This window comes from Pseudomonas sp. FR229a (assembly GCF_030209115.1).
GTDB lineage: Bacteria > Pseudomonadota > Gammaproteobacteria > Pseudomonadales > Pseudomonadaceae > Aquipseudomonas > Aquipseudomonas moraviensis_A.
On the sequence record NZ_JARVSP010000015.1, the window covers coordinates 1 to 105,521 of the forward strand.

The following is a 105,521-nucleotide window of genomic DNA, read 5'->3' on the forward strand; positions in this document are numbered from 1 at the left end:
CCCGGACAAACAAAAACGCCCCCGGTCTCGCGACCGGGGGCGTTTTCTATTCCAGGGCTGAATTACGCCTTGGCTTTCTTGGCAGCGCGGGTACGCTCGCTTTCGTCGAGGATCTTCTTGCGAAGACGGATCGACTTAGGCGTGACTTCGCACAGCTCGTCTTCCTGGATGTATTCCAGAGCCTGTTCCAGAGTGAAGCGAACAGGTGGGACCAGAGCGATGGTTTCGTCTTTACCCGAAGCACGCATGTTGTCGAGCTTCTTGCCTTTGGTTGGGTTCACACCCAGGTCGTTGTCGCGGCTGTTCTGACCAACGATCTGACCGTTGTAGATCTCCTGGCCGTGTTCTACGAACAGCTTGCCACGAGCCTGCAGGGTTTCCAGCGAGTAGGTCAGAGCCTTGCCGGTTTCAACCGAAACCAGAACGCCGTTCTGACGGCCGGACATGTGGCCCGACTTCACTGGAGCGTAACGGTCGAAGATCGAGGTCAGGATGCCAGCACCGTTGGTCAGGGTCAGGAACTGGTTACGGAAACCGATCAGACCGCGAGCAGGGATGTTGTATTCCAGGCGAACACGGCCCTTGCCATCCGGCACCATGTTGCTCAGGTCGCCCTTACGCAGACCCATCTCTTCCATGACCTTGCCCTGCGATTCCTCAGGGATGTCGATGGTGACGTTTTCGAACGGTTCCTGCTTCACGCCGTCAACTTCACGGATGATCACTTCCGGGCGGCCCAGGGCCAGCTCGAAGCCTTCGCGACGCATGGTTTCGATCAGTACCGAGAGGTGCAGCTCACCACGGCCGGAAACCTTGAACTTGTCAGCCGAGTCGCCTTCTTCAACGCGCAGTGCAACGTTGTACAGCAGCTCTTTGTCCAGACGATCCTTGATGTTACGGGAGGTCACGAACTTGCCTTCTTTACCGCAGAATGGCGAGTCGTTGACCTGGAAGGTCATGGAAACGGTTGGCTCGTCAACGGTCAGCGGCTTCATCGCCTCGACGGTGTTGATATCGCACAGAGTGTCGGAGATGAACAGCTCGTCGAAGCCGCTGATGCAGACGATGTCGCCGGCTGCTGCTTCGTCAACGTCAATGCGGTGCAGACCGTGGTGACCCATCAGCTTCAGGATACGACCGTTGCGGCGCTTGCCGTCTGCGCTGATAGCGACAACCGGAGTGTTCGGCTTGACGCGACCGCGAGCGATACGGCCAACACCGATAACACCCAGGAAGCTGTTGTAGTCCAGCGCGGATATCTGCATCTGGAACGGACCGTCACGGTCAACGGCCGGAGGCGGAACGTGGTCGACTACCGCCTGGTACAGCGGAGTCATGTCTTCCGCCATGGCGGTGTGGTCCAGACCGGCAATGCCGTTCAGGGCCGAAGCGTAAACAACCTGGAAGTCCAGTTGTTCTTCGGTCGCACCGAGGTTGTCGAACAGGTCGAAGATCTGGTCCAGAACCCAGTCCGGACGCGCGCCTGGACGGTCAACCTTGTTGATCACCACGATTGGACGCAGGCCGGCTTCGAAAGCCTTCTTGGTCACGAAACGGGTTTGCGGCATAGGGCCGTCTTGAGCGTCAACCAGCAGCAGAACGGAGTCGACCATCGACATTACGCGTTCAACTTCGCCGCCGAAGTCGGCGTGGCCCGGGGTGTCCACGATGTTGATGTGGTAGCCGTTCCAGTTGATGGCGGTGTTCTTCGCCAGAATGGTAATACCGCGCTCTTTTTCCTGGTCGTTGGAGTCCATCACGCGCTCGTCGTTGAGCTCGTTGCGCTCCAGAGTGCCGGATTGACGCAGGAGTTTGTCTACCAGGGTGGTTTTACCGTGGTCAACGTGGGCAATGATGGCGATGTTGCGTAGATTTTCGATCACTTGTGTATCTCGATCAGAGGATTCGGTTTGCTGACAAGTCATGGCAGCGATTAGCAGTAGTGTCCGGCATGGCCGTTACAGCTTGACGGCGGTGTCGGGGGGCCGGTGACGCAGGCCACAGGCAAACAGCCCCGGGCACTTAGCTCGGTCGATAAACGCGCACATTGGCATGCCCCTCACTGAGCAAATGGTGGGCATGCAGGCGACTCATCACGCCTTTGTCGCAATACAGCAGGTACTGGCGAGTAGGGTCCAGTTCCTTGAAACGTGCGTTCACTGCATAGAACGGCATCGTCTGTACCTCTATGCCGGCGAGTTCCAGCGGGTCATCCTCGGCGGCATCCGGGTGACGGATGTCGATCACGATCTGACCGGCCAGCGCTTCGCTGACTTCTTCAATCTGCAAATCCTGGCCCAATTCGTCGATCACCCGATCGATCGGCACCAGTTTGGCGTTGGCGAGCGCACGCTCGAGCACCGCCATGTCGAATTCTTTCTCTTCGTGCTCAACCCGGCCACGCTTGGCGGCGGTCTTCGGGTTGACCGAAATCACGCCGCAGTATTCCGGCATGTGCCGGGCGAAATCGGCGGTGCCGATCTCGTTGGCGGTATCGATGATGTCCTGCTTGTGCGCGACGATCAGGGGCCGCAGCACCAGCTTGTCAGTCACGCAGTCGATCACCGACAGGTTCGGCAGCGTCTGGCTCGACACCTGGGAGATCGCTTCACCGGTCACCAGCGCATCGATGTGCAGGCGTTCGGCGATCTCGGACGAGGCGCGCAACATCATACGCTTCAAAACCACACCCATATGACTGTTATCGACTTTGCCGAGAATTTCGCCCAGCACTTCCTCGAACGGCACACTGACAAATAGCACGCGTTGCGAGCTGCCGTACTTCTTCCAGATGAAGTGCGCGACTTCCATCACGCCCAATTCGTGGGCACGCCCGCCGAGATTGAAGAAGCAGAAATGCGCCATCAGGCCGCGGCGCATGATCTGGTAAGCCGCCACGGTCGAATCGAAGCCGCCGGACATCAACACCAGCGTCTGCTCCAGCGCACCGAGCGGGTAACCGCCGATGCCGTTGTGCTGGCTGTGAATCACGAACAACCGTTTGTCGCGAACTTCGATACGAACTTCGATTTCTGGCGCTTTCAGGTCGATTCCGGCGGCACCGCACTCACGACGCAGCTTGCTGCCGACGTATTTTTCGACGTCCATCGAGCTGAACGCATGCTTGCCCGCGCGCTTGCAGCGCACCGAGAAAATCTTCCCGGCCAGCGCATCGCCGTAGTGCTGTTTGCACTTTTCGGTGATGTCGTCGAAGTCGCCCAGCGGATACTCGTCGATCTGCAGAAAGTGCGCGATGCCCGGCATGCAGGTCAGGCGTTCGCCCATCTCTTTCAAGGCTTTGGGGTCGGTGACGCGGGTTTCCAGCTCGAGATTGTCCCACACGCCGTTCACCACCACGGCCGGGTCCAGGTCACGGAGCACGGTGCGGATGTTCTTGGCCAACTGGCGGATGAATTTCGTCCGGACGGGTCGGCTTTTGATGGTGATCTCGGGGAAGACTTTTACGATAAGTTTCATGAAAACAGCGCGCGAACGGCCAGCCGAAAAAGGGGGGCGCGGATTATAGCGGAAATTGCTCAAGGTTTAACCAGTTAATGTGCAGAAGGTTTTGCACGCACCAAAACAGGTCATTTCTGAATTCTAACGCAACATTACGGGGCGAGATTTGTCGATTCAGTACCTCGCGCACCTTAATAAGCGTGAATTTGGGGCAAAAAACCCATGCTGGGGCACTGGCATGCAATTTGCTCCCTTGTGAGGCAGGTTGCCTTGGCAGAGTATTCGCGCCGGCATCACCATTATTAAGGGCATCCACTACCCGCCCTAATTCACCCGGAGGACACTATGTCGAAGTCGGTTCAACTCATCAAAGATCATGACGTCAAGTGGATTGATCTGCGCTTCACGGACACCAAAGGCACTCAGCACCACGTGACCATGCCGGCTCGCGATGCGCTGGATGACGACTTCTTCGAAGTCGGCAAGATGTTCGACGGCTCCTCCATCTCCGGCTGGAAAGGCATCGAAGCCTCCGACATGATCCTGATGCCGGTCGACGAAACGGCCGTACTCGATCCGTTCACCGAAGACCCAACCCTGATTCTGGTGTGCGACATCATCGAGCCTTCGAGCATGCAGGGCTACGACCGCGACCCACGTGCGATCGCCAAGCGCGCCGAAGAGCACCTGAAAGCCACCGGTATCGGTGACACCGTATTCGCCGGTCCAGAGCCAGAATTCTTCATCTTCGACTCGGTGAAATTCAAGTCGGACATCTCCGGCTCGATGTTCAAGATCTACTCCGAGCAAGGTTCGTGGATGTCCGACCAGGACATCGAAGGCGGCAACAAGGGTCACCGTCCAGGCGTGAAAGGCGGCTACTTCCCGGTTCCACCGTTCGACCACGACCACGAAATCCGTACCGCCATGTGCAACGCACTGGAAGAAATGGGTCAGTCGGTTGAAGTTCACCACCACGAAGTGGCAACTGCCGGCCAGAACGAAATCGGCGTCAAGTTCAACACCCTGGTGAAGAAAGCCGACGAAGTTCAAACCCTGAAATACGTTGTGCACAACGTGGCCGACGCTTACGGCCGCACCGCGACCTTCATGCCGAAGCCACTGTACGGCGACAACGGTTCAGGCATGCACGTACACATGTCGATCTGGAAAGACGGCAAGAACACCTTCGCAGGCGAAGGCTATGCCGGCCTGTCCGACACCGCTCTGTACTTCATCGGCGGGATCATCAAGCACGGTAAGGCCCTGAACGGCTTCACCAACCCGGCGACCAACTCCTACAAGCGTCTGGTACCAGGCTTCGAAGCGCCGGTAATGCTGGCCTACTCGGCGCGCAACCGTTCCGCTTCGATCCGCATTCCTTACGTGTCGAGCCCGAAAGCCCGCCGTATCGAAGCGCGCTTCCCGGATCCGGCCGCCAACCCGTACCTGGCTTTCGCAGCCCTGCTGATGGCCGGTCTGGACGGTATCCAGAACAAGATCCACCCAGGCGATGCCGCCGACAAGAACCTGTACGACCTGCCGCCTGAAGAGGCGAAAGAGATTCCACAGGTTTGCGGCAGCCTGAAAGAAGCCCTGGAAGAGCTGGACAAGGGCCGCGCGTTCCTGACCAAGGGCGGCGTGTTCTCCGACGACTTCATCGACGCCTACATCGCGCTGAAATCGGAAGAAGAAATCAAGGTTCGCACCTTCGTACACCCACTGGAATATGAGCTGTACTACAGCTGCTGATCCGGTAGCGCTGCGCAAAGCGGCGTGACAAAAGAGGCCTCCTTCGGGAGGCCTTTTTTCATTGCAGATCAAAAGCCCCCTCACCCTAACCCTCTCCCAGAGGGAGAAGGAACTGATCTTCATGCTCTTCAAAACCTGAGTTCACAGGGGAATTTCAGGTCGCTGTAACTCATGCAAACAACAAGGTCGGTTCCCTCTCCCTCTGGGAGAGGGTTAGGGTGAGACCGGGCTGGGCCAACCGCCTCACCTGTCCTATGCTGCTACCCACAGTTTCCAACCCCGGTCGATTTCATGGGTCGCACGTTTCTCTACATTCTGCTGCTGATCGCCCTGCCCGCCGCTGCGCAGATCTACAAGTACACCGACGCCAACGGCAACACCGCATACAGCAACCAGCCGCCGGACGGCGTGCAGGCGCAACCGGTCGACTTGCCGCCCCTCAATCGGGTCGAACCGCAAGCACCGAGCGCTCCGCAAGCACCCAGTCCCGATGAGCGCCAGCCTCCGCGCAACGCTTACGAAATCCTTGAGCTCGCCGGCCTGCCCACTGACGAGGCCCTGCGCGCCAACAATGGCACCTTCACGGTCAACGTATTGATCAAACCGCGCCTGCAACCGCCGCATCAACTGAGACTGGTGCTGGACGATCAACCCTATGGCCAGCCGAGCAACGTGCCGGTTCTGCAACTGGTCAATATCGATCGCGGCGAGCATCGCCTGGCCGTGCAAGTGATCGACGGCCAAAGCGTTGTTCAACAGAGCCCGCCAGCCGTCTTCACCGTGCAACGCGTGCACACGCCATGATCCGCGCAGGACTGATACTCATCCTGGCGCTGATGGCGCTGCCCGCCTCGGCCGAGGTCTTTACCTATGTCGACGCACAGGGCAATCGCGTCTACACCGACCAGCCCCGGGCGAATGCCAAGCGTGTACCCATCGCAACCAGCAATCGCATGGCCGTCCCTGCCAGCATCGCCGCGCCGATCACCACGGCGAAAAAATCCGCCGAACCACCGCCCTTTCATTACGACATGCTGCGCATTCTGATCCCGGAGCCCGACGCTACTCTGCGCAGCAGCGCCGGCGAGCTGATCGTCAGCGTCACCAGCGAGCCCGGCCTGCAAAGCGGCCATCGTTATCGCCTGCTGCTCGATGGCAAGGCCACGGGCGAGCCCGGCGTCAGTCCGGTATTTGCCCTGAGTAATATCGATCGCGGCAGCCACAGCCTTTCAATCGAGATTCTCGACGCCGCCGGGCGTACCGTGGAGCGCACCGCCAATCAGCCGTTTCACATGCTGCGCATTTCCCTGGCGCAGAAACGCCAGATCAAACCCTGCGTCGCCGACGACTACGGCGCCCGCCCGGAATGCCCGCTCAAGGACAAACCTGAAGAACCGAAAAATCCGTTTTTGCGCTTCTTTTAACGCCCATCCGCAATGCGCACTCTATTGGTGCACTAAACTGCATCCCGCCCACCACTCAACCCATTTTGGTTCGAAACTTCCCGTTTGAGCTGGCTTCGTGCCATACAAACGCGCGTCAAACGCCTGTTTCAGGGCTTAAACGCTTCTTTTCGGAGCCTTGGTTTGGTTTTTGCATTTTCCTGTTATCAGCGCTTTGTTCTCGCGCACGCCTTGCTCCAAAAGGGGTCCAGATGACCATAAGCGACGCTATCCACCGTTTGCTGCTCGACAACCTGACCACGGCGACCATCCTGCTCGACGCCGAACTGCGCCTGGAGTACATGAACCCGGCGGCGGAGATGCTGCTGGCCGTCAGCGGTCAACGCAGTCACGGCCAGTTCATCAGCGAGCTGTTCACCGAATCCCCTGAGGCGCTCAACTCCCTGCGCCAAGCGGTTGAGCAGGCGCACCCGTTCACCAAGCGTGAAGCGATGCTCACCGCCCTCACCGGCCAGACCCTGACTGTGGATTACGCGGTCACGCCGATCCTGAGCAACGGTGCGACTCTGCTTTTGCTTGAAGTGCACCCGCGTGATCGCCTGTTGCGCATCACCAAGGAAGAGGCGCAGCTGTCCAAGCAGGAAACCAGCAAGATGCTGGTGCGCGGCCTCGCCCACGAGATCAAGAATCCCCTCGGCGGCATCCGCGGTGCCGCGCAGTTGCTGGCCCGCGAGCTGCCGGAAGACAGCCTGCGCGACTACACCAACGTGATCATTGAAGAGGCCGACCGCCTGCGCAATCTGGTCGACCGCATGCTCGGCTCGAACAAACTGCCCTCGCTGGCGATGTGCAACGTTCATGAAGTCCTCGAACGCGTCTGCCAATTGGTCGAAGCCGAGAGCCAGGGCTGCATCACTCTGGTGCGCGACTACGATCCGAGCATTCCCGACGTGTTGATTGACCGCGAACAAATGATCCAGGCGGTATTGAACATCGTGCGCAACGCGATGCAGGCGATCAGCAGCCAGAATGAACTGCGCCTTGGCCGCATCAGCCTGCGCACCCGCGCCATGCGCCAGTTCACCATCGGCCATATCCGCCATCGTCTGGTGACCAAGATCGAGATCATCGACAACGGTCCGGGCATCCCGGCGGAACTGCAGGAAACCATTTTCTTTCCGATGGTCAGCGGTCGCCCGGACGGTACCGGGCTGGGCCTGGCCATTACCCAGAACATCATCAGTCAGCACCAGGGCCTGATCGAGTGTGAGAGCCATCCAGGCCACACCACGTTCTCGATCTTCCTGCCACTGGAACAAGGAGCCACATCGACATGAGCCGTAGTGAAACCGTGTGGATCGTCGATGACGACCGTTCTATCCGTTGGGTTCTGGAAAAGGCCTTGCAGCAGGAAGGCATGACCACCCAGAGCTTCGACAGCGCCGATGGCGTGATGAGTCGTCTGGCCCGGCAGCAGCCGGACGTGATCATTTCCGATATCCGCATGCCGGGTGCCAGTGGCCTGGATCTGCTGGCGCGGATTCGCGAACAGCACCCACGGCTGCCGGTCATCATCATGACCGCTCATTCCGATCTGGACAGCGCTGTCGCCTCCTATCAGGGCGGCGCTTTCGAGTACTTGCCCAAGCCGTTCGACGTCGATGAAGCGGTGTCGCTGGTCAAGCGTGCCAATCAACATGCGCAGGAGCAGCAAGGCCTGGAAGTTGTGCCGGCGCTGACCCGCACTCCGGAAATCATCGGCGAAGCGCCGGCGATGCAGGAAGTGTTTCGCGCCATCGGTCGCTTGAGCCACTCCAACATCACCGTGCTGATCAACGGCGAATCCGGTACCGGTAAAGAACTGGTTGCCCACGCCCTGCACCGCCACAGCCCGCGCGCGGCTTCTCCGTTCATCGCGTTGAACATGGCGGCGATTCCCAAGGATCTGATGGAATCGGAGCTGTTCGGTCACGAGAAAGGCGCATTCACCGGCGCCGCAAACCTGCGGCGCGGTCGCTTCGAGCAGGCCGACGGCGGCACGCTGTTCCTTGATGAAATCGGCGACATGCCGGCGGATACCCAGACCCGCCTGTTGCGTGTCCTGGCCGATGGCGAGTTCTATCGCGTTGGCGGGCATGTGCCGGTCAAAGTCGATGTACGCATCATCGCCGCCACCCACCAGAATCTGGAAACCCTGGTTCACGCCGGCAAATTCCGTGAGGACTTGTTCCACCGCCTCAACGTGATCCGTATCCACATCCCGCGCCTGTCGGATCGTCGTGAAGACATCCCGACGCTGGCCCGGCACTTCCTCAGCCGTGCCGCGCAGGAATTGGCAGTCGAGCCGAAGCTGCTGAAAAGCGAGACCGAGGAATACCTGAAGAACCTGCCGTGGCCGGGCAACGTGCGTCAACTGGAGAACACCTGCCGCTGGATTACCGTCATGGCCTCCGGCCGTGAAGTGCACATCAGCGACTTGCCGCCAGAACTGCTTAACCTGCCGCAGGACTCGGCGCCCGTGACTAACTGGGAACAGGCCCTGCGCCAGTGGGCCGATCAGGCCTTGGCCCGTGGCCAGTCGAGCCTGCTCGACAGCGCGGTGCCGGCGTTCGAGCGGATCATGATCGAGACGGCGTTGAAGCACACCGCCGGGCGCCGTCGTGATGCGGCGGTTTTGCTGGGCTGGGGGCGTAATACCTTGACGCGCAAGATCAAGGAACTGGGGATGAAGGTTGATGGTGGGGATGATGATGAGGGGGATGAGGGTTAAAACCTTGTTCGCTTGAGGGTAGTTGTGTACCCAGGATCCACCCCCCTCTCCCCCATGGGGGAGGGGGAAAGGGAGCCGATTTGTATGATTTTCAAAACCTGAGTTCGGCGGGGTATTGCAGGTCGGCGTAATTTGACCGGGCAACTTGGTCAGTCCCCTCTCCCACTGGGAGAGGGTTAGGGTGAGGGGCCTCCGTGCACCGCATCAATGCACAATGACCCGTGATCGCGCACAGCCGCATCGCCACACGCCTTCCTTGAAACACCGAAAAGACCACTCTCCAGAACACGAAAGCCCCGAACTCCGAGGCTTTCGTGTTTCTGATCAACTTTTTTGTTTCAGCAAATGAAAACCTGGCACGCCCCCTGCAATACCTCTGACAGGTGATTCGTTTCACCACCCGTTTCGGGGACCTTGGTACAGGCAGGCCGGGGATTCCCCTCTTTACACCGGGCTCACGGCACAAAGCGGCGAGCCCACCCTTTTGGGATCCTTGGTACAGGCAGGCCGGGGGTTCCCTCTTTACACCGGACCGCCGCCAACAGCGAAGTCCATCCTTTTGGGAACCCTGATACAGGCAGGTCAGGGATTCCCGCTTTTACACCGCCAGCCGAGGTGCCCAGCCCGGCGCTAATCAAGCATCGGACGTTTGGGCAAATGGTGCAGGGGCTGGTTCTGCCGCCCCGAGTCATATTCCCGTATTTGTGCTTCGAGCCTGTCCAGCATTTTTCCGGGGCTGGGTTCACTGAGCAGAATGTCCTTCATCCTTGCCTGTTCGCTTGGCTCAGCCTTCGTATAGATATCCAGAAACCACCACACCCGCCGCTGCAAAAGTGGATATTCAACGTGAAACTCAGGTGTACGACTCAGCTTCCGGATCCCATTGAGCACGTCACTTGCTGCTCCGCCGAAACTGTCCCAGAGCTTCAGCTTTTCGGATAACTCCAATGGCGGCACGTTGCGCAGCCACAGATTTGCCGAGCGATCATTACTTTCAACTCCCAGCCAGATATCGGTGCCTGTTTTGATACGTGCATGTATCAGCCGGCGGAGCGAAGCCGGATCCGTTATTGGATTGCCGATGAGATTGAAGCCGGCTCTGAGTTCAACGGATTCGGGAATCGACGTAATGCGGTTGTTCGCCAGGTTCAACACTTTCGCGGGAATCTCGCTGGTGATGCCCTCCGGGAAACTGTCTAACCTTGCATTGGAAAGATCCAGCTCCTGCAGTGCAGTCATTCCTTTGAGTGATGGTGCGACCGAGAGCGCATTGTCACCAAGTCTCAATACTTCCAGTCTTGACCGCGCGTTATCTGCACCAAGCCCGCCAGGGAGACGGTTTATTCCGGTTCCTGTCAGATCCAGCACACGCAATTCGGTCATCCGGGTAATGTCAGGCGCCACCAGCAAAGAATTATTCTTATGCAGGTCAAGCACCTGTAAGCGCGAAGGACTGGGCAACCCGGCCACCACGCCAGCAAGATCTGCCATGCCATATGTGTTCCCAAGCCTCAACACTTGCAATTGGGTCATGCCGCTCACCGAAAACCGTGCGGGAAAGTTGCAATCCTGCAGGCTCAGCACTCGTAAACGGGACAGGCCGTTCAATAGCGTCGCAAAGCGCGAATTTATCTCGAGTCGTGATTGAAGTATCTGAAACTGATAACGCCCAGCAGCGTTGTTCCAGGCATGTAGCCCGGTGGCGAATTGCTCGCTCGTTACCGTCAGGCTTTCAATGTTGGGAAACTGCGCAAAAAACACCTCAGGATTCAGCCGCGCATTTCCTCTTAAAGAAAGCTCGACGACTGCTTTGAATTTCAATGAATGCAGCCTCTCGACTGGCCATAGCATGAGATTCATATCCAGCTTGTACCCCGACAGCTGCCCATCACGATAGACCCGCAGATCAGGCTGACCTTGCCACTTGTACAACTGGCGTAACGTGCTCCACATGTCAATCGCCGCCTGTTTTTCACTACCCCAGGCCTCGCGAGACTGAAAGTGCGGGAACCAGACGTTTTCGCTGCTCAGTTGCGCAAGCCCAAGCTGGATCCGCTTGAGCTCAAGATCCGCTACGTCCTTGTCATCGAACCGGGCGATAAAATCATCCGCGTGTTGATCGCTCATGTCCGGAAGATAACTTCGGACCTGCGCTCGGGTGGCTGGCTCAACGACCGTACGCGGGTACCAAAAACCGCTAGCGGCATCACGTAGCATTACCGGACCTGGAAGCAAATCGCTTGGCCGCCGCGCTCGATGCAGTCCCGTCTCCGGATCCACGGCGACAAGCACAAATTCGCCATCGGCCACTTCAGCGTAGGTGCGCTTCTTGAATACCGTTAAACCTTCACTGTTAACTTCTGGAAGAATTGCCCGGGCATTGATTACGTAATCATCCAGCGCCGGTCCAGGCGCAAGCAAACGCGTTTCAACAGGGGCCGCGTGAATAATGACCGCCGGGGTCGTGCCAGCGGCATCTGCGTCAACAGCGCTGGACGAACCCGGGCGCGGCCGCAGATCATCGAGGGAGAGTCCTGAACCAAAATCTCTACGGCCCGATGGCCCGGGGAGCGGTGTGCCCACCTCGGCCGGTCGGGTCGGGCTGGTCGATGCATCGACTTTCACGGGGGTGCTGCCACCGGTAGGTGGTTTTACTGGCATGTTGTTCATCCTTGAAAAGGTCACCCCTGGCAGTCGAGCAAGGGGCGAAGGCTTTCGGCATCCTGCCGGTTTGAAGAGGATCGCACGATAGCGTGTGCAAGCATTTCAAGGAGAGTGGAAAACCAGACAGGCGCAGTGGGAAACGACGTCAGGAAGCGTAGGGGTCTCGAGGAGAACGGCAGGATTTCAATCAGTTCGTTTGCAAACGAATCTCCAGCCGCCAGCGATCATCGACCTCACTGCCGAGCCAATTGCCCTGCAGCGGCCGCGCTGCCAGTACCGTCAACAATAACCCACCGTCACTTTTACGAACGCGCCAGTTGACGTCCTTGCCATTGAGCTTGAGCTGGCCTTTGTGCGCCGGACCTTCGGCCTGAAACAACAACGCCACCGTGCCATCGATCATCTCACCGTGCAGCTTCGGCTCGTTGTTGAACCAAACCACCAAACCGCTATCGGTCACTTCTACCTGCTGCAACACGCTCGGATCCGGCGTCGTCAGGCGGCCGATCATCAAACCGATCATCAACCCGACAATCGCCAGCGAACCGATGACTCGCGGGAATAGTTTCGAACGGTTGTCCACAGGCGGCGTAGAATGCCGCTCATCTTTACCTTCGGAGCCGTGCATGTTTCACGTCATCCTTTTTCAACCAGAAATTCCGCCGAATACCGGCAACGTTATCAGGCTGTGCGCCAACAGCGGCTGCCACCTGCATTTGATCGAACCGCTGGGCTTCGAGATGGACGACAAGCGCTTGCGCCGCGCCGGTCTCGACTACCACGAATATGCCACGCTGCAACGTCATGCAGACCTGGCCAGTTGCCTGGAAAGCCTGGGCAACCCGCGATTGTTCGCGTTTACCACCAAGGGTTCGCGGCCTTTCCATGATGCCGCATTCGTGCCCGGCGATGCGTTTCTGTTCGGCCCGGAAAGTCGTGGGCTGCCGGCGGATGTGCTCGACGCCCTGCCTGCCGAGCAGCGCCTGCGCCTGCCGATGCGCGAAGGCTGCCGCAGCCTGAATCTGTCCAACACCGTGGCGGTCGCCGTGTACGAAGCGTGGCGCCAGAACGACTTCAAGTAACGCCGCAAAACAAATGTGGGAGCGAGCCTGCTCGCGATTACGGCGTGTCAGGCAACATTGATGTGTCTGACAGACCGCTTTCGCGAGCAGGCTCGCTCCCACATGGAGTGTTGCTGAACCGTCTTACTGAACGGTCGGCGTCTCGCCGCTTTCCTGCATGCGCTGCAGCTCTTGCGCGTACAGAGCATCGAAGTTGACCGGGGCCAGCATCAGCGCCGGGAACGAACCACGGGTAACCAGGCTGTCCAGGGTTTCGCGGGCGTACGGGAACAGGATGTTCGGGCAGAACGCACCGAGGGTGTGGCTCATCGAAGCCGCGTCGAGGTTCTTGATCAGGAAGATACCGGCCTGCTGCACTTCAGCAATGAACGCGACTTCTTCACCGTTCTTCACGGTCACCGACAGGGTCAGCACCACTTCGTAGAAGTCGCCTTCCAGTGCTTTCTGACGCGTGTTCAGGTCCAGACCGACCGCCGGATCCCACTGCTGGCGAAAGATTGCCGGGCTTTTCGGGGCTTCGAAGGACAGGTCGCGTACGTAGATGCGCTGCAAGGAGAATTGCGGTGCGGTTTCTTCTTCGCTGGCTGCAGTGTTCTGTTGGTCAGTCATCTCAGATCCTTATCGATCTTGGGTCTTTTAGGGAGTGCTGTACGTGGGTGCAGCCGTTCAGGCCTTGAGCAGCGCGTCGAGTTTGCCGGCGCGCTCCAAAGCATACAAATCATCACAACCGCCGATGTGCTGGCTGCCGATCCAGATCTGCGGCACGGACGTGCGCCCGGCTTTCTGAGTCATTTCGGCACGCAGCTGCGGCTTGCCATCGACCTTGATCTCTTCGAAGGCCACACCTTTGCTGGCGAGCAGATGCTTGGCGCGCGAGCAGTAAGGGCAGTAGTCGCTGGAGTAGACGATGACTTTGTTCATGTCATTTCACCAGCGGCAGGTTGTCGCCCTTCCAGCTGGAAATCCCGCCGGACAGTTTGGCGGCGGTGAAGCCGGATTTCATCAGCTCGCGGGCGTGGGTGCCGGCGGTCTGACCGAGGGCATCGACCAGAATGATGGTCTTGGCCTTGTGCTTTTCCAGCTCGCCGACGCGGGCCGCCAGTTTGTCCTGAGGGATGTTCACCGCGCCAACGATGTGGCCAGCGGCATAATCCTTGGCCGGACGGATGTCCACCACCACGCCTGCATCTTTATTGACCAGTGCGGTCAGCTCGCCGGTGCTCAGGCTTTTACCGCCGCCCTGCATCGTGTGTGCCAGCAACAGAGCCAGCAGTACGACGAAGATACCGACAAGAATGTAGTGGTTAGTGGCAAATTCAATCAGGTGAGCAACCATCGAAGGAGGTTCCAGGGCGTTAAAATGTCGGCCAGTATACACAGCCACTATGGTCGGCCAAACCCCGTCCGGCGGTGACGCGGTCGGAACTTCGCTTTAAACTCCAACTCCGTTTTCCATCGCCCTCTTCTTTATCAGCCACGAGTGGATTCCATGACGACTACGCCCAAACCTTTGGTCCTGATGATTCTCGACGGCTTCGGTCACAGCGACAGCCCCGAATCCAATGCCGTGTTCGCGGCGAAGAAACCTGTGCTGGATCGTCTTTGGGCTACGGTGCCGAACGGCTTGATCTCGGGCAGCGGCATGGACGTCGGTCTGCCGGACGGGCAGATGGGCAACTCCGAAGTCGGCCATATGAACCTCGGCGCCGGGCGCGTGGTGTATCAGGACTTCACCCGTGTGACCAAAGCGATCCGCGACGGCGAGTTCTTCGAGAACCCGACTATCTGCGCCGCTGTGGATAAAGCCGTGGCCGCCGGTAAAGCCGTGCACTTCATGGGCCTGCTGTCCGATGGCGGCGTGCACAGCCACCAGGACCATCTGATCGCCATGGCCGAACTGGCCTTCAAGCGCGGCGCGGAAAAAATCTACCTGCATGCCTTCCTTGATGGTCGTGACACGCCGCCAAAAAGCGCTGCTTCGTCGATCGAACTGCTCGACGCGACTTTCCAGGCACTCGGCAAGGGCCGTATCGCCAGCATCATCGGCCGCTACTTCGCCATGGACCGTGACAACCGTTGGGATCGCGTCGCTCAGGCCTACAACCTGATCGTCGACGGCAACGGCGAGTTCAACGCCGCCACCGCTCAGGAAGGCCTCGAAGCCGCCTATGCCCGTGGCGAAAGCGACGAATTCGTCAAAGCCACTTCCATCGGCGAGCCGGTGAAGGTCGAAGACGGCGATGCCGTGGTGTTCATGAACTTCCGTGCCGACCGCGCGCGCGAGCTGACCCGGGTGTTCGTCGAAGACGATTTCAAGGAATTCGAGCGCGCCCGTCAGCCGAAGCTGGCCGGTTTCGTCATGCTGACCCAGTACGCTGCCAGCATTCCGGCACCATCGGCCTTCGCCGCCGGCAGCCTGGAAAACGTTCTCGGCGATTACCTGGCGAAAAACGGCAAGACCCAACTGCGCATCGCCGAAACCGAGAAATACGCCCACGTGACCTTCTTCTTCTCCGGCGGTCGCGAAGAACCGTTCCCGGGCGAAGAGCGCATCCTGATCCCGTCGCCGAAAGTCGCTACTTACGATTTGCAGCCGGAAATGAGCGCGCCGGAAGTCACCGACCGCATCGTCGACGCTATCGAAAACCAGCGTTACGACGTGATTATCGTCAACTACGCCAACGGCGACATGGTCGGCCACAGCGGTGTGTTCGACGCCGCGGTGAAAGCGGTCGAGTGCCTGGACACCTGCGTCGGTCGCATCGTTGAAGCGCTGGAAAAAGTCGGCGGCGAAGCCTTGATCACTGCCGACCACGGCAACGTCGAAAAAATGGCCGATGAAGAAACCCACCAAGCGCACACCGCGCATACCACCGAGCCGGTGCCGTTCATTTATGTCGGCAAACGCAACCTGAAGGTGCGCGAAGGCGGCGTGCTGGCGGACGTGGCACCGACCATGCTGATGTTGCTGGGTCTGGAAAAACCGGCGGAGATGACCGGGACTTCGATCCTCGTCTGACCGGAATCCAGAAAACACCGCAAAACCCTGTAGGAGTGAGCCTGCTCGCGATAGCCATCTGACAGTCAATTCCTCTATTGAATGTGAGTACGTCATCGCGAGCAGGCTCACTCCTACACTGGTTTTCGGTGTTTTTCTGTCCAGTTATCACACAGCCCCAATTGGGCGTTTTTTTTGCAGCCTCGGGCGGGCATACTAGGCCGTCCCTTACCCTGGTGCCGCCCGCCCCTATGCTTCGCGTCCTGATCGCCCTTGCTCTGACCTGTCTGCTCCAGCCGGCCTTCGCCGACGAGCGCGCGCAAACCCAACAGCAGTTGGACGCCACGCGTCAGGATATTGCCGAGTTGAAGAAGCTCCTGGGCAAGCTGCAGGAAGAAAAGTCCGGCGTGCAGAAGGAGCTCAAGGGCACTGAGACCGAGATGGGCAAGCTGCAGAAACAGGTCGACGCGCTGCAGAAAGAACTGCAGAAAAGCGAATCCGAGCTGCAGCGGCTCGATGCAGAGAAAAAAAAACTCCAGAGCGCGCGCACTGAACAGCAGCGACTGATCGCCATTCAGGCCCGAGCGGCCTATCAGAACGGTCGCCAGGAATACCTCAAGCTGCTGCTCAACCAGCAGAATCCCGAGAAATTCGCCCGCACCCTCACCTATTACGACTACCTGAGCCAGGCACGCCTGGAGCAGTTGAAGAACTTCAACGAAACCCTGCGCCAACTGGCCAATGTCGAAAAAGACATCGGTCTGCAGCAGGCTCAGTTGCTGGTACAGAAAAGCGACCTCGACACCCAGCGCGAAGCACTCGAGAAAGTCCGCAAGGAGCGTCAGCAGGTTCTCGCCAGACTCAATGACGACGTGAAGGCCCGCGACCAGAAACTGGCCGCCCGCGAGCAGGATCAGGCAGACCTGTCTAAAGTCCTTAAAACCATTGAAGAAACCCTGGCCCGTCAGGCTCGTGAGGCAGAAGAAGCGCGGCAGAAAGCGCTGATCGCCCAGCAGGAAGCGGAAAAAAAGCGTTTGCGTGAGGCGCAGGCTGAAAACAGCGACGCCCCACGAAAACCCGTCAGATCAAGCCCCGGCGCGCTGGTATCGAGCAGCGGCGAAACGTTTGGCGGGCCTTTTGCTGCAACCCGGGGAAAACTTCCGTGGCCGGTTGATGGTCGATTACTCGCACGCTTCGGTGAAAGCCGCGGCGACGATGCCCGCACCAAGTGGGATGGCGTGATGATCAGCGCCTCCGCCGGCAGCCAGGTGCATGCCGTACATGGTGGGCGCGTGGTGTTTGCCGACTGGCTGCGCGGTGCCGGGTTGCTGGTGATCCTCGATCACGGCAACGGTTTTCTGAGTCTTTACGGTCACAACCAGACGCTGCTCAAGTCGGCGGGTGATGTGGTCAAGGCTGGCGAGTCGATTTCCACTGTCGGTAACAGTGGCGGTCAGGACACGCCAGCGCTGTATTTCGCAATTCGTCAGCAGGGTCACCCGAGTGATCCGGCGCAATGGTGTCGTGCGCAAGGATAAGCACGTTACCTAATTCAGGAGTTCGTTCGACATGCTGCATTTGTCCCGCCTTACCTCGCTGGCCCTGACGATCGCCCTGGTGATCGGCGCGCCTCTGGCGTTCGCCGCGCAACCGGCCCCGACCGTCGCTCCGGCAGGCACTGCCGCGACCGCCAAGGCGCCGTTGCCGCTGGAAGAGTTGCGCACCTTCGCCGAGGTCATGGACCGGATCAAAGCCGCGTACGTCGAACCTGTGGACGACAAGACCCTGCTGGAAAACGCGATCAAGGGCATGCTCAGCAACCTCGATCCGCACTCGGCCTACCTTGGCCCGGAAGACTTCACCGAACTGCAGGAAAGCACCAGCGGTGAGTTCGGCGGCCTGGGCATCGAAGTCGGTGCTGAAGACGGCTTCATCAAGGTCGTCTCGCCAATCGATGACACCCCGGCATCCAAGGCCGGCATTCAGGCCGGTGACTTCATCGTCAAGATCAACGGCCAGCCAACCCGCGGCCAGACCATGACCGAAGCCGTCGACAAGATGCGCGGCAAGATCGGCCAGAAGATCACCCTGACTCTGGTTCGCGACGGCGGCACGCCATTCGACGTGACCCTGGCGCGTGCGGTGATTCAGGTGAAGAGCGTCAAGGCGCAGCTGCTGGAATCGGGCTACGGCTACATCCGCATTACCCAGTTCCAGGTCAAGACCGGCGAAGAAGTCTCCAAGGCGCTGGCCAAGCTGCGCAAGGACAACGGCAAGAAGCTCAACGGCATCATTCTCGACCTGCGCAACAACCCGGGCGGCGTGCTGCAATCGGCGGTTGAAGTGGTTGACCATTTCATCACCAAGGGCCTGATCGTCTACACCAAGGGGCGCATCGCCAATTCCGAGCTGCGCTTCTCCGCCACCGGCAAGGATGAAAGCGAAGCGGTACCGATGGTGGTGCTGATCAACGGTGGCAGCGCCTCGGCTTCGGAAATCGTCGCCGGCGCCCTGCAGGACCAGAAACGCGCCGTGGTCATGGGCACCACCAGCTTCGGCAAGGGCTCGGTGCAAACCGTTCTGCCGCTGAACAATGATCGCGCGCTGAAGATCACCACGGCGCTGTACTTCACGCCCAATGGCCGCTCGATTCAGGCCCAGGGCATCGTCCCGGACATTGAAGTGCGCCGCGCGAAGATCACCAACGAAGCCGACAGCGAGTACTTCAAGGAAGCGGACCTGCAAGGTCACCTGGGCAACGGCAACGGCGGCGCCGACAAGCCGAGTGGTTCAGCTGGCAAGGCCAAAGCGATGCCGCAGGATGACGATTACCAGTTGGCCCAGGCCCTGAGCCTGCTCAAAGGCCTGAGCATCACCTCCGGCCGTTGAGGATGTTGCTGCGTTCTCTCTGCATTCTGTTGTGCTGTCTGGCGGTTTTTGCGCAAGCAGAGCCCGCCAGTTCCTCGCCGCACAGAGCCTACCTGACGCTGATCATCGACGACCTGGGGCAGAACCTGCCTCGGGATCGCCGCGTGCTCGCCCTGCCCGGTCCGGTCACAGCGGCGATCATGCCCGATACCCCGCACGCCACCGAGTTTGCGCGCGAAGCCCATCGCGCCGGGAAGATCGTCATTCTGCACATGCCGATGGACCCGGCCACCGGCCCCTACGCCTGGCACCCCGAACTGCCCATCGAAGAACTGCAGAAACGTCTGAATGCCGCGTTCGAAAAAGTCCCGTTCACCGCCGGCATCAATAACCACATGGGCAGCCACATGACCGCGCAACCGGTGGCGATGGCGTGGTTGATGGGTGAGTTGCAGCGTCGTCACAAATTCTTCGTTGACAGCCGCACCAGTGCGCAGACCGTGGCGGCGCAGCAGGCGCAGAAGATCGATCTGGCCAGCGTTTCCCGAGATGTGTTTCTCGATGACGAGCGCACCGAAGCGGCAATTTCCACCCAGCTACAGACCGCGATCGCCTTGGCGCACAAACAGGGTTCGGCGGTGATGATCGGCCATCCGTACCCGCAGACCCTGGCGGTACTGGAGCGCGAGTTGCCCAAGCTCAAAGCGCAGGGCATCAACTGGATCGATATCCGGCAGATGATCAGCGTACGCAGCAACCGCGCCATGGCCGGCCATGGCAAGGACGGCGTCTACCGGTAAAACCCTGTGACGCTGGCACATACATAGTTACCACCCGATAACCGTCCCCGTCTCCGATAGTGCGACCTGCAACAGGTCGCGACGCCCTTGCGTCGCCTTACAACTATCAGGAATTGCAATGCCTACTCATGAGACTGCCGCTTTGCCAACCGCGCAAATGCAACCCATCCGAAACGACAACTTGCTGATCAGCTTCACGACGGAGTTTCTGCGCATCTGGGACACCGTTGGCTCCCGAGTGAAACCGGCGGCCTTCTGGCGGCCCACGCCACCAGCCGATGTGCTGCCGGGTTATTTCCCGTTGGGCGACGTGGCGATTGATGACCATGACAACATTAATGACAGGCATGCGGTGGCCGTGGTTTGCGAAGCGGCGACACCCAGTGCAGACCCCGCAAAAGGCAGCGCGTTGCGCCGGCCTGACGACTACGAACTGATCTGGCAAGACACAGGTTCAGGTTCGAAAAAGGACGGGGCGATCTGGCGACCCATTCCTCCGCAAGGGTACGTAGCGCTCGGTTCGGTTTGCTCCGACGGTCACGGAAAGCCTTCCTTGAATGCTGTCCGTTGCGTCCGTGCCGACCTCTTGATTGCTTCTGGCCTCAACGTACCGGTGTGGACAGACAAGGGCAGTGGGGCCCGACAAAGCATCAGCACGTGGAGTGCCATTCCACCTTCGGCGCCTGCGGATGAAATCCATCTGGCGCCAGGCACCTTCGTCGGCGTCAACGGTTATTCCAAACCCGCCAGTTTCAACCTTTATTCCCTGCGTATCCCGATTGTGATTGACGTCAATGCGCGCCCCGCCGCGCCAGTCCTTGTCGATGTAACACCAGCCACCCTGCAGGCGCCCGAGCAACCTGCTTACAGCGCTAGACTGCCATGGTTCATCGTAAAAGACCCACAGCTCACCCGACGCCAACAGTTCAATCAGTCACCTGAGTATCTGCTTCAGCGCACGGATCACTATCAGCTCGTTGGCCATTGCCACAACACGGAAAACAACAACAAGACTGTGCGCTGGGTCGCACCCCGCCTGCAGCAAAACAACCGACTGCGCCTGTTCAACAATGCCACTTTGATCGAGTTCGGCGCACAGTGGCAAAGCAACCTGTCGCAACCCTTTCTGTTTTCGGCGCGGTTGAACAATGACTTTACCCACTGTGAAACACACGCGAACGAATGGCTCAACCCGGCACCCATCGATGTCGCGGCTATCGTCGCCGGCAACAGCTCGATGGCGGTGTATCTGACTCAAAGTGACTATAAGCTGCTTCGCGCGGACGGCACACAGATAGGCAGCGTCGTCAGCTACACCGATGGCAGGAACCTGCACTTCAGCGTGTACACACCACCGCAACCGAACGCGACAGACCTGCCTGCCGAGGCCACGCACATGCAAAGCGCGACAGTCGATCACGAAGCGGATAACGAAGTCGCAGCGTTGCCGGCAAGCACAGAGTTGCCAGTGGTTACAGATAGCGTCCCATGATCTCGTCGACAACCCCGTCCTTGCGCATCTGATCAAGCGCAGCCTGCAACCTGGCAACGACTGTATCCGGCACATCCTTGTTCAGCGCCAGATACAACTCAGCGCTGTTGAAGCGCAGCACAGTCTTCAGGCCAGTCACGCCATCCTGCCGGGCCAGATAACGGCCGGCAGGATCACCCGTGGCCCACAGATCGATCTGGCCGTTGAGCAGTTTCTTCGCATTGTCCTGATCGCGCAGCACCACCACCGGCTTGAGGCCTTGCTTGGTCAGCGTCTCGGCAATCGCGTCGCCCTTATAGGCGCCGATCTTGTATTTGCGTGCATCGTTGAGGGTTTCAAGGGTGATCTTGCTGTCAGCCTTGGCCAGCAGGATCCAGTCATCGGGACCGATCGGTCCGACCCATTTGAACAGTCTTTCGCGATCGGGCAGGCGCGCCATGACGAAGGCCCCATAACCGGGATTTTCCAGCGCGAGTTTGTAGACACGCTCCCAAGGGAAACGCAGGGTCAGACTGTACGTGAGGCCGGCGCGCTGGAACATCTCGCGAACGATGTCGGTGGCAATGCCGTTGATGTTTTCGCCCTGAGCGAAATTCTTGCCGTTCTTCGCCATGTTGTACGGCGGGAAGTTTTCGGTGAGCAGCACCAGATCGGTGTCGGGACTGTTTTGCGCCCGGGCATTGCTGATGAACAACAATGAGGCGCTGGCGAGAACAACAAGCAGGCGTTTGATCATGTCGGGCTACCGGAATCCATGGCGTGCCCAAGAGTGCCTTGGGCGCGCCATGCTGTCCACTGGCCTGTACGCTTTAGCGCATGACGATGCCGCGATGCGCCATGTAGGCCTTGGCTTCCTGCACGGTGTATTCGCCGAAGTGGAAAATACTCGCTGCCAGCACCGCGCTGGCGTGCCCTTCGAGGATGCCATCGGCCAGATGCTGCAAGTTGCCGACACCGCCGGAAGCGATCACCGGAATGCCCAGCGCATCGCTGATGGCGCGGGTGACGCCGAGATCGAAGCCGTTTTTCATGCCGTCCTGATCCATGCTGGTCAGGAGGATTTCGCCGGCACCGAGGCCTTCCATTTTCTTCGCCCACTCGACTGCATCGAGGCCGGTCGGCTTGCGCCCGCCGTGGGTGAAGATCTCCCAGCGCGGGGTTTCGCCCGGGCCGGAAACCTTCTTGGCGTCGATCGCGACAACGATGCACTGCGAGCCGAAATGCTGCGCGGCTTCACCGACGAACTCCGGGTTGAACACGGCAGCGGTGTTGATCGACACCTTGTCCGCGCCGGCATTGAGCAGGTTGCGGATGTCCTGCACGGTGCGCACGCCACCGCCGACGGTGAGCGGAATGAACACCTGGCTGGCCATGCGCTCGACGGTATGCAGCGTGGTGTCGCGGCCATCGACGCTGGCGGTGATGTCGAGAAAGGTAATTTCGTCGGCACCCTGCTCGTCGTAGCGACGGGCGATTTCCACCGGGTCACCGGCGTCACGGATGTTCTCGAACTTCACACCTTTGACGACCCGGCCGTTGTCCACGTCCAGGCAAGGGATGATGCGTTTGGCCAGCGCCATGGTCAGTCCTCAGCCTTGGTACGAATCGCAGAAAGCTTGCGCTTCGGCGACGTCGAGTGTGCCTTCGTAGATCGCCCGGCCTGTGATCGCGCCGATGATGCCCGGCGCCTTGGCGTCGAGCAGCGACTTGATGTCACCCAGATTGTGGATGCCGCCGGAAGCGATCACCGGAATCTTCGTCGCAGCGGCCAGAGCAGCGGTGAACGGTACGTTGCAGCCCTGCATCATGCCGTCTTTGGCGATGTCGGTATAAACAATCGACGACACGCCGTCGGCTTCGAACTGCCTGGCCAGATCGATCACCTGTACGGTGCTGATTTCAGCCCAGCCATCGGTGGCGACGAAACCGTCTTTGGCATCCAGACCGACGATGATCTTGCCCGGGAAGGCACGGCAGGCTTCAGCGACGAACGCAGGATCCTTTACGGCTTTGGTGCCGATGATCACGTAGCTCACGCCGGCCTTGACGTAATGCTCAATGGTTTCCAGCGAGCGGATGCCGCCACCGATCTGGATCGGCAGGGTCGGGTAGCGCTTGGCGATCGCGGTGACCACTTCGCCGTTGACCGGCTGACCTTCGAACGCGCCGTTGAGGTCGACCAGATGCAGACGGCGGCAACCGCCCTCCACCCACTTGGCAGCCATGCTCACCGGGTCATCGGAGAACACCGTGGAATCTTCCATGCGGCCCTGGCGCAGGCGTACGCAGGCACCGTCTTTGAGATCGATAGCGGGGATAATCAGCATGCTTTTTCCTTCGTCAAAAGAGCGGCAAGCTGCAAGCCATAAGCTGCAAGCGCGCACGCGCGTCTATCTCTTGCAGCTCGCAGCTTGACGCTTGCCGCTGCTCTTAATTTTTTTCGAGCGCCCACAGGTCGCTTTCGATGCTTTCAAACCGCTCCTTGAGGTGGGTCTGCACATCGAAAATCGCCCTGTTGTAATAGTGCGGAGCAATTTCGCGGGTAAACAGCTCAAGAATTTCCGCCGCTTCGAACGAACCCAGGTCCAGTTCGAAACGGTCTTCCATGAACCGCTGAATCTTGCGATTGGCCTCGCTCTCCTGCTCGGGAGTGAGGGTCAGGATCGGCGGTTTGGACTTCTTGCCAGCCATTTACCAGCGACCGTCCCATGCGGCGAAGTTCTGCAGCAATTGCAGGCCGTGGGTATGGCTCTTCTCCGGGTGGAACTGCACGGCGAAGCGCGAGCCATCGGCCAGCGCTGCGGCGAAATCGACACCGTAATGACCGCTGCCCACCACCTGCCGCCCATTGGCGGCGGCGATGTAGTAGCTGTGCACGAAGTAGAAACGCGCCAGATCCGGGATGTCGTGCCACAGCGGGTGACTGATGTTCTGCTTCACCTCATTCCAGCCCATGTGCGGGACCTTCAGGTGCTCGCCGTCTTCGTGCAGGTCCTTGCCGAAGAACTTCACCGCGCCCGGGAACAGGCCGATGCAGTCAACGCCATCATTCTCTTCGCTGCTGTCGAGCAAGGCTTGCATGCCGACGCAGATGCCGAGGAATGGCCGATCCTGGCTGACCTCACGGACCAGCGAATCGAAGCCGAGGCGACGGATCTCCGCCATGCAATCGCGAATCGCGCCAACACCGGGGAACACCACGCGGTCGGCTTCGCGAATCACGTTCGCATCGCTGGTGATCAGCACCTTGCCGGCGCCGACGTGCTCCAGCGCCTTGGCCACTGAGTGCAGGTTGCCCATGCCGTAATCGATAACTGCAACCGTCTGCATTACAGCACGCCTTTGGTCGATGGCATTTGCCCGGCCATGCGCTCGTCCAGCTCGACGGCCATGCGCAGCGCGCGGCCGAATGCCTTGAATACGGTTTCGATCTGATGGTGGGTGTTGGTGCCGCGCAGGTTGTCGATGTGCAGGCTGACCAGCGCGTGGTTGACGAAGCCCTGGAAGAATTCCTGGAACAGGTCAACGTCGAAGCCACCGACGGTGGCGCGGGTGTACGGCACGTGCATCTGCAGGCCCGGGCGACCGGAGAAATCGATCACCACGCGCGACAGCGCTTCATCGAGCGGCACGTAGGCATGGCCGTAGCGACGGATGCCTTTCTTGTCGCCGATGGCTTTGGCGAAGGCCTGGCCGAGGGTGATACCGACATCTTCCACCGTATGGTGGTCGTCGATATGCAGATCGCCCTTGCATTCGATATCCAGATCGATCAACCCGTGACGGGCGATCTGATCCAGCATGTGCTCAAGAAAAGGAACGCCGATATCGAATCGGGCCTTTCCGGTGCCATCAAGGTTGATCGAGGCTTTGATCTGGGTTTCCAGAGTGTCGCGCTCGACAGACGCCTTACGTTCGGCCATCACCAGCTCCGCAAAATCATTGGGCGAAAAAGGCAGCCATTATAGGCACGCGAGGCGCAAACAGAAACACGAGAGGAGAGATGCCTGACGGATAGAACGCCCGGCTGTCGCGGGTAGACATGTCCATACAAGCCATTACCGGCACGCCAGAAACAACTGTAGGAGTGAGCCTGCTCGCGATGAGGACCTGGCAATCAACATTTCTGTGACTGTCAGACCGCTATCGCGAGCAGGCTCACTCCTACAGGGGTACTGCCTTTTTACTTAGTGAAACAATACCGCCGTTTTCTGCAGGGTCACCCACACACCCCACGCCAACGGAATACCCACCACCAGCCAGGCAGCGATTGCCAGAGGTTTGGTGCCCGGCGCCGCTTTCCACTCCAGAACGGTGCTGGCATCAGCACCCTTGTCGTGGCCCAGCGCCTGTTCGGCAGCCAGTTCAGCGTCGGTCATGAAGTACTTGTCAGCGACTGGGCGCACCATCAGGTTGCACAGGAAGCCCAGCACCAGCAGGCCGGCGAGGATGTACAGAGTGATGTCGTAGGCAGCTGCGCGTTCCACGCCGATGCTCAACTGATATTCACGCAGGTAGTTCACCAGCACCGGACCGAGCACACCGGCAGCAGCCCAGGCAGTCAGCAGACGACCGTGGATTGCACCGACCATCTGCGTACCGAACAGGTCGGCCAGATAGGCCGGCACCGTGGCAAAACCACCGCCGTACATCGACAGGATGATGCAGAACGCCGCCACGAACAGCGCAACGTTGCCCAAGTGACCGAGGTTCGGAATCAGTGCGTACAGGGCAAAACCCAAGGCGAAGAACACGAAATAGGTGTTTTTGCGGCCCAGGTAATCCGAGAACGAGGCCCAGAAGAAGCGGCCACCGATGTTGAACAGGCTCAGCAGACCGGTGAAGCCCGCTGCGATCGCCGCGATCGAAGCCAGTTGGCCGGCGTCGAGTTGACCGAACGGCACGTCAACGCCCAGCAACCTGCCGCCAAACACTTCCTGCAACAGTGGCGAAGCCATGCCGAGGATGCCGATACCCGCCGAAACGTTCAGGCACAGCACCAGCCAGACCAGACGGAATTGCGGAGTTTTCCACGCTACGTTCACATGGACGTGACGGTTGGTGATCATCGCGTTCGAAGCTTTCTTCGCCGGAGCGGTCCAGCCTTCAGGCTTCCAGCCGGTTGGCGGCACGCGGTAGGACAATGCGCCACCGATCATGAACACGAAGTAGATGGCCGCCATGGCCACGAAGCTTTGCCATACGCCCACGCCTTCTGGCGAAGCGAAGTGGCTCATCAGCGCAGTCGCCAACGGCGCACCGACCATCGCGCCGCCACCGAAGCCCATGATAGCCATGCCGGTCGCCATGCCGCGCTTGTCCGGGAACCACTTGATCAGGGTCGATACCGGCGAGATATAGCCCAGGCCCAGACCGATGCCGCCGATCACGCCCGAGCCGATCCACATCAGCCAGATCTGGTGGGTATAGATACCCAGCGCGGAAATCAGCAGACCGCCACACCAGCACAGCGCCGACACCACGCCCGCTTTACGAGGACCGGCGTGTTCCAGCCAGCCACCCCAGATCGCTGCCGAGCAGCCGAGGAAGATGAAGAACAGCGTGTAGATCCAGCCGAGCATGGAGATCGGCCAGTCGCAGTTCGACGAAAATACCTGTGCGATGAAGCTCATGTCCGGTGCGCAAGCCACCGGCGCGGTAACGCCCAGTGCCTTGGACAGCGGCAACCAGAACACCGAGAAGCCGTAGGCCATGCCGATGCACAGGTGAATGGCCAAAGCGGCCGGTGGAACCAGCCAGCGGTTGAAACCGGGCTTGGCGATGATGCGTTCCTTGGACAGGAACGCAGGCTGGTCGGCTTTGAGGCCGTCCGCCGTGATGCTCGTGCTCATTGTGTATCCCCCAATTGTTAGTATGGTTCGCCAGCCACTGCTCACCCTCGGCCTTATGCACGCAGGCATGACCGTTTTTTTAGGTGAAGCTCCTTGATGGCGCGACGTTAAGTCGCAGACGGGCGGACGAACTGGCGAAGGTTACCATTCTCAGGTGACAGAAAAACCAAACTGATATCACCTTTTTTCAAGTCATCTGTTCTCGTACGACTCGGGAAGCCGCCAACCCCGCGTCTGCAAAGGCACCACGCCGTTTGCTACTTGTCCCATTTATGCGTGCGAAAAGTTACCCGTCGCCTTGGCGGGCCTGAACGACTGGTGAACCAAGCGCAAAAAATGGCGTCGCAAGCCGGGGCCGGATTGCGCCCTCTGGCGCCCGCCGGGCATCCTCAAGCGCAGGCACCGGTGGCGAAGTTGCAGGTGCCACCGCCGACCCTCGGCAGATGACGCCACACCGAACCGGGTGCTTGCAGCGCTATACTCCCCGGCCAAATGACGAATTCGACTAACTACAAGGACTCGCCCATGAAAGCGTTCGGCAAAATCCTGGGTCTGGTACTTCTCGGGCTGTTGCTGATCATTGTGGCGGCAGGTTTTGCCCTGACCCACCTCTTCGATCCCAACGACTACAAAGACGAGATCCGCCAGATAGCCCGCGACAAGGCCCACATCGAGCTGACGCTCAATGGCGATATCGGCTGGAGCCTGTTCCCGTGGCTCGGCCTGGAACTGCACGAAGCCAGCGTCGCCACCCTGGCCAAACCCGCCGAACCGTTTGCCGATTTGCAGATGCTCGGTCTGTCCGTCCGCGTCCTGCCGTTGTTGCGCCGTGAAGTGCAGATGAGCGATGTGCGCGTCGAAGGCCTCAACCTGCGCCTGAACCGTGACAAGAACGGCCACGGCAACTGGGAAGATATCGGCAAGGTGCCTGTGGCGCCCGGCTCGACGCCACCCGTCACACCGGGCACGACTGCCAGCGAGCCGGCCGTCGCCGTGGAAAAACCGGCGCAGCCGATCCGCCTCGACATCGACAGCCTGACCGTCAACAACGCCCGCGTCGAATACACCGATGAGCTGACCGGCAAGCAGTTCAGCGCCGAAAGCATTCAGCTGAGCACCGGCCCGGTGCACGACTCGACCAATATCCCGGTGAAGGCCACCGCGTTCCTCGGCACCAATCAACCGGTGTTGCGCGTGCGCACCGAGCTCAACGGCGAACTGCGCTTCGAGCGCGCGCTGCAACGCTACAAATTCGAAGACCTGAAGCTGACCGGCGAACTCGCTGGCGATCCGCTGCAAGGCAAGACCATGACTTTCTCCGCCCAGGGCCAGTTGTTGCTGGACAAGGCAGCGAACGTCGCCGAATGGACCGGCATCAAGATTTCCGCCAACCAGTTGCGTGCCCTGGGTGAGCTGAAAGCCAACGACCTCGACAAGACGCCGCAGATCAGCGGTGGCATTTCCATTGCCCAGTTCGATCTGGCGAAATTCGTCGACAGCATCGGCCAGACACTGCCGGCGATGGGCGAAGGCAGCCTGAGCAAAGTCGAACTGGTCAGCCGCGTCGCCGCCACGCCGACCAGTCTGTCGCTCGACAACATCAACCTGAAACTCGATGACAGCAGCTTCAGCGGCCGCATCGCCATCGAGGATTTCGCCAAACAGTCGCTGCGCGCCATTCTCAAGGCCGACACATTCAACGTCGATCGCTACCTGCCCCCGAAATCGGCCCAGGCCAACAGCGCCACGCAAACGCGTCAGGCCGAAGTCGCCAGCACCGAGGCCGGCGCGGTGGCAGGCACCACGCCGCTGCCGGACAAACCGAGCAAAACCGCCTGGAGCACCGAGCGCCTGTTGCCGGTGGAACGCCTGGCGAAACTGGACGTAGATGCCGACCTGACTTTCGGCCAACTGACTCTCGACAAACTGCCGATCCAGAACGCCGCGCTCAAAGCCACCGGCCAGGGTGGCTTGCTGACGCTGACTAACCTGAGCGGTGATCTGTACAACGGCGGCTTCGTCGCCAACGGCACCCTCGACGTGCGCCCAAGCGCGCCGGTGCTGAACCTGCAGACCCGCCTCAATCGCGTGCCGGCGGAAAAAATCATCGAAAGCCAGGGCAAGAATCCCCCGGTCAAAGGGCTGGTGACGCTGACCAGCAGCCTCACCGGCAGCGGCAATAGCCAACAGGCGCTGATCGACACGCTGAATGGCAACGCCAGTTTCGTCATCAACAATGGTGTGCTGCTCAACGCTAATCTCGAACAGCAATTGTGCAAAGGCATCGCCACCCTCAACCGCAAGACCCTCAGTGGCGAGCCGCGCGGCAAGGACACACCGTTCGAAGAGCTCAAGGGCAACCTGACCGTGCGCAACGGCGTCGCCAGCAACCCGGACCTGAAAGTGCGCATCCCCGGCATGACCGTCAACGGTGACGGCGATATCGACCTGCGCGTTTTGGGCATGGATTACCGCGTCGGCATCATCGTCGAGGGCGACACCAGCGCCATGCCCGACCCGGCCTGTCAGGTCGGCGAGAAGTTCGTCGGCATCGAGTGGCCGCTGCGCTGCCGTGGTCCGCTGGAACTGGGCGCCAAGGCCTGCCGCGTCGACAATGACCGTCTCGGCCAGGTCGCCAGCAAAATGGCCGGCAACAAACTGAGCGAGAAGATCGACGAGAAACTGGGTGACAAAGTCAGCCCGGAACTGAAAAACGCATTGAAGGGGCTGTTCAAGCGATGACAGCGGAGCAGTTTTCCACGGCGGTGCTGGAGTGGTTCGACCGCCATGGCCGCCACGATTTGCCGTGGCAGCAGGACATCAACCCGTACCGGGTGTGGGTGTCCGAGATCATGTTGCAGCAGACCCAGGTCAGCACCGTGCTCAATTACTTCGAGCGTTTCATGGCAGCGCTGCCGACGGTCGAAGCGCTGGCTGAAGCGCCGGAAGACGAGGTGCTGCACCTGTGGACCGGGCTGGGTTACTACACTCGCGCACGCAATCTGCAGAAGACCGCGAGGATCGTCGTCAGCCAGTACGGTGGCGAATTCCCGCGTGACGTGGAAAAACTCACCGAGCTACCGGGGATCGGTCTGTCCACCGCCGGCGCTATCGCCAGCATCAGCATGGGCCTGCGCGCGCCGATCCTCGACGGCAACGTCAAACGCGTGCTGGCGCGCTTCACGGCGCAAGAGGGCTACCCCGGCGAACCGAAGGTCGCCAGACAGCTGTGGGCCAACGCCGAGCGGTTCACCCCGCACGATCGGGTCAACGCCTACACCCAGGCGATGATGGATCTCGGCGCTACACTCTGCACGCGCAGCAAGCCGAGTTGCCTGCTGTGTCCGCTCAAGCGCGGCTGTGAAGCGCACATGCTCGGCCTGGAAACCCGCTACCCGATTCCCAAGCCGCGCAAGGCCATTCCGCAGAAACGCACGCTGATGCCGATGCTGGCCAATGGCGAAGGCGCAATTCTGCTTTACCGCCGCCCGTCGACGGGCCTGTGGGGCGGTCTGTGGAGCCTGCCGGAACTGGATGATCTGGAAGACCTGCAGCATCTGGCCGATCAGCACTCGCTGACCATGGGTCAGCAGCAAGCGCTGCCGAGCCTCGTCCATACGTTCAGCCATTTCCAGTTATCCATCGAACCGTGGCTGGTTCAGGTGCAGGAAGCCAGCCATCACGTGGCCGAGGCCGACTGGCTCTGGTATAACCTCGCCACCCCGCCGCGCCTGGGCCTTGCTGCCCCGGTCAAGACCTTGCTCGAACGCGCGGCCGCCGTCTTGAATGCAGGAGAGTCGCCATGACCCGCACCGTAATGTGCCGCAAGTACAAAGAAGAACTGCCCGCGCTGGAACGCGCACCTTTCCCGGGTACCAAGGGCCAGGATATTTTCGACCACGTCTCGGCCAAGGCCTGGGCCGACTGGCAGAAACACCAGACCCTGCTGATCAACGAAAAGCGTCTGAACATGATGAATGCCGAAGATCGCAAATACCTGCAGGGCGAAATGGACAAGTACTTCTCCGGCGAGGAATACGCCAAGGCCGAAGGCTATGTGCCGCCAGCCGAATAACCCGCATATTTCGTAAGCGACGGAATTAATTTAAGAAATTTTCAAAAAGTCGTTGACGTAAATTCGAAAAACCCTTTTAATGCGCCCCGTTGCCCAGATAGCTCAGTCGGTAGAGCAGGGGATTGAAAATCCCCGTGTCGGCGGTTCGATTCCGTCTCTGGGCACCAAATACCGAAAACCCTGAATCGCAAGATTCAGGGTTTTTTTATGCCTGCGATTTGATGGAGCGATGTTTCCTTTCGTCAGAGTGCCGGGCATCTGCACGCTTTCCCTTCCGATCATCACACCAGCGAGTACCTCTACCACTGACGGGCTCGCGAACGAAAAGACCTACAAACGTCTTGCCGTCATCCTTCGAATCTGCCGGAACACTCCGCACGCTCAAACTGTAACGGACGACATATTTCCATTATCGAGCTGAGCAGAATATGCCGAGGAGCTCCAGACACCCCGGAGCAGACTCAAAACAGGGATGTACATGATCATTCGCACCATCGGTTCGGAGGCGCAAGCCGCTGAGCTAGGTATTGACCAAGAAATCAAAGCCCTTCACTTCACTATCCAACAGTCAGCATTGCTTCATAGGTTCACTGAAGATCTGGCCGCCATGGGCGGACCTCAGTCAGCGGGAGCCAAATCCAAGGCATCTCTGGCTGCCTCTGAGTTGAAGCGCTTATTTTCGCAGCCCCAGCGTGAGCTGCTAAATACCTATTCCGATGGCTTGCTGTCCGTCCTTATCTTCGAAGGGCTGCAAAAGATCAGCAACTCCGAACCTCCAGTAGAACTGCCAGATCTGCCCTCCCTGGAAAATCATTACGACGTTCTCTGCGTGGCCGCACGCAATCAGATCCTGCTAAAACTCGTAGATAACGAGTCCTTTGCCTACGACATGGACAACGAAGGAAGACTGGTTCGCCTGGTGGCCAACTTCAAGGGGGGCGGAGCCAACGAAATAATAGGCGAACCGGAAATCAAAGAACTTAGCTCCCACTCCGGCCTTGCTCTTGGTCCGCATACCGAGGCACCTTACTGGTGTGCTGTGAACGCCAAACACGGACGCTCCCCCTCTCCTTCGTCTCTCATACTATCGGCCCTCTGGAATCCGTCCCTTGAACCCACAAGGGTAATACCCCTGACACCTATATTCGAAAGTATCGGCTTCAACAACTGCCTGGCACTGACCTCAGGCAATTTCCAATTCACTCGCAGCGACTCCTTTTCCAAAGGCAAAGGGGAGGATGGGAGCAATGTTTCGATTCTAGAGTTCGACGACCGGACGGGATTCGCAGCACGGTTTAACTCATATCGTTTTTCCGTAAATGACAACGCCTCTAGCGTTGTAAAGACCGCCTACGCCGCTCTTCGTCGAGGTATCGAGAAGGCGACGCCCTCCGAGCATGTGCTGACACAAGAGTCGGCGATGGTAATAAACAACACTCGAGCGCTGCACTGCCGTGACGTCATCAAAGACAACAGACGGGTTTTGATTAGAATTTTCGGTATCTCAAAGTTTTCGTCCCCGATCGTCATCTCGGATGACCCGCTATTGCTCCAGGGCTAGGTTTCAACAACAGCGCTAGTGAGCAACGGTCCACCTGGCTGCTCATCCATATCAAATACAGAGGAAAAGGAATGTCCTGGGACATCATCGGCATGTTGGCACTCGTCGCGTTTTGCGCCGGTTTTTTTGATGCGATTGCCGGGGGAGGCGGTCTGATCACCCTGCCGGCGCTGCTTCTGGCAGGCATGGACCCGATCAGTGCGATTGCCACTAACAAGTTTCAGGCAGCCTCAGCGACTGTCTCGGCAACGGTCACGTTTGCCCGCAAAGGAATGATCGAATGGCGCGAAGGCCGCTTCCTGGCAATCTGCGGGTTTGTCGGGGGCGCCAGCGGTGCATTGCTGGTCAGCTCAATCGACAAACGCTACCTCGAAGTTTGCGTGCCAATCATGCTGATCCTTGTCGCCATTTATTTCGCGCTCTCTCCGAAGCTCGCCAATGAAGATCGTCGCAAGCGAATCGGCATCATGCTTTTTTCGTTCACCGTGGCACCAATCCTGGGTTTTTACGACGGGATTTTCGGGCCTGGTGTAGGTTCGTTCTTTATCGTTGGCCTGGTACTTCTCTGCGGCCTTGGCATGATGCGAGCCATGAGCTTCACCAAACTGGCCAACGCCTCATGCAACCTCGGCTCACTGGCTGTCTTCATCACTAAAGGCGTGATTGTCTGGCCACTCGCAATTGCGATGGCACTGGCGGCGTTTCTGGGCGCTCAGTTGGGTGCTCGTGCTGCCATTCGGGTTGGGCCACGGCTGATCAAGCCGATGTTGATCGTGATCTGCTGCGCCCTGGCCATCAAGCTGCTGAGTGTAGAAACCAACCCCCTGCGCGTAGAGGTTATTCAGGTCCTATCTGCATATTGAGGGGACGGAGAGGAACAACGGCAGATCGTAGCTCTTTTTCCAGACGACGCTTTTCGATCGATCGGGAACTGAGGTACTTTGCCCGCCCCTTACGGAAGAGGGTCATCCCCGCGATGAACCAGAAACGAACCCGCGTGCCCCTGCCGCATCCAACGCCGCCACCGGAAAGCCTGGTGTCCAGAAGTCTGGCGATCATGATCAGCCTGTTTTTGATCGGTACCGGCGCGTTGCTGGGCTACTCCTCCATCGACGGCCTGATTCACGAAACGATCACCACCGCCACTCGCGGTGGGCCGGCCAAGGTCTACACCCTCGCCGGGCAGCCGGGTGGGTACTGGTTTCATATCGTTTTCCAAGGACTCTTCGGCGGATTGCTGCTGGTCGCAGGCCTGGCGTGGCATCGACTGACACGCATCGATAAACCTGCGACCAAGGCCAAGCGCAAACCCCGGTCGCGCTAGCGGTTGCCGTCAGGCGTACGAAATGGACTACAGACCTTTGCACGTCAACGTCCCTTTCCTCGGCAACGTCCTGCAATATCCATCGCCTCTTCCTGCGGATTTCACCGTCTCTCCCGACATATTCAAACGGCGACTTTGGGCATGCTTCTGCGTCTGTTCACAATGAAGCGGAAGACCCAATGAGCCAGCTAAAACCTGCAGACATGCAAGACCCGAAACTTGACTCCTTGCTGGGAGAGCTGGGCGAGTTGATTCGTCAGGCGCGGCAAAAAGTGCTGCGCGCGGTTGATACGATTCAAGTGCAGACCTGCTGGCAGATCGGCAGACATACCGTCGAGTTTGAACAGCAAGGTGCCCAGCGTGCGGGCTATGGAAAGCAGTTGCTTGCCTTGCTGGCGAAGGATCTGACCGCGCAGTTTGGGAAAGGGTTTGATGCCTCAAACCTGCGCTATATGCGCCTCTTTTATCAGGCGTTTCCAATTCGTGACGCACTGCGTCACGAATTGAGCTGGACTCACTATCGCCGGCTTCTAGGAGTGAACAACGAAAAAGCACGCCACTGGTACATGGACGAATGCGCCAACCTGAACTGGTCAAGCCGCGCCTTGGACCGCCAGATCCTGACGCTCTATTACGAACGACTCCTCATGAGTCGAGACAAAGCCGAAGTGATCGAAGAAGCCACCACCAACATCGAAGCCATGAAATGCAATCCGCGCGAACTCATCCGCGATCCCGTCATGCTTGAATTCCTCGGCCTGCCGTCAGCCGGCAAGGTTCGGGAAAGCAGTCTCGAACAAGCCCTCATCGACCACCTGCAGAGCTTCCTTCTCGAACTGGGCAAAGGCTTTTCCTTCGTTGCTCGCCAGCAACGCATCAGCACCGACGGCGTCGATCTTTACATCGATCTGGTGTTCTACAACTACCTGCTCAAATGCTTTGTGATCATCGACCTTAAACCCGGCAAGCTCAGCGCCGGCGATGTCGGCCAGATGGACATGTATGTGCGCATGTACGACGAACTCAAGCGCAGCGAGGGGGACAAGCCGACTGTCGGGATCCTTCTGTCTGCCGAGAGCAACGATTCGGTGGCGCGCTACTCAATGCTCAAAGGCAATGAGCAACTGTTTGCCAGCAGTTACAAGACGATCCTGCCGAGTGAAGAGGAGCTGCGCACAGAACTCAATCGCGAACAGGCCTTGATCGAAGAGCGCATGCTCACTCAATCCACTGATTAAAAACTGCGGATTGTTACCGGGCGGTGCGCAGACTATCGTTGGCAGCTTACCCGCCCAGGTCGATTGTCATGAGCTGTCAGGACATGCCCGCAATGCAGGACACGCAGTCAAAGTCCCCGACGTTGGCTGCGACGCAAGGTGAGCCTTTCAAGGAAGCGGCTGCCGACGGCCATGGGCTTGGCGGCTTTACCTGGCGCCACACAGGACTCGATGCTCAGCGCCCGGTGGTCATCATCAACGCCGCCACCTCCGTGCGCTGCCGCCACTACTCGCGCTTCGCCGCCTATCTGTTCGCCAATGGCTTCGACGTCATTACCTACGACTACCGTGGCATCGGAGAATCGCGACAGGCTTCGATCAAAGGCTTGAACGCTTCATGGAGCGATTGGGGCGCCCTGGATTTCGAAGCGATGCTCAAACGTGCGCAACGCGAGTTTCCCGGTCAGCCAATTGATGTGGTCGGCCACAGTTTTGGGGGTTGCGCGGCAGGTTTGGCCGAGTCGGGGCGAGCTATCCGACGGTTGGTCACCGTCGGCGCACAGTTCGCCTACTGGCGCGATTACGCTCCCGAGCACCGCTGGCGCATGTTTGGCAAATGGCACGTTGTGATGCCGCTGCTGACGCTGCTCTGCGGCTTCTTTCCTGGCAAACGCCTCGGCTGGCTGGAAGACACGCCAACGGGCGTTGTGCGCGACTGGAGCACGCCTGCCCCGCGTTTTGAACAGCGCCCCAGTGGTCGAGTACTGTTGAAAAAAAACGGCACCCTCCCCTTCGCCAATGTGAGCGCAGAAACCCTGGCCATCAGCATCAGCGACGATCCCTACGGCACCGTCCCGGCCATCGAACGCTTGCTCGGCTACCTCAGCAACGCTACAAAAACCCACTTGCGCATCGAACCGCAGGACATCAACGAACAACAAGTCGGACATTTCGCCTTTTTTCGTAGCGCATACCAAGCCACACTATGGCCCATCGCTCTGACCTGGCTGCAGACCGGCGCACTGGCCCTCGACACACCCGGACGGCCAGTCCCGCGCAGTTAAGCCCTTTTCCACGCACGACGGAACACACCATGGCCTCCGCCAACAAGCAGCAAAAACGCGCCGCCCGGGCCAAGACCAAGGCCAAGCAGAACCGCACCAAACGCGCCGAAGCGCCGGTCGAGCTGGACCCGAACGACGACCGCATCGATTTCGAATCGGTGGACCTGACCGAACTGTTCAAGAAAATGATCGACGCCGAAAAGATCAGCCAACAGGCCATGTGCACGGCGTTCCTTGAAGACCCGCTGCTGGAACTGGTCTATGAGCAGGAAGGTGAAGAAGGCGCGATGGATTTCATACTCGCCGCGCTGATCGAGTATCGCCAATGGTCGCAGGAAACCGACGAGGCTGGCGCGCTGGCGTGGATCGAATCCCCGGCCTTCCAGGCTGACTATGTAGCGGCATCCGACGCGATCGCCGCACAAACCCAACAGAAGAACTGAGCTCCCATGGCATCCCTGAACAAGCAACAGAAACGCGCCAAACGCGCCAAGGCCAAAGCCAAGCAGATCCGTATGGTCGGGCGCAAACCGCTGGATCAGGATGAAGACCTCGGCCACCTCGCTGAGCCGATCCCGGAATACACCCTGGCGATGTTCAGCAAAATGCGCGACGCCGAAGCCGTCAGCCGCAACGAAATGCTGCTGACCCTGCTGCGCGAGCTGGCCTTCATCATCGTCGATCATCCTGAACTGCTCGATATGGAAAACGCCGACAACGAAGGCATGGCCGCTACTCACCTGGCCGCCGACATGCTCATCGACTACCGCGTGTGGGCCGACGGAATGACCATCGAACAAGCCCAGGCGTGGCTGAGCGAGCCGCAGTTCATTACGGATTTCGGGGTGGCGCTGGATGCTTATGGGAAGTCGGTAGAGACCCAGGAAGACAAGAGCGAATAAGCCCTTCTCAGAAACAAAAAACGGCCGCTAGTCATCCCTGACAGCGGCCGTTTTGCATTACAAGTTACGACTCAGTTCAACACCACCGCACCACGCTTCTCCAGCTTGCGCCGGCGCGATACCAGCAACCCAGCAGCCACCACCATCAGGCTCAGCAGGCCGGTGGCGAGGATTTCCACGCGGTGGGCTTCCTGGAACAGCATGATGGTCAGCGCGGCGACGATGAAGATGATCACCGCGTAGGTCAGGCCCGGGAACAGCCACATGCTGAATTCGATTTTCTCGCCACGCGCCACGCTTTGTTTACGCATGCGCAATTGCGAGAAGGCAATGACCAGATAGACCAACAGCGCGATGGCGCCGGAGCTGGCCAGGAGGAATTCGAACACCGCGGCCGGAGCCACGTAGTTGGCGAAGGTGCAGAGGAAGGCTGCGCCGGTCGACAACATCACCGCCCAGTAAGGCGTGCCGCTTTTGTTGGTGCGGGTCGACATGGCCGGGGCATCGCCGCGTTTGCCGAGGGAGAACAGCATGCGCGACGAAGTGTACAGCGCCGAGTTCAGGCAACTGGTCACCGCGACCAGCACGACAATGTCGACGATCATCTTGGCATTGGGAATGCCCATGCGCTCCAGCACGGTCTGGTAGGAACCGAGGTTGGCCAGGGTAGGATCGTTCCACGGCACCAGCGCCACGACGATGAAGATCGACACCAGATAAAACAGGCCGATCCGCCAGATCACCGAGTTGGTGGCCTTGGAAATCTGCTTGCCCGGGTCTTTCGATTCCGCCGCCGCGATGGTGACGATTTCGGTACCCATGAACGAAAACATGGTAGTCAGGATTGCGCCCAGCACGGCGCCCATGCCGTTGGGCAGGAAGCCGCCGCTGTCGAACAAGTGCGAGACACCGCTGACCTGACTGGTCGGCAGAAAGCCGAAAATCGCCGCAAGGCCCAGGCCGATAAAGCCGATGATCGCCAGCACCTTGATCAGGGCGAACCAGAACTCGAACTCGCCGTAGTTCTTCACGCTGAACAGGTTGGTCACCGTCAGCAGCATGGTGATGACCAGCGCGAAGGCCCAGATATCCACACCGGGGAACCAGGCATGCAGGATGGTCGCGGCGGCGTTGGCTTCCAGCGGAATCACCAGCACCCAGAACCACCAGTACAACCAGCCGATGGTGAAACCGGCCCAGTGACCGATCGCGCGATCGGCATACGTCGAAAACGAGCCGGTGTCCGGCGAAGCCACGGCCATCTCGCCGAGCATGCGCATCACCAGCACCACCAGGGTACCGGCAGCGGCGTAGGCCAGCAGCACGGCCGGGCCGGCGGCAGCAATGGCGTGGCCGGAGCCGACAAACAGACCGGCACCGATCACACCGGCGATCGACAACATGGTCACATGACGCGGTTTGAGCCCCTGTTCGAGGCCAGTGGAGCTTGGGGTACTGCTCATAGAGACTACCTTTGCAAGGAAAGCGAGTGCATCCGGCACGTCTGAAAATTCTTTCTCGTAAAAAGAATCCAACGACCTGTTCCTTATTCTGCACGCAATATTTGCGCCAAAATGTTTCAAGTCCTTGAAGGCCGCGGGCTCTGGCATCCGATGCAAGTCATTGAGTTTACTGGCTATTCGCCAGAACGTTACCCTGCGACTCACTTTGAAGACGAATCCGCGCACCAGAAACACACAGAAAAAGTGTGCGACGCACAGAAAAAGGGCGAATAAGGAACGTTCGGCCGGATAGCGCTTCCAACACCCCGCCAAAGCTGGCAACATCGCGCCTTTTTTTACGCGACACCTACGGGTCTGCATGATCAAACACCCGTTCGGTTGTTGATGGGGCGACAGTCTGCTGCGCCGATGCGACAACCCGCCACAGGCCACCCGATTACCGCTAGTAGCGCTGTTGGCTGCCATTGAAACGCTATGCTAGCTTGGCCGCCTCGCCTGGAAGGCCCGCCAACAGCAGGAGCGCAACATATATGAGGAACGCACATGGCTGAGGCCACGCCCGCGCTGGAAATCCGCAACTTGCACAAACGCTACGGACAGCTTGAGGTGCTCAAAGGCATCTCGCTGACCGCCCGCGACGGCGACGTGATCTCGATCCTCGGCTCTTCCGGTTCCGGCAAGTCCACGTTCCTGCGTTGCATCAACCTGTTGGAAAACCCGCATCAGGGCCAGATCCTGGTGGCCGGTGAAGAACTCAAGCTCAAAGCCGCCAAGAACGGCGAACTGATTGCCGCCGACGGCAAGCAGATCAATCGCCTGCGCTCGGAGATTGGTTTTGTATTTCAAAACTTTAATCTGTGGCCGCACATGAGCGTGCTCGACAATGTCATCGAAGCCCCGCGCCGGGTGCTCGGCCAGAGCAAGGCCGAGGCCATCGAAGTCGCCGAAGCCCTGCTGGCCAAGGTCGGTATCGCCGACAAGCGCCACGCCTACCCGGCGCAACTGTCCGGCGGCCAGCAACAACGCGCAGCGATCGCCCGCACACTGGCGATGCAGCCGAAAGTCATTCTGTTCGACGAGCCCACCTCCGCCCTTGACCCGGAAATGGTTCAGGAAGTACTTAGTGTCATCCGCGCATTGGCCGAAGAAGGCCGCACCATGCTGCTCGTGACCCACGAAATGGGCTTCGCCCGTCAGGTCTCCAGCGAAGTGGTGTTCCTTCACCAGGGCCTTATAGAAGAGCAAGGATCGCCACAGCAGGTGTTCGACAACCCGCTTTCGGCGCGCTGCAAACAATTCATGTCCAGCAACCGCTAACGGAGCAACATGCATGCAGAATTTCAAGAAGGTTTTCCTGGCCGCCGCAGTCACCCTCGCGTTCAGCGCCGGTGCCATGGCTGAAACCCTGAAAATGGGCATCGAAGCGGCCTACCCGCCGTTCAACAACAAAGATGCCAGCGGACAGGTTGTCGGCTTCGACAAGGAAATCGGCGACGCCCTGTGCGCGAAGATGAAAGCCGAATGCTCCGTCGTCACCTCTGACTGGGACGGCATCATTCCGGCCCTGAACGCGAAGAAGTTCGACTTCCTGATCTCCTCGCTGTCGATCACCGAAGAGCGCAAAGCCGCGGTGGATTTCACTGACCCGTACTACTCGAACAAGCTGCAGTTCATCGCGCCGAAAAATGTCGATTTCAAAACCGACAAGGACTCGCTCAAGGGCAAGACCATCGGCACCCAGCGCGCGACGCTGGCCGGCACCTGGCTGGAAGACACCTACGGTGATGACATCAAGGTCAGCCTCTACGATACCCAGGAAAACGCCTACCTCGACCTGACCTCCGGTCGTGTCGACGCGATCCTCGCCGACAAATACGCCAACTACGACTGGCTGAAAACCGACGCTGGCAAGAACTATGAGTTCAAGGGCGACCCGGTGGTGGAAAGCGACAAGATCGGCATCGCCGTGCGCAAGGGTGACAACGAACTGCGCAACAAGCTGAACGCTGCACTGAAGGAAATCGTCGCTGACGGTACCTACAAGAAAATCAACGACAAGTACTTCCCGTTCAGCATCTATTGATCTGACCTGTGGGACTGGCGCCGTGAACAAGCGGCGCCGGCTCCCGACTTTGCCTGCCGCAATTTGAACAGAAACCCATGATTATCGACCTCTACGGATTCGGCCCGGCGCTCGCCGCTGGCGCGCTGATGACCGTCCAACTGGCGCTCACCGCCCTGTGCCTGGGCCTGGTGCTCGGCCTGCTCGGCGCTCTGGCCAAGACTTCCCCGTACAAGCCGCTGCAATGGCTTGGCGGCACCTATTCGACGCTGGTGCGCGGCGTCCCGGAATTGCTCTGGGTGCTGTTGATCTACTTCGGTACGGTCAACCTGATGCGCACCCTCGGTGAGTACTTCGGCAACCCCGATTTGCAACTCAACGCCTTCGCCGCCGGTGTGATCGCACTGGGCCTGTGCTTCGGCGCCTACGCCACGGAAGTGTTCCGTGGCGCCCTGCTTGCCATTCCCAAGGGTCACCGTGAGGCCGGCCAGGCCCTGGGCCTGTCGAAGTGGCGGATCTTCACCCGGTTGATCATGCCGCAGATGTGGCGCATCGCCCTGCCCGGCCTGGGCAATCTGTTCATGATCCTGATGAAAGACACCGCGCTGGTATCGGTCATCGGTCTGGAAGAAATCATGCGTCACGCGCAGATCGGCGTGACCGTGTCGAAACAGCCATTCACCTTCTATATGGTCGCGGCGGTCATGTACCTCGCCCTGACGGTACTGGCGATGACCGGCATGCATTTCCTGGAAAAACGCGCCGCCCGCGGCTTTGCGAGGAGCGCGCAATGAATTGGGAAGTCATCATCAAGTGGCTGCCGAAACTGGCGCAGGGCGCGACCCTGACCCTCGAACTGGTTGCCATCGCAGTGATTGCCGGCCTGCTGCTGGCGATTCCGCTGGGCATCGCCCGATCTTCGAAGCTGTGGTACGTGCGCTCGCTGCCTTACGCCTACATCTTCTTTTTCCGGGGCACGCCGTTGCTGGTGCAGCTGTTCCTGGTCTATTACGGCCTGGCGCAGTTCGACGCCGTGCGTGAAAGCTCGCTGTGGCCGTACCTGCGCGATCCATTCTGGTGTGCCACGGTGACCATGACCTTGCACACAGCGGCGTACATCGCCGAGATTCTGCGCGGAGCGATACAGGCGATTCCACCGGGCGAGATCGAAGCGGCGCGAGCGTTGGGCATGTCCAGGCCGAAAGCGATGTTCTACATCATCCTCCCGCGTGCTGCGCGGATCGGCCTGCCGGCGTACAGCAATGAAGTGATTCTGATGCTCAAGGCCAGCGCCCTGGCGAGCACCGTGACCCTGCTGGAATTGACCGGCATGGCCCGCACGATCATCGCCCGCACCTATTTGCCAGTGGAGATTTTCTTCGCCGCCGGCGTGTTCTATCTGGTCATGGCTTACGTGCTGGTACGCGGCTTCAAGCTGCTGGAGCGCTGGCTGCGCGTCGATGCCTGCCAGGGCCGCTGAAACTTCCTGCATGCTGACGGGCGATGACTTGCTCGCCCGCTTCATCGCGCTGGATGCTTTTCTGATTGAGCATCAGGCGCTGTGGAAACCTCGACCGTTTACGCATCTTTCCCTTGCTTGGGAAACAAGTCACCCGGAACTGTCTTCCTGGCTGCGCGGGCGATCGCTGGAAGATGCAGAGCGGACGCATAACCATCCTGCTGATCTGACCGATGCGCCCGAGCCATTTGCCTCACTGGCGAAATTGTCGGCCCAGCTGAGTGCAGCCGGCGAATTGCCAAGGCACGCGCTTGAGGTTGCCGGGCATCGCTTGAATGTCGATGTGCCTGGGCGCAAGTGGCAGCAGATCGAGGCGTTTGCCAGTTGTCTGTCTTTCGCCTCGCAGCCGACGCATTGGCTGGACTGGTGTTCCGGCAAAGGGCATCTGGGTCGACGATTGTTGAATGAAGGGCAGCAACTGACTTGTGTCGAATATGATCCTTTGTTGGTTGCAAGCGGTCAGGCGCTGAGTCAGCGTCATGACTTGCATGCGCTGCATGTGGAGCAGGACGTACTCGCGGCGGACGCCGCTGCCGTGGTGAGCGCCAGTCACACACCCATCGCCCTGCACGCCTGCGGCGATCTGCACGTACGCCTCATGCGATTGGCGAGTGCCGCCGGATGTCAGCAGATGGCGATCGCGCCATGTTGCTACAACCGGATCAATCGCAGCGAGTATCAGCCACTGTCTTCTGAGGGTTTGCGATCAGCCCTACGGCTATCACTCGAAGATCTGGCTCTGCCGATGAGCGAAACCGTCACCGCCGGTGCGAGGGTCAAACGCCAGCGCGATACCTCGATGGCCCGACGCTTGGCTTTCGATTGTCTGCAACGGCAGTTGCGCGGTACTGACGAGTATTTGCCAACCCCATCTCTGCCGAGCGCCTGGCTGGATAAATCCTTCCCTGACTACTGTCGCGATCTGGCCGCGCTGAAAGAGTTATCCACAGTTGGACCGACGGATTGGGAAAAACTGGAAGCTACCGGTTGGCAGCGACTGGCCGAAGTACGCAACCTGGAATTGCTCCGCGGGTTGTTCCGACGGCCACTGGAGCTTTGGTTGAATCTGGATCGGGCACTGTTCCTCGTCGAACAGGGCTACGCCGTACGCCTTGGCACTTTTTGCTCAGCCCCCCTTACGCCGCGGAATTTGCTGATGTTGGCCGAACGCAAATAAAACGCGACCACCCTGTGGATAACTCTGTTGATGAATCCATAGTGGATCCAATATTTACGCCTGTTTCAAGCCATTAACAGCGCTGTTCATTTTTTGTTCACATTAATAAAAAACCGTTAAAACAGGAATTTGCGAACAAAATGAGAACGCTTCCAGAAAATCCCGCCTGACCCGATTCCATGCCAGCCGAATGTGCATAAGCCGCCAATCAAAACGACATAACCGCCTGATTGCACCCGCTCGCAGCGAATAATTGCGGCATCTCGCCCGCCTTGCTATACAAGGCCACAACGTGCCACCCGCACGCGTCCCAACAAGAACAAAACAAACCCGACAGGATGCGACCGTGACGTTTATTTCTTATGCGCAGAATTTTGAAGACGTCCGCTTGTGGCGTGCCCTCAAGCAAGTCGAAGACGGCTTCTATATCGATGTAGGAGCCAATGACCCGAATCACGATTCGGTTACCAAAGCCTTCTATGACCACGGCTGGAACGGCGTGAACGTCGAACCGATACAGAACTACTACGACGCCCTCTGTCAGCAACGTCCGCACGACACTACTGTGCAATGCATCGCCAGCGATCGGCCCGGCGAAATGACCTTCTACGCCATCCCCGATACCGGCCTGTCCACGGCCGACCCGGCGATCGCCAAACAGCACAAAGATCAAGGCATGGAGGTGCGCAGCCTCACAGTAGACTCGCGCACACTGACGTCTATCTGCGAACAATATGCCGCTGATCGATCGATCCATTTCTTGAAAATCGACGTCGAAGGCCACGAAGAAAGCGTTCTGCGCGGCATGGACTTCACTCGCTTCCGTCCCTGGATCATAGTCATCGAGACCCCCTGGGAGCGCGACCATACGTGGGAACCGCTGGTCACCGACGCCGGTTATCAGGCGATCCTGTTCGACGGTCTCAACACCTGGTTTCTCGCCGACGAACACCTGAACCTCAAACCTGCTTTCGATATCCCACCGTGCAATCTCGACAACTTCCAGTTGTGCAAAGGCCACGCCTTCGCTCACCCGCTCAGCCCCAGCGAACTCGACACCGCCCAACAACTGGCCAATGCCCTGCACCGCGCGGAGCAGGCCGAAGCGCAACTATCGGCCCTGCAGAACAGCCGCACCGTGAAGGCCGTGCAAACCCTGCGCAATGTGCTGCGCAGGGCTTGATTAGAGCGGATGCAAAAATAGTCTGAATTCAGGGGTTTACAGGATCTTCCCAATCGCTATAATCGTCGCCCACACGCCGGTATAGCTCAGTTGGTAGAGCAACTGACTTGTAATCAGTAGGTCCCGGGTTCGACTCCTGGTGCCGGCACCATACAAAACGAAGCCCCTGCAGAAATGCAGGGGCTTTGTTGTTTCTGCTTTGTTTATATTCCTGGCACTTTCCCCCAGTGAAAGTAGCTTCTCCCTCGCACTTCGCGCGATTGGCCACACTTCCTCTTACACACTTCGAAAGCGAGGACTTTGAACCGACGGTCCACGTTTCCATCTTTATGCTAATTATGAAATAGCAATAATTATGGTGTGCGCATAAAAAGGTGTAATCACATGAGCAGCATTTTTCAGCGCCCAGAACTGGCTGAGTCAATGGCTAACCAGCTTCTCAATCCAGGTGTGCTAGACGAAGGTTTGCGCTCAGGCTTGTTTCTATCTGGTCTGCGCCGCACAGGCAAAACGACGTTTCTGAGGAATGATCTCATCCCGGCCCTGGAAGAAGCAGGCGCTTTGGTCATCTACGTCGATTTATGGAGCGACACTCTGGCTAACCCGGCAACGCTCGAGCACAACGCCATCCGGAAAACCCTGAAAGATCTGCAAACACCTGGCTCCTCCGCCTTGGAAACCTTCAAGCGAGTCAGCAATGCTGAAATCGGCGCCGCTGGATTCAAGTTCGGCTTCAAACTCGACAGCATTGGCAACGTCGACGGCCCAACAATGGCGCAAGCACTCGCCGAAGTCGTAGATCAAGCCAAGACTGATCTGGTGTTGATCATTGACGAGGTGCAGCATGCCATTTCCTCAGACGACGCTAATCAGCTGCTCCTGGCACTCAAAGCCGCCCGCGATGCAATTAACCCTCGTCCGAAAACGCCGGGATACTTTCTTTTTATCGGCACAGGTTCGCACAGAGCGCAAGTCAGCGAACTGACCGCCAAACGCAACCACGCCTTTTCCGGCGCCACGTCAGCAGCCTATCCATTGCTGAAAGGCGATTACGTTGAATTTTTGCTCAACAGACTCGCAATGACCGTGAAGCAGGACAAATTACCGTCCCTCGAAGCTGCAATCGAAGCGTTCGACACTTTGGGCAATCGGCCTGAAGAAATGCTGAAGGCCCTACGCCAACTCTTACAGCAAGAGGGCGAGCCAGATGTTTTTCTCCCGGTAATCGCCAGCACACTACGTTCGGCGGCGGCGAGCATCGAGCTGGAAAAAGTCGAGCAACTGGGTAGGTTGGCTCAAGCCGTTTTCAACAAGATCGCATCTACAGAAGGCGATGCTCGCGGAATTTTTTCCACAGACGTAGCGGCTGAATATTCAAAGTCCGTGGGGCGAGAGGTGCGGGTCGAAGAGATTCAGCCGGTAGTGATTGCGCTGGTTGCCGAGAACATCATCATGCGACGCGGGCATGGCATTTATGCGATCACCGATCAGTTCGTGCAAGAGATCTGGCTGGAGGAGCGGGCTTTGATCGAGGGAAGTTAGGCTCAAGCAGTATTGAAGCAGTATTGGGGACAGACCCCTTCGAGGGCTTTTTGGGTTCAGACCTGACTGATCTCGAACACAAACGAAATCTTCTGCTGACTCGCACTCCACACATAGCGCAAATGTTTGCCCTGCTTCGGAATCGAAACCGCCGGGGGCCGAAACGCCGCAACGCATTCATGCCCCGCCAATCGCACGCTGTTATAGAGCAAGCCCCAAGATTCAGCATCGCGCAATTGCCGCGCAAATACCTGCGACGGCCCGTAGGCGTCCGGATCAGGCTGATGCAAGTGTTCGAAGCCATGGCGGACGTCATGCAGCGGCTTGATCACTCGGTTGACGTAAGTGCGCATGGTCAATTCGAGGTCGGCTTCCTGGGTTGCGGCGAGGAAGCGTTCCTGGTGGAAACAGGTTTCGGCGATGGCTGCGGCCTGGCTGCTGGCAGCGTAATAGACGCCGAAGGTGCCATCGCTGAAACGGCTGCGTTTGCCGACATGGGTAAACGCGGCCATTACTGGACTGGAACCGGGGCCGGACAGGCGATCTTCGGGGCGCACGCGGGCGAGCACGCCGGCCTGCTCGATCAGACGATCATTGGTTAGCGCTTCGATGGCGTAGGCGACTTCGAGGTCTTCTGGATCGAGCACATCTTCGAACAGCGCAATCGGCGGGAAGCTGCTGTTGACGATGCGATACGCGCGCGGCCATGGCACCTCGACCAGCGTCGGCGTTTTCAACCGCGCACTCCATCGAGGTAGCGGCGCACATCGGCGATGTCGACCACCCTGCCCGCCAGCATGTAATCCAGTGCGGTTTTGCCGTTGAACGGTGCCGCGGTGTTCGGGCTGCTGACCCAAGCGTAAGCGCGCTCGCGGCTGTTGCTGAAGATGATGCTCAACGCCTTGTGAATGCCCATCAGGTAGGAGATCCGCTCAAGGGTGTCGTTAGGCAGACGTATGTTCGGCAAATGTTTGTATTTATAGAACGTGGTGTTGCCGACGCCGCCCAGCAATGTGCGTTGCTGCTCTGCGCTGCAGCCCCAACGCTCCATAAGGTTGAAGAAGAACTTCAGCGCGACGCGACCGGCTTCGGGGGCGTCGAGTTGTTCGCGTGGGATGAGGGCTGGAGATGAGGTAGGCATAGACGCCTCCTGATTTTGTCTTAGCTCAAGACTAGTACAAAACTGTAATTTTTTAGAGTTTTGATACACAAACGAACAATCGCAACAAACAGCCGCACAGAAGCCGGAGTTAAGCCGGCTTATGTATCCAGATATTCTGCGGGTAATTGCTGCCCCAAGAACAACATCGCCATCACATTCCGGACGTCGTTCATGTCTCGCCTTCCGGCACGGTTATAACGATCCCAAGACTTCTTGAATTCAGAAGTCTGTGCACACTGTTTAGGCCGATCAGCGCGTTTTTGCGTTTTCTCCGGTTTCGCCATCAACAGTCCTCAGCATGTCGTCTATGGAGTCGAAACGCTCACGGATTTCTCGTGCTTCCATCATTGCGCGCGCCGTTTTTTCTGATGGAACTCGCACCTCGAAGGGAAGCCCCTGAGTGGCAACAACCTGTCGCAGAAAAAGTCGCATGGCGTCGCTGATGCTCAGCCCGCAAGCGTTTAAGACTTCAGTGGCACGCGTTTTCAAATCCTCATCAATGCGGCAACGCACATCGGTAGTTTTCAGTAGTGCAGCCATTACGATTACCTCGTTGTGATTTTGTAGCTACATCAGCGCTACCTCTACATTGTGGTCGGAGGGATCTTCGTCGGTCAACGCGAAGTTGATAGGTGGTTGTTAACCGCCATGTTCGAATGCCAGGCATCCATTTCAACTGCTTTGACAGGTAAGCGCTATCAGCTAAATCGCTACTCTGCCTGAGATCGTTCTGCGCATGACGCTGGCAAAAACCTCGGAGGATGTAAGCCGTTTCTCATCGGAAAAACCGCCCCCACGCACCAAAACCCAGCACTTTTTTTGACCTCCATCACCCCCACGCCACCAAAAACCCCGATCCTCTGTCAGCCTCCAGCCATCGGCGGGGGAATCAATTCGCTACTAAATCCGCGACAACTATGCTCAGGTGCAGGAATATAGCCGGCATATGGCGCCGGTTCGGTCGTTTCGTAAACAACAATACCCAGCCCACTTCAGAGGGCATTACCCATGGATAGCAGAACCTTACGCAACCTCATGCGCATCGTGCAGACCGGCTCGTTGTCGGCTGCAGCCGAGCATTCGTGCCTGACTGTGCAGGCGTTGGCCGCGCAGTTGAACAAGGTCGAAGAGCAGTTCGGTTTCCGCTTGTTTCGCCGTTCAAACAAGGGGCTGACGCTGACGCCGCAAGGCACGGAGCTGACGCCCTACATCGACAAAGTGTTGATCGCCACGCGGCAGATGGAGGAAAAGGTCGAGGCGTTGAAGGTGCCGGGACAGCGGACGTTGAAGGTGGCGTTGAACAACACGCTGTCGCCTGACTTCAACCGGCGCATGATCGGACGTCTGATCGAGGTATTTCCCGATTATCAGATGGAATTCAGCTACGCCGAGTCGATGGAAAATCTCAGCAAGCTGAAGAACGAAGATTTCGACCTCGCCGTGCTGATCGGCCCGCAGCGTCCCGGCTTGCCGAGCATCGTGCTGCCGGATGTACAGGTGCAGGTGGTTGGTGCGCATTGCGGCCAGGAAAACGATCCTTTGACCTTGCTGGGCAACAAGTTCCAGGTGCGTCCTGCAGAAGACTGTCCGTATTCCCACAGCTTTTTGCGTTTTCTCGACGCCGGCCTGGGTAATCACGAGAACGGTCAGCGCATGGTCTATTCATGCAGCGAAACCTTGACGCTGTCGCTCATCACACAGATGGATGCGGTCGGTATGGTCTCGCGTGAAGCGGCGCAGAAGAACGGCCTGACGATCTTCCCCGGTTTCGAGGATTTTCTCGAAGTGCGCCTGGCGGTGAACAATCCGGAGTTGTCGCACCAGGCGTTGAACGATGTCGTCGATATGCCGCTACATGAACGAGCCGAGCGCAATGTACGCAGCCGTCCCCACCGCCACACTGAGAAAGAGGTTTTTGCTGAAATACGCACATAGCAACGTCGGAATCGCGGCATAGAATTCCGGGCGATCGAGCTGTATCTGCCGGTCCTTGATCAACAGGGGCGTGAGGCTGATCGCAGCGACGATCGCCACCGGCAAATATTCCAGCGCCCGCGCCACGAACGGCGGCCAGTGTTCGGTGTTGATCTGCAGCGGCAAGGCACGTGGCAGAAAGGTCACGGCCATCATCAATGCCACCACCAGAATCAGGAACGTTTGGTCAGGCATACACCCACTCCGCAGCCCACAAACGTGGCGATAAATACGTTGAAGGGCGAACTGCCGATCAGGCTCAGTGCCCCCATGCAGACCACGGCGGCAGCGGCGGCGATCAGTTTTTTGCGCGTGTTGCACAGCGAGACCAGCACGTAGAGCATCATCGCCGTGAGCGCGTAATCGAGCTGATATTTGATCAAGTGCGCCGCGTACTGCGCGCAGACTGCACCGAGCAAACCGCCGAGCACCCACGAGGTGTGGCAGAACAGGTTGAAACCGATCAGATAACGCACATTGACCGGCGCGCCAGTGCCGAGCTTGACGCTGTGGAAGGCGAAGGATTCGTCGGTCAGGCCACCGGCGTAAGCCCAACGTTCCATGCGGCTCAAGCCAAGGGCGCGCAGGGCCTTGGCCATGTACACCGACATCAGCATGTGCCGCGCATTGATCAGGAACGTGGTCAGTACGATGGTGGTCAGCGATGCGCCGCTGGAGATCAGCGCCAGCGCGGCGAATTGCGATGCGCCGGCATACACGAACAAGCACATTGCCACCGGCAGCCACATCGGCAAACCAGCGTTGACCGCCATCAGCCCGAAGACAAACGACACGGTGAAATACCCGGCGACTACCGGGCTGGCTTCGGCAAACGTGCGCGACGGCTGATGAGTCGCCATCAACGGTGCGCTGCCGGACCTTTCATTCATAGATCCCTCTCAAATGTCCGTTCGCCGTGAGGTTCGCAAAAACCCTGGGCGGTCCAGAATCGCTTGCCCGCGAGGTTAGCATCGTCGACGAACAGAAACATCCGCAGAACCCCGACCCGCTTCATGTCGGATGACGCGGCTTCGACCAGGCGCTGACCCACGCCCTGGCTGCGGTAGCGCGGGCTGACGGCCAGATGATTGATCGTGCCGCGGCTGCCGAGCATGCCGCCCAGCACCGCGCCGACGATCTCGCCGTCGACATCGAACGCCAGGTACGCCGTGGTGGTTTTCTGGATCAACACGCCGCGCAGGCATTTGGCGTCCTGCCATTCGCAGAACGACACTTCGTCGAACTGGCGGAAGAAGCGCTCCATGCGCTGCGCATCCTTGGCCGTAGCCCGGCGCAGGACCACTGGCGTCGAGCATTCGACGCCGTCGATTGGGGTGATCTGATTAGCGAACAATGTCGAAAGCGGTCCCGGGCCGCGAGAAGGAAATTGCCAGAATCTGCCGGTATGCCATGGCATGCGTGTGAGTGTTGCGCGCCGGGGTCACGTAGTGACGCATGTCGCGATCGAGGAAGTAGGTGGTGTCGAGAATTTCCTCGTAGGTGGTCGCCGCCAATTGATGCTTGTGGATGTCGTACAGACGACTCTCCGCACCCTCGACGTTATTGCGTCCCCAGAAGTGCACGCCGCTGAACGGATAGCCATCGCAGTGAATGCCTTCGGGAGTGATTTCCAGCTGTTTGCCGGGTTTGATCTCGATGCGAATCTGATGGATCTGGCATTGCCAGATTTCATCGTGCAACTCTTCCGGCAGAACGCTCTTGTACACTTCGAAATCGGTGTCGATCAGGCTGCGCATCACCGGTGAAGAGATCACTTCTTCGGAAAAGTCCTGAAAATGCCGTACCACGCCACCGACGTAAGCGTTATTCGCTTTCGATTGCACATAGGCGCGATGCTCGAGTTGTTTGAGTTCGCGGGTTTTCGGGTTGTATTCAAAGTCGCTGTAACGACGGTAGCGCATGCCGGCTTCGGCCTGACCGTAATAGCTGTCAGGCTCCATGTTTTCCCAACTCTTGGTCAGTCTGACGAAGTCGGCAAAATGACCGTAGAGATTGAAGTCACCACCCTGGACGTTGACAAATTTGTCGCGCCGTAGCGATTCGCCCACTTCTCTGTTCAAAACGATCATTACCAGATTCTCCGCTGCGTTGAACGCCCTAATCTATTAGGTGGAGAATTTGCGTCCATGAGAAAGAATTTCAGGCATTTGAAGTGTTGTTTGAAACGAAACCTGCAGCGCATTGAAAACAACTTTTACATGACAAAAACACTGGTTATTTCCGGTTTCGGCTGAAAAACCGTCGAAAAAAAACCCCGAACGAATCGGGGTTTTCTCATTTTTCTTACAGCATTTCGATCATCAGAAGATATTGATCGGATAGTCCACGAATACTCGCACTTCGTTACCGCTGACGTTGTACTCGCTGGATTTCTGCGAGACACGCAGAATCGAGCTGCGCAGCTTCACGCTCAGGTCTTTGGCCGGACCACTTTGCACGACATACTTGAACTGGTTGAAGATCTCGCGCTCGGTGCCGCCTTCGCTGGTGGAGGTGGTGATGTTGTCGCCACGCACGTAAGCGAAGTTGTAGCTCAGACCCGGAACGCCGAATGCACCGAAGTCCAGGCCGTAGCCCAGCTGCCAGCTGCGTTCATCTTCGGCGTTGAAGTCCGACCAGTAGGAGTTGGCCAGGTAGATGGTATTGCCACCGTCACCGACACGCCCCTGATCTTTCTGATAACCGCCGTAGGCGTAACCCAGGTTGCTGTCGCCGGTGGAACGCTGGTGCGCCACGGTGAACGAGTGCGGGCCGGTGGCGAAGGTCGCCGCCAGGCTCCAGATCTTGTTGTCGTCGCCGGTTACACCGTTTTCGCGGACATAGGAGTTGTCCAGTTTGGTGCGATAGCCGTTGAAGTCCAGGGTCAGCGACTGGTCCTTGTTGAACGGAATCACGTAGTTGGCGTTCACGTACTGTTTCTTCAAGACGTCTTCAACGTCCGACGCATAGAGCGCGCCTTTGAAGCGTTCGGTGAACTGATAGCTGCCGCCCAATACATTGATCGACTTCAGACCGCCGCTGTCACGGCCTTCATCGCTCTTGCGCGATTCAGCGGTAAAACGACCGGCATTCAACTCCAGACCTTTGATCTCACGGGAGGTGATCAAAGTACCGGTGTAGCTTTCCGGCAACAGACGCACGTTGTCGTAACTCAGCACCGGCAGGGCCGGCATCTGGTCGCCGTAGGTCAGCACGGTGTTGGAGAAGCGGAATTTGACCGCTGCGCCGCCCTTGGCGATGTCGTGGTTGGCGCGACCGTCATTTTCCTGCTTGAAGAAGTCGATGCCTTGCGCGCCGGTGCGTCCCTTGCCACCGTCCAGACGCAGTGCGTACAGACCAAAGGCGTCAACACCGACACCCAAGGTGCCTTGGGTGAAGCCGGACGAGAACGTCCCGATCGCCGCCTGGCCCCACTCGGCTTTGTCCGGGCGACCGTCTTTGTAATCACGATTGATGTAGGCGTTGCGCAACAGCACTTTGAGGCTGCTGTCTTCAACGAAACCCTTGGATTCGGCCTGGTCGTTAGCCATGGCCTGTGTAGCACTCAACATCCCCAGTGCGATCAGACTGATTCGCTTGTTCAACATTTTGTTTTCCTTATTACGGGTTGAAACGCGCTGTGTCGAACGGCTGAAACGGCGCTTTTGCACTCTTGTATTCACCCCGAAACAAAAAGACCCGCCGACGGATACGTCATGGCGGGCCTGCTCCTTATTTTGAGTCATGGCGGTTAGCCACAGGCGTTGGGCGGAATCGTAGCCGCGCCCTTAACAGTGTGTCAATTTCAAGAATCGTCTTTAAATAGGCGAAAAACGTCTAAGAAACGTAAATTCTTAGCTGGGCGATTGCAGGAAAACCAGATTAAGCAGGGAGTTTTGATTTGTGGGAGCGAGCCTGCTCGCGAAAAGCGATGAATCAGTCAACGAGTCATTGGCAGGGCGGACGCCTTCGCGAGCAGGCTCGCTCCCACCTTTGAATACCTGTAGATAAAATTCAGGCAAAAAAAAGCGCCGCCAATCCCGGCAGCGCTTTGATCAATCCCTGTTACTCCTGTCCTTCCATCACATCCCACAACGCTTCCAGTTCGGCCTCGCTGAACAGCCCAGCGGGGTAGCGCTCGATCATCATCCGGCGCGGATCAGGTTCTCTGATCTGACGCGTTCCATTGGACTTCAACCAGTGCGCGACAAGCTGGAGCGATTCGCCATTGACGGCCATGGGATGCACAGTCCGCTCGCTGACTACGTTCACTTCGGCGTTCATTTCAGCGCTCTCCCCCGTTCATGAGCGGCTAAGTTATCCAAGGTTTGTGACAGAACTGTTGAAGTTCCCCGCCCTCCCTAGTGCAACAGAAGCAATACAAGAGCTATGCCAAAGCGCGCCGAGCAGCGACCGGCGGATACAAACAAGCCCGCGGTCCTGACGGGCTGCGGGCTTGCTTTCATGTGTAGCGAGCTAATCATTGCCAGGCTGATTTGTTAACCAACTCAAGCTGTTACGACTCAACTCACTCTTTGTGCGGCGCCGGCTGTTGCTGGGTAAGGCAGTGAATATTGCCGCCACCCAGTAACAGTTCGCGGCCCGGCACCATCACCACTTCGTGCTGCGGGAACAGCTTCTGCAGGATTTCCTTGGCTGGCGCGTCCATCGGGTCATCGAAGCTCGGCGCGATGATGCCGCCGTTGACGATCAGGAAATTCACGTAGGAACCGGCCAGGCGCACGGACGGATTACGCTCCTGCGAGCCGTCCACCGGATCGACCCCGGCGCACTCTTCCTCGGTCGCATACAACGGCCCCGGAATCGGCATTTTGTGCACCGTGAACGGGCGGCCCTTGGCGTCGGTGCTGTCTTGCAGCACGCGCATTGCGGCCTGGCAACGTGGATAGTTCGGATCCTGCGGATCGTCGGTCCACGCCAGCAATACTTCACCCGGGCGCACGTAGCAGCAGAAGTTATCCACGTGGCCGTCGGTTTCGTCGTTGAACAGACCATCCGGCAGCCAGATGATCTTGTCCACGGACAGGTTGTCACTGAGCACCGCTTCGATTTCTTCGCGGCTCAGGTGCGGGTTGCGATTGCGGTTGAGCAGGCATTCTTCGGTGGTGATCAAAGTGCCTTCGCCGTCGACATGAATCGAACCGCCTTCGAGCACGAAACCTTCGGTGCGGTAGCGCGGGCTGCGCTCGATCTCGAGGATTTTGCCGCCGACCTGCGAGTCACGATTCCACGGCGCATACAGACCGCCATCGAAACCACCCCAGGCGTTGAAATCCCAGTTCACACCGCGCACTTCGCCACGGTTGTTGATGACGAAGGTCGGGCCGCTGTCGCGAACCCAGGCGTCGTCGCTGGACATTTCCACCACGCGGATATTCGGCACATCGAGACGCGCGCGGGCGTTTTCGTACTGGCCGGCGGAGACGGCAACGGTCACTGGCTCGAAACGGGCGATGGCTTTGGCTACCGCGACGTGCGCGGCCTGCGCCGGTTTGCCACCCAGACGCCAGTTGTCCGGGCGCTCGGGCCAGATCATCCAGGTCTGGGTTTGAGGCGCCCACTCGGCCGGCATGTAGAAGCCGTCGGCGCGTGGGGTACTTTTCAATGTGGTCATCAGGACTCCAGGGAACCGTCGAGGGTTTTCAACGCGCCGTACAGATTCGGCCGGCGGTCGCGGAATGAACCCCACGCGCTGCGAATATGCTCCAGCTCGTCGAGGTTGAACGTGTGCACAAGAATACCTTCTTCGGTTTTATTCAGCTCCTGCACTTTTTCACCGAACTGGTTGGCGATGAACGAAGAGCCATAGAAAGTGATGTCATAGCCGTCCTGTTCTTCGTTGCCGATGCGATTGCTGGCGATCAGCGGCATCAGGTTGGCGCCGGCATGGCCCTGCTGCACACGTTGCCAGTGATCGCGCGAAGAAATGCTGTTGTCGTGTGGCTCGCTGCCAATGGCGGTCGGATAGAACAGGATTTCCGCGCCTTGCAGGGCCATGCTGCGGGCCGCTTCCGGAAACCACTGATCCCAGCAGATGCCTACGCCGATTTTCGCGTAACGGGTGTTCCACACTTTGAAACCGGTGTCGCCCGGGTTGAAGTAATACTTCTCGTGATAGCCCGGGCCGTCCGGGATGTGGCTTTTACGATAAATCCCGAGGTTGCTGCCATCAGCGTCGATGATCGCGATGCTGTTGAAGCGCGCCCGCCCGGCCAGCTCGTAGAAGCTGATCGGCAACACCACTTGAAGTTCTTGGGCGATTTTCTGGAAATGCCTGATGGCGACGTTTTCTTCAACGGTCGTTGCCAGTTGCAGGTAATCCGGATTCGGCTTCTGGCAAAAGTACGGTGCCTCGAACAGCTCTTGAATGAGGATGATCTGCGCACCTTTGGCGGCGGCTTCACGTACCAGCCTTTCAGCAGTTTCGAGGTTGGCTTCAAGATCCCACGAACAGGCCATCTGCGTGGCGGCGACGGTAACGATACGGCTCATGAATCATCTCCGGGCTAGTGCTTTGACGGTCGACGAATTCGACCGAAAAGAAACGCGCGCACCGGACAAGAGATCGCCAAGGCCGGGGCAATGGCGACTTTATAACCGATAAATATCGGCTTTAAAACCTATAAATAAGAAAATACGCTATTTAAACGCGTAGCAAATCGATACAAATCGAACTTTAGACCGAATACAAATGTGGGAGCGAGCCTGCTCGCGAATGCGGTGTGTCTGTCACCGCATGTGGCGACTGATACACAGCTTTCGCGAGCAGGCTCGCTCCCACATGGGATGTGCCTTGCTTACAAGCCTTCGGTAAGCACCCGATCCAGCATATCGACAAAGAAATCCACGCTCTGGCGCGACGTCACCATCGGTGGTTTGATCTTGAGGATGTTCAAGTCATCGCCGGTCGGCTGCATGAAAATCCCCAGTTCACGCAGGCGATCACACAGCAACGCAGTCTCTGCAGTCGCCGGCTCCAGCGTCTGCCGATTGCGGATCAGCTCGAGCCCCAGATAAAACCCTGAGCCGTGTACCGCGCCAACCAGCGGATGTTTATCGATCAACGCTTCCAGTCGCGCCTTGAAGTGGTCGCCGACCACCTGCGCGTTCTCCCAGAGTTTTTCTTCTTCCATAACGTCGAGCACTGCCATGCCGATCTGACAACTGACCGGACTGCCGCCCGCCGAGGAGAAGAAGTAGCCCTCGGCCTCCAGCCCCTCGGCTATCTCTCGACGAGTTATCACCGCGCCAAGAGGCTGACCGTTGCCCATGCCTTTGGCCATGGTGATGATGTCCGGCACCACGGCCTGATCTTCGAAGCCCCAAAAGAATTTGCCCATGCGCCCATAACCGACCTGCACCTCGTCAGCGATGCACACCCCGCCCTGTGCACGCACCAGCGCATAGACCTTTTGCAGATAACCCGCCGGCAACGAAATACCGCCGGCATTGCCGTACACCGGCTCGCAAATGAAACCGGCCAGTTGCCGCTTCTGCTCGGCAAGTTTTCGCAGATGATGTTCGACGCTGCGCACGTAATCCGGTGCCGAATCGGGGCCACGGAATTCGCCGCGATAGGTGTTCGGCGCCGTCACTGGGTGCACCCAGTCCGGGCGGCTTTCCAGAGCTTTCGGGTTGTCGGCAATCGACGTTGAAACCGCATCGGCGCCGACCGTCCAGCCGTGATAGGCCTCGAGGACACTGATCATGTCGCGCCCGCCGCTGTAGGCCCAGGCCAGGCGAATCGCCAGGTCATTGGCCTCGCTGCCGCTGTTGACCAGGAACACCCGATCCATGCCCTTCGGTGCGAGCTTGAGCAAGCGTTCGGAAAACTCGGCGACTGCCGCATAGTTGAACCGCGAGTTGGTATTAAGCAACGACCATTGCCGCGCCGCGACCGCCGCCATGCGCGGGTGGCCGTGGCCCAGGACTGCAACGTTGTTGAGCATGTCCAGATACGATCGGCCGTGCATGTCGATCAGGTGATTGCGCCAGCCGCGCTCGATGCGTGGCGGGTCGACGTAATAGTGTTTTTGCGTACGGGCGAAACTGGCATCGCGACGCGCGAGCAGGGTTTGCGCGTCCAGCTCTGGCTCGGCGTCGCAGGCGAGGCCAAGCAACGTCGCCGGTGACGGGCACAACGCCTGCCAGGCCCGCGCCCGGGACGGCGTGCAGAACAGCGGCGCGTCGAGCTCTGCTGCTCGGCACAATTGCACGAGCAAAGGCCCGCTGACCTTACCGATTCGCTGGCCATGGTCCAGCGCTGCGCCAGGGCCAGGGAATGGCGTCACGCCCCATAGCCGAACACTGAACTGCGGCCCGTCAAGCCGCAGCGCACCGTCCGCCGTTTGACTCAGAACGCCGGCGAACGGTGCTTGCACGTCGGTTCCAGGCGGCACATGCAATTCGACATGCAGCGGGAACGTATCCGGTTCGGTCGCGCTGTCCGGCCGCGTGCGTGACAAGCGGCACTGGCCATAACGCGTGGCCGCCAGCCCGTGCACCGTTGCGGCCTCTTTCAGCAAACGCTGATCAATGCCCTGCTGCTCCCAATTGCCGGCCTCGAAGTGCGGGCTCAGCACACCCAAGTCGATCAGGGCAAATTCGCGCCCGACCAGGCCGGGCAGCAGTGGTGCAAATTGAATGTTTTCGACACCGGGCAGGGACTGGCCCACGGCCGTCAGAATCGCCGCCTCCATCAGCGCCAGTGGCACCGAGGTCGCGACGCGGAAGATCTCCCACTCATGACTGAGGTTGTCGCGGCTGTAGGTATTGCCCGGATCGACGCTCACCTGCTGCTCGCCACTGAGCACCAGCACCGCCGCTCGCGCGACGATCAACGGCCACAGCGCTTGCAGCTCTTCGTAGTGCAACGGATTGACCGCGTGATACGCCTTGACCGCCGGCAGGATGACAAACGGATCGCCATCGGCGTGATGCAGCAAAGCCGCACAGGTCACCGAGAGATCGGTGATACGCCACGTACGCACCAGATCACCGAAATCGATCACCCCTTGTAACTGCCAATGGCGCTGAACATCGCGCTGCCAGACGACATTGTCATCGGTGATATCCATGTGAATCGCCTGCACCGGCAACTTGTCCAGCAGCGGCCGCAAATGGCGCTCGGCGCGCTCGGCGGCAGCGCCTATCGCCGCGCGCTGCTGCTCGTCGCTGATCACCGGCAACAGGTGATTGATCAACGCGTTGGCATGGCGCGCGTCCCACTGCAAGGTGCGCTCGAGGCCGGGGTGATCGAAGCCTGCCAGCGCCAGATCCATCTCGCCACAGAGTCGGCCAAAACCGGCGACCACGTCCTGACCAAGATGATCGAAATCGGTCAACGGCTGCCCGTCGATGTACTCCAGCAACCGCACATGTACCGCTTCGCCATTGGCGTGCAGCGCCAACAGGTCTTCACCGTTATTGGCAGCGATCACGCGCGGTACCTTGATCGCCGAGTGCTCGGCCAGATACTTGAGCCCGGCGTGCTGGGCCTGCAGCTCCGAAAGCGCGTAGTCGCCCCGACAGACTTTCAACACGAAGCGCCCACGCGCACTGTCGACGCGATAATTCAGATCCTGCTGGCTGCCCAGCGCCTGCAAGGTGCCGCCAAGCCCGTAATATTCGGCCAGCCATTGCAGCGCCTGCGCTTCTGAAACCTGCGGACCGGGCAAACTGGCGCGATGAATCAACGTGGCGAGCGGCATGAAACGACCCCTGACATTTTATTAGGCGCTTATATCGCCATTGCTCCCGGCGATACGCAACCCTTTATAACGAAGACCGACCAGAAGAAGGCCGCCCTGCCGTCGCGAAAGCCTTCCAGTCAAATTTTCCTACATGACTTTCAGATTGTGTTTCCGTGCAGCTCTGTGCAACCTGCGCCCTGAATTTCACAGCACGGATGCAAGACCAAGTCATGTCCCATCGTCGCCTCGCCCTTTCGAATAAAAAAGTCCGCAACATTCCGCGCCGCTTACGAGCTCTGGCGGCCTGGGCCGCTGATTTCGAGGGATACTTTCCAGCGGATCTCACGCTCGAGGACAAGTACTGGAACTGGAAAATTCCAATCCACATGTCGATGGTCGAAGGAAAACAGGCGACACCCGACCTGAAAAGGCAATGCGCCCAGCACTTGATCGACGCGGCGCAGCATCTACGCCTGGCCCGACCGGAGCATGCGCTTGACTGCAGGGTGGTCGCAGCCATTTGTGTTCCCGGTATGTTTTCCAGCGAAATCTGTATCTATGCGGATCTGGAATATCACCGCGGTCATATACCTGCCTCCGACAGCGAATATGTGGAAACCGGCAGAAGCCTGTCTCTGGAATGGGGCCTGGTTTTGCCACAGGGCATGGGAGAGCGAGGCTTGCGCTACGAGGTTGAGGGCTGGGATGGCCAGTATTACCAGGAGGAACGCTGGTATTTTGGCGAGGTGGATTGACGCCTCTACGCAGCCGGCACTCGCGCCTCGCAGCGCTTTGCGCAAGAATGTCGCCCGTTCGCCTTGAATCTATGGAAATACTCATGAATGTAATCACCACCGACCTGCCCGGTGTTCTGATCATCGAACCGAAGGTGTTTGGTGACGAGCGCGGTTTTTTCTACGAGAGTTTCAACGCCAAGGCGTTTCTGGAAGCAACCGGCCTCGATGTTCAATTTGTGCAGGACAACCATTCGCGGTCACAAAAAGGCGTACTGCGTGGCCTGCATTACCAACTGCAGCAAACCCAGGGCAAACTGGTTCGGGTGACCGCCGGTGAAGTGCTCGATGTTGCCGTGGACATCCGCCGCAGCTCGCCCGATTTCGGCAAATGGGTGGCCGTGCGGCTGTCTGCCGACAACCACCGGCAGATGTGGATACCGGAGGGTTTTGCCCATGGCTTTGTGGTGCTGAGTGATTACGCCGAATTTCTTTACAAGACCACTGATTACTACTCGCCCTCAGCCGAACGCGCGATCCGCTGGGATGACCCGGACCTGGGCATCGACTGGCAACTGGACGCAGCGCCGAAACTGTCGACCAAGGATCAGGCGGCCGCACTTTTCAAGGACGCTGACGTCTTCGCCTGAGGCCAGGTCTGGACGAAAACTCGCCAAGCGGTGATCAGGCAAGGCAAAAACAGGCGAGGAAGCGGAGTCCAGGCCCCCTAAATGAGCATTCCGAGCCTGTTTTTAACGCAGCATGATCGACGCGCAGGCAGTTTTCGTACAGAGCAGAGGCATAATGCGCCTGTCCCTACAGGCGTATCCGGCTCATGAAACCAACACTCCCCCGCAGACCTCGCTGGCGCAGCCTCGCGCTGTTGGCCCTGTGCCTGGCGCCGCTGCTGTGGCCGCTGGAACACCTTGCCGAACGCTATTACCGCAGCGAACTCGCCGGGCAGAATCGCCAGACCCTCGACCTTTACGTCGCCAACCTGCTCGGCACCCTGCATCGCTATGAAGTGCTGCCGCAGATCCTCGGCGACCTGCCCGCCCTGCGTGCGGTGCTCGGTGCGCCGGACGACGGCGTGACCCAAGGCAACGCCAATCGCCTGCTGAAAAACATCGCCGCGCAGACCGGCGCTGAAGTCATGTATCTGATGGATACATCCGGCCAGACCCTGGCGGCCTCCAACTGGGACAAGCGTGACAGCTTCGTCGGCCGCAACTTCGCCTTCCGCCCGTATTTCAGCGAAGCCATGGCCGGACGCCTCGGACGCTTCTTCGGCCTCGGCACCACCTCGGCCAAACGCGGTTATTTCTTCGCCGCTGCCGTGCGCAACGGCGAGAAAATCATCGGCGTGCTGGTGATCAAGGTCGACCTCGACCACACCGAAAGCCTGTGGGGCAAAACCCCTGAGCAATTGCTGGTGACCGACCACAACGGCGTGGTCATTCTTACCTCGCGTCCGGAGTGGCGTTTCCGATCAACCCGGGAACTGAGTGATTCCGAGCGCGCCGCGATCACCGCGATCCAGCCCTACCCGACCCGCGAACCCAGACCGCTGAACCTCAGCCCTGACGCGTGGCTGACGCAGACCCACGACATTGCCGAAACCGGCTGGAGCGTGAGCATTCTCGCCCCGCGCACATTGATCGATCGCCCGGTGCGCACCGTAGTCGCGATTGGCGGCGCCACGCTGCTGGTGGTCATGCTGCTGGTGGGTTTGATGATGCAGCGGCGTCGGCATTATCTGGAGCGCATCGCCTTCGAAGCCAAGGCCCGCCGCGAGCTGGAAGGCCGGGTCGCCGAACGGACCAGCGATCTGGAAGGCCTCAACCGACGCCTGAAGCAGGAAGTGCTCGAGCGTGAGCACGCGCAGCAGGAGCTGGTGCGCGCCCAGGACGATCTGGTTCAGGCCGGCAAGCTGTCGGCGCTGGGCACCATGTCGGCGAGCATCAGCCACGAACTCAATCAGCCACTGGCGGCGATTCGCAGTTATGCAGAGAACGCCGAGGTGCTGCTCGACCATCAGCGCACCGACGACGCCCGCGGCAACCTCAAACTGATCAGCGAACTGACCGGGCGTATGGCCTCGATCATCGCCCACCTGCGCGCCTTCGCCCGCCGCGATCGCCACGCACCGGAAAGTGTCGCGCTGCAACCGGCGCTGGACGATGCGCTGGCATTGCTGGCCAAACGTCGGCGCAGTATGGAAGTCGAGCTGATCCGCGACCTGCCTGCCGCCACGCTGTGGGTCGAGGCCGGCGAAACCCGATTGCGCCAAGTGCTCGGCAATCTGCTGGCCAACGCGCTTGATGCGCTGACCGAAAAAGGCCCGCCGCGCAAATTGTGGCTGAGCGCCCAAGCCACCGCCGACGGCGTCAATCTGTACATTCGCGACAACGGCCCCGGGTTCTGTATGGAAGCCCTTGGCCGCGCCAGCGAGCCCTTCTACACCACCAAGACCCGCACGCAAGGCCTGGGTCTGGGGCTGGCCATTTGCGAAACGCTGATGCGCGCCTTCGGTGGTGAGCTGTCGTTCGCCAACCACAAGCAAGGCGGCGCCCTGATCACCCTGCGCCTGCGCGCCGGTGCGCCCGGAGTCAGCCTGCAACCGTCCGAGGATCGAAGTGCATGACCATCGACAATCGCATCCAGGTAGTGTTGATCGACGACGATCCGCACCTGCGCCAGGCCCTCGGCCAGACCCTGGACCTGGCCGGTCTGAAAATCCTGCCACTGTCCGAAGCCAAAGGCCTGGCCGCACAGCTTGAGCGTGACTGGCCGGGTGTGGTGGTCAGCGACATTCGCATGCCGGGTATGGACGGCCTCGAACTGCTCAATGAATTGCATGCACAGGATCCCGAGTTGCCGGTGCTGCTGATCACCGGCCATGGCGACGTACCGCTGGCGGTGCAGGCGATGCGCGCCGGCGCTTACGACTTTCTGGAAAAACCCTTTGCCAGCGATGCCCTGCTCGACAGCGTGCGTCGCGCCCTCTCGTTACGGCGTCTGGTGCTGGACAACCGCAGCCTGCGTCTGGCCTTGAGCGACCGCAACGAACTGAGCGCGCGACTGGTTGGCCACTCGACGCCGATGCTGCGCCTGCGTGAGCAGATCGGCGCGCTGGCCGCGACCAAGGCCGACGTGCTGATCCTCGGCGAAACCGGCGCCGGCAAAGAGGTCGTTGCCCGTGCGCTGCATGACTTGTCGAGCCGGCGCAACGGTCCGTTCGTGGCGATCAACGCCGGCGCACTCGCCGAATCGGTGGTGGAAAGCGAGTTGTTCGGCCACGAGCCCGGCGCCTTCACCGGCGCGCAGAAGCGCCGCATCGGCAAATTCGAATTCGCCAACGGCGGCACGCTGTTCCTCGACGAAATCGAGAGTATGAGCATGGACGTGCAAGTGAAATTGCTGCGCATGCTGCAAGAGCGGGTCGTCGAACGCCTGGGCGGCAATCAGTTGATCCCGCTGGACATCCGGGTCATCGCCGCGACCAAGGAAGACCTGCGCCAGGCGGCGGACCAGGGCCGCTTCCGCGCCGACTTGTATTACCGCCTCAACGTCGCACCGCTGCGTATCCCGCCCCTGCGCGAACGTGGTGAAGACGCATTGGTGCTGTTCCAGCATTACGCCGACGAAGCCAGCGCTCGCCACGGTTTGCCGCCCCACGAACTGCAACCGGCGCAACGCGCATTGCTGCTGCGCCACACCTGGCCGGGCAACGTACGCGAATTGCAAAATGCCGCCGAGCGTTTTGCGCTGGGCCTGGAGCTGGCATTGGATAGCAGCGCTGACGGCAGCGGCGCCGCGCCTGTGGAAGTGGTCAACGGCGGCCTCAGCGAGCAAGTGGAAAATTTCGAGAAGTCGTTGATCGCCGCCGAACTGGCGCGCTCGCACAGTTCGGTACGCAGCCTCGCCGAAGCCTTGGGTATTCCGCGCAAGACTCTGCACGACAAGTTGCGCAAACATGGCCTGAATTTCGGCGACAGCAGCCACGGGGAAGAGAGCGAATGAGCAGCGCAAGCGAATACCTGGAAACGGTGCTGCATCACGACATTCCGCTGACCGTCGAGATGGGACTCAAGGTGCTTGAGTGGCGAGAGCAGCAATTGAGCCTGCACCTGCCCCTCGCGCCCAACGTCAATCACAAGAGCACCCTGTTTGGCGGCAGCCTCTACTGCGGCGCGGTGCTGGCCGGTTGGGGCTGGTTGCATTTAAGTCTGAAAGAAGAAGGGATTACCGACGGACACATCGTCATCCAGGAAGGGCAGATCAGTTATCCGCTGCCCGTGACCGGGGACGCCGTGGCCATATGTCCGCCGCCGGATGCAGCGGTGTGGAAGCGGTTTTTGGCGATGTATCGGCGTTATGGGCGGGCGCGGTTGACGCTGGATACGCGGATCCTGAATGCGGGAAGTCAGGCCGAGGCGGTGAGATTTACCGGGCAGTACGTGTTGCACCGCTGAAGATCAAAAGCCCCCTCACCCTAGCCCTCTCGCGAGGGAGAGGGAACCGATACGGGGATGCTGCAGATTCAAGTCGACCTGAAACTGCTTCGCCGAATCCACAATCGACTCGATTCTCCAGGTCCATGCATAGCGCCAGACCCCTCACCCAAGCCCTCTCCCGGGGGAGAGGGTTGGGGTGAGGGGGAATTCCGGATCAGCAGTTAACCTCGAGCCAACTCCAACAATCTCTCGCGCCATGCAGCCTTCGCCGGCAGCGCCAGAAAGAACTCGTTCAACAGCGATTCCCGCGGCGGATAACTGAACGCCTCGCCGCTCAGATCCAGCACCTCGCCACCCGCCCCTTCCAGCACGCCCTGAGCTGCCGCCGTGTCCCACTGCGAAGTGGGCGCCAGGCGTGGATAGCAATCGGCAGCACCTTCGGCCAACAGGCAAAATTTCAACGAACTGCCAATACTGGTCAGTTGCAGCTCACCGAGACTCGCGCTCAACCCGGCCAACAGACGCTCTTGCTCAGGACTTGAATGGCGGCGGCTGGCGACAACAGTAAACGCCTCGCCCGGCGCAGGCACGTCGCGCACCTGAATCGGCACCGGCGTTGCGTCCTTGTCGCCACGCCAGGCACCCAGTTCGGCGCCGCCGACGTAAAAACGACCGTTGGTCGGCATCGTCACCACGCCAAACACCACCCGGCCGTTTTCGATCAGTGCGATGTTGACGGTGAACTCCTCGCTGCCGCTGATGAACTCCTTGGTGCCGTCCAGCGGATCCACCAGCCACCAGCGCTGCCAGCCGGCGCGCACGTTCTGCGGGATATCGGCGTCCTCTTCGGACAGCACTGGAATGCTCGGATCAAGCGCCGTCAGCCCGGCAACGATCAGGTGATGTGCTGCCATGTCAGCAGCCGTCACCGGGGAATCATCGGACTTGGCCGTGACTTCAACACCGGCACGCCAGAACGGCAGAATCGCCTCGCCGGCCTGTAACGCCAGCTCGACCACCGGTGCCATCAACGGATGGGGAAAATTCATCAACGTCTCACTCATAGCTGAACACCCCGCGCTGGGTCAGCAGGTCACGGGTCAAATACAGCGCCGCCAACGCGCGGCCTTCGGTAAATTGCGGATTGAGCGCCAGCGCCGACAGTTCGCGCAGATTGACCTTATCGACGCGCATCGGCTCAGGCTCATCGCCTTCCAGCCGTTCCTCGTAAAGATCAGTGGCGAGGACGACTTGAATCTTCTGACTCATGTAACCGGGCGACAGCGACAGCTCGGTCAGATGCTCCAGTTGGCGCGCGCCATAACCGGCCTCTTCCTTGAGCTCCCGCTCGGCCGCCGCCAGCACATCTTCGCCCGGCTCGATCAGGCCTTTGGGCAGAGACAGTTCGTACTCCTCGGTCCCGCCGCAATACTCTTCGATCAGCACCGCATGCTCGGCGTCGAGCATCGCGACGATCATTACCGCGCCATACCCCGCGCCTTTGCCGACGAGACGCTCGTAGGTGCGCTCCACGCCATTGGAAAATCGCAGCTTGAGTTCTTCGACGCGAAACAGGCGACTGGTGGCGACGATCTCGCGGGCAAGTACGGTGGGTTTCTGGCGCATGCAAAGCTCCTTGGCGTGAACGCGCTACTATAACGCGGCTTTCCCGATTGTTTGCGTCGGATATCCTTTCACCGTTCGAGACGTTGCCATGCCCTCTTTACCGTGGTCCGACATCGATACCGTTCTGCTCGACATGGACGGCACGCTGCTGGATCTGCACTTCGACAACCATTTCTGGCTCGAGCACCTGCCCCAGCGCTACGCCGAACTGCACGGCATCAGCCGGGCGATGGCAGAGCTGGAATTGCAGCCGTTGTTCGAACGCCACGCCGGCCAGTTGCAGTGGTACTGCCTGGATTTCTGGAGCGCGGAGCTGAAACTGTCGGTGCGGGAACTGAAACAGGAAACCGCGCACTTGATTGCCCTGCGCGCGGATGCCGACACCTTTCTCGCCGCGATCAAGCGTGCCGGCAAACGGGTGATCATGATCACCAATGCGCACCGCGATTCGCTGTCGTTGAAACTGGAACGGATCGAACTGGCGCCCTACTTCGAGCGGCTGATCAGCTCGCATGACTATGGTTTTCCCAAAGAGAACCCACAGTTCTGGGACGCCTTGCAGGCGGACATCGGTTTTGATCCGGCGCGCAGCCTGTTTATCGACGACACCTTGCCGATCCTGCGCAGTGCACGGGATTTTGGCGTGGCGCATTTGCTCGCAGTGAAAGAACCCGACAGCCGCAAAGGGCCGAAGGACACGGCGGAGTTCGCTGCAGTCGGGGATTATCGCGATCTCATTACCGGACTCTGATCCCTGTAGGAGCTGCCGAAGGCTGCGATCTTTTGATCCTGGTTTTAAAAATCAAAGTCAAAAGATCGCAGCCTTCGGCAGCTCCTACATGACTGCGTTATTTTGGAATGCGCAGTTTTTGTCCCGGATAGATCTTGTTCACATCCTTGAGCATCGGTTTATTGGCATCGAAGATTTTCTGGTACTGGTTGGCATTGCCATAGACGCGCAGTGAGATCGCACTAAGCGTGTCACCTGCCTTGACCTCGACAAGCTCGGCGGCCGCCACAACCGGGCCGGTCACGGTGATCTGATCATCGACGCTGCCTACGCCCGCAATGTTGCCTAGCGCAAGCAGAACCTTTTCCTTTTCTTCCTGGCTCGCCACTTCACCGGTCACCGTCACCTTGTCGCCATCCACGGTCGCCTGCACGTTGGGATTGCCCAACCCGACCTTGCTGATATGTTCCTTCAACTGCTCACTCGCATTGGCATTGCCTGGGGTCAACAGATCAATCAGCTTCTCACCGGCCTCTTTCACAAAGCTCAACAGACTCATAGCACACACTCCTTGATTTGGGTTCCAGTCGTCCAAGCCTAGACCACCCCAGCCAAACCCGGTTCCAGTCCGACCAATGACGCTGCCGCGCCGCAGGCGGTAGAATCGCCACACCCCGCCAACCGCCCGGAGCGAAGATGGACATCAAGCAGCTGAAATTCCTCATCGCCCTCGACGAAACCCGCCATTTCGGCCAGGCCGCCGCGCGCTGCCACATCACCCAGCCGACCCTGTCGATGCGTTTGCGCAGCCTTGAAGAAGAACTTGATCTGCCACTGGTCAACCGCGGCCAGCGCTTCGAAGGCTTCACCGCGCCGGGCGAGCGTGTGCTGGCCTGGGCGCGTACGGTACTGGCGGCCTACGACGGCTTGCAGGCGGAAGCGGCGGCCTGTCGCGGCAACCTGATCGGTACGCTGCGCCTGGGTGTGGTGCCACTGTCGAGTTTCGATCCGTTACCGCTGATGCAACGTCTGCACGCAGCGCACCCGGAACTGCGCTTCGAGCTGTCCTCGCTAAGCTCCGAGCAGGTGCTCGAACACTTGGCGAACAACCGCATCGACATCGGCGTTTCCTATCTGGAGCGTCTGGACAGTGAGCGCTTCGATTCGCTGGCCTTCAACGAGACCCGCATGGGCCTGCTCTACGACGAGCGCTCGTTCAGCTTCGGCGAAGCGCCCCTGAGCTGGGAATCGCTGATCGAGCTGCCGCTGTGCATGCTCACCAGCGGCATGCATTTTCGCCAGTCCATCGACCACAACTTCCACAGTCGGGGCCTGACGCCGCAGCCGCTGCTGCAAACCGACGCCGTGCATCAATTGCTGCAAGCGGTACACGGCGGCTTTTGCTGCGCGATCATGCCGCTCGACGGCGGCGCGGAAACCCTCGCCGATCATCTGCGTCTGCAACCCATCGAGAATGCCCACACACTCGCTCCGCTGGGCCTGATCATGCGCCGTGGTGCGCCGCGCTCAGCGCTGGCTGAGGCGTGTTTCGCGCTGTATCAAAAATCGCCAAAAGACGCTTGATCGACGGCATCTATCGGTAGATCGGTAATAGCGATTAGACGCGACAACTTGCCGCGCCTAGTCTTGACCTAGATCAAACCGTCGGTGATGCCATGAACGCCAAGCGTCCAGCCTGCGCGGCGCCAGCAATCGAAACGCCCGCGCCTGTCGCCAGCCAGACCTACAGCTACAGCGATTTATCCTTCGAGGCATCGGCCAGCACCGCGCTGGCCGAGGAAGTTGCGTTGGCGATCGCCTACAACGGCATCAGCCAGGCAGTGATGCTGGTCACCCCGACTGACCTCGAAGATTTCATCGTCGGTTTCAGCCTCGGCAGCGGCATCATCGAAGATTCCAGCGATATCTATGATCTGCAACTGACGGGTGCAGGCTCGGCGCAATACGCGCAGGTGACCATCGCCAACCGGGCGTTCTGGAATCTCAAGCAGCAGCGTCGGCAGTTGGCCGGCACCAGCGGTTGCGGACTCTGCGGCGTCGAAGCGGTGGAACAGGCGTTGCCCGATCTTAAAGTGTTGCCGGGCGCAGCGTTGCCACCGATCGAGTGGCTAGATGGCCTGCGCCAGCGCATCGGCGCGTTCCAGCCGCTGGGCCAGCACTGCGGCGCGGTGCATGCGGCGGTGTTCATGAATGCCAGCGGTGAATTGCTGCTCGGCCGCGAAGACATCGGCCGGCACAACGCGCTGGACAAGCTGATCGGCGGTTTGATTCGCCAGAAAATTTCCACCGAGGGTGGGCTGGCGATTGTCACCAGCCGTTGCAGCCTCGAACTGATCCAGAAAGTCTTGCGTGCCGGCATCCAGACCCTGGTCAGCCTGTCGGCACCCACCGGCCTGGCCGTGCAATGGGCCCGGCGCCACAACCTCAATCTCATCCACCTGCCGCAGAAAAGTGCGCCGCGGGTGTACAGCCCCGCGATGGAGAATCAAGCGTGAGCCAACATCATCAAGCCGACCAGAAACCTGTTCCGCGCTACAAGCCTTACAAAGGCGCCGCCGGCGGCTGGGGCGCCCTGATCAGTGTGGCCCAGGCGTGGTTGACCAGCGACAACGCCTTGAAAAACCTGCGCATGATGCTCAAGACCAACCAGAACGGCGGCTTTGACTGCCCGGGTTGTGCCTGGGGTGATTCGCCGGAAAGCGGCATGGTCAAGTTCTGCGAGAACGGCGCCAAAGCGGTGAACTGGGAAGCGACCAAGCGCCGCGTCGATGCGAAATTCTTCGCCAAGCACAGCGTCACGTCGCTGCTGGAGCAGAGCGACTACTGGCTGGAATATCAGGGCCGTCTGACCGAGCCGATGGTTTACGACGCCGAGTCCGATCGCTACAAGCCGATCAGTTGGGAAGATGCCTTCACCCTGATCGGCAAGCACCTGCGCAATCTGCCGAGCCCGGATCAGGCCGAGTTCTACACCTCGGGCCGCGCCAGCAACGAAGCGGCGTATCTGTATCAGTTGTTCGTACGGGCTTACGGCACCAACAATTTCCCTGACTGCTCGAACATGTGCCACGAGGCCAGCGGCGTGGCGCTGGCGCAGAGCGTCGGTGTTGGCAAAGGCACGGTGACTTTCGATGACTTCGAACACGCCGACGCGATTTTCGTCTGGGGCCAGAACCCCGGCACCAACCATCCGCGCATGCTCGAACCGTTGCGTGAAGCGGTGAAACGCGGCGCCCAGGTGGTGTGCATCAACCCGCTGAAGGAGCGGGGCCTGGAGCGTTTCCAGCATCCACAGCACCCGATCGAAATGCTCACCAACGGCGACAAGCCGACCAACACCGCCTACTTCCGCCCGGCACTCGGCGGCGACATGGCCGTGCTACGGGGCATGGCCAAGTTCCTTCTGCAATGGGAGCGCGATGCGCAGAAGGCTGGCGAGCCGGCGGTGTTCGACCATGATTTCCTCAATGCCCACAGCGCCAACGTGCTGGAGTATCTCGCCACTGTCGACGACACCTCGTGGGAGCAGATCGTCGAGCAGTCCGGCCTGACGCTGGTCGAGATCGAGCAAGCCGCGCGCATGTACGCCAAAGGCAAGAACGTGATCATGTGCTGGGCCATGGGCATCACCCAGCACCGCCATTCGGTGCCGACCATTCAGGAGATAGCCAACCTGATGTTGTTGCGCGGCAACATCGGCAAGCCGGGCGCCGGTCTGTGCCCGGTACGCGGTCACAGCAACGTGCAGGGCGACCGCACCATGGGCATCAACGAGCGTCCGCCAGTGGCGTTCCTCGATTCGCTGGAACGTCGCTTCCAGTTCAAGGTGCCGCGTCATAACGGCCACAACGTGGTCGAGGCGATTCATGCGATGGCCGAAGGTCGCGCCAAGGTGTTCATTGGGTTGGGCGGCAACTTTGCCCAGGCCACCCCGGACAGCTCGCGTACCTTTGAAGCACTGCGCAACTGCGACCTGACCGTGCAGATCAGCACCAAACTCAACCGCAGCCACCTCGCTCACGGCAAGGATGCGCTGATCCTGCCGTGCCTGGGGCGTACCGATATCGACATCCAGACCGAAGGCGCGCAAGCGGTGACCGTGGAAGACTCGTTCAGCATGGTCCACGCTTCCAACGGCCAATTGCAGCCGCTGTCGAACCAGATGCGCTCGGAGCCGTCGATCATCGCCGGCATCGCCGCCGCCACTCTGGGCAGCCAACCGGTCGACTGGAACTGGCTGGTGGCCGATTACGGGCGCATTCGCGAACTGATCGCCGACACCATCCCGAACTTCAAAGACTTCAACGAGAAGATCAAAAACCCGGGCGGCTTCTATCTGGGCAATTCCGCTGGTGCACGCAAGTGGAACACGCCGTCAGGCCGGGCCAACTTCCGCGCCAACCAGTTGCCGAAAGATCTGGTCCACGAGCGCACTCGTGCCACCGGCCAGGTGCCGGATCTGATTTTGCAATCGATGCGTTCTCACGATCAGTACAACACGACAATTTATGGACTTGATGACCGTTATCGCGGCGTGAAGGGCCAACGTGACGTGCTGTTCGCCAACGAGGCCGACATCATTCGTCTGGGCTTCCGTCCGGGGCAGAAGGCTGACATCGTGTCGATCTGGGACGACGGTCGCGAGCGTCGGGTGAAAGGGTTTACATTGTTGGCGTTCGACATCCCTGCCGGGCAGGCGGCGGCGTACTATCCGGAAGTCAATCCGCTGGTGCCGCTTGAAAGCACTGGCGATGGCAGCCATACGCCGACCTCGAAGTTCATTGCGATCCGGCTGGAAGCGGCGAGTGAGACTGGGTTGATCATGGCCAAGTCTGCTTGATGCGGTGACTGGACGATTGCTATCGCGAGCAGGCTCACTCCTACAATTGACCGTGTCCTGTCTGTAGAAACGCGGTCACTGCAGGAGTAAGCCTGCTCGCAATGGCGGTAGCCGATTCACCGAATGTCTCGGCACTCAACATTTTTCGACCGCCCACAAAAAAGGCCGTTTTTGTATAAAAACGGCCTGTCCGAAGTAGCTAAAGACCGGCGAAAATCGGTTAAGTTCCGGTGAAAAAACAGTAACTTGCAATATTGTATACATGTCGTGTTATTCGTCGGATTTTGATTGTCACGCCCAATGCAGAGCCTCAGGATCGGCGCCGTCATCCCTTTGAGGCTCATCCTCTATGAAGTTCTCCTCGATTCTCTTGTTGTCCCTTGGCCTGGTCAGTGGCTTCGCTTCTGCCGGAGGCACCACCGAAGCAGGTGTGGGCGGCGCATTGGGCGGGGTTCTTGGCTCGGTCGTCGGTCAATCGTTAGGCGGCAATACAGGTTCCACCATCGGCGCAGCCCTGGGCGGCGCGGGTGGTAGTGCGGTCGGCGCAGACAAGCGCAGCCGTGGCGAAGCGGCCATCGGCGGTGCACTGGGTGCAGCCGGCGGTAACGTGGTTGGCCGCAGTCTTGGCGGCACCACCGGCAGCCTGATCGGCTCTGCCGCAGGTGGCGGCGCGGGCGGCGCGCTGGGTAACTACATGGGCAACAAGAGCGACGACGATGATCGTCGTTACGACCGTCGCCATGATGACCGTCGCTACTACCGCGACCGTGGTCACCCGGGTCGCGGCCACGCCTACGGCCACCGCAAGCATCACAAGTACTATCGCCACCATTGAGGCGAAGGCTTGAATGAAAATCGCAGCCCCTTGGGCTGCGATTTTTTTTGCGCGCTCAGATGACCAACCGTTCCAGCGCCCCGCGCAAACTCGCAGGAATCGGCACCGGCTGATTGCTCGCCCGATCGACAAACACATGCACAAACCGCCCCGCCGCACACGCCTCGCTTTCGCCGACCTTGAACACCGCCAGCTCGTACTGCACCGAACTGTTGCCCAGCTTGCCGACCCGCAGTCCGATCTCGATCAGATCGGGGAAAGCGATCGAGGCAAAGTAATCGCACGCCGAACTGACCACGAATCCCACTACTTCGCCGTCATGAATATCCAGGCCGCCGACCTGAATCAGATAAGTGTTCACCGCCGTGTCGAAAAAGCTGTAGTAGGTGACATTGTTGACGTGACCGTAGGCATCGTTGTCGTGCCAGCGTGTGGTGATGGGCTGGAAGTGAGGGTAGTCGGATCGTTGCGGGGTCGGGCTGGACATTGAGCAGGGATTCCTTCGGATTTTTCGGCGAGTCTAATTCAAACCGTGGCAGCACCTTCGCGAGCAGGCTCGCTCCAATATTGAAAGGCGCGAACCTGTGGGAGCGAGCCTGCTCGCGAAGGCGATGTATCAATCGCAGCATTGTTCAGCGATCAGCAAACCCCCTCCCCTGCGCCGCCAGCTCGCCAATCAGCCGCGCCGGCTTCCACTGATCGCCCTGGCGCGTCTCCAGCGCCAGCAGGCGCTGATGGATATCCGCCAGCCCCTGATGATCCGCCCAGGCCATCGGCCCACCCTTATCCGCTGGAAAACCATAGCCGTTCAAGTACACCAGATCGATGTCATGGGCCGAGCCGGCAATGCCCTCCTGGAGGATCTTCGCGCCTTCATTGACCAGCGCCAGCAAACAGCGCTCAAGGATTTCTTCAGAACCGATGTCGCGACGCTGGAAACCCAATTCCTCACTGACCCGCAGCACCAGTGCATCGACCTCGGGATCATGCTCGGCCTGCCTACTGCCCGGCTCGTAGTGGTAATAACCATTGCCGGACTTCTGCCCGAACCGGCCCATTTCGCACAGGCGGTTATCGATCTGGGCCTCCGGCGCATCCTGGCCCTTGCCAGCGAGCTCCCGAGCACGCCACTCCAGATCGATACCGACCACGTCGTACATGCGAAACGGCCCCATGGCGAAGCCGAAACCTTGCAGCGCGGAGTCCACCTGCTGTGGATAAGCGCCTTCGAGAAGCATCTTGCGCGCTTCGAGTACATACGGATGCAGCATGCGATTGCCGATAAAACCGTGGCAGTTGCCCGACACCACGCTGACCTTGCCCATACGCTTGCCAAGGGCCAAGGCGGCTTCGAGTGCCGCCGGCGACGTTTGCGCGCCGCGTACGATTTCCAGCAGTTTCATGATGTGCGCCGGGCTGAAGAAGTGCAGGCCCAGCACCTGTGCCGGGCGCCGGGTCGCAGCGGCAATGGCGTCGATGTCCAGCGCCGAGGTGTTGCTCGCCAGCAGAGCCTCAGGCTTGAGCAGGCCATCCAGCTCACGAAAGATCTTCTGCTTGAGCTCGAGGTTTTCGTACACCGCTTCGATCACCAGGTCGACATTGCGGATCGTCGCGTAATCCGCCGCCGCAGAGACGCGAGCGATACGGGTATCCGCTTCGGCCTGATCGATGCGGCCCTGACGCACGTTGTGTGCATAAGTTTCGGCGACCGCCATCAGCGCCTGCTCGAGCATCTGTGGATTGTTATCCACCCACTGCACGCTCACGCCGGCATTGGCCAGGCACATGACAATGCCACGGCCCATGGTGCCTGCGCCGATCACCGCAGCCTGCTGGATTTCGAAGGATGTCTGGCTCATGTTGTTCTCTTGTGAGTGGCCCGAAGACAGATTCCAACCTTAGTCAGGCCACGACGCTTTTTGAAGTCTATTAGCGTGATGATCGACATTCAGCGGATGGATGCAGCGCCCACAGATCCTCTGCCTAATCGAGCAAGTGATTGTCTGCCCACTCCCGGACTTCAGCGTAGGGATACTCCTCCAGCACTGCGAATCCTGGAATCGCGCGCGCCTTGAGCCTGGTGAACAAAGGCACGCTGATACCGCAGAGGAATCGCGTCAGGCGTTCGGCCGACGGAATGCGCCCAGTGTGCTGCTCATGCCTGTGGATAAATTCATCACACAATTCTGCGAAGTTTTTATCCACAAGCGCCGGCAACGCTGGCGGCTCGGGCAACCGGGCGACATGGCCGTGACACACCGAACAATGGCCACAACGCTCGGGGGCATTGTGATCACCGAAATATTCGGCCAGGCGATAACCCAGGCAGCGCTCGGTGGCGAACACCTCGAGCATGGCGTGAATCCGCGCCACCTCAGTCTGTTCGTGGCGGGTGAAATACTCGTGCAGCTCAGCGCTCAGGGCATCGCTGGCAAAATCACTGTGCAGCAGGCTGTAAACCTCGGTCATCTGCTTGCTCTCAAGCTCGACCCAGCCTCTTTCCTGGAAGTAATCCAGCGCTGTCACCACGCGATTGCGCTCGGCGGAATACTGCGAGTACATCGCCTCGAAATCTACCGTGGCCCAAGTGCGTGCTCGCGCGGACGTTGTGATGATCGCCGCCACGAAATCCCTGCGCTCGCCTTCAAAACGCTCGAGCAGTGCCTCCGGCTCGAGCAAATATTTGAAGCGATACTCGGCGTAATAGGCGTAACGCGGAGCAATCAGACCGCGCAGTTCCAGCTGCACCAGCAACGTCTTCAATGGCAACGAGCGAATATTGCTCTGATCCGCCAATGGCCCGAGCAGAAACTCCCACTGCCCCTCAGGCACCGAAGCTTTCAGTTCATCGAGTACATAACGAATGCCATCGCGCTCGGGTGTGTCGCCGTAAACGAAGTTCTCCAGCACATTGAGGCTGTCGCGATTGGCCAGCACCAGGCAGTCAGAGGGCTGACCGTCACGGCCGGCACGACCGATTTCCTGGCTGTAGTTTTCGATGGATTTGGGCAGATCGAAATGCACGACGTTGCGAATGTCGCTCTTGTCGATCCCCATGCCGAAGGCAATGGTGGCGACGATGCAATTGGACTGCCCGGCCATGAAGCGGCGTTGAATGTCCTCACGCTGATCGTGGGGCAAACCTGCGTGGTAAGCCTCGGCCTGGATACCGTTGCGCTCGAGATGCTCGGCAATGTGCTCGGCGGTCTTCTGCAACGTGACGTAGACAATGCTCGGTTGCCCGGGGCGCTCGGCCATCCATTCCACCAGCCGCCGGCGCTTGTCGTGGCTGCGCACAGGCTCAACGAGCAGGTTGAGGTTGGGTCGGTAAAAACCAGTGGTCACCACATCTGCCGGGGCAATGGCGAACTTGGTCTGCATGTCGGCGATGACTTTCGGTGTGGCCGTAGCGGTAAGCAGCAGGGCCTGGGGGATGTTGAACTGGCGCTGGTAGTCCGGCAGTTTCAGGTAGTCGGGACGAAAGTTGTGGCCCCACTCGGAAATGCAGTGTGCTTCATCGACCACCAGCAACGAGATCGGCACCTGTTGCAGAAAATTGCGGAAGCGCTCGTTTTTCAGGCGCTCGACGGAAATCATCAGAATTTTCAGCTCGCCCGAACGCGCACGGGCCATGACGTCGTTGGCATCCTCGCGGCTCTGCGCCGAATCGATACTGCCTGCCGAGATGCCGTGACGCTTGAGAAACGCCAGTTGATCCTGCATCAACGCCAGCAGCGGCGAGACCACCAATGTCAGATGCGGTAGCAGCAGGGCCGGCAGTTGGTAGCAAAGCGATTTGCCGGAGCCGGTGGGAAAGATCGCCGCCGCCGAGCGCCCCGCCAGCACCGCGCTGATGGCGGCCTCCTGACCGGGTCGAAACTGTGGATAACCAAAAACCTGTTCCAGGGTGTTGTGCATTCGCTGTCACTCCTTTGACTGCTGCCATGCCCAAAGCCTAGCGGGCGATCGCAGCGAGTCGAGAAAAGGTTGGGGGCAAATCGATACGGAATGATACAGGGTATCAAGCGTACACGAGGGATCGTCAGGTAGATAAAGTATCCGGACAACTAACGATTCCGCTCAATAAAACCTTCATTACAGAAAAAACAAAAAACAGATTTATTCAAACCTACAAGAATCGAAACAACCAAGCACTTTATCAAGCGAACCCACTCAAACTAATTTACTTGCTCTTAAAACAAACGAGAGCAACAACATGACAACGTTAACCATTTTTTTCTGCGGTACCGGTTCCAACAAGTTTGATGACAAACATAAAAGCTTCTGGGATGGCGAAATCGTTTCTACGCTTGCTGCACACCACGGCGGACGCGAATTTGCCGATTGGATCGTGGTCGACGGCCCTGGCAGCGGCAATCTGCAAGCCGATGACCTGTTCACCAAGACCTCCGAATACGGCCTGTCTGGAACCCTGTTCGGTAAAGGCTGGGACGAAAACGTGCAACACGCCATAAATGTCATCAAAGGCAAATGCGACTGGCAGCGTAAACAACTTACCGAGGCAGAATATAACCGTCTGAAAGCCGCAGGCATTCCTATTGAAGATGTGAAAGTGGAAGGCTCCTGGTTGTGGCGCCAATACAACTATGGCGAGCGGAGTATCACGCAGCAGAAATTACAGGAACAGATCATCAAGACTTTCCGCAAGGACAGCATCATTCCCACCCGAGTCAATATGGTCGGCTGGAGCCGTGGGGGGATCAGTTGCCACATGTTGGCCAATGCCATGTTCAAGGACGCTGCCCTCAAACATATTCCGGTGAATATATTTGCGATTGATCCAGTTCCGGGTATCGGCAACTTTCAGGAAAACCGGGTGAAACTTCAGTCCAACGTCAAGGAATACATCGCTTTCTATGCCCGCGACGAGCGCTCGAAAGGCTTCAGTTGCGTGATTCCACAAACAGCCACGGGTACCAGGACCTCGATCTACCCAATGGCCGGTCGCCACGCCACCCTCGCTGGCAACGCTACAGCGCTTGGCGGCGACCCCACCAGCGGCAGCGACCTCAACGCCCTGATCGAACCCGGCCGCATCGTTCGCCATTTCGCCGAAACCTGCCTCAAACGCTGGGGCGTCCCACTGAGCAAAACCCTCAACCTGAGCAATGCCGACCTGCTCCGATTCACCGGCGCCATCGTCAGCGACGAAGCTCGCTACAAGAAGATGCACAGCCAGTCCTACACCTATTTCACCGAGCTGGACAAAGGCGAGCGCTATGTCTCGCTGGGCAGCAAAGGCGTGCCGTTCTCGGCAGTCAAAGGCACGATCTACCGGCCGGCAACCGGACTGACCACGAGCCTGCTGGATATTTCCGGTTACCAGCATCTGCGTTGAAAAACGTTGAAGAATCGATAGCAACGTCCGGCAAAGAGTTCGTCCCGTTCCTACTTCACGTGATGCCTTGTCGGCTATCGCGAGCTGGTGGTGCGAACCTATAGTCGTGGGTGTCGCTGTGTGTTCAGCGACTCGGGCTTGGTCACCCGATTGGTTCGTGTATACGCATGCACTGTATGCTGCGGGCACTCATTTGCCTGCAGTTTATGGTGACTGTGTTTGGGACACCCTCGGGTGTGCCGGGTATGTGCACGATCCTCACCGGTTGACCAACCCGAACACAGTCGCCTCCTGTCGCTTGGTCACGATGTGGCGGCTTCATTTGCAGCATCTGAGGGTCGAAAAATGAAAGCACGCAGTCAATACACCACCGATCGCTACCGCCCACTCGAATCAAACCTCACCGACAGCAAACCGCTGATCATCGACACACAAGCCAACCCGCAGGACATCCTCGAGTGCGCCGTCCAGCGCCTGCGCGCCTCCAGCGACCTTCTGCAAACCCTGTACTGCCTGAGCTTCAAACAAGCCGACGTCGAAGACATCCCCCACATCACCCACGCCTTGTACCTGCTGACTCAGGACGGCTACGACCTGCTGCAAGTCGCACAGACACAAATGCTCAACTGGAAAGCGCCGGCCTAAGCCGAGCAGCCTTATCACCGCCGATCCCTGTCGGCGATCAACCACCAATCATCCTCATCAACACTTCAGCATTGCCTGAAAGTAAGTCACTGGCGTACATTGACCATGATTTTTATTGAGACTTCAGTCTTTACCCGCCGAGTAAGAGAGTTACTGGACGACGATGCCTACGCCACCTTTCAAAAGCAGCTGGTCGCAGACCCGTCCATTGGCGATGTAATCGAAGGGACCGGGGGGGTGCGTAAAGCACGAGTCGCCTCCAAAGGCCACGGTAAACGAGGAGGAGCACGGGTCATCTACTACCACTTCGTTTCAGCATCACAGATCGCGTTCTTGATGATTTACTCAAAAAATGAGCAGCAGGATCTTACTCATGACGAACGGAAAGCACTGAAGGCCATGATTGGAAAGTGGAGGTAACCATGAGCAAATTTTTTGATGAGCTGATGGAAAGCGTGCAGGAAATGGATGAGATTCTTCGGGGTGAAAAAAAACCTTCCCGCGAATTTCATGTGGATGCATTACAGGTTAAACAGATTCGCAAAGCGACGGGAATGACGCAGGCAAAGTTCGCAGCCTTGATTGATGTCCAGCTCGGGACGTTACGCAATTGGGAGCAAGGTCGTCGTCAGCCGACTGGCCCGGCTAAAGCATTGCTCAAGGCCATTCATAACGATCCTGTCCATGTGCTCAGTGCACTTGCTGATTGACAGGTTCTGAAGAAGTAGCCAAGCCAAAGCCAAAGCCCAGTCTTTGAGGCCAACCAGGCTGCATTTCAAATCGAAAATAAAAACCGCCCCAAAGGGCGGTTTTTTTTATTCACTGCAAACCACTACTTACAACTTCGGCCCAGCAGCCTTGATCGCGTCGCTCACTTCGAACTTCTTGAAGTTCTCGATGAACAGACCGGCCAGTGCTTTCGCTGCCTCGTCGTACGCAGCCTTGTCAGCCCAGGTGTTACGTGGGTTGAGCAGGTTGGTGTCGACGCCCGGAACGGCCAGTGGCACGTCGAGGTTGATGGTGTCGAGGTGCTCGGTGGCTGCACCGATCAGAGCGCCGCTCTGGATAGCGGCGATCACTGCACGGGTGGTCGGGATGTTGAAGCGTTGGCCGACGCCGTAGCCACCGCCGGTCCAGCCGGTGTTGACCAGGTAGACCTTGGAGCCGAAGCCGCGGATGCGCTTGATCAGCAGCTCGGCGTATTCACCAGCCGGACGCGGGAAGAACGGTGCGCCGAAGCAGGTCGAGAAGGTCGACTTGATGCCGCTGCCCGAACCCATTTCAGTCGAGCCCACCAGTGCGGTGTAGCCGGACAGGAAGTGGTAGGCCGCTTGTTCTTCGTTGAGGATCGACACTGGCGGCAGTACGCCGGTCAGGTCGCAGGTCAGGAAGATCACCGCGTTTGGCTCGCCACCCAGGTTCTTCTCGGAACGTTTGGCAACGTGCTCCAGCGGATACGCCGCTCGGCTGTTCTGGGTCAGGCTGACATCGGCGTAGTCGGCGTGCTTGGCATCGTCAATGACGACGTTTTCCAGCACCGCGCCGTGCTTGATGGCTTTCCAGATGACCGGCTCGTTCTTCTCGGAGAGGTCGATGCACTTGGCATAGCAACCGCCTTCGATGTTGAACACCACGCCTTCGCCCCAGCCGTGTTCGTCGTCACCGATCAGGTAACGGCTTTCGTCGGCCGAAAGAGTGGTTTTACCAGTGCCCGACAGACCGAAGAACAGGGTCACGTCGCCGTCTTCGCCGATGTTGGCAGCGCAGTGCATTGGCAGCACGTCAGCGGCCGGCAGCAGGAAGTTCTGCACCGAGAACATGGCTTTCTTCATCTCACCGGCGTAACGCATGCCGGCGATCAGCACTTTTTTCTGCGCGAAGTTGATGATCACGCAGCCGTCGGAGTTGGTGCCGTCACGCTCAGGCACGCACTCGAAGTTGGCGACGTTGAGCACTTGCCATTCTTCGCGGCCAGCCGGGTTGTACTGGGCCGGGTTGATGAACAGGCAACGACCGAACAGGTTCTGCCAGGCAGTCTGCGTGGTCATTTTCACGGCCAGGTAGTGATCTTCCGCCGCGCCTACATGCACGTGGGAAACGAAGTGCTCTTGCGCATTGTTGAAGGCCTCGACGCGAGCCCACAGGGCATCGAAATTGTCGGCCGGGAACTTGCGGTTGATCGGGCCCCAGGCGATAGCGGCCTGGGTGGAAGGCTCTTCAACGATGAAACGGTCGACTGGCGAACGGCCGGTGCGGTGACCGGTGCGAACAACCAGAGCGCCGGTATCGGCAAGCTCGCCTTCACCGCGATTCAGGGCTTCTTTTACCAGATCATCAACACTCAGATCGGTGTACACGGCGTTATTGGCTTGCGTCATGAGGTTCCCCGTCGGCCAGTGGCCGAGTGTGCTCCAAACGTTTTGTAGTAGAAAGTCGTGCACTACTACCGCGAAAAAAGTGGGCCGGATTATGCCAGAAAAGCCCAAAAAGAGTAGGGTCCTCCCGTCGTAACGGCGTTATTCCGTCATTACGCAGTGAATTTACCTGCGCTGAACCGTTTTAGTGACGGGTATCTGACGGCGTATCGACGCCCGCGCCAGCGAACAATTGAGCGATATCGGCCGCGTCGAACAGGTACTGCTGATTGCAGAACTGGCAATCGATCTCGACTTTGCCGCCCTGCTCGGCTGCCAGCGCCAGCGCATCTTCCAGCCCAAGACTGACCAGCGCATTGCCAGAGCGTTCCCGCGAGCAGCTGCAACTGAAGCGCAGATGCTGCACATCGAACAGGCGGACCTGCTCTTCGTGGTACAGGCGATGCAGCACGGTTTCATTGTCCAGGCTGAGCAGCTCATCGGCGCTCAAGGTGCTGGCCAGTGCGGTGAGGTGCTGCCAGCTGGCGGCCCGTTCTTCTTCGTCTTTCAAGCGATCGGCGGGCAATTGCTGCAGCAGCAGGCCACGGGCACGACGACCATCGGCGAACAGCTTGAAGCGCGTGCCGACTTGCTGCGACATGACGAAATAATTGGTGAAGCAATCGGAGAGGGTTTCGCCGTCGAGATCGACAATGCCCTGATAGCGCTGGCCCACAGTCGGATCGACAGTCAGGGCGAGAACGCCGTTCGGCATCAGGTCGCTGAGGGTGGCGTCCGCCGCGATCTGCTCGGCGTCATAGCGCGCCAGGCCACGGATTTCGCGCTCGCTGGAGCACTCGATCATCAGCAGCGGAATCGGCCCTTCCGAACGCGCCTGCAAGATCAGCAAGCCATCGAACTTCAGCGTGCCGACCAGCAACGACGCGGCCGCCATCAGTTCGCCGAGCAACTGCGCGACTGGCTCCGGGTACGGGTGCTTGGCGAGGACTTCGGCGTAGCTGCGCTCCAGCGCTACCAGTTCGCCGCGAGTGTCGCTGTCATCGAAGATGAAGCGTTGAGTGAAATCGGTATCCGCTAGGTCGGTCATAGGTCTGGGTATCTGAATGTGATGACAAAATGGTTACAAAACGTGAAAATTTGCGCTTGCTGGCACTTTTTTGGTGCCGGCGCTTTTCGCCATGGGAGGCATTTTATGAACAATCCGGGTTTGTTCCAATCAAGGTGGAACCTCGGCCGGCTGGTTCTGTGTAACGTAGTGCCGTTGGCGCTACTGGCTTTCTGGTTATGGCCTACCGGTCAGATGCTGTGTGTGATTTTCGACGAGTGGCTGTTTCGCTCGCTGAATGCACCGCTGGCCAGCAACCCGATATGGCTCCACATCTGGGCAATTGCAAGTCTGCGTCCGTTCGACATTGTCGTTGGCCTGATTCTGCTGACGCTGCTGATCAAGGGCGACTGGGTCTTCAGGGCGATCGACGTGCGCCGCGCATTCTTCGGTTTTTTCTCGATCCTGCTGTTGATGGTGGTGATTCGCGCGCTGTTTTCCAAATTCGCCGATCACATGGGCTGGCAGCACAGCAGCCCGTCGATGGTGATCGAGGGCGCCGTGCACATCAGCGATTACTTTCCGCATCTGGAAAAAACCTGGGAGCTGAAGGATCGTTCGGGCCAGAGTTTCCCGGGTGATCATGCCTCGGTGCTGTTGATCTGGGCGTTGTTCATGGGCGTGTTCAGCCGCACCGTCGGCCAGTTTTTCACGGTCTGGGGTCTGGCAGTGCTGTTCATGTTGCCGCGCCTGGTGGCCGGCGCGCACTGGGGCCAGGACGATTACATCGGTGGCGTGCTGCTGGCGGTCTGGGCGTTGGGCTGGGGTTACTACACACCCTTTGCCTGGCACGCGTCGAACTTCTGGTTGAAGCTGACCGCGCCGGTTTTCGCGCTGCTGGGCAAGTTGCCGCTGGTGTCGCGGATGAGTGTGGTGTCTGCCGCACGCTGATGAACCTGTGGCGAGGGAGCTTGCTCCCGCTCGGTTGCGCAGCAGTCGCCATACCGGTCGGTGCATTTGTCGCTTGAGGCGCACTGCTCGACGGTACAGGGCGTCCTTCGGCCGCCAGCGGGAGCAAGCTCCCTCGCCACAATAGTGTTCAACTCACGTCATTCGTTGCTGCTACCGCGAAACTTGAACAGATCGCGCCGCTGCTTCTTGCTCGGCTTGCCATCGGTGCTCACGCCCAACGACCCTGCCTTGCGCATTGCCGCAGCCGCTTCACGCTTGGCGATACTCGCCTCGGTCTCGGCGTACAAGGTCTGCGCCTCGGGTGCGCCTCGACGCACGATCGACAAGGCCTCGACCCTCACGGTGCGCACTTCGAAGCCGGTGCGAATCTCGAACTCATCGCCTATGCGTGGTTCCTTGCCCGGTTTGCAGCGTTCGCCACGACAGTGCACCTTGCCACTTTCAATGGCCGCTTTGGCCAGGGCACGGGTTTTATAGAAACGTGCCGCCCATAGCCATTTATCGAGACGGACCTTGTCGTCCTCCTCCTGTTTCTGCGCCATATGAATTCCTCGTTCAGCCAGTAGTCGGAACTGTACTACCGTTTCTGTCGGGCGCAAGAACTCGGCCCACCAGATAGACTGTGATCTTCGCCGCATGACCGGCCTGGAGTGACCGAGTGACAAAATTCCCGACTTCATTGACCTCGCCCAAGGGCGGTTGCCAGGGCTGCCAGCAAAGCGAGCCGCTGGACTTCGATTTTGCCTTCGCCTTCCAGCCGATCGTCGACCTGCGCGATCAGTCCGTGTTTGCCCACGAAGCACTGGTGCGAGGCGTGGCAGGAGAAGGCGCACTGTCCGTGTTAAATCAGGTTACAGAAGACAACCGCTACCGTTTCGACCAGCTCTGCCGGACCCGCGCCATCGAAGGTGCGGCGAACCTTAATATGCAGACACACTTGTCGATCAACTTTTTGCCCAACGCCGTCTACCGTCCAGAGCTGTGCATTCGCAGCACGCTGGAGGCCGCACGAAAACACAACTTTCCGCTCGACCGGCTGATTTTCGAAACCCTGGAAATCGAGCACGTAGATAATTATCGCCATTTGACCAATATTCTGCGTGAATACCGCGAATTCGGCTTCAAGACCGCCATCGACGATTTCGGTGCCGGCTATTCGGGGCTCAATCTGCTGGCTGATTTCCAACCGGACCTGATCAAACTCGACATGGCGCTGATCCGCGATGTCGATCAAGACCGTGTCCGTCAGGTGATCGTGCGGGGGATTGTCACAATGTGTGCGGAGTTGAACGTTACAGTCATCGCCGAGGGCATCGAGAGCGTCGGGGAACGGGATTTCCTCGCGGACTGTGGAATATTTCTGATGCAGGGCTACTGGTTCGCCAAACCTGCGTTCAAAGCGTTGCCCCGGGTGCCAGACGAGGCCTGGAAGCGTTAACTCTTGGGTTTTTTCTTTGAAGACATTTGATCATTTGACCGTTGTTGGTCTGCGCGAGTGGGTGGCGCTCCCGGGCCTGGGAGTCGCCGGTCTGCGCGCGAAAATCGACACCGGCGCCAGCACTTCCAGCCTGCACGCCACCGATATCGAACCGTTCGAGCGCGACGGCGAGAAATGGGTGCGCTTCACCGCGCATCTGGGCACGGTGGTGCAATTGCGTCACCGGCGCTGCGAAGCCCCGCTGGTCACGCGCAAAACCATCAAAAGCTCCAATGGCCATGCGCAGGTGCGCTACGTGATCAGCACCACGCTGGCCCTGGGTGATCGAGTCTGGCCGGTGGAATTCACCCTGGCCTGCCGCAAGTCCATGCGCTATCGCCTGTTGCTCGGTTCCAAAGCCCTGATCGATGGCCAGTTGGTGGTCAATCCGGGCATCAAATATGTACAAGACAAGCCGGTGTTCCCGGTATCTACCTCCTCCACAGGTGTTGCATGAAGATCGCTGTGCTGTCGCGTAATCCGCGTCTGTATTCCACCCGCCGTCTGGTCGAAGCCGGAATCGAGCGCGGGCATGAAATGGTGGTGATCGACACCTTGCGCGCCTACATGAACATTGCCAGCCACAAGCCGCAGATCCACTACCGCGGCAAACCGCTGGAAGGTTTTGATGCGGTGATCCCGCGGATCGGCGCGTCGGTGACGTTCTACGGCTGCGCGGTGTTGCGTCAGTTCGAAATGATGGGCGTGTTCCCGCTCAACGAGTCGGTGGCCATTGCTCGCTCCCGGGATAAATTGCGTTCGTTGCAGCTGCTGTCGCGGCGCGGAATCGGTTTGCCGGTCACCGGTTTTGCCCACTCGCCAGACGATATTCCCGACCTGATCGCCATGGTCAACGGCGCACCGCTGGTGATCAAGGTGCTCGAAGGCACTCAGGGCATCGGCGTGGTGCTGTGCGAAACCGCAACAGCGGCAGAGTCGGTGATCGAAGCGTTCATGGGCCTGAAGCAGAACATCATGGTCCAGGAATACATCAAGGAAGCCGGCGGCGCGGATATCCGCTGCTTCGTGGTCGGCGACAAGGTGATCGCCGCGATGAAGCGCCAGGCCAAACCGGGCGAGTTCCGTTCCAATCTGCATCGCGGCGGCAGCGCCAGCCTGATCAAGATCACCCCGGAAGAACGCATGACCGCGTTACGCGCCGCCAAGGTGATGGGCCTGGCGGTGGCGGGCGTGGACATTCTGCGTTCCAATCACGGGCCGCTGGTGATGGAAGTGAATTCGTCGCCGGGACTGGAAGGGATCGAGACTACCACCGGCAAGAACGTGGCCGGGATCATCATCGAACACCTGGAAAAGAATGGCGGGCCGAATATGACCCGGACCAAGGGCAAGGGCTAAAGCGAAGAGCAAGAGCCCCTCACCCTAACCCTCTCCCATAGGGAGAGGGGACCGATTGGGGGATATCGGAGAACTACGCCGACTTGAACGAGCAACACTGAATCCATAATCGACCGAATTTTGCAGGTCGATGCATGACGCCAGACACTTCGGTCGGCACCCTCTCCCTCTGGGAGAGGGCTGGGGGTGAGGGGCTTTTGATCTACACAGCATCCCGGGGCAACATCAATCCCAGCGGCAATCTCACCCGCGCCTCAAGCCCACCTCCGGACCGGTTGCGCAATTCGACATTGCCGCCATGCATCGCCGCAATCCTTTTCACGATCGCCAGTCCCAGCCCGGTACCTTTGCCACCGCGAGCCCGATCGCCTCGGGTAAACGGGTTGAAAATTGCCTCAAGCTCCGACGGATCGATCCCCGCGCCACGGTCCATCACACTCAGGACTACGTACGGCGCGCTGGTATCTCCCGACACATAGGCCGCCACTTCCACGCCGGTGCCGGCATGGTTCAAGGCGTTACCGATCAGGTTGTTGAGCAGGCGTTTCATCGACACGCGACGCAGCGGGAATGGCTGAATCGGTTCCAGACGCAAACGCACTTTTTCTTCGTTCTGGTTATACGGCGCGGCGACTTCACGCACCAGATCACTGAGGTCGACTTCTTCCACCGATTCGTCGCGACCGTCGCGAATGAACGCGAGGAACTGGTCGAGAATCGCGTCCATGTCCTCGATGTCGCGGACCATGTCGTCGGTGAGGTCGGTGTGGTCGCCCATCAATTCCAGCGACAGGCGCAAGCGTGTCAGCGGCGTGCGCAAGTCATGGGACACCCCCGCCAGCATCAGCTCACGTTCGCGTCCGGCCTGTTCTACGTCTTCGGCCATCTGGTTGAACGCGCGGTAGACCTCGGTCATTTCGCTGGGCGTATCGCTGATCGGCAGGCGCACGCTGCGGCCCTGGCCAAGTTGCCGCGCGGCATAGACGAGTCGCTTCAACGGCTGGTTGAGCTGGCTGACGAAAATCCATGCCGACGCTGTGGACAAGAGGCCGATGGCGAGGAACCAGCCGAGCACGTTCCAGATTTTCTGACCGCGCAGCGGATGTGGATACAACGGTACTTTCAGCCAGCCATCGCCCAGGCTCGGCGCGCGAACCCACAACGCCGGCGGCGAATGCATGCGCAAACGCACTTCGGTGTCGGCACCCAGTTCCGCCTGCATCTGCCGCTGATAGATTTCGCTGTACGGCCAGTGCTGTTCGCCTTCCGGCACACCGGCACCGACCACACGAATCAGGGTCGCGGCATCGGCAATTTTTGCGCGGTTTTCTTCATCGGCGGCCCAATAGGCGCGCAGCGTCAGAGCGACACCGTGACTGTATTGGCGATCCACCAGCACGTCCTCGTTCATCAACAGATAAACCAGGGTCAGCGCCTTGGAAAACAGCACGACGATAAGCACCAGCCAAAGGGTGCGAGAGAAAAAGCTTTGGGGGAACCAGACGGGGGTTTTCATCTTTAACCGCTACACACTTGCAGGAGCGAGCAATGCTCGCATATTGCGGATTGCGAGTCTGTGGCAATGGCCGTGCGACCAATACCGGCAGACCCGCTCCTACAAATCACCGATCACTTGGTGGCGGTGCCATCCGGTACGAACACGTAGCCCACGCCCCAGACGGTCTGGATGTAGCGCGGTTTCGACGCATCGGGTTCGATCATCCGGCGCAGACGCGAGATCTGCACGTCGATGGAACGCTCCAGCGCATCCCATTCCCGGCCACGGGCGAGGTTCATCAGTTTGTCGCGGGTCAGCGGCTGACGCGCGTTCATCACCAGCGCCTTGAGCACAGCGAACTCACCGGTGGTGAGCATGTGCACTTCATCGCCCCGCTTGAGTTCGCGGGTGGCCAGTGACAACACGTAATCACCGAAGGTGACGTTTTCGTCTTCACTGCCCGGCGCGCCCGGTACCGGTGCGGCCTGACGGCGCAATACGGCTTTGACCCGCGCCATCAGCTCGTCCGGGTTGAACGGCTTGGCCAGGTAATCGTCGGCGCCCAGTTCGAGGCCCTTGATACGGCTCAGCTCATCGCCCTTGGCGGTGAGCATGATGATCGGAATCTGGTTGTTCGCGCCACGCAGGCGGCGGCACGCGGTCAGGCCGTCTTCGCCCGGCAGCATCAGGTCGAGGACGACCAGATTGAACACTTCACGCGCCAGCAGACGATCCATCTGCTCGGTGTTCGGAACGGTACGGGCACGGTAGCCCTTGCTGACGAAGAAACGCTCCAGCAGGCTGCTCAGCCCCGGATCGTCATCAACGATAAGAATTTTTTCGCCTTCAGCCGTTTGTGCAGTGCTGCTCATTGGATGCTCCTTTTAGCTCGGCGCGCATTATGGCGTAGCTGCCGTTATACGCACCGTGTGCATTGTTAGCAGATTTTTCCTTCACTGCCAGAAAACCGGGGTTTATGCCTACAGCCTGCAACGCCCCCGAATGACAGAACGCTGGTTATAATGCGCGGCGTTTTGCGCCAGGCAACGTCTGAATCGTTACCGTAAGTGGCCGGTATTTTTTCCGGCCCTGTGCAGCAACTGTTCGATTTCACGGGTCAATGGGCAGCCTCTTGATCCAGGCAGCGGCCATTTTCCAGCCGCTCAATCAGCCTCCAGGCCTTTATCAGCGTGCCTGTGAGCCTGCTTTCACACTATGTCAGGTGGTTTTATGGACAGCATCAACAGCCGCATCGCCGAGGAACTCGGCGTACGCCCACAACAGGTCGAAGCGGCCGTCGCGCTACTCGATGAAGGTTCTACCGTTCCCTTCATCGCCCGTTACCGAAAAGAAGTGACCGGCAGCCTCGATGACACCCAGTTGCGTCATCTGGAAGAACGCCTGCGCTACCTGCGAGAACTCGACGAACGGCGCATCAGCATCCTCGCCAGCATCGAAGAGCAAGGCAAACTCACCCCGGCCCTCGAGCGTGACATCAAGCTCGCCGACACCAAGACGCGCCTCGAAGACCTGTACCTGCCGTACAAGCAGAAGCGCCGCACCAAAGGCCAGATCGCCCTCGAAGCCGGCCTCGGCGAACTGGCCGACGGCCTGTTCAACGACCCGAACCTGGCGCCGGAAACCGAAGCCGCGCGCTTCGTCGATGCCGAAAAAGGCGTGGCCGACGTCAAGGCTGCGCTGGAAGGCGCCAAGTACATCCTCATGGAGCGTTTCGCCGAAGACGCCGCCCTGCTGGAAAAACTGCGTAATTTCCTCAAGCAGGAAGCGATCCTCAGTGCCCGCGTCATCGCTGGCAAGGAAGAGGAAGGCGCCAAGTTCCGTGATTACTTCGAACACGACGAGCCGCTGAAAAGCATGCCGTCGCACCGCGCCCTGGCGATTTTCCGCGGTCGCAACGAAGGCATTCTCAGCTCCGCGCTGAAAGTCGGCGATGAGCTGCCCGGCACCATGCACCCGTGCGAAGGCATGATCGCCCAGCAGTTCGGCATTCAGAACCAGAACCGCCCGGCGGACAAATGGCTGAGCGAAGTAGTGCGCTGGACCTGGAAGGTCAAGCTCTACACCCACCTGGAAACCGACCTGCTCGGTGAGTTGCGCGACGGCGCCGAAACCGAAGCGATCAACGTTTTCGCGCACAACCTGCACGACCTGCTGCTGGCCGCTCCGGCCGGCCCGCGCGCCACCCTGGGCCTCGACCCGGGTCTGCGCACCGGCTGCAAGGTTGCTGTAGTCGACTCCACCGGCAAGCTGCTCGATCACGCCACGGTTTACCCGCACGTGCCCCACAACAAATGGGATCAGACCATCGCCATCCTCGCCGCGCTATGCGCCAAGCACTCGGTGGACCTGATCGCCATCGGCAACGGCACCGCCAGCCGTGAGACCGACAAGCTGGCGATCGAGCTGATCAAAAAATATCCAGCGATGAAGATGACCAAGGTCATGGTGTCCGAAGCCGGCGCCTCGGTGTACTCCGCATCGGAACTGGCGGCCAAGGAATTCCCGGACCTCGACGTGTCGATCCGTGGTGCCGTGTCGATCGCCCGTCGTCTGCAGGACCCGCTCGCCGAGCTGGTGAAAATCGACCCGAAATCCATCGGTGTCGGCCAGTACCAGCACGATGTCTCGCAGCTGAAACTGGCGCGCGGTCTTGACGCGGTGGTCGAGGACTGCGTGAACGCCGTGGGCGTGGATGTGAACACCGCCTCCGTGGCCCTGCTGGCGCGGATCTCCGGCCTCAATGCGACGCTGGCGCAGAACATCGTTGCTCACCGTGACGAACACGGCGCATTCAAGACCCGTGCGGCGCTGAAAAAAGTGGCGCGACTGGGCGAAAAAACCTTCGAACAAGCCGCCGGTTTCTTGCGGGTGATGAACGGCGACAATCCGCTGGATTCTTCGGCGGTGCACCCGGAAGCCTATCCGCTGGTGCAGCGTATTGCCGCGCAAACCGACCGTGATATTCGCTCGCTGATCGGCGATGCCGCGTTCCTCAAGCGTCTGGATCCGAAGAAATTCACCGACGAAACCTTCGGTCTGCCGACCGTCACCGACATCCTGCAAGAACTGGAAAAACCCGGTCGCGATCCACGTCCGGAGTTCAAGACTGCCGAGTTCCAGGAAGGCGTCGAAGACCTCAAGGATCTGCAACTGGGGATGATCCTCGAAGGCGTGGTAACCAACGTTACCGCGTTCGGTGCATTCGTCGACATCGGCGTGCATCAGGATGGTCTGGTGCACATCTCGGCGCTGTCGGAGAAGTTCATCAAGGACCCACGCGAAGCGGTCAAGGCCGGTGACGTGGTGAAAGTGAAAGTCATGGAAGTCGATATCCCGCGCAAACGCGTCGGCCTGTCGATGCGCATGAGCGACACCCCGGGCGAAAAAATCGACGGCGCCCGTGGCTCGCGTCCGGGCTCGGCACCGCGCCAGTCCTCCGGCAACGCGCCGCGCAAGGAAACCGCGACCGCCGCGCCGGTGAACAACGCGATGGCCTCGCTGTTCGCCAACGCCAAGCAGTTGAAGAAACGCTGATGGAAATGCCGGCCGGGCTCGTCGAGAGCGCGTTTTTCAAGCTGTTGGGCTGCCGCCTCCACAGCCTCGAAACCGGGGTCGCGCAAGTCGCCCTGGCGCTTGAGCCCGAACTGCGCAATCGCGGCGGCAAGCTGCACGGCGGCGCGCTGTTCAGTCTGGTCGACATTGCCATGGGCCTGGCTTGTTCCAGCAGCCATGGCTTTGATCAGCAGAGCGCAACCATCGAGTGCAAGATCAACTACATCCGCGCCGTTTCCGACGGCGAGGTGCTGTGCACGGCCCGGGTGATCCACCCGGGCCGGCGCACGCTGGTGGTCGAAGCCGAGGTGATGCAAGGCGACAAGCTGGTCGCAAAAGCGCAAGGCACCTTCGCTGTCCTGTAGATGTTGCTCATCATTTTGAGTTAATTTCGGCGCAACGAATCCTGTGGGAGCGAGCCTGCTCGCGAAGACGGTGTGTCAGTCGACGGTGATATTGACTGCAAAACCCTCTTCGCGAGCAGGCTCGCTCCCACAGGGATTGTGCAGTTCTTGACTGACCGGCAAATGGCCTGCCGCTACAAAACCAGGCGATCACGCCAGTTTCAACTTCACCCTTGTAGACCGTCCTGCCCACCCCCATATTGGGGCGACTGACGCGTGAAGGAATCCAAATTGAGCGAACATCTCAACCGCCGCCTGGCTCTGCTCGGCGAGCGCGCCAACCTCTCTCTGCTCAAGCAGTGCCTGCACGGTATCGAACGTGAATGCCTGCGTGTGACCAGTGAAGGTCGCCTGGCGCAAACGCCGCACCCCGAAGCCCTGGGTTCCGCGCTGACCAACGAACAGATCACCACCGACTACTCCGAGTCGCTGCTGGAATTCATCACGCCTGCCCTGCCGGATCCTGCCGACACGCTGGCGAGCCTGGACAAGATTCACCGCTTTGCCTACAGCAAGCTCGGCAACGAGTACCTGTGGAGTCCATCGATGCCGTGCCCGTTGCCGGCCGAGGAAGACATCCCGATTGCCTATTACGGCACCTCCAACATCGGTCAGCTCAAGTACGTCTATCGCAAGGGCCTGGCCCTGCGCTACGGCAAGACCATGCAGTGCATCGCCGGGATTCACTACAACTTTTCCCTGCCGGAACAGCTCTGGCCATTGCTGCGCGAGGCCGAAGGCTTCGTCGGCACTGATCGCGATTTCCAGTCGGTGTCCTATATCGCGCTGATTCGCAACTTCCGCCGCTACAGCTGGCTGCTGATGTACCTGTTCGGTGCCTCGCCGGCACTGGATGCCGGTTTCCTGCGCGGGCGTTCACATCAACTCGAACAGCTTGATCCGGACACGCTGTATCTGCCTTATGCGACCAGCCTGCGCATGAGCGATCTCGGTTATCAGAGCAACGCCCAGGCCGGCCTGACGCCCTGCTACAACGATCTGGCCAGTTACACCGACAGCCTGCGCGAAGCGGTGGCCACGCCTTACGCGCCGTACGTTGAAGTCGGCACGCACAAGGATGGCGAGTGGGTGCAGCTCAACACCAACATCCTGCAGATCGAAAACGAGTACTACTCCAACATCCGCCCGAAACGCGTGACCTACACCGGCGAACGGCCGATCCAGGCGCTGATGGCGCGCGGCATTCAATACGTCGAAGTGCGCTGCCTGGACATCAACCCGTTCCTGCCGATGGGCATCGACCTCACCGAATCGCGCTTCATCGACGCCTTCCTGCTGTATTGCGCGCTGAACGACAGCCCGCTGCTGACCAACACTTCGTGCGGCAACGCCACCTCGAACTTCCTCAGCGTGGTCAAGGAAGGCCGCCGTCCGGGCCTGCAATTGCAGCGTGACGGTCAGCCGGTCGAGATGAAGCAATGGGCGGCCGAGTTGCTCGAGCAGATTGCTCCGCTGGCGGCGATGCTCGATCAGAGCGTCGGCGGCGATGCCCACAGCAAGGCGCTGGATGCCCAACTGGCCAAGGTCAACGACCCGTCCCTGACGCCATCGGCGCAGGTGCTGGCCGCCATGGCCGAGCACAAGGAAAGCTTCGCGCAGTTCTCCCTGCGCCAGAGCCAGGTCCATGCCGAGTTCTTCCGTCGCGAACCGCTGGCGGCTGACGAGCAAGCGAAGTTTGAAGAACTGGCCCGGGCGTCGCTGGCACAGCAGACCGAGCTTGAGCAGAACGAAGTCGGCGATTTCGATGTGTTTGTCGGCGCGTATCAGGCGAGTATCCTGGCGATCAGTAACTGATCAAATTTCTCTGTGGCGAGGGAGCTTGCTCCCGCTCGGCTGCGCAGCAGTCGCAAATTATCCAATGCGGCGCATCAGATGAAATGCGTTAACGGATTTGGGAGTCCTTCGGCCTCCAGCGGGAGCAAGCTCCCTCGCCACAAGTCCCAACCGCTCGCTGTGCTTAGATTTTTCCGCTCATAAGCTCATTCGAAAAAGTTATTTATTTCTAGATTCTTAGATCATTTAGTCTCCGTTCACGCCGACATTCGGTCGCCTGATCTGGAGCTCCCAATTGAAACTGAATTTCCCGCTTCGCCTGCTCGCCGTGGCCTCTCTGGCTGCTGCAAGCTTCCTGGCCCAGGCGGCCGATCTCACCGTTGCCTACCAGACCACCGTCGATCCGGCGAAGGTCGCTCAGGCCGACGGGGCCTACGAGAAAGCCACCAAGGCCGACATCAGTTGGCGCAAGTTCGATAACGGCGCCGACATCATCGCCGCCATCGCGTCCGGGGATGTGCAGATCGGCTACCTCGGTTCGAGCCCGTTGACCGCCGCGATCACCCGCAAAGTGCCGGTGGAAACCTTCCTGATTGCCACGCAGATCGGCGCCGCTGAAGCGCTGGTCGCGCGCGACGGCTCCGGCATCAAAACGCCGCAGGATCTGATCGGCAAGAAAATCGCCGTGCCGTTCGTGTCCACCGGGCATTACAGCCTGCTCGCCGCGCTCAAGCACTGGAACATCGATCCGTCGAAAGTCACCGTGCTCAACCTCGCGCCGCCGGCGATTATCGCCGCGTGGAAACGCGGCGACATCGACGCCACTTACGTTTGGGACCCGGCACTGGGCGTGGCCAAGGAAAACGGCAAAGTGCTGATCACCTCCGGCGAGCTGGCCAAGTTCGGCGCGCCGACATTCGATGCGTGGATCGTGCGCAAGGACTTCGCCGAGAAGCATCCGGACATCGTCACCGCGTTTGCCAAGGTCACCCTCGACGCCTACGCCGACTACCGCAAGGATCCGAAAGCGTGGCTGGCGAATCAGTCCAACGTCGACAAATTGGTGAAACTGTCCGGCGCCAAGGCCAGCGACATTCCGTTGCTGCTGCAGGGCAACGTCTACCCGCTGGCGGCGGATCAGGTCAGTGACCTCGGCGCGCCGACCACCAAAGCCATCACCGACACCGCCGCGTTCCTCAAGGAGCAGGGCAAGGTCGAAGCCGTGCTGCCGGATTACGCGCCGTACGTCAGCGCCAAATACATCACCAACTGAACCGGAGATCACAGCGATGGCCTTGCTACAGCTGGAGCGCATCAGCGCACAGTACCCGGGCAGCCCGGAGCCGGTGCTGGCGGATATTTCTCTGACCCTGGGGCCGCAGCAATTGCTGGTCGCCCTTGGCCCGTCCGGCAGTGGCAAGACTTCACTGTTGAACCTGATTGCCGGTTTCGTCGAACCAAGTGCCGGGCGCATCACCCTTGACGGCGTGCCGGTCAAAGGCCCGAGCGCCGAGCGCGGCGTGGTGTTCCAGGACGACGCCTTGCTGCCCTGGCAGGACGTGCTCGCCAACGTTGCCTTCGGCCTCGAACTGGCCGGTGTCGGCAGAGACAAACGCGAGCAGCGCGCTCGGGAAATGCTCGCACTGGTCGATCTCGCCGGTTTCGAAGACCGGCGCATCTGGCAATTGTCCGGGGGCCAGAAACAACGCGTCGGCCTCGCCCGCGCCCTCGCCGCCGATCCACGCGTGCTGCTGATGGACGAACCCTTCGGCGCGCTTGATGCATTTACCCGCGAGCAGATGCAGGAGCTGTTGCTGCAAGTCTGGCAGCGCACCGCCAAACCGGTTTTCCTGATTACCCACGACATTGAAGAAGCGGTGTTCCTCGCCACGGACCTGATTCTGCTGGCACCGAATCCAGGGCAGATCGTTGAGCGTCTGCAGCTGGATTTCGGTCAGCGTTACGCCGCTGGCGAGTCGGCCCGCGCGATCAAATCCGATCCGCGATTTATCGAAACCCGCGAACACGTGTTGAGCAAAGTCTTCTCGCAACGCAACGCCGTACCCCGGCAGGAGCGCGCATGAGCAGTTACGACGTTTCCGCTGCGGCGGTGAAAACCCCTTCGGTGAGCATTCCGGTACGCCGTAGCCTCAGCACGCGCTGGATCAGCCTGCTGACCCTGTTCGGCCTGTTGGCGATCTGGTGGGCGGTGACCGCTAGCGGCCTGATCGAACCGCTGTTCCTGCCGCCACCTTCTGCCGTGTTGCAAAAGGGCTGGCTGCTGGCGACTTCCGGATACATGGATTCGACGTTGTGGCAGCACTTGGGCGCCAGCCTGAGCCGCATTGGTCTGGGCTTGGGCTTTGCCATCCTGACCGCCGTGCCGGTGGGCATTGCCATCGGCGCCAACCGCATCGCCCGTGGCGTGCTCGATCCGCTGATCGAGTTCTATCGCCCTATCCCGCCGCTGGCCTATCTGCCGCTGATCGTGATCTGGTGCGGCATCGGCGAGTTGTCGAAAGTGCTGCTGATCTACCTGGCGATTTTCGCGCCGATTGCCATTGCCACAGCGACCGGTGTGCGCACGGTCGACCCGGCAAAACTGCGCGCGGCGCAGTCGTTGGGCGCGACGCGCGCGCAGCTGATTCGCCATGTGATTCTGCCCAGCGCCTTGCCGGACATTCTCACTGGCGTGCGCATTGGCCTGGGGGTTGGCTGGTCGACCCTGGTCGCCGCTGAGTTGATCGCGGCCACCAGTGGCCTGGGTTTCATGGTGCAATCGGCCGCGCAATTTCTGGTCACCGATGTGGTGGTGCTGGGGATTCTGGTCATCGCCCTGATCGCCTTCGCCATGGAGATGGGCCTGCGCGCCTTGCAGCGCAAACTGGTGCCGTGGCACGGCCAGGCGCACTGACAATTTTCAAATCAATCCCCTGTGTAGGAGCTGCCGAAGGCTGCGATCTTTTGATCTTGTTTTTAAAAAGATCAAGATCAAAAGATCGCAGCCTTCGGCAGCTCCTACATAGGGTGATGACCGCAATTGACGAGAAAGACCATGAGCAGCCTCAACATCACCCCATTAAGCTCGGCCCTCGGCGCGCAGATCAGCGGCGTCGACATCAGCCAGCCGCTGAGCCTGGAACACCGCGACGCCATCGAACAGGCGTTGCTCAAATATCAGGTGCTGTTCTTCCGTAACCAGCCGATCGAGCCGGCGCAGCAAGCACGTTTCGCGCATTATTTCGGCGACCTGCACATTCATCCGATCTACCCGAACGTGCCGGAGCAACCGGAAGTACTGATCCTCGATACCGCCGTCACCGACGTGCGCGACAACGCGATCTGGCACACCGACGTGACCTTCCTGCCGACGCCGGCGATGGGCGCCGTGCTCAGCGCCAAGTTGCTGCCGGAGTTTGGTGGCGACACCTTGTGGGCGAGCGGTATCGCCGCGTATGAAGCGTTGTCGGCACCGATGAAAACCCTGCTCGAAGGGCTGACGGCGACCCATGATTTCACCCGGTCGTTTCCACTGGAGCGCTACGGCAATACCCCGGAGGCGCTGGCGCAGTGGGAAGAGGCGCGGCGCAAGAATCCACCGCTGTCGCACCCGGTGATTCGCACGCACCCGGTGAGCGGACGGCGCTCGCTGTTCGTCAGTGAGGGGTTTACCTCGAAGATCAACGAGCTCTCGGAAACCGAGAGCGAGGCGATCCTGAAGTTTCTGTTTGCCCACGCCACCCGGCCGGAATTCACCATTCGCTGGCGCTGGCAGCAAGACGACATCGCCTTCTGGGACAACCGCGTGACCCAGCATTACGCAGTAGACGACTACCGCCCGGCGCGGCGGGTGATGCAGCGGGCGACGGTGTTGGGGGATGTGCCGTTCTTTCGCTGAGCCCTGAACAGCAAAAGCCCCTCACCCTAACCCTCTCCCGGAGGGAGAGGGGACTGATTGGGGGATGCTTTAGAGGTACGCCGACCTGATATTGCTTTGCTGAATCCATAATCGACTCGGTATTTCAGGTCGATGTATGGCGCAAGACAACTTGGTCGGCTCCCTCTCCCTCCGGGAGAGGGCTGGGGTGAGGGTCGCTTATTCTGCCGTCGAAGGCTTCTCCCAAAGATTGATCCCGCCCTCCTGGGCAAACCGATCGATCTCCGCCAGCTCTTCAGCGCTGAAATTCAGATTCTTCAGCGCACCGACGTTCTCGATAATCTGCTCCGGCCGGCTCGCGCCGATCAGCGCCGAGGTGACCCGTGGATCGCGCAGCGTCCACGCCAGCGCCAGTTGCGCCAGGCTCTGGCCGCGACGCTGGGCGATCTCGTTCAATGCGCGCACATGGGCAATGTTGGCCTCGGACAAATGCGACGCCTGCAACGAACCGCCGCCCGGACGATTGACCCGTGCATCGGCCGGCACGCCGTTGAGGTATTTGTCGGTGAGCAAGCCCTGCGCCAGCGGCGTGAACGCGATCACGCCGGTGCCGAGCTCATCGGTGGTATCGAGCAGATCCTTTTCCACCCAGCGATTGAGCAGGTTGTACGCCGGTTGATGAATCAGCAGCGGCACTTTCCACTCTTTCAGCAACGCGGCCATTTCGCGGGTTTTCACTCCCGAATAGGACGAGATACCGATGTACAGCGCCTTGCCCTGCTGCACGGCGGTGGCGAGGGCGCTCGCGGTTTCTTCCAGCGGGGTATCCGGGTCGAAGCGGTGCGAGTAGAAGATATCCACATAGTCCAGACCGAGGCGTTGCAGACTTTGGTCGAGGCTCGCCAGCACGTATTTGCGGGAACCGCCGCCCTGGCCGTAAGGGCCGGGCCACATGTCCCAGCCAGCCTTGCTGGAGATGATCAGTTCGTCACGGTAATGCTTGAAGTCTTCGCGCAGCAGGCGCCCGAAATTGACCTCGGCGCTGCCGTACGGCGGGCCGTAGTTGTTGGCCAGATCGAAATGGTTGATGCCCAGATCGAACGCAGTGCGCAGCAAGGCGCGCTGGGTGTCGATCGGTGTGCTGTCGCCAAAGTTGTGCCACAGGCCCAGCGACAGTGCCGGCAGCACCAGACCGCTGCGGCCGACGCGGCGGTAGGGGATGGAGTCGTAGCGGTTTTCGGCAGCGGTGTAGGTCATCGAATCCTCTCTTGTCTGTCTTGAAATGGGTGTCGATTGCTCGTGTGGGAGCGAGCCTGCTCCCGAAGGCTGTTACGCAAATCTATTGCCGGGTCGAGTCAGGCCCAGATTCTGCCGCAACGTGCGGCCTTCATATTCAGTTCTGAACAAGCCACGCCTTTGCAGTTCCGGCACCACGCCTTTGGCGAAATCTTCCAGCCCGCCCGGCAGGTGCGGTACCAGCACGTTGAAGCCGTCCGCCGCGCCTTGCTCGAACCACTCCTGCAGGCGATCGGCAATCTGTGCCGGCGTACCGACCAGGCTGTAATGCCCGCGCCCGCCGGCGATCCTGCGACCGAGTCCGGCAAGGGTCAGGTTCTCCCGACCCGCCAGTTCGGTCAGCAGTTTCTGTCGACTCTGCTGACCGCTGTCAGTCAGCGGCAACTCTGGCAATGGCCCGTCCAGCGGGTACTTCGATAAATCGAAGTTGCCCAGCATACGCCCAAGCAGCGCGACGCCCACCTCGGGTTCGACCAATTGCTGAAACGTTTCACATTTCTCCTGCGCTTCGGCCTCACTGGCACCGACCACCACAAAAACCCCAGGCATGATTTTCAGCGAATCAGCACTGCGTCCGAACCTGGGCAAGCGTCCCTTGATATCGGCGTAAAACGCCTGAGCGGCGGCCAGCGAAGTCTGTGCGGTGAACACCACTTCAGCGGTTTGCGCGGCCAGCTCACGCCCGGCTTCGGAAGATCCGGCCTGGACAATTACCGGCTGCCCCTGTGGCGAGCGCGCGACATTCAGCGGGCCTTTGACCCGGAAATGTTCACCCACATGATCGAGCACGTGCAGCTTCTGCGGGTCGTAATAGGCGCCGCTGGCCTTGTCGCGGTGGAAGGCATCGTCCTCCCAACTGTCCCAGAGCCCGGTAACCACTTGATGAAATTCGCGGGCGCGGCTGTAGCGTTCGGCATGGCCGATGTGTGCGTCGCGGCCGAAATTCAGCGCCTCGGCGGCGTTGTCCGAAGTCACCAGATTCCATCCGGCACGTCCGCCCGACAAATGATCGAGCGAGGCGAACTTGCGCGCCACGTGGTACGGCTCGTTGTAACTGGTGGTGGCCGTGGCAATCAGGCCGATGTGCTCGGTCACCGCGCTCAGTGCCGAGAGCAACGTCAGCGGCTCGAAGTGATCGGAGCGCGCCATGCGGCTGGCGATGTCCTGGGTCGGTGCGGCGACGCTGTCGGCGACGAACAGTGCATCGAACTTCGCCGCTTCGGCGGTTTGCGCCAGACGTTTGTAATGGGCGAAATCCAGCCCCGCATCCGCCGGCACATCCGGGTGCCGCCACGCTGCCACGTGGTGCCCGGTGGCCATGAGAAACGCACCGAGTTTCATCTGTCGGCTCATCTCAGAAATCCTTGCGCAGTTGCACGCCAAAGTAGCGTTCGTCATCCCGCGGCACGGCGCGATAGATGTAGCTGCCGCCACTGGCCAGCAACGGCGAATAGGACTTGTCAGCGAGGTTCTTGCCGAGCAGGGCGACGCGCCAGCCATTGCTGTAATCGGCCAGGGCGAGACTGGCGTTCCACAGCCCATAGGCGCCCTGTTTGGTCTCGGGGTTCTGGCTGATGTCGTACTGCACTTCGCTCTGCCAGCTGTAATCGGTGCCCAATTCAATATCGAGGCCATTGTCCAGGGGGATTGTGTAGTCGGCGCGCACGTAGCTTTTCCAGTCCGGGCTGAACGGCAGTGGTTTGCCGTTGACGTTGCACGACGCCGCCGCGCCGGCCGGGCAGGCGAATTCGTCGATGCGTGCGCGGGTGTAGGCCAGGGCGCCGGAGAACTTCAGTTGCTGGCTGGCTTGCAGGGCGTAATCGAGTTCGACGCCTTCGCTGGTGACGCTGCCGGCGTTGATCAGACGCGTCACCACCTGCCCGGCGACGGTGTCGAAAAAGTTCGCCTGATAGTTGTCGTACTCGCTGTGGAAGATCGCCAGGTTGGTGGTCAGGCGATTGTTCCAGGAGGTGGCCTTGATCCCCGCCTCCCAGGTGTTTGAAGTCTCCGGTTTCAGTGCTTCGGTATCGCGCGGTTGCATGTTGAAGAACACGTTGTAGGCCGGGCCTTTGTAACCGCGCGAATAGGTCAGGTAAGTGGTGACGGTATCGCTCAGGTCGTACTGCAAGCCGAGGCGACCGGACCAGCCGTCTTCGTCCACCGAGCCTGAACTGCTTGTCGCGGGTTGAATGCCGCTGACCGTGGTGGCCGAGGTTGAAACGCGTCGGTGATCGTATTCGAGATCATCGTGGGTATAGCGCAGGCCTGCGATGCCACGAAAGTCCGAAGTGAAGTTCAGCGTGCTCTCGCCAAACACCGCGTAGCTGTCGCTGGTGGTGCTGTAATCGGCGACGCCACGGTCGGTGCGAGTGGGGGTGGTCAGGGTGCGCCGGTAGGTCTCGTCGTCCTTGCCGTGCATGTAGAACAGGCCGCCGACGTACTCGAGAAACTCGCCTTTCGGTGAGGCCAGACGCAACTCTTGCGAGTATTGGTCGAAGGCCAGATCGCCCTTGTCTGCGGTGCCGGGAAACGCGGCGGTGACGGTGCCGAGGCGATCGCCATCCTGATACTGGGTGTTGTCCCAGCCACGCCACGCCGTGATCGACGTCAGCGTGTAATCACCCAGTTGCCAGTCGAGCTGGCCGGACAGGCCTTTGTTGATGTCCTCGATGTGAGAGCGGGTATCGGTGTTGATATCGCGGTTGTGGCTGGTGGCATTCACCGGGCTCAGCGCGTTGGCGAAGGCCGGCGTCAGCGCTTGACTGACGACGCCATTGGGCGCGTCGTCGTGGGACTGCATGTAGTCAGCGATCAGGGTGAAAGTGACGTCGTCGTTCGGGGTGAATTCGAGTTTGCCGCGCACGCCGCGATGGTTGTAGCCGTTCACTTCATGGCCGTTGTGCTGATTGTCGACGTTGCCGTCGTATGTGCCGAACAAGGTGCTGATCGAGCCCTTCAGCGTATCCGGAATGAGGCTGCCGCCGAGGCCGTAACGGGTGCGACTTTCGTTGCCGCTGTAGTACGACTGATCGATGTAGCCGTGGGTCTCGGCGGTCGGTGCTTTGCTGGTGATGTTGAGTACACCGGCCGAGGCATTCTTGCCGAACAGCGTGCCTTGCGGGCCGCGCAGCACTTCGACGCGCTCAAGATCGAGCAGATCCAGCGTGGCCTGACCGGGCCGCGCATACACCACGCCATCGATCACCGTCGCCACGGTCGGCTCGACCCCGGGCGAGGTGGAAATGGTGCCGACGCCGCGCACGAATAACGAGGTGTCCTTGTTCGAGGCGCCGGTGCGGAAGTTCAACGAAGGCACTTGCTGAACGATGCTCGCCACGCCGTTGCGGTTGTCGCGTTCGAGCTGTTCGCCGTCGAGCACCGAAACTGCCACCGGTACTTTCTGCAGCGACTCTTCCCGGCGAGTCGCGGTCACCGTGACGGATTTCAGCGTCGGTTCCTGATCGCTGCTGTCAGCGGCCAACGCGGTGGGCAGCGGCAGCGCCGCCAGCCCGGTGAAAATCCAGCCCGCCGCGCGAATCGACTGCGTCAGTGTGTGTGTTGCCCCAGGAAAATTGCGCATAGGTATCCGCTCGGAAATGGCCCTGAACCGCTGCCGTTCTGCGACGACAGCGCCTGAATCTGTCTTGGGCATTCGCTCGAGCGAGTAGCAGACAACGCGCTTTGTTAGCGCTAACATCGCCAGTATTGGCACCTCGGCATAGAGCGTCCAATACTGAAAAATTCCTTTTATATGCGATTTGGTTTTTAGAAGGATCGAGCCTTGAGCGACGAGAAAACGCGCAAACGCCGAGGCGCCGGCCGAGTTACGCTGAATGCCGTGGCGCGTGCGGCCGGGGTGTCGGCGATTACCGTCTCGCGGTATTTCAATCAGCCCGAACAGGTTTCGCCTGAGCGTCGCGAGCGCATTGCGGCAGTGGTCGCCGAGTTGGGCTACGTGCCGAATCTGGTGGCGGGTGGCTTGGCCTCGGCGCGCGGGAAAATTGTCGGCATGGTCATTCCGAACATCTCCGGGCCGATCTTTGCCAACACGATCCAAGGCTTCAGCGACACCCTCAGTCGACACGGTTATCAGCTGTTGCTGGCGTCGAGTTATTTCGATATCGAGCAGGAAGAAAATGCCGTGCGCGCGTTTCTCGGCTGGTCGCCGGCAGCGCTGGTGCTGACCAGCCACTTCCACAGCGCAGGCACCGAGAAGATGCTGGCCGAGGCGGATATCCCGGTCATCGAAACCTGGGATTACCAGCCGGAACGCGGGCCGATGCAGATCGGCTTTTCGCATTTCGAAGTGGGCGTGACGGCGGCAAGGCATCTGCTGGAAAAAGGCTACCAACGCATCGCCTTCGTGCAAAACAGCGCGCCGGGGGACTTCAGTGCATTGGAGCGCCGCGATGGTTATGCCGCCACTCTGCGAGGCGCAGGGAGGGAGCCATGGTTCTTCGCCCCGGACGCCGACCGCGCACCGTTCGACGCCGGCAAGCAAGCGATGGAAGCCTTGATGAACGCCTCACCACGCCCCGACGCGATCATCTTCGCCAACGACAACCTCGCCGCCGGCGGCCTGCTCGCCGGGCAACGCGCCGGTTTGAAAATTCCCGAAGACTGCGCCGTTCTCGGCTTCGGTGATTACCCGTTCGCCGAGATGCTGTTGCCCAGCCTGAGCACGATCAAACCACCGGCATTGGAGATCGGTGTACTCGCCGCGACACGCGTGCTGGAAAGCCTTGGCGTGTTGCCGAGCGACGAAGTGCAGCGGCTGAATCTGCTGCAGTGCCAAGTGATCGAGCGCGAAAGCATCTGATGAATATGGCGGGGGCTGGATTGGCTATGCTCTAGAGGAGAACCTGGTGGCCCTATCGCGAGCAGGCTCACTCCTACAGGGAATGGGGTTGGCCACAGGATTTGTGGGCAGCCGCGACCCACTGTAGGAGTGAGCCTGCTCGCGAAGGCGGCCGATCAGGCAACACCCATCCACCAGGCCAAACCTGCCATGCACACCGCTATCATCATCTTCTTCGGCCTGGTCCTGCTCGCGCTGATGCTTTACATCGGCGAGCACATCGGCTTCAGCCGCCACACGCTGGCCTACGCTTTCGCAGCGCTGTGGCTGGCGTTGACGCTGATCAACGGGGCGGTCGGCGTGGTGCATGCGGGGCAGCCGTTGGGGACGGAGATTGCGATTGGCGGTGCGGTGTTCGGCGTGCCGGTGGCGGCGATGGTGTTGTTCATGGTGCTGAGGGCCGAGGCGTGAAACGTCCCGGCGCTCAGGGGCCATTCAACGCACCAGGTGGAGGAACTGCATGTGCCGTTCGTACTGGTCGAGGATGTCGTTGATGATCTGCTCTTTGGTGTAGCCGACCAGATCGTAGTCCTGACTGCCTTCGCTCAGGTGCACTTCGGCGCGGTAGTAGCGGCGATTGTTGAGTTGCTTGGAACCCATGCCGCCGCGCGCAAAGGACGGCGTGAAGTAGCCGCGCATCTGCACCTGATAGATGAACGGATGCTGTTCGCCATGGCCGATCTCCAGGCTGACGTTGTCATGCGCCGGATCCGGCTGAGTGACAACGTGCAGGCCTTTTTCGACAAATACGGCGGTCACTTCCTCGATCGCCGGACGTACCGTGCTTTCCATGAAGCGGTACACCTCGTCGCGGGACGGGAAGTGCACGGCCTGACTCAGGCGCTGTCGCCAGCCGCCGGTGCCGCGCCGCGAACCGGAGACCGGCGCCAGCGAATGCAGCTGCGCGATCTGCTTCTGCGATTCCAGATAGAACGCCTTGTGCAGACCCCACATCATCAGCAGCAGGATCAGCGAGAACGGCAACGAGGTCAGCACCACCGCTGACTTCAGCGCATCGATGCTGCCGGAGAACAGCAGCGCACTGGTGATCAGCGCGGTCATCGCGCCCCAGAACACCCGCAGCCATTTCGGCCCGTCTTCATCCGGGTTGCCGCCCTTGGCCGACAGCGTCGAGAGCACCACGGTGCCGGAGTCCGCCGAGGTGACGAAGAACACGAAGCTGATGAACACCGTCACGGCGATAACGGTTTTGCTCCACGGGTAGGTTTCCAGCAGCAGATAAATGCTCATCGACGGATTGTCGATGGCGGACATGCCCAGCGCGCTCATGCCGTGATTAAGCACTTGGTCCAAGGCGCTGTTGCCGAAGATCGACATCCACGCCAGGGTGAAACCGAGCGGGATCAGCAGTACGCCGAAGACGAATTCACGGATGGTCCGGCCACGGGAAATCCGCGCGATGAACAGGCCCACGAACGGCGACCATGCAATCCACCAGGCCCAGTAGAACACTGTCCAGCCACCCAGCCAGTCGCTCGGTTTGTCGTAGGCGTAGAGGTCGAAACTCTTCATCGGCAAGGCGCCGAGGTAGTCGCCGACGTTCTGGATCAAGGTATTGAGCAAGTGCTGCGTCGGCCCGGCAAACAACACGAACAGCAGCAGCCCGCAGGCCAGCAGCATGTTGATGTCGGACATCACCCGCACGCCTTTGTCGACGCCGGAGACCGCAACGATGATCGCCGCGCCCATCATCAACGTGATCAGCCCGACCTGAATCCACTGGGTGTGGGCGATGCCGAACAGGTAGTCCAGACCGGAATTTAGATGCAGCACACCGAAGCCCATGTCCGCACCGAGGCCGAACACCGTGGCGATGATGCCGAAGCCATCCACCGCGTAGCCGATCGGGCCGTTGATGCGTTTGCCGATCAGCGGGTAGAGCGCCGAACGCAGGGCGAGCGGCAGGTTGTGGCGATACGCGAAATAGGCCAGCGCCATGCCGACAAAGGCGAACACGCCCCAGCCATGCAGGCCCCAGTGCAGGAACAGAATCTGCATCGCCTGGCGCGCCGCATCGGCGGTACCGGCCTCGCCTTGCGGCGGCTGCAGCATGTGCGTCAGCGGTTCGGAGACGCAGAAGAAGAACAGGGTGATGCTGATCCCGGCGGCGAACAGCATGCCGGCCCAGGACAAGTAACTGAATTCGGGCTCGTCGTGGTCGGCACCGAGTTTTATCTTGCCGTAGCCGGATAAGGCGGTGACCACCACGAAGACCAGATACAGAGTCATCGCGAGCATGTAGTACCAGCCGACCGTGTTGGCCGCCCAGTTTTGCGCTTCCAGCAACCAGGCGCCGGCCTGTTCAGGTATGGCGATGACGACAAGGCCAAACAGCAGAATCACCGTCGCGGCGAAGTAGAACACCGGCGGATTCATGCGCACCAGCCCGCTGGCGGGGGTAGACGATGCACTCATGAAACGTGCACCTCGATGGGTTGAAACGTGGCTGAAATGATCGGACTCAGCAAAGGCAAGCCTCCTGTTGTGAGCGGGCAGCGAACCACCGGTTTAACTTGAATGAACGTTCAAGTTAAACATGAATGGGGTGGTAAGGACTAATCGCCGGGCTGGGCGGTAGGTTTCCTACAGCGCCCGAGGAGGTGTATGACGCGGGTTTTGTGAGATTCGTTCACTGCGCCAAGCAAGA

The 105,521-nt window shown here is 59.6% G+C and carries 98 protein-coding genes, 2 tRNA genes and 1 pseudogene; 59 read left to right on the forward strand and 42 right to left on the reverse strand.

Annotation, left to right across the window (positions count from 1 at the left end; all coding sequences use genetic code 11):
- Nucleotides 1-62: 62 nt before the first annotated feature.
- Both typA and thiI read right to left on the reverse strand, forming a co-directional pair.
- On the reverse strand, nt 63-1,883 hold the full coding sequence (gene typA, locus QRN33_RS13045) for a translational GTPase TypA (protein ID WP_016772102.1): 1,821 nt from the start codon (nt 1,881-1,883) through the stop codon (nt 63-65).
- A 139-nt stretch (nt 1,884-2,022) separates the two neighbouring features.
- Nucleotides 2,023-3,477 (reverse strand): tRNA uracil 4-sulfurtransferase ThiI, encoded by a 1,455-nt coding sequence (gene thiI, locus QRN33_RS13050; RefSeq protein ID WP_042608651.1) that lies wholly within the window; start codon nt 3,475-3,477, stop codon nt 2,023-2,025.
- 327 nt (nt 3,478-3,804) lie between these two features.
- Here thiI and glnA point away from each other — a divergent pair, with 327 nt between their 5' ends.
- The 5 genes from glnA to ntrC all read left to right on the forward strand — a co-directional run bounded on the left by glnA (nt 3,805) and on the right by ntrC (nt 9,384).
- Nucleotides 3,805-5,211, forward strand: a complete 1,407-nt coding sequence (glnA, locus tag QRN33_RS13055; RefSeq protein WP_016772104.1) for a type I glutamate--ammonia ligase — start codon at nt 3,805-3,807, stop codon at nt 5,209-5,211.
- Nucleotides 5,212-5,502: 291 nt separating this feature from the next.
- The gene (locus QRN33_RS13060; protein ID WP_123419804.1) at nt 5,503-6,015 is read left to right on the forward strand and encodes a DUF4124 domain-containing protein; all 513 of its coding nucleotides are present in this window, start codon (nt 5,503-5,505) and stop codon (nt 6,013-6,015) included.
- On the forward strand, nt 6,012-6,635 hold the full coding sequence (locus QRN33_RS13065; protein ID WP_285408930.1) for a DUF4124 domain-containing protein: 624 nt from the start codon (nt 6,012-6,014) through the stop codon (nt 6,633-6,635). Before QRN33_RS13060 ends, QRN33_RS13065 begins: the two co-directional genes overlap by 4 nt.
- A 230-nt stretch (nt 6,636-6,865) precedes the next feature.
- Nucleotides 6,866-7,951 (forward strand): nitrogen regulation protein NR(II), encoded by a 1,086-nt coding sequence (gene glnL, locus QRN33_RS13070; protein WP_042608648.1) that lies wholly within the window; start codon nt 6,866-6,868, stop codon nt 7,949-7,951.
- The gene (ntrC, locus tag QRN33_RS13075; protein ID WP_065615412.1) at nt 7,948-9,384 is read left to right on the forward strand and encodes a nitrogen regulation protein NR(I); all 1,437 of its coding nucleotides are present in this window, start codon (nt 7,948-7,950) and stop codon (nt 9,382-9,384) included. Before glnL ends, ntrC begins: the two co-directional genes overlap by 4 nt.
- Nucleotides 9,385-10,014: 630 nt before the next feature.
- On the opposite strand, the gene QRN33_RS13080 is transcribed toward ntrC, so the two are convergent.
- Nucleotides 10,015-12,045, reverse strand: coding sequence for a leucine-rich repeat domain-containing protein (locus QRN33_RS13080; RefSeq protein WP_285408934.1), 2,031 nt, complete (start codon nt 12,043-12,045; stop codon nt 10,015-10,017).
- Nucleotides 12,046-12,235: 190 nt separating this feature from the next.
- Nucleotides 12,236-12,676 carry a hypothetical protein gene (locus QRN33_RS13085; protein ID WP_285408936.1) on the reverse strand — a complete coding sequence of 147 codons (441 nt, stop codon included), beginning with the start codon at nt 12,674-12,676 and terminating at the stop codon, nt 12,236-12,238.
- Between QRN33_RS13085 and trmL the strand changes: the two genes are divergently transcribed.
- Nucleotides 12,675-13,130 carry a tRNA (uridine(34)/cytosine(34)/5-carboxymethylaminomethyluridine(34)-2'-O)-methyltransferase TrmL gene (trmL, locus tag QRN33_RS13090; protein WP_042608646.1) on the forward strand — a complete coding sequence of 152 codons (456 nt, stop codon included), beginning with the start codon at nt 12,675-12,677 and terminating at the stop codon, nt 13,128-13,130. The genes QRN33_RS13085 and trmL overlap by 2 nt on opposite strands.
- 123 nt (nt 13,131-13,253) lie before the next feature.
- On the opposite strand, the gene secB is transcribed toward trmL, so the two are convergent.
- Genes secB through QRN33_RS13105 form a run of 3 tightly spaced genes read right to left on the reverse strand, consistent with a single transcriptional unit; the run spans nt 13,254 to nt 14,466 of the window.
- Nucleotides 13,254-13,739: a protein-export chaperone SecB gene (gene secB / locus QRN33_RS13095; RefSeq protein ID WP_016772114.1), complete on the reverse strand. Its 486-nt coding sequence runs from the start codon at nt 13,737-13,739 to the stop codon at nt 13,254-13,256.
- A 57-nt stretch (nt 13,740-13,796) separates the two neighbouring features.
- Nucleotides 13,797-14,051, reverse strand: a complete 255-nt coding sequence (grxC, locus tag QRN33_RS13100; protein WP_064363348.1) for a glutaredoxin 3 — start codon at nt 14,049-14,051, stop codon at nt 13,797-13,799.
- A 1-nt stretch (nt 14,052) separates the two neighbouring features.
- A complete protein-coding gene (locus tag QRN33_RS13105; RefSeq protein ID WP_016772116.1) occupies nt 14,053-14,466 on the reverse strand; it encodes a rhodanese-like domain-containing protein in 414 nt (137 codons plus the stop codon).
- A gap of 153 nt (nt 14,467-14,619) precedes the next feature.
- On the opposite strand from QRN33_RS13105, the gene gpmI reads away from it, so the two are divergent.
- The 5 genes from gpmI (at nt 14,620) to QRN33_RS13130 (ending at nt 21,288) form a co-directional block, all read left to right on the forward strand.
- Complete coding sequence (gene gpmI, locus QRN33_RS13110) at nt 14,620-16,149, forward strand: 2,3-bisphosphoglycerate-independent phosphoglycerate mutase (protein WP_083354002.1); 1,530 nt, start codon at nt 14,620-14,622, stop codon at nt 16,147-16,149.
- A gap of 230 nt (nt 16,150-16,379) precedes the next feature.
- Complete coding sequence (locus QRN33_RS13115; protein WP_064363352.1) at nt 16,380-17,666, forward strand: murein hydrolase activator EnvC family protein; 1,287 nt, start codon at nt 16,380-16,382, stop codon at nt 17,664-17,666.
- Nucleotides 17,667-17,697: 31 nt separating this feature from the next.
- The gene (locus QRN33_RS13120) at nt 17,698-19,017 is read left to right on the forward strand and encodes a S41 family peptidase (RefSeq protein WP_042608642.1); all 1,320 of its coding nucleotides are present in this window, start codon (nt 17,698-17,700) and stop codon (nt 19,015-19,017) included.
- Between the two features lie 2 nt (nt 19,018-19,019).
- Nucleotides 19,020-19,796 carry a divergent polysaccharide deacetylase family protein gene (locus QRN33_RS13125; protein ID WP_285408941.1) on the forward strand — a complete coding sequence of 259 codons (777 nt, stop codon included), beginning with the start codon at nt 19,020-19,022 and terminating at the stop codon, nt 19,794-19,796.
- A gap of 118 nt (nt 19,797-19,914) precedes the next feature.
- On the forward strand, nt 19,915-21,288 hold the full coding sequence (locus QRN33_RS13130) for a Vps62-related protein (RefSeq protein ID WP_285408943.1): 1,374 nt from the start codon (nt 19,915-19,917) through the stop codon (nt 21,286-21,288).
- On the opposite strand, the gene QRN33_RS13135 is transcribed toward QRN33_RS13130, so the two are convergent.
- The 7 genes from QRN33_RS13135 to QRN33_RS13165 all read right to left on the reverse strand — a co-directional run bounded on the left by QRN33_RS13135 (nt 21,269) and on the right by QRN33_RS13165 (nt 27,140).
- The gene (locus QRN33_RS13135) at nt 21,269-22,024 is read right to left on the reverse strand and encodes a substrate-binding periplasmic protein (protein WP_042608639.1); all 756 of its coding nucleotides are present in this window, start codon (nt 22,022-22,024) and stop codon (nt 21,269-21,271) included. The genes QRN33_RS13130 and QRN33_RS13135 overlap by 20 nt on opposite strands.
- Before the next feature lie 73 nt (nt 22,025-22,097).
- Nucleotides 22,098-22,868, reverse strand: a complete 771-nt coding sequence (hisF, locus tag QRN33_RS13140) for an imidazole glycerol phosphate synthase subunit HisF (RefSeq protein ID WP_007897430.1) — start codon at nt 22,866-22,868, stop codon at nt 22,098-22,100.
- Nucleotides 22,869-22,877: 9 nt separating this feature from the next.
- Nucleotides 22,878-23,615: a 1-(5-phosphoribosyl)-5-[(5-phosphoribosylamino)methylideneamino]imidazole-4-carboxamide isomerase gene (gene hisA, locus QRN33_RS13145; protein ID WP_064363356.1), complete on the reverse strand. Its 738-nt coding sequence runs from the start codon at nt 23,613-23,615 to the stop codon at nt 22,878-22,880.
- Between the two features lie 103 nt (nt 23,616-23,718).
- Complete coding sequence (locus QRN33_RS13150; protein WP_042608637.1) at nt 23,719-23,979, reverse strand: DUF2164 domain-containing protein; 261 nt, start codon at nt 23,977-23,979, stop codon at nt 23,719-23,721.
- The gene (gene hisH / locus QRN33_RS13155; RefSeq protein ID WP_042608636.1) at nt 23,980-24,618 is read right to left on the reverse strand and encodes an imidazole glycerol phosphate synthase subunit HisH; all 639 of its coding nucleotides are present in this window, start codon (nt 24,616-24,618) and stop codon (nt 23,980-23,982) included.
- Entirely contained in the window at nt 24,618-25,211 is a 594-nt protein-coding gene (hisB, locus tag QRN33_RS13160; protein ID WP_007909204.1) for an imidazoleglycerol-phosphate dehydratase HisB, read from the reverse strand. The genes hisH and hisB overlap by 1 nt, the downstream gene beginning before the upstream one ends.
- Before the next feature lie 264 nt (nt 25,212-25,475).
- Complete coding sequence (locus QRN33_RS13165; RefSeq protein WP_123419798.1) at nt 25,476-27,140, reverse strand: OFA family MFS transporter; 1,665 nt, start codon at nt 27,138-27,140, stop codon at nt 25,476-25,478.
- Nucleotides 27,141-27,368: 228 nt separating this feature from the next.
- Here QRN33_RS13165 and QRN33_RS13170 point away from each other — a divergent pair.
- The 12 genes and pseudogenes from QRN33_RS13170 to QRN33_RS13225 form a co-directional block, all read left to right on the forward strand.
- Nucleotides 27,369-27,587 (forward strand): annotated as a pseudogene (locus tag QRN33_RS13170) (acetyl-CoA sensor PanZ family protein); the annotation flags it as partial.
- A 78-nt stretch (nt 27,588-27,665) separates the two neighbouring features.
- Nucleotides 27,666-29,882 carry an AsmA family protein gene (locus QRN33_RS13175; RefSeq protein ID WP_285408953.1) on the forward strand — a complete coding sequence of 739 codons (2,217 nt, stop codon included), beginning with the start codon at nt 27,666-27,668 and terminating at the stop codon, nt 29,880-29,882.
- Complete coding sequence (gene mutY, locus QRN33_RS13180) at nt 29,879-30,946, forward strand: A/G-specific adenine glycosylase (protein ID WP_285408955.1); 1,068 nt, start codon at nt 29,879-29,881, stop codon at nt 30,944-30,946. The genes QRN33_RS13175 and mutY overlap by 4 nt, the downstream gene beginning before the upstream one ends.
- Complete coding sequence (locus tag QRN33_RS13185; RefSeq protein WP_285408956.1) at nt 30,943-31,215, forward strand: oxidative damage protection protein; 273 nt, start codon at nt 30,943-30,945, stop codon at nt 31,213-31,215. The genes mutY and QRN33_RS13185 overlap by 4 nt, the downstream gene beginning before the upstream one ends.
- A gap of 91 nt (nt 31,216-31,306) precedes the next feature.
- Nucleotides 31,307-31,382 (forward strand) — tRNA-Phe (locus QRN33_RS13190).
- Nucleotides 31,383-31,693: 311 nt separating this feature from the next.
- Entirely contained in the window at nt 31,694-32,776 is a 1,083-nt protein-coding gene (locus tag QRN33_RS13195) for a hypothetical protein (protein WP_285408957.1), read from the forward strand.
- A gap of 71 nt (nt 32,777-32,847) precedes the next feature.
- Complete coding sequence (locus tag QRN33_RS13200) at nt 32,848-33,639, forward strand: TSUP family transporter (RefSeq protein ID WP_116657400.1); 792 nt, start codon at nt 32,848-32,850, stop codon at nt 33,637-33,639.
- 113 nt (nt 33,640-33,752) lie between these two features.
- Nucleotides 33,753-34,100 carry a hypothetical protein gene (locus QRN33_RS13205; RefSeq protein WP_102899563.1) on the forward strand — a complete coding sequence of 116 codons (348 nt, stop codon included), beginning with the start codon at nt 33,753-33,755 and terminating at the stop codon, nt 34,098-34,100.
- 179 nt (nt 34,101-34,279) lie between these two features.
- On the forward strand, nt 34,280-35,338 hold the full coding sequence (locus tag QRN33_RS13210; protein ID WP_116657399.1) for a PDDEXK nuclease domain-containing protein: 1,059 nt from the start codon (nt 34,280-34,282) through the stop codon (nt 35,336-35,338).
- Nucleotides 35,339-35,406: 68 nt separating this feature from the next.
- Nucleotides 35,407-36,381: an alpha/beta hydrolase family protein gene (locus tag QRN33_RS13215; protein ID WP_285408958.1), complete on the forward strand. Its 975-nt coding sequence runs from the start codon at nt 35,407-35,409 to the stop codon at nt 36,379-36,381.
- 29 nt (nt 36,382-36,410) lie between these two features.
- Nucleotides 36,411-36,824: a hypothetical protein gene (locus QRN33_RS13220; protein ID WP_042608625.1), complete on the forward strand. Its 414-nt coding sequence runs from the start codon at nt 36,411-36,413 to the stop codon at nt 36,822-36,824.
- Between the two features lie 6 nt (nt 36,825-36,830).
- Entirely contained in the window at nt 36,831-37,283 is a 453-nt protein-coding gene (locus QRN33_RS13225) for a hypothetical protein (protein ID WP_285408959.1), read from the forward strand.
- A gap of 71 nt (nt 37,284-37,354) precedes the next feature.
- On the opposite strand, the gene gabP is transcribed toward QRN33_RS13225, so the two are convergent.
- Nucleotides 37,355-38,746 (reverse strand): GABA permease, encoded by a 1,392-nt coding sequence (gene gabP, locus QRN33_RS13230; RefSeq protein WP_116657397.1) that lies wholly within the window; start codon nt 38,744-38,746, stop codon nt 37,355-37,357.
- A gap of 543 nt (nt 38,747-39,289) precedes the next feature.
- Here gabP and QRN33_RS13235 point away from each other — a divergent pair.
- The 8 genes from QRN33_RS13235 (at nt 39,290) to QRN33_RS13270 (ending at nt 46,229) form a co-directional block, all read left to right on the forward strand.
- Nucleotides 39,290-40,063, forward strand: a complete 774-nt coding sequence (locus QRN33_RS13235; RefSeq protein WP_285408960.1) for an ABC transporter ATP-binding protein — start codon at nt 39,290-39,292, stop codon at nt 40,061-40,063.
- A gap of 13 nt (nt 40,064-40,076) precedes the next feature.
- Entirely contained in the window at nt 40,077-40,829 is a 753-nt protein-coding gene (locus tag QRN33_RS13240; protein ID WP_042608621.1) for an ABC transporter substrate-binding protein, read from the forward strand.
- A 77-nt stretch (nt 40,830-40,906) separates the two neighbouring features.
- The gene (locus tag QRN33_RS13245; protein WP_042608620.1) at nt 40,907-41,602 is read left to right on the forward strand and encodes an ABC transporter permease; all 696 of its coding nucleotides are present in this window, start codon (nt 40,907-40,909) and stop codon (nt 41,600-41,602) included.
- Nucleotides 41,599-42,288: an ABC transporter permease gene (locus QRN33_RS13250; protein WP_064363372.1), complete on the forward strand. Its 690-nt coding sequence runs from the start codon at nt 41,599-41,601 to the stop codon at nt 42,286-42,288. Before QRN33_RS13245 ends, QRN33_RS13250 begins: the two co-directional genes overlap by 4 nt.
- The gene (locus QRN33_RS13255; RefSeq protein ID WP_285408961.1) at nt 42,269-43,504 is read left to right on the forward strand and encodes a methyltransferase; all 1,236 of its coding nucleotides are present in this window, start codon (nt 42,269-42,271) and stop codon (nt 43,502-43,504) included. The genes QRN33_RS13250 and QRN33_RS13255 overlap by 20 nt, the downstream gene beginning before the upstream one ends.
- Before the next feature lie 346 nt (nt 43,505-43,850).
- Complete coding sequence (locus QRN33_RS13260; protein WP_285408962.1) at nt 43,851-44,687, forward strand: FkbM family methyltransferase; 837 nt, start codon at nt 43,851-43,853, stop codon at nt 44,685-44,687.
- 75 nt (nt 44,688-44,762) lie between these two features.
- Nucleotides 44,763-44,838: transfer RNA gene (locus QRN33_RS13265), tRNA-Thr, on the forward strand.
- Nucleotides 44,839-45,071: 233 nt separating this feature from the next.
- Nucleotides 45,072-46,229 carry an AAA family ATPase gene (locus tag QRN33_RS13270; protein ID WP_285408963.1) on the forward strand — a complete coding sequence of 386 codons (1,158 nt, stop codon included), beginning with the start codon at nt 45,072-45,074 and terminating at the stop codon, nt 46,227-46,229.
- Nucleotides 46,230-46,285: 56 nt separating this feature from the next.
- On the opposite strand, the gene QRN33_RS13275 is transcribed toward QRN33_RS13270, so the two are convergent.
- The 3 genes from QRN33_RS13275 to QRN33_RS13285 all read right to left on the reverse strand — a co-directional run bounded on the left by QRN33_RS13275 (nt 46,286) and on the right by QRN33_RS13285 (nt 47,931).
- Nucleotides 46,286-46,966: an RES family NAD+ phosphorylase gene (locus QRN33_RS13275; protein ID WP_285408964.1), complete on the reverse strand. Its 681-nt coding sequence runs from the start codon at nt 46,964-46,966 to the stop codon at nt 46,286-46,288.
- Nucleotides 46,963-47,370, reverse strand: a complete 408-nt coding sequence (locus QRN33_RS13280; RefSeq protein WP_083353988.1) for an MbcA/ParS/Xre antitoxin family protein — start codon at nt 47,368-47,370, stop codon at nt 46,963-46,965. The genes QRN33_RS13275 and QRN33_RS13280 overlap by 4 nt, the downstream gene beginning before the upstream one ends.
- Nucleotides 47,371-47,640: 270 nt before the next feature.
- Entirely contained in the window at nt 47,641-47,931 is a 291-nt protein-coding gene (locus tag QRN33_RS13285; protein WP_042608613.1) for a type II toxin-antitoxin system RelB/DinJ family antitoxin, read from the reverse strand.
- Between the two features lie 468 nt (nt 47,932-48,399).
- Here QRN33_RS13285 and QRN33_RS13290 point away from each other — a divergent pair, with 468 nt between their 5' ends.
- Nucleotides 48,400-49,326: a LysR family transcriptional regulator gene (locus tag QRN33_RS13290; protein ID WP_042608612.1), complete on the forward strand. Its 927-nt coding sequence runs from the start codon at nt 48,400-48,402 to the stop codon at nt 49,324-49,326.
- On the opposite strand, the gene QRN33_RS13295 is transcribed toward QRN33_RS13290, so the two are convergent.
- The 9 genes from QRN33_RS13295 to QRN33_RS13335 all read right to left on the reverse strand — a co-directional run bounded on the left by QRN33_RS13295 (nt 49,243) and on the right by QRN33_RS13335 (nt 59,096).
- Nucleotides 49,243-49,560, reverse strand: coding sequence for an AzlD domain-containing protein (locus tag QRN33_RS13295; RefSeq protein ID WP_042608611.1), 318 nt, complete (start codon nt 49,558-49,560; stop codon nt 49,243-49,245). The genes QRN33_RS13290 and QRN33_RS13295 overlap by 84 nt on opposite strands.
- A complete protein-coding gene (locus QRN33_RS13300) occupies nt 49,539-50,255 on the reverse strand; it encodes an AzlC family ABC transporter permease (RefSeq protein WP_042608610.1) in 717 nt (238 codons plus the stop codon). The genes QRN33_RS13295 and QRN33_RS13300 overlap by 22 nt, the downstream gene beginning before the upstream one ends.
- Nucleotides 50,252-50,629: a GNAT family N-acetyltransferase gene (locus QRN33_RS13305; protein ID WP_042608609.1), complete on the reverse strand. Its 378-nt coding sequence runs from the start codon at nt 50,627-50,629 to the stop codon at nt 50,252-50,254. The genes QRN33_RS13300 and QRN33_RS13305 overlap by 4 nt, the downstream gene beginning before the upstream one ends.
- Nucleotides 50,630-50,708: 79 nt before the next feature.
- A complete protein-coding gene (locus tag QRN33_RS13310; RefSeq protein WP_064363380.1) occupies nt 50,709-51,455 on the reverse strand; it encodes a 2OG-Fe dioxygenase family protein in 747 nt (248 codons plus the stop codon).
- Between the two features lie 231 nt (nt 51,456-51,686).
- Complete coding sequence (locus QRN33_RS13315; RefSeq protein WP_285408965.1) at nt 51,687-52,973, reverse strand: OprD family porin; 1,287 nt, start codon at nt 52,971-52,973, stop codon at nt 51,687-51,689.
- A gap of 457 nt (nt 52,974-53,430) precedes the next feature.
- Complete coding sequence (locus tag QRN33_RS13320; RefSeq protein WP_064363382.1) at nt 53,431-53,649, reverse strand: hypothetical protein; 219 nt, start codon at nt 53,647-53,649, stop codon at nt 53,431-53,433.
- A gap of 244 nt (nt 53,650-53,893) precedes the next feature.
- Nucleotides 53,894-55,000, reverse strand: coding sequence for an agmatine deiminase (aguA, locus tag QRN33_RS13325; RefSeq protein WP_042608605.1), 1,107 nt, complete (start codon nt 54,998-55,000; stop codon nt 53,894-53,896).
- Nucleotides 55,000-55,878, reverse strand: a complete 879-nt coding sequence (gene aguB / locus QRN33_RS13330; RefSeq protein ID WP_083353986.1) for an N-carbamoylputrescine amidase — start codon at nt 55,876-55,878, stop codon at nt 55,000-55,002. The genes aguA and aguB overlap by 1 nt, the downstream gene beginning before the upstream one ends.
- A 305-nt stretch (nt 55,879-56,183) precedes the next feature.
- Nucleotides 56,184-59,096, reverse strand: a complete 2,913-nt coding sequence (locus tag QRN33_RS13335; protein ID WP_285408966.1) for an aminotransferase — start codon at nt 59,094-59,096, stop codon at nt 56,184-56,186.
- 212 nt (nt 59,097-59,308) lie between these two features.
- Between QRN33_RS13335 and QRN33_RS13340 the strand changes: the two genes are divergently transcribed.
- The 5 genes from QRN33_RS13340 to QRN33_RS13360 all read left to right on the forward strand — a co-directional run bounded on the left by QRN33_RS13340 (nt 59,309) and on the right by QRN33_RS13360 (nt 64,287).
- Nucleotides 59,309-59,833 carry a DUF3916 domain-containing protein gene (locus QRN33_RS13340; RefSeq protein ID WP_227973454.1) on the forward strand — a complete coding sequence of 175 codons (525 nt, stop codon included), beginning with the start codon at nt 59,309-59,311 and terminating at the stop codon, nt 59,831-59,833.
- Between the two features lie 83 nt (nt 59,834-59,916).
- Nucleotides 59,917-60,462, forward strand: a complete 546-nt coding sequence (gene rfbC / locus QRN33_RS13345) for a dTDP-4-dehydrorhamnose 3,5-epimerase (RefSeq protein ID WP_042608602.1) — start codon at nt 59,917-59,919, stop codon at nt 60,460-60,462.
- Nucleotides 60,463-60,647: 185 nt separating this feature from the next.
- Nucleotides 60,648-62,456, forward strand: a complete 1,809-nt coding sequence (locus tag QRN33_RS13350; protein WP_285408967.1) for a sensor histidine kinase — start codon at nt 60,648-60,650, stop codon at nt 62,454-62,456.
- Nucleotides 62,453-63,835 carry a sigma-54-dependent transcriptional regulator gene (locus tag QRN33_RS13355; protein WP_042608600.1) on the forward strand — a complete coding sequence of 461 codons (1,383 nt, stop codon included), beginning with the start codon at nt 62,453-62,455 and terminating at the stop codon, nt 63,833-63,835. The genes QRN33_RS13350 and QRN33_RS13355 overlap by 4 nt, the downstream gene beginning before the upstream one ends.
- Nucleotides 63,832-64,287, forward strand: coding sequence for a YiiD C-terminal domain-containing protein (locus QRN33_RS13360; protein WP_285408968.1), 456 nt, complete (start codon nt 63,832-63,834; stop codon nt 64,285-64,287). The genes QRN33_RS13355 and QRN33_RS13360 overlap by 4 nt, the downstream gene beginning before the upstream one ends.
- Nucleotides 64,288-64,490: 203 nt before the next feature.
- On the opposite strand, the gene cysQ is transcribed toward QRN33_RS13360, so the two are convergent.
- On the reverse strand, nt 64,491-65,318 hold the full coding sequence (gene cysQ / locus QRN33_RS13365) for a 3'(2'),5'-bisphosphate nucleotidase CysQ (protein ID WP_285409007.1): 828 nt from the start codon (nt 65,316-65,318) through the stop codon (nt 64,491-64,493).
- Nucleotides 65,319-65,325: 7 nt separating this feature from the next.
- On the reverse strand, nt 65,326-65,895 hold the full coding sequence (gene nudE, locus QRN33_RS13370) for an ADP compounds hydrolase NudE (protein ID WP_042608597.1): 570 nt from the start codon (nt 65,893-65,895) through the stop codon (nt 65,326-65,328).
- Nucleotides 65,896-65,983: 88 nt separating this feature from the next.
- On the opposite strand from nudE, the gene yrfG reads away from it, so the two are divergent.
- Nucleotides 65,984-66,646 (forward strand): GMP/IMP nucleotidase, encoded by a 663-nt coding sequence (yrfG, locus tag QRN33_RS13375; RefSeq protein WP_159244953.1) that lies wholly within the window; start codon nt 65,984-65,986, stop codon nt 66,644-66,646.
- 97 nt (nt 66,647-66,743) lie between these two features.
- On the opposite strand, the gene lysM is transcribed toward yrfG, so the two are convergent.
- Complete coding sequence (lysM, locus tag QRN33_RS13380) at nt 66,744-67,184, reverse strand: peptidoglycan-binding protein LysM (RefSeq protein WP_042608595.1); 441 nt, start codon at nt 67,182-67,184, stop codon at nt 66,744-66,746.
- 137 nt (nt 67,185-67,321) lie between these two features.
- Here lysM and QRN33_RS13385 point away from each other — a divergent pair, with 137 nt between their 5' ends.
- From QRN33_RS13385 to QRN33_RS13400, 4 genes are all read left to right on the forward strand, one after another.
- The gene (locus QRN33_RS13385) at nt 67,322-68,209 is read left to right on the forward strand and encodes a LysR family transcriptional regulator (protein ID WP_064363390.1); all 888 of its coding nucleotides are present in this window, start codon (nt 67,322-67,324) and stop codon (nt 68,207-68,209) included.
- Nucleotides 68,210-68,301: 92 nt separating this feature from the next.
- Nucleotides 68,302-69,141: a formate dehydrogenase accessory sulfurtransferase FdhD gene (gene fdhD, locus QRN33_RS13390; protein ID WP_285408969.1), complete on the forward strand. Its 840-nt coding sequence runs from the start codon at nt 68,302-68,304 to the stop codon at nt 69,139-69,141.
- Complete coding sequence (locus tag QRN33_RS13395; RefSeq protein WP_285408970.1) at nt 69,138-71,486, forward strand: FdhF/YdeP family oxidoreductase; 2,349 nt, start codon at nt 69,138-69,140, stop codon at nt 71,484-71,486. Before fdhD ends, QRN33_RS13395 begins: the two co-directional genes overlap by 4 nt.
- Nucleotides 71,487-71,835: 349 nt before the next feature.
- Nucleotides 71,836-72,321 carry a glycine zipper domain-containing protein gene (locus QRN33_RS13400; RefSeq protein ID WP_039756448.1) on the forward strand — a complete coding sequence of 162 codons (486 nt, stop codon included), beginning with the start codon at nt 71,836-71,838 and terminating at the stop codon, nt 72,319-72,321.
- Between the two features lie 55 nt (nt 72,322-72,376).
- On the opposite strand, the gene QRN33_RS13405 is transcribed toward QRN33_RS13400, so the two are convergent.
- From QRN33_RS13405 to QRN33_RS13415, 3 genes are all read right to left on the reverse strand, one after another.
- Nucleotides 72,377-72,808 (reverse strand): acyl-CoA thioesterase, encoded by a 432-nt coding sequence (locus tag QRN33_RS13405; RefSeq protein ID WP_285408971.1) that lies wholly within the window; start codon nt 72,806-72,808, stop codon nt 72,377-72,379.
- A 145-nt stretch (nt 72,809-72,953) separates the two neighbouring features.
- Entirely contained in the window at nt 72,954-74,180 is a 1,227-nt protein-coding gene (locus QRN33_RS13410; protein ID WP_285408973.1) for a 3-hydroxyacyl-CoA dehydrogenase, read from the reverse strand.
- Between the two features lie 124 nt (nt 74,181-74,304).
- Nucleotides 74,305-76,239: a RecQ family ATP-dependent DNA helicase gene (locus QRN33_RS13415; protein ID WP_285408975.1), complete on the reverse strand. Its 1,935-nt coding sequence runs from the start codon at nt 76,237-76,239 to the stop codon at nt 74,305-74,307.
- A 298-nt stretch (nt 76,240-76,537) separates the two neighbouring features.
- Between QRN33_RS13415 and QRN33_RS13420 the strand changes: the two genes are divergently transcribed.
- The 4 genes from QRN33_RS13420 (at nt 76,538) to nadS (ending at nt 79,035) form a co-directional block, all read left to right on the forward strand.
- Nucleotides 76,538-77,680, forward strand: coding sequence for a hypothetical protein (locus tag QRN33_RS13420; RefSeq protein ID WP_064363395.1), 1,143 nt, complete (start codon nt 76,538-76,540; stop codon nt 77,678-77,680).
- A 345-nt stretch (nt 77,681-78,025) separates the two neighbouring features.
- Nucleotides 78,026-78,325, forward strand: a complete 300-nt coding sequence (locus tag QRN33_RS13425) for a hypothetical protein (RefSeq protein WP_285408978.1) — start codon at nt 78,026-78,028, stop codon at nt 78,323-78,325.
- Nucleotides 78,326-78,430: 105 nt separating this feature from the next.
- Nucleotides 78,431-78,745, forward strand: a complete 315-nt coding sequence (locus QRN33_RS13430) for a type II toxin-antitoxin system RelE/ParE family toxin (protein ID WP_285408980.1) — start codon at nt 78,431-78,433, stop codon at nt 78,743-78,745.
- A gap of 2 nt (nt 78,746-78,747) precedes the next feature.
- Nucleotides 78,748-79,035, forward strand: coding sequence for a NadS family protein (gene nadS / locus QRN33_RS13435; RefSeq protein ID WP_064363398.1), 288 nt, complete (start codon nt 78,748-78,750; stop codon nt 79,033-79,035).
- 126 nt (nt 79,036-79,161) lie between these two features.
- Here the strand turns inward: nadS and QRN33_RS13440 are convergent, their stop codons facing one another.
- Nucleotides 79,162-80,703 (reverse strand): phosphoenolpyruvate carboxykinase, encoded by a 1,542-nt coding sequence (locus tag QRN33_RS13440; protein WP_285408983.1) that lies wholly within the window; start codon nt 80,701-80,703, stop codon nt 79,162-79,164.
- A gap of 181 nt (nt 80,704-80,884) precedes the next feature.
- Entirely contained in the window at nt 80,885-81,787 is a 903-nt protein-coding gene (hslO, locus tag QRN33_RS13445) for an Hsp33 family molecular chaperone HslO (protein WP_042608585.1), read from the reverse strand.
- A 105-nt stretch (nt 81,788-81,892) separates the two neighbouring features.
- Here hslO and QRN33_RS13450 point away from each other — a divergent pair, with 105 nt between their 5' ends.
- Nucleotides 81,893-82,696 carry a phosphatase PAP2 family protein gene (locus QRN33_RS13450; RefSeq protein WP_042608584.1) on the forward strand — a complete coding sequence of 268 codons (804 nt, stop codon included), beginning with the start codon at nt 81,893-81,895 and terminating at the stop codon, nt 82,694-82,696.
- 158 nt (nt 82,697-82,854) lie between these two features.
- Here the strand turns inward: QRN33_RS13450 and QRN33_RS13455 are convergent, their stop codons facing one another.
- Nucleotides 82,855-83,259: an RNA-binding S4 domain-containing protein gene (locus QRN33_RS13455; RefSeq protein ID WP_042608583.1), complete on the reverse strand. Its 405-nt coding sequence runs from the start codon at nt 83,257-83,259 to the stop codon at nt 82,855-82,857.
- 116 nt (nt 83,260-83,375) lie between these two features.
- Between QRN33_RS13455 and rimA the strand changes: the two genes are divergently transcribed.
- From rimA to rimK, 3 genes are read left to right on the forward strand one after another with little or no spacing between them, the layout of a single operon-like run.
- Nucleotides 83,376-84,155, forward strand: a complete 780-nt coding sequence (gene rimA / locus QRN33_RS13460; RefSeq protein WP_285408986.1) for a S6 modification regulatory phosphodiesterase RimA — start codon at nt 83,376-83,378, stop codon at nt 84,153-84,155.
- Between the two features lie 16 nt (nt 84,156-84,171).
- Nucleotides 84,172-84,651 (forward strand): retropepsin-like aspartic endopeptidase RimB, encoded by a 480-nt coding sequence (gene rimB / locus QRN33_RS13465; protein ID WP_016772184.1) that lies wholly within the window; start codon nt 84,172-84,174, stop codon nt 84,649-84,651.
- A complete protein-coding gene (rimK, locus tag QRN33_RS13470) occupies nt 84,648-85,553 on the forward strand; it encodes a 30S ribosomal protein S6--L-glutamate ligase (RefSeq protein WP_024011184.1) in 906 nt (301 codons plus the stop codon). Before rimB ends, rimK begins: the two co-directional genes overlap by 4 nt.
- 202 nt (nt 85,554-85,755) lie before the next feature.
- Here the strand turns inward: rimK and QRN33_RS13475 are convergent, their stop codons facing one another.
- Nucleotides 85,756-87,069: an ATP-binding protein gene (locus tag QRN33_RS13475; RefSeq protein WP_016770645.1), complete on the reverse strand. Its 1,314-nt coding sequence runs from the start codon at nt 87,067-87,069 to the stop codon at nt 85,756-85,758.
- Between the two features lie 113 nt (nt 87,070-87,182).
- The gene (gene ompR / locus QRN33_RS13480) at nt 87,183-87,923 is read right to left on the reverse strand and encodes an osmolarity response regulator transcription factor OmpR (protein ID WP_042608581.1); all 741 of its coding nucleotides are present in this window, start codon (nt 87,921-87,923) and stop codon (nt 87,183-87,185) included.
- Between the two features lie 358 nt (nt 87,924-88,281).
- Here ompR and QRN33_RS13485 point away from each other — a divergent pair, with 358 nt between their 5' ends.
- The 7 genes from QRN33_RS13485 (at nt 88,282) to tauD (ending at nt 96,720) form a co-directional block, all read left to right on the forward strand.
- Nucleotides 88,282-90,606, forward strand: a complete 2,325-nt coding sequence (locus tag QRN33_RS13485; protein ID WP_042608580.1) for a Tex family protein — start codon at nt 88,282-88,284, stop codon at nt 90,604-90,606.
- Complete coding sequence (locus QRN33_RS13490) at nt 90,606-90,989, forward strand: PaaI family thioesterase (RefSeq protein WP_052512482.1); 384 nt, start codon at nt 90,606-90,608, stop codon at nt 90,987-90,989. The genes QRN33_RS13485 and QRN33_RS13490 overlap by 1 nt, the downstream gene beginning before the upstream one ends.
- A gap of 270 nt (nt 90,990-91,259) precedes the next feature.
- Nucleotides 91,260-92,843: a glutamate--cysteine ligase gene (gshA, locus tag QRN33_RS13495; protein WP_285408993.1), complete on the forward strand. Its 1,584-nt coding sequence runs from the start codon at nt 91,260-91,262 to the stop codon at nt 92,841-92,843.
- Nucleotides 92,844-93,117: 274 nt separating this feature from the next.
- On the forward strand, nt 93,118-94,095 hold the full coding sequence (gene tauA / locus QRN33_RS13500; protein ID WP_064361594.1) for a taurine ABC transporter substrate-binding protein: 978 nt from the start codon (nt 93,118-93,120) through the stop codon (nt 94,093-94,095).
- 16 nt (nt 94,096-94,111) lie between these two features.
- Complete coding sequence (gene tauB / locus QRN33_RS13505) at nt 94,112-94,906, forward strand: taurine ABC transporter ATP-binding subunit (protein WP_083353974.1); 795 nt, start codon at nt 94,112-94,114, stop codon at nt 94,904-94,906.
- Nucleotides 94,903-95,736: a taurine ABC transporter permease TauC gene (gene tauC, locus QRN33_RS13510; RefSeq protein WP_064361595.1), complete on the forward strand. Its 834-nt coding sequence runs from the start codon at nt 94,903-94,905 to the stop codon at nt 95,734-95,736. Before tauB ends, tauC begins: the two co-directional genes overlap by 4 nt.
- Nucleotides 95,737-95,877: 141 nt before the next feature.
- A complete protein-coding gene (tauD, locus tag QRN33_RS13515) occupies nt 95,878-96,720 on the forward strand; it encodes a taurine dioxygenase (RefSeq protein ID WP_281922409.1) in 843 nt (280 codons plus the stop codon).
- Between the two features lie 198 nt (nt 96,721-96,918).
- Here tauD and mgrA read toward each other — a convergent pair whose 3' ends face one another.
- The 3 genes from mgrA to QRN33_RS13530 all read right to left on the reverse strand — a co-directional run bounded on the left by mgrA (nt 96,919) and on the right by QRN33_RS13530 (nt 101,575).
- Nucleotides 96,919-97,956 carry an L-glyceraldehyde 3-phosphate reductase gene (gene mgrA, locus QRN33_RS13520; RefSeq protein WP_285408998.1) on the reverse strand — a complete coding sequence of 346 codons (1,038 nt, stop codon included), beginning with the start codon at nt 97,954-97,956 and terminating at the stop codon, nt 96,919-96,921.
- Between the two features lie 72 nt (nt 97,957-98,028).
- Complete coding sequence (locus QRN33_RS13525; RefSeq protein ID WP_042608573.1) at nt 98,029-99,348, reverse strand: LLM class flavin-dependent oxidoreductase; 1,320 nt, start codon at nt 99,346-99,348, stop codon at nt 98,029-98,031.
- 1 nt (nt 99,349) lies between these two features.
- Complete coding sequence (locus tag QRN33_RS13530; protein ID WP_285409001.1) at nt 99,350-101,575, reverse strand: TonB-dependent receptor; 2,226 nt, start codon at nt 101,573-101,575, stop codon at nt 99,350-99,352.
- A 201-nt stretch (nt 101,576-101,776) separates the two neighbouring features.
- On the opposite strand from QRN33_RS13530, the gene QRN33_RS13535 reads away from it, so the two are divergent.
- Nucleotides 101,777-102,814 carry a LacI family DNA-binding transcriptional regulator gene (locus QRN33_RS13535; RefSeq protein WP_116658281.1) on the forward strand — a complete coding sequence of 346 codons (1,038 nt, stop codon included), beginning with the start codon at nt 101,777-101,779 and terminating at the stop codon, nt 102,812-102,814.
- 189 nt (nt 102,815-103,003) lie between these two features.
- Nucleotides 103,004-103,264, forward strand: a complete 261-nt coding sequence (locus tag QRN33_RS13540) for a hypothetical protein (protein WP_285409004.1) — start codon at nt 103,004-103,006, stop codon at nt 103,262-103,264.
- Nucleotides 103,265-103,288: 24 nt separating this feature from the next.
- On the opposite strand, the gene betT is transcribed toward QRN33_RS13540, so the two are convergent.
- The gene (gene betT / locus QRN33_RS13545; protein ID WP_160768576.1) at nt 103,289-105,250 is read right to left on the reverse strand and encodes a choline transporter BetT; all 1,962 of its coding nucleotides are present in this window, start codon (nt 105,248-105,250) and stop codon (nt 103,289-103,291) included.
- Nucleotides 105,251-105,521: the final 271 nt, after the last annotated feature.

Bases quoted from the DNA above. Each gene is read 5' to 3' on its own strand.
- thiI (WP_042608651.1), bottom strand. From the start codon at position 3,477: ATGAAACTTATCGTAAAAGTCTTCCCCGAGATCACCATCAAAAGCCGA.
- glnA (WP_016772104.1), top strand. From the start codon at position 3,805: ATGTCGAAGTCGGTTCAACTCATCAAAGATCATGACGTCAAGTGGATT.
- QRN33_RS13060 (WP_123419804.1), top strand. From the start codon at position 5,503: ATGGGTCGCACGTTTCTCTACATTCTGCTGCTGATCGCCCTGCCCGCC.
- QRN33_RS13065 (WP_285408930.1), top strand. From the start codon at position 6,012: ATGATCCGCGCAGGACTGATACTCATCCTGGCGCTGATGGCGCTGCCC.
- glnL (WP_042608648.1), top strand. From the start codon at position 6,866: ATGACCATAAGCGACGCTATCCACCGTTTGCTGCTCGACAACCTGACC.
- ntrC (WP_065615412.1), top strand. From the start codon at position 7,948: ATGAGCCGTAGTGAAACCGTGTGGATCGTCGATGACGACCGTTCTATC.
- QRN33_RS13080 (WP_285408934.1), bottom strand. From the start codon at position 12,045: ATGCCAGTAAAACCACCTACCGGTGGCAGCACCCCCGTGAAAGTCGAT.
- trmL (WP_042608646.1), top strand. From the start codon at position 12,675: ATGTTTCACGTCATCCTTTTTCAACCAGAAATTCCGCCGAATACCGGC.
- QRN33_RS13085 (WP_285408936.1), bottom strand. From the start codon at position 12,676: ATGCACGGCTCCGAAGGTAAAGATGAGCGGCATTCTACGCCGCCTGTG.
- secB (WP_016772114.1), bottom strand. From the start codon at position 13,739: ATGACTGACCAACAGAACACTGCAGCCAGCGAAGAAGAAACCGCACCG.
- grxC (WP_064363348.1), bottom strand. From the start codon at position 14,051: ATGAACAAAGTCATCGTCTACTCCAGCGACTACTGCCCTTACTGCTCG.
- QRN33_RS13105 (WP_016772116.1), bottom strand. From the start codon at position 14,466: ATGGTTGCTCACCTGATTGAATTTGCCACTAACCACTACATTCTTGTC.
- gpmI (WP_083354002.1), top strand. From the start codon at position 14,620: ATGACGACTACGCCCAAACCTTTGGTCCTGATGATTCTCGACGGCTTC.
- QRN33_RS13115 (WP_064363352.1), top strand. From the start codon at position 16,380: ATGCTTCGCGTCCTGATCGCCCTTGCTCTGACCTGTCTGCTCCAGCCG.
- QRN33_RS13120 (WP_042608642.1), top strand. From the start codon at position 17,698: ATGCTGCATTTGTCCCGCCTTACCTCGCTGGCCCTGACGATCGCCCTG.
- QRN33_RS13125 (WP_285408941.1), top strand. From the start codon at position 19,020: ATGTTGCTGCGTTCTCTCTGCATTCTGTTGTGCTGTCTGGCGGTTTTT.
- QRN33_RS13130 (WP_285408943.1), top strand. From the start codon at position 19,915: ATGCCTACTCATGAGACTGCCGCTTTGCCAACCGCGCAAATGCAACCC.
- QRN33_RS13135 (WP_042608639.1), bottom strand. From the start codon at position 22,024: ATGATCAAACGCCTGCTTGTTGTTCTCGCCAGCGCCTCATTGTTGTTC.
- hisF (WP_007897430.1), bottom strand. From the start codon at position 22,868: ATGGCGCTGGCCAAACGCATCATCCCTTGCCTGGACGTGGACAACGGC.
- hisA (WP_064363356.1), bottom strand. From the start codon at position 23,615: ATGCTGATTATCCCCGCTATCGATCTCAAAGACGGTGCCTGCGTACGC.
- QRN33_RS13150 (WP_042608637.1), bottom strand. From the start codon at position 23,979: ATGGCTGGCAAGAAGTCCAAACCGCCGATCCTGACCCTCACTCCCGAG.
- hisH (WP_042608636.1), bottom strand. From the start codon at position 24,618: ATGCAGACGGTTGCAGTTATCGATTACGGCATGGGCAACCTGCACTCA.
- hisB (WP_007909204.1), bottom strand. From the start codon at position 25,211: ATGGCCGAACGTAAGGCGTCTGTCGAGCGCGACACTCTGGAAACCCAG.
- QRN33_RS13165 (WP_123419798.1), bottom strand. From the start codon at position 27,140: ATGAGCACGAGCATCACGGCGGACGGCCTCAAAGCCGACCAGCCTGCG.
- QRN33_RS13175 (WP_285408953.1), top strand. From the start codon at position 27,666: ATGAAAGCGTTCGGCAAAATCCTGGGTCTGGTACTTCTCGGGCTGTTG.
- mutY (WP_285408955.1), top strand. From the start codon at position 29,879: ATGACAGCGGAGCAGTTTTCCACGGCGGTGCTGGAGTGGTTCGACCGC.
- QRN33_RS13185 (WP_285408956.1), top strand. From the start codon at position 30,943: ATGACCCGCACCGTAATGTGCCGCAAGTACAAAGAAGAACTGCCCGCG.
- QRN33_RS13195 (WP_285408957.1), top strand. From the start codon at position 31,694: ATGATCATTCGCACCATCGGTTCGGAGGCGCAAGCCGCTGAGCTAGGT.
- QRN33_RS13200 (WP_116657400.1), top strand. From the start codon at position 32,848: ATGTCCTGGGACATCATCGGCATGTTGGCACTCGTCGCGTTTTGCGCC.
- QRN33_RS13205 (WP_102899563.1), top strand. From the start codon at position 33,753: ATGAACCAGAAACGAACCCGCGTGCCCCTGCCGCATCCAACGCCGCCA.
- QRN33_RS13210 (WP_116657399.1), top strand. From the start codon at position 34,280: ATGAGCCAGCTAAAACCTGCAGACATGCAAGACCCGAAACTTGACTCC.
- QRN33_RS13215 (WP_285408958.1), top strand. From the start codon at position 35,407: ATGAGCTGTCAGGACATGCCCGCAATGCAGGACACGCAGTCAAAGTCC.
- QRN33_RS13220 (WP_042608625.1), top strand. From the start codon at position 36,411: ATGGCCTCCGCCAACAAGCAGCAAAAACGCGCCGCCCGGGCCAAGACC.
- QRN33_RS13225 (WP_285408959.1), top strand. From the start codon at position 36,831: ATGGCATCCCTGAACAAGCAACAGAAACGCGCCAAACGCGCCAAGGCC.
- gabP (WP_116657397.1), bottom strand. From the start codon at position 38,746: ATGAGCAGTACCCCAAGCTCCACTGGCCTCGAACAGGGGCTCAAACCG.
- QRN33_RS13235 (WP_285408960.1), top strand. From the start codon at position 39,290: ATGGCTGAGGCCACGCCCGCGCTGGAAATCCGCAACTTGCACAAACGC.
- QRN33_RS13240 (WP_042608621.1), top strand. From the start codon at position 40,077: ATGCAGAATTTCAAGAAGGTTTTCCTGGCCGCCGCAGTCACCCTCGCG.
- QRN33_RS13245 (WP_042608620.1), top strand. From the start codon at position 40,907: ATGATTATCGACCTCTACGGATTCGGCCCGGCGCTCGCCGCTGGCGCG.
- QRN33_RS13250 (WP_064363372.1), top strand. From the start codon at position 41,599: ATGAATTGGGAAGTCATCATCAAGTGGCTGCCGAAACTGGCGCAGGGC.
- QRN33_RS13255 (WP_285408961.1), top strand. From the start codon at position 42,269: ATGCCTGCCAGGGCCGCTGAAACTTCCTGCATGCTGACGGGCGATGAC.
- QRN33_RS13270 (WP_285408963.1), top strand. From the start codon at position 45,072: ATGAGCAGCATTTTTCAGCGCCCAGAACTGGCTGAGTCAATGGCTAAC.
- QRN33_RS13280 (WP_083353988.1), bottom strand. From the start codon at position 47,370: ATGCCTACCTCATCTCCAGCCCTCATCCCACGCGAACAACTCGACGCC.
- QRN33_RS13285 (WP_042608613.1), bottom strand. From the start codon at position 47,931: ATGGCTGCACTACTGAAAACTACCGATGTGCGTTGCCGCATTGATGAG.
- QRN33_RS13290 (WP_042608612.1), top strand. From the start codon at position 48,400: ATGGATAGCAGAACCTTACGCAACCTCATGCGCATCGTGCAGACCGGC.
- QRN33_RS13295 (WP_042608611.1), bottom strand. From the start codon at position 49,560: ATGCCTGACCAAACGTTCCTGATTCTGGTGGTGGCATTGATGATGGCC.
- QRN33_RS13300 (WP_042608610.1), bottom strand. From the start codon at position 50,255: ATGAATGAAAGGTCCGGCAGCGCACCGTTGATGGCGACTCATCAGCCG.
- QRN33_RS13305 (WP_042608609.1), bottom strand. From the start codon at position 50,629: ATGGAGCGCTTCTTCCGCCAGTTCGACGAAGTGTCGTTCTGCGAATGG.
- QRN33_RS13310 (WP_064363380.1), bottom strand. From the start codon at position 51,455: ATGATCGTTTTGAACAGAGAAGTGGGCGAATCGCTACGGCGCGACAAA.
- QRN33_RS13315 (WP_285408965.1), bottom strand. From the start codon at position 52,973: ATGTTGAACAAGCGAATCAGTCTGATCGCACTGGGGATGTTGAGTGCT.
- QRN33_RS13320 (WP_064363382.1), bottom strand. From the start codon at position 53,649: ATGAACGCCGAAGTGAACGTAGTCAGCGAGCGGACTGTGCATCCCATG.
- aguA (WP_042608605.1), bottom strand. From the start codon at position 55,000: ATGACCACATTGAAAAGTACCCCACGCGCCGACGGCTTCTACATGCCG.
- aguB (WP_083353986.1), bottom strand. From the start codon at position 55,878: ATGAGCCGTATCGTTACCGTCGCCGCCACGCAGATGGCCTGTTCGTGG.
- QRN33_RS13335 (WP_285408966.1), bottom strand. From the start codon at position 59,096: ATGCCGCTCGCCACGTTGATTCATCGCGCCAGTTTGCCCGGTCCGCAG.
- QRN33_RS13340 (WP_227973454.1), top strand. From the start codon at position 59,309: ATGTCCCATCGTCGCCTCGCCCTTTCGAATAAAAAAGTCCGCAACATT.
- rfbC (WP_042608602.1), top strand. From the start codon at position 59,917: ATGAATGTAATCACCACCGACCTGCCCGGTGTTCTGATCATCGAACCG.
- QRN33_RS13350 (WP_285408967.1), top strand. From the start codon at position 60,648: ATGAAACCAACACTCCCCCGCAGACCTCGCTGGCGCAGCCTCGCGCTG.
- QRN33_RS13355 (WP_042608600.1), top strand. From the start codon at position 62,453: ATGACCATCGACAATCGCATCCAGGTAGTGTTGATCGACGACGATCCG.
- QRN33_RS13360 (WP_285408968.1), top strand. From the start codon at position 63,832: ATGAGCAGCGCAAGCGAATACCTGGAAACGGTGCTGCATCACGACATT.
- cysQ (WP_285409007.1), bottom strand. From the start codon at position 65,318: ATGAATTTTCCCCATCCGTTGATGGCACCGGTGGTCGAGCTGGCGTTA.
- nudE (WP_042608597.1), bottom strand. From the start codon at position 65,895: ATGCGCCAGAAACCCACCGTACTTGCCCGCGAGATCGTCGCCACCAGT.
- yrfG (WP_159244953.1), top strand. From the start codon at position 65,984: ATGCCCTCTTTACCGTGGTCCGACATCGATACCGTTCTGCTCGACATG.
- lysM (WP_042608595.1), bottom strand. From the start codon at position 67,184: ATGAGTCTGTTGAGCTTTGTGAAAGAGGCCGGTGAGAAGCTGATTGAT.
- QRN33_RS13385 (WP_064363390.1), top strand. From the start codon at position 67,322: ATGGACATCAAGCAGCTGAAATTCCTCATCGCCCTCGACGAAACCCGC.
- fdhD (WP_285408969.1), top strand. From the start codon at position 68,302: ATGAACGCCAAGCGTCCAGCCTGCGCGGCGCCAGCAATCGAAACGCCC.
- QRN33_RS13400 (WP_039756448.1), top strand. From the start codon at position 71,836: ATGAAGTTCTCCTCGATTCTCTTGTTGTCCCTTGGCCTGGTCAGTGGC.
- QRN33_RS13405 (WP_285408971.1), bottom strand. From the start codon at position 72,808: ATGTCCAGCCCGACCCCGCAACGATCCGACTACCCTCACTTCCAGCCC.
- QRN33_RS13410 (WP_285408973.1), bottom strand. From the start codon at position 74,180: ATGAGCCAGACATCCTTCGAAATCCAGCAGGCTGCGGTGATCGGCGCA.
- QRN33_RS13415 (WP_285408975.1), bottom strand. From the start codon at position 76,239: ATGCACAACACCCTGGAACAGGTTTTTGGTTATCCACAGTTTCGACCC.
- QRN33_RS13420 (WP_064363395.1), top strand. From the start codon at position 76,538: ATGACAACGTTAACCATTTTTTTCTGCGGTACCGGTTCCAACAAGTTT.
- QRN33_RS13425 (WP_285408978.1), top strand. From the start codon at position 78,026: ATGAAAGCACGCAGTCAATACACCACCGATCGCTACCGCCCACTCGAA.
- QRN33_RS13430 (WP_285408980.1), top strand. From the start codon at position 78,431: ATGATTTTTATTGAGACTTCAGTCTTTACCCGCCGAGTAAGAGAGTTA.
- nadS (WP_064363398.1), top strand. From the start codon at position 78,748: ATGAGCAAATTTTTTGATGAGCTGATGGAAAGCGTGCAGGAAATGGAT.
- QRN33_RS13440 (WP_285408983.1), bottom strand. From the start codon at position 80,703: ATGACGCAAGCCAATAACGCCGTGTACACCGATCTGAGTGTTGATGAT.
- hslO (WP_042608585.1), bottom strand. From the start codon at position 81,787: ATGACCGACCTAGCGGATACCGATTTCACTCAACGCTTCATCTTCGAT.
- QRN33_RS13450 (WP_042608584.1), top strand. From the start codon at position 81,893: ATGAACAATCCGGGTTTGTTCCAATCAAGGTGGAACCTCGGCCGGCTG.
- QRN33_RS13455 (WP_042608583.1), bottom strand. From the start codon at position 83,259: ATGGCGCAGAAACAGGAGGAGGACGACAAGGTCCGTCTCGATAAATGG.
- rimK (WP_024011184.1), top strand. From the start codon at position 84,648: ATGAAGATCGCTGTGCTGTCGCGTAATCCGCGTCTGTATTCCACCCGC.
- QRN33_RS13475 (WP_016770645.1), bottom strand. From the start codon at position 87,069: ATGAAAACCCCCGTCTGGTTCCCCCAAAGCTTTTTCTCTCGCACCCTT.
- ompR (WP_042608581.1), bottom strand. From the start codon at position 87,923: ATGAGCAGCACTGCACAAACGGCTGAAGGCGAAAAAATTCTTATCGTT.
- QRN33_RS13485 (WP_042608580.1), top strand. From the start codon at position 88,282: ATGGACAGCATCAACAGCCGCATCGCCGAGGAACTCGGCGTACGCCCA.
- QRN33_RS13490 (WP_052512482.1), top strand. From the start codon at position 90,606: ATGGAAATGCCGGCCGGGCTCGTCGAGAGCGCGTTTTTCAAGCTGTTG.
- tauB (WP_083353974.1), top strand. From the start codon at position 94,112: ATGGCCTTGCTACAGCTGGAGCGCATCAGCGCACAGTACCCGGGCAGC.
- tauC (WP_064361595.1), top strand. From the start codon at position 94,903: ATGAGCAGTTACGACGTTTCCGCTGCGGCGGTGAAAACCCCTTCGGTG.
- tauD (WP_281922409.1), top strand. From the start codon at position 95,878: ATGAGCAGCCTCAACATCACCCCATTAAGCTCGGCCCTCGGCGCGCAG.
- mgrA (WP_285408998.1), bottom strand. From the start codon at position 97,956: ATGACCTACACCGCTGCCGAAAACCGCTACGACTCCATCCCCTACCGC.
- QRN33_RS13525 (WP_042608573.1), bottom strand. From the start codon at position 99,348: ATGAGCCGACAGATGAAACTCGGTGCGTTTCTCATGGCCACCGGGCAC.
- QRN33_RS13530 (WP_285409001.1), bottom strand. From the start codon at position 101,575: ATGCGCAATTTTCCTGGGGCAACACACACACTGACGCAGTCGATTCGC.
- QRN33_RS13540 (WP_285409004.1), top strand. From the start codon at position 103,004: ATGCACACCGCTATCATCATCTTCTTCGGCCTGGTCCTGCTCGCGCTG.
- betT (WP_160768576.1), bottom strand. From the start codon at position 105,250: ATGAATCCGCCGGTGTTCTACTTCGCCGCGACGGTGATTCTGCTGTTT.